This window comes from Sinisalibacter aestuarii (assembly GCF_027923545.1).
GTDB lineage: Bacteria > Pseudomonadota > Alphaproteobacteria > Rhodobacterales > Rhodobacteraceae > Sinisalibacter > Sinisalibacter aestuarii.
In genome coordinates this window covers 1-111,357 of record NZ_BROH01000007.1, presented here as the reverse complement: position 1 = coordinate 111,357, position 111,357 = coordinate 1, and the positions used below count along the sequence as shown (strand labels likewise).

113 protein-coding genes and 1 tRNA gene (1 of these 114 only partly in view) are annotated in these 111,357 nt (G+C 66.6%); 57 read left to right on the top strand and 57 right to left on the bottom strand.

What is annotated here, in order from left to right; translation table 11 throughout:
• A protein-coding gene (locus QMG28_RS12710) for an adenylosuccinate synthase (RefSeq protein WP_281842685.1) crosses the window boundary here: on the bottom strand, positions 1–924 show its 5' portion. It extends 369 nt beyond the left edge of the window; 924 of the gene's 1,293 nt are visible here — the first part of the coding sequence; its start codon is at positions 922–924; its stop codon lies beyond the left edge, outside the window.
• A gap of 138 nt (positions 925–1,062) precedes the next feature.
• Here QMG28_RS12710 and QMG28_RS12705 point away from each other — a divergent pair, with 138 nt between their 5' ends.
• The 11 genes from QMG28_RS12705 to QMG28_RS12655 all read left to right on the top strand — a co-directional run bounded on the left by QMG28_RS12705 (position 1,063) and on the right by QMG28_RS12655 (position 10,305).
• The gene (locus QMG28_RS12705; RefSeq protein ID WP_281842684.1) at positions 1,063–1,557 is read left to right on the top strand and encodes a hypothetical protein; all 495 of its coding nucleotides are present in this window, start codon (positions 1,063–1,065) and stop codon (positions 1,555–1,557) included.
• Positions 1,558–1,630: 73 nt separating this feature from the next.
• Positions 1,631–2,029, top strand: coding sequence for a DUF6524 family protein (locus QMG28_RS12700; RefSeq protein ID WP_281842683.1), 399 nt, complete (start codon positions 1,631–1,633; stop codon positions 2,027–2,029).
• Positions 2,030–2,106: 77 nt separating this feature from the next.
• Complete coding sequence (secG, locus tag QMG28_RS12695; protein WP_281842682.1) at positions 2,107–2,508, top strand: preprotein translocase subunit SecG; 402 nt, start codon at positions 2,107–2,109, stop codon at positions 2,506–2,508.
• 239 nt (positions 2,509–2,747) lie between these two features.
• Positions 2,748–4,391, top strand: coding sequence for a CTP synthase (gene pyrG, locus QMG28_RS12690; RefSeq protein ID WP_281842681.1), 1,644 nt, complete (start codon positions 2,748–2,750; stop codon positions 4,389–4,391).
• A 93-nt stretch (positions 4,392–4,484) separates the two neighbouring features.
• Positions 4,485–4,937, top strand: a complete 453-nt coding sequence (locus tag QMG28_RS12685) for a tellurite resistance TerB family protein (protein WP_281842680.1) — start codon at positions 4,485–4,487, stop codon at positions 4,935–4,937.
• Positions 4,938–4,972: 35 nt separating this feature from the next.
• The gene (locus QMG28_RS12680; protein WP_281842679.1) at positions 4,973–5,410 is read left to right on the top strand and encodes a tellurite resistance TerB family protein; all 438 of its coding nucleotides are present in this window, start codon (positions 4,973–4,975) and stop codon (positions 5,408–5,410) included.
• A gap of 129 nt (positions 5,411–5,539) precedes the next feature.
• The gene (locus QMG28_RS12675; protein ID WP_281842678.1) at positions 5,540–6,319 is read left to right on the top strand and encodes an ABC transporter ATP-binding protein; all 780 of its coding nucleotides are present in this window, start codon (positions 5,540–5,542) and stop codon (positions 6,317–6,319) included.
• 23 nt (positions 6,320–6,342) lie between these two features.
• A complete protein-coding gene (locus tag QMG28_RS12670; RefSeq protein WP_281842677.1) occupies positions 6,343–7,059 on the top strand; it encodes a transporter substrate-binding domain-containing protein in 717 nt (238 codons plus the stop codon).
• A gap of 56 nt (positions 7,060–7,115) precedes the next feature.
• Positions 7,116–8,000 carry an ABC transporter permease gene (locus QMG28_RS12665; RefSeq protein WP_281842676.1) on the top strand — a complete coding sequence of 295 codons (885 nt, stop codon included), beginning with the start codon at positions 7,116–7,118 and terminating at the stop codon, positions 7,998–8,000.
• The gene (locus QMG28_RS12660; RefSeq protein WP_281842675.1) at positions 7,997–8,803 is read left to right on the top strand and encodes an ABC transporter permease; all 807 of its coding nucleotides are present in this window, start codon (positions 7,997–7,999) and stop codon (positions 8,801–8,803) included. The genes QMG28_RS12665 and QMG28_RS12660 overlap by 4 nt, the downstream gene beginning before the upstream one ends.
• 185 nt (positions 8,804–8,988) lie before the next feature.
• Positions 8,989–10,305 carry a DUF8689 domain-containing protein gene (locus QMG28_RS12655; RefSeq protein ID WP_281842674.1) on the top strand — a complete coding sequence of 439 codons (1,317 nt, stop codon included), beginning with the start codon at positions 8,989–8,991 and terminating at the stop codon, positions 10,303–10,305.
• Positions 10,306–10,403: 98 nt separating this feature from the next.
• On the opposite strand, the gene QMG28_RS12650 is transcribed toward QMG28_RS12655, so the two are convergent.
• Positions 10,404–10,898 (bottom strand): DUF4405 domain-containing protein, encoded by a 495-nt coding sequence (locus QMG28_RS12650; protein ID WP_281842673.1) that lies wholly within the window; start codon positions 10,896–10,898, stop codon positions 10,404–10,406.
• Between the two features lie 109 nt (positions 10,899–11,007).
• Between QMG28_RS12650 and QMG28_RS12645 the strand changes: the two genes are divergently transcribed.
• The 3 genes from QMG28_RS12645 (at position 11,008) to QMG28_RS12635 (ending at position 15,440) form a co-directional block, all read left to right on the top strand.
• Positions 11,008–13,401: a ligase-associated DNA damage response DEXH box helicase gene (locus QMG28_RS12645; RefSeq protein WP_281842672.1), complete on the top strand. Its 2,394-nt coding sequence runs from the start codon at positions 11,008–11,010 to the stop codon at positions 13,399–13,401.
• A 65-nt stretch (positions 13,402–13,466) separates the two neighbouring features.
• Positions 13,467–15,227, top strand: coding sequence for a single-stranded-DNA-specific exonuclease RecJ (recJ, locus tag QMG28_RS12640; RefSeq protein ID WP_281842671.1), 1,761 nt, complete (start codon positions 13,467–13,469; stop codon positions 15,225–15,227).
• 138 nt (positions 15,228–15,365) lie between these two features.
• Positions 15,366–15,440, top strand: a tRNA-Glu gene (locus tag QMG28_RS12635).
• Positions 15,441–15,507: 67 nt separating this feature from the next.
• Here QMG28_RS12635 and QMG28_RS12630 read toward each other — a convergent pair.
• The 9 genes from QMG28_RS12630 to QMG28_RS12590 all read right to left on the bottom strand — a co-directional run bounded on the left by QMG28_RS12630 (position 15,508) and on the right by QMG28_RS12590 (position 24,133).
• The gene (locus tag QMG28_RS12630) at positions 15,508–16,482 is read right to left on the bottom strand and encodes a sulfotransferase (RefSeq protein WP_281842670.1); all 975 of its coding nucleotides are present in this window, start codon (positions 16,480–16,482) and stop codon (positions 15,508–15,510) included.
• Positions 16,483–16,539: 57 nt separating this feature from the next.
• Positions 16,540–17,802: a hypothetical protein gene (locus QMG28_RS12625; protein ID WP_281842669.1), complete on the bottom strand. Its 1,263-nt coding sequence runs from the start codon at positions 17,800–17,802 to the stop codon at positions 16,540–16,542.
• 16 nt (positions 17,803–17,818) lie between these two features.
• Complete coding sequence (gene rfbA, locus QMG28_RS12620; RefSeq protein ID WP_281842668.1) at positions 17,819–18,700, bottom strand: glucose-1-phosphate thymidylyltransferase RfbA; 882 nt, start codon at positions 18,698–18,700, stop codon at positions 17,819–17,821.
• Complete coding sequence (rfbD, locus tag QMG28_RS12615) at positions 18,697–19,548, bottom strand: dTDP-4-dehydrorhamnose reductase (RefSeq protein WP_281842667.1); 852 nt, start codon at positions 19,546–19,548, stop codon at positions 18,697–18,699. Before rfbD ends, rfbA begins: the two co-directional genes overlap by 4 nt.
• On the bottom strand, positions 19,545–20,588 hold the full coding sequence (gene rfbB, locus QMG28_RS12610) for a dTDP-glucose 4,6-dehydratase (RefSeq protein WP_281842666.1): 1,044 nt from the start codon (positions 20,586–20,588) through the stop codon (positions 19,545–19,547). The genes rfbD and rfbB overlap by 4 nt, the downstream gene beginning before the upstream one ends.
• A gap of 4 nt (positions 20,589–20,592) precedes the next feature.
• Entirely contained in the window at positions 20,593–21,156 is a 564-nt protein-coding gene (gene rfbC / locus QMG28_RS12605; protein ID WP_281842665.1) for a dTDP-4-dehydrorhamnose 3,5-epimerase, read from the bottom strand.
• A 177-nt stretch (positions 21,157–21,333) separates the two neighbouring features.
• Positions 21,334–22,257, bottom strand: a complete 924-nt coding sequence (locus tag QMG28_RS12600; RefSeq protein ID WP_281842664.1) for a glycosyltransferase family 2 protein — start codon at positions 22,255–22,257, stop codon at positions 21,334–21,336.
• Positions 22,250–22,936: an ABC transporter ATP-binding protein gene (locus QMG28_RS12595; RefSeq protein WP_281842663.1), complete on the bottom strand. Its 687-nt coding sequence runs from the start codon at positions 22,934–22,936 to the stop codon at positions 22,250–22,252. Before QMG28_RS12595 ends, QMG28_RS12600 begins: the two co-directional genes overlap by 8 nt.
• 3 nt (positions 22,937–22,939) lie before the next feature.
• Positions 22,940–24,133, bottom strand: a complete 1,194-nt coding sequence (locus QMG28_RS12590; RefSeq protein WP_281842662.1) for a KpsE/RkpR family capsule polysaccharide export protein — start codon at positions 24,131–24,133, stop codon at positions 22,940–22,942.
• Between the two features lie 169 nt (positions 24,134–24,302).
• On the opposite strand from QMG28_RS12590, the gene QMG28_RS12585 reads away from it, so the two are divergent.
• Positions 24,303–25,100, top strand: a complete 798-nt coding sequence (locus QMG28_RS12585; protein ID WP_281842661.1) for an ABC transporter permease — start codon at positions 24,303–24,305, stop codon at positions 25,098–25,100.
• On the opposite strand, the gene QMG28_RS12580 is transcribed toward QMG28_RS12585, so the two are convergent.
• The 11 genes from QMG28_RS12580 to QMG28_RS12530 form a co-directional block, all read right to left on the bottom strand.
• Positions 25,097–25,567 (bottom strand): prepilin peptidase, encoded by a 471-nt coding sequence (locus tag QMG28_RS12580; protein WP_281842660.1) that lies wholly within the window; start codon positions 25,565–25,567, stop codon positions 25,097–25,099. The two genes, QMG28_RS12585 and QMG28_RS12580, sit on opposite strands and share 4 nt — an antisense overlap.
• Complete coding sequence (locus QMG28_RS12575; protein ID WP_281842659.1) at positions 25,557–26,396, bottom strand: helix-turn-helix transcriptional regulator; 840 nt, start codon at positions 26,394–26,396, stop codon at positions 25,557–25,559. Before QMG28_RS12575 ends, QMG28_RS12580 begins: the two co-directional genes overlap by 11 nt.
• Positions 26,397–26,705: 309 nt before the next feature.
• Complete coding sequence (locus tag QMG28_RS12570) at positions 26,706–27,707, bottom strand: type II secretion system F family protein (RefSeq protein ID WP_281842658.1); 1,002 nt, start codon at positions 27,705–27,707, stop codon at positions 26,706–26,708.
• A 10-nt stretch (positions 27,708–27,717) separates the two neighbouring features.
• Positions 27,718–28,689, bottom strand: a complete 972-nt coding sequence (locus QMG28_RS12565; protein ID WP_281842657.1) for a type II secretion system F family protein — start codon at positions 28,687–28,689, stop codon at positions 27,718–27,720.
• 3 nt (positions 28,690–28,692) lie between these two features.
• Positions 28,693–30,105 carry a TadA family conjugal transfer-associated ATPase gene (locus tag QMG28_RS12560; protein WP_281842656.1) on the bottom strand — a complete coding sequence of 471 codons (1,413 nt, stop codon included), beginning with the start codon at positions 30,103–30,105 and terminating at the stop codon, positions 28,693–28,695.
• A 13-nt stretch (positions 30,106–30,118) separates the two neighbouring features.
• The gene (locus QMG28_RS12555; protein WP_281842655.1) at positions 30,119–31,354 is read right to left on the bottom strand and encodes a CpaE/TadZ family protein; all 1,236 of its coding nucleotides are present in this window, start codon (positions 31,352–31,354) and stop codon (positions 30,119–30,121) included.
• Complete coding sequence (locus QMG28_RS12550) at positions 31,351–31,998, bottom strand: TadE/TadG family type IV pilus assembly protein (RefSeq protein WP_281842654.1); 648 nt, start codon at positions 31,996–31,998, stop codon at positions 31,351–31,353. Before QMG28_RS12550 ends, QMG28_RS12555 begins: the two co-directional genes overlap by 4 nt.
• The gene (locus QMG28_RS12545; protein ID WP_281842653.1) at positions 31,995–32,486 is read right to left on the bottom strand and encodes a TadE/TadG family type IV pilus assembly protein; all 492 of its coding nucleotides are present in this window, start codon (positions 32,484–32,486) and stop codon (positions 31,995–31,997) included. Before QMG28_RS12545 ends, QMG28_RS12550 begins: the two co-directional genes overlap by 4 nt.
• A gap of 9 nt (positions 32,487–32,495) precedes the next feature.
• A complete protein-coding gene (locus tag QMG28_RS12540; protein ID WP_281842652.1) occupies positions 32,496–34,046 on the bottom strand; it encodes a pilus assembly protein TadG-related protein in 1,551 nt (516 codons plus the stop codon).
• A 12-nt stretch (positions 34,047–34,058) separates the two neighbouring features.
• Entirely contained in the window at positions 34,059–34,871 is an 813-nt protein-coding gene (cpaB, locus tag QMG28_RS12535; RefSeq protein ID WP_281842651.1) for a Flp pilus assembly protein CpaB, read from the bottom strand.
• A 108-nt stretch (positions 34,872–34,979) separates the two neighbouring features.
• Positions 34,980–35,189: a Flp family type IVb pilin gene (locus QMG28_RS12530; RefSeq protein ID WP_281842650.1), complete on the bottom strand. Its 210-nt coding sequence runs from the start codon at positions 35,187–35,189 to the stop codon at positions 34,980–34,982.
• Positions 35,190–35,483: 294 nt separating this feature from the next.
• Between QMG28_RS12530 and QMG28_RS12525 the strand changes: the two genes are divergently transcribed.
• Positions 35,484–38,033 (top strand): tetratricopeptide repeat protein, encoded by a 2,550-nt coding sequence (locus QMG28_RS12525; protein ID WP_281842649.1) that lies wholly within the window; start codon positions 35,484–35,486, stop codon positions 38,031–38,033.
• On the opposite strand, the gene QMG28_RS12520 is transcribed toward QMG28_RS12525, so the two are convergent.
• The 4 genes from QMG28_RS12520 to QMG28_RS12505 form a co-directional block, all read right to left on the bottom strand.
• On the bottom strand, positions 37,967–39,037 hold the full coding sequence (locus tag QMG28_RS12520) for a diguanylate cyclase domain-containing protein (protein ID WP_281842648.1): 1,071 nt from the start codon (positions 39,035–39,037) through the stop codon (positions 37,967–37,969). The genes QMG28_RS12525 and QMG28_RS12520 overlap by 67 nt on opposite strands.
• The gene (locus QMG28_RS12515; protein ID WP_281842647.1) at positions 39,034–39,642 is read right to left on the bottom strand and encodes a heme NO-binding domain-containing protein; all 609 of its coding nucleotides are present in this window, start codon (positions 39,640–39,642) and stop codon (positions 39,034–39,036) included. Before QMG28_RS12515 ends, QMG28_RS12520 begins: the two co-directional genes overlap by 4 nt.
• 65 nt (positions 39,643–39,707) lie before the next feature.
• Entirely contained in the window at positions 39,708–40,388 is a 681-nt protein-coding gene (locus tag QMG28_RS12510) for an HAD family hydrolase (RefSeq protein ID WP_281842646.1), read from the bottom strand.
• 1 nt (position 40,389) lies between these two features.
• Positions 40,390–40,668: a DUF3572 domain-containing protein gene (locus QMG28_RS12505; protein WP_281842645.1), complete on the bottom strand. Its 279-nt coding sequence runs from the start codon at positions 40,666–40,668 to the stop codon at positions 40,390–40,392.
• 96 nt (positions 40,669–40,764) lie between these two features.
• Here QMG28_RS12505 and QMG28_RS12500 point away from each other — a divergent pair, with 96 nt between their 5' ends.
• Positions 40,765–42,144 carry a diguanylate cyclase gene (locus QMG28_RS12500; RefSeq protein ID WP_281842644.1) on the top strand — a complete coding sequence of 460 codons (1,380 nt, stop codon included), beginning with the start codon at positions 40,765–40,767 and terminating at the stop codon, positions 42,142–42,144.
• Positions 42,145–42,168: 24 nt separating this feature from the next.
• Here QMG28_RS12500 and QMG28_RS12495 read toward each other — a convergent pair whose 3' ends face one another.
• The 4 genes from QMG28_RS12495 to QMG28_RS12480 form a co-directional block, all read right to left on the bottom strand.
• Entirely contained in the window at positions 42,169–42,708 is a 540-nt protein-coding gene (locus tag QMG28_RS12495) for a periplasmic heavy metal sensor (RefSeq protein ID WP_281842643.1), read from the bottom strand.
• A 2-nt stretch (positions 42,709–42,710) separates the two neighbouring features.
• The gene (locus QMG28_RS12490; RefSeq protein ID WP_281842642.1) at positions 42,711–43,115 is read right to left on the bottom strand and encodes a hypothetical protein; all 405 of its coding nucleotides are present in this window, start codon (positions 43,113–43,115) and stop codon (positions 42,711–42,713) included.
• Positions 43,102–43,689 carry an RNA polymerase sigma factor gene (locus QMG28_RS12485; protein WP_281842641.1) on the bottom strand — a complete coding sequence of 196 codons (588 nt, stop codon included), beginning with the start codon at positions 43,687–43,689 and terminating at the stop codon, positions 43,102–43,104. The genes QMG28_RS12490 and QMG28_RS12485 overlap by 14 nt, the downstream gene beginning before the upstream one ends.
• Before the next feature lie 86 nt (positions 43,690–43,775).
• On the bottom strand, positions 43,776–44,411 hold the full coding sequence (locus QMG28_RS12480) for a hypothetical protein (protein WP_281842640.1): 636 nt from the start codon (positions 44,409–44,411) through the stop codon (positions 43,776–43,778).
• A 242-nt stretch (positions 44,412–44,653) separates the two neighbouring features.
• Here QMG28_RS12480 and QMG28_RS12475 point away from each other — a divergent pair, with 242 nt between their 5' ends.
• Positions 44,654–45,112, top strand: coding sequence for a DUF983 domain-containing protein (locus tag QMG28_RS12475; protein WP_281842639.1), 459 nt, complete (start codon positions 44,654–44,656; stop codon positions 45,110–45,112).
• A gap of 9 nt (positions 45,113–45,121) precedes the next feature.
• On the top strand, positions 45,122–45,826 hold the full coding sequence (locus QMG28_RS12470) for an NUDIX hydrolase (RefSeq protein ID WP_281842638.1): 705 nt from the start codon (positions 45,122–45,124) through the stop codon (positions 45,824–45,826).
• An 83-nt stretch (positions 45,827–45,909) separates the two neighbouring features.
• Here QMG28_RS12470 and QMG28_RS12465 read toward each other — a convergent pair whose 3' ends face one another.
• From QMG28_RS12465 to QMG28_RS12455, 3 genes are read right to left on the bottom strand one after another with little or no spacing between them, the layout of a single operon-like run.
• On the bottom strand, positions 45,910–46,803 hold the full coding sequence (locus tag QMG28_RS12465) for an EamA family transporter (RefSeq protein WP_281842637.1): 894 nt from the start codon (positions 46,801–46,803) through the stop codon (positions 45,910–45,912).
• Positions 46,803–47,267, bottom strand: coding sequence for a lipocalin/fatty acid-binding family protein (locus tag QMG28_RS12460; RefSeq protein WP_281842636.1), 465 nt, complete (start codon positions 47,265–47,267; stop codon positions 46,803–46,805). Before QMG28_RS12460 ends, QMG28_RS12465 begins: the two co-directional genes overlap by 1 nt.
• A gap of 27 nt (positions 47,268–47,294) precedes the next feature.
• Positions 47,295–47,831: a lipocalin family protein gene (locus QMG28_RS12455; RefSeq protein WP_281842635.1), complete on the bottom strand. Its 537-nt coding sequence runs from the start codon at positions 47,829–47,831 to the stop codon at positions 47,295–47,297.
• 290 nt (positions 47,832–48,121) lie between these two features.
• Between QMG28_RS12455 and QMG28_RS12450 the strand changes: the two genes are divergently transcribed.
• The 7 genes from QMG28_RS12450 to ptsP all read left to right on the top strand — a co-directional run bounded on the left by QMG28_RS12450 (position 48,122) and on the right by ptsP (position 55,831).
• Positions 48,122–48,874, top strand: a complete 753-nt coding sequence (locus QMG28_RS12450; RefSeq protein WP_281842634.1) for an SDR family NAD(P)-dependent oxidoreductase — start codon at positions 48,122–48,124, stop codon at positions 48,872–48,874.
• A 133-nt stretch (positions 48,875–49,007) separates the two neighbouring features.
• Positions 49,008–50,723 carry a methionine--tRNA ligase gene (metG, locus tag QMG28_RS12445; protein ID WP_281842633.1) on the top strand — a complete coding sequence of 572 codons (1,716 nt, stop codon included), beginning with the start codon at positions 49,008–49,010 and terminating at the stop codon, positions 50,721–50,723.
• Between the two features lie 93 nt (positions 50,724–50,816).
• Entirely contained in the window at positions 50,817–50,942 is a 126-nt protein-coding gene (locus QMG28_RS12440) for a hypothetical protein (protein ID WP_281842632.1), read from the top strand.
• A gap of 174 nt (positions 50,943–51,116) precedes the next feature.
• A complete protein-coding gene (locus QMG28_RS12435; protein ID WP_281842631.1) occupies positions 51,117–51,560 on the top strand; it encodes an NUDIX hydrolase in 444 nt (147 codons plus the stop codon).
• 56 nt (positions 51,561–51,616) lie between these two features.
• Positions 51,617–52,066: a DUF1178 family protein gene (locus QMG28_RS12430; RefSeq protein WP_281842630.1), complete on the top strand. Its 450-nt coding sequence runs from the start codon at positions 51,617–51,619 to the stop codon at positions 52,064–52,066.
• A gap of 97 nt (positions 52,067–52,163) precedes the next feature.
• Complete coding sequence (locus QMG28_RS12425) at positions 52,164–53,408, top strand: aspartate kinase (protein WP_281842629.1); 1,245 nt, start codon at positions 52,164–52,166, stop codon at positions 53,406–53,408.
• A 167-nt stretch (positions 53,409–53,575) separates the two neighbouring features.
• A complete protein-coding gene (gene ptsP, locus QMG28_RS12420; RefSeq protein WP_281842628.1) occupies positions 53,576–55,831 on the top strand; it encodes a phosphoenolpyruvate--protein phosphotransferase in 2,256 nt (751 codons plus the stop codon).
• Positions 55,832–56,148: 317 nt separating this feature from the next.
• Here the strand turns inward: ptsP and QMG28_RS12415 are convergent, their stop codons facing one another.
• Positions 56,149–56,643 carry a GNAT family N-acetyltransferase gene (locus tag QMG28_RS12415; protein WP_434784440.1) on the bottom strand — a complete coding sequence of 165 codons (495 nt, stop codon included), beginning with the start codon at positions 56,641–56,643 and terminating at the stop codon, positions 56,149–56,151.
• Positions 56,644–56,797: 154 nt separating this feature from the next.
• Between QMG28_RS12415 and QMG28_RS12410 the strand changes: the two genes are divergently transcribed.
• From QMG28_RS12410 to ppsA, 10 genes are all read left to right on the top strand, one after another.
• Positions 56,798–57,403: a flavin reductase family protein gene (locus QMG28_RS12410; RefSeq protein WP_281842626.1), complete on the top strand. Its 606-nt coding sequence runs from the start codon at positions 56,798–56,800 to the stop codon at positions 57,401–57,403.
• A 193-nt stretch (positions 57,404–57,596) separates the two neighbouring features.
• A protein-coding gene (locus QMG28_RS12405) for an IS5 family transposase (RefSeq protein WP_281842625.1) occupies positions 57,597–58,366 on the top strand; the annotation gives its coding sequence in 2 pieces (ribosomal slippage) (positions 57,597–57,911 and positions 57,914–58,366; 768 coding nt in all).
• A 26-nt stretch (positions 58,367–58,392) separates the two neighbouring features.
• Positions 58,393–58,737: a hypothetical protein gene (locus tag QMG28_RS12400; protein ID WP_281842624.1), complete on the top strand. Its 345-nt coding sequence runs from the start codon at positions 58,393–58,395 to the stop codon at positions 58,735–58,737.
• A gap of 172 nt (positions 58,738–58,909) precedes the next feature.
• Positions 58,910–59,944: a glycosyltransferase family 2 protein gene (locus QMG28_RS12395; RefSeq protein ID WP_281842623.1), complete on the top strand. Its 1,035-nt coding sequence runs from the start codon at positions 58,910–58,912 to the stop codon at positions 59,942–59,944.
• Positions 59,941–60,576, top strand: a complete 636-nt coding sequence (locus tag QMG28_RS12390) for a sulfotransferase (protein ID WP_281842622.1) — start codon at positions 59,941–59,943, stop codon at positions 60,574–60,576. The genes QMG28_RS12395 and QMG28_RS12390 overlap by 4 nt, the downstream gene beginning before the upstream one ends.
• Positions 60,576–62,957, top strand: coding sequence for a glycosyltransferase family 2 protein (locus QMG28_RS12385; protein ID WP_281842621.1), 2,382 nt, complete (start codon positions 60,576–60,578; stop codon positions 62,955–62,957). Before QMG28_RS12390 ends, QMG28_RS12385 begins: the two co-directional genes overlap by 1 nt.
• 55 nt (positions 62,958–63,012) lie before the next feature.
• The gene (locus QMG28_RS12380; RefSeq protein ID WP_281842620.1) at positions 63,013–63,147 is read left to right on the top strand and encodes a hypothetical protein; all 135 of its coding nucleotides are present in this window, start codon (positions 63,013–63,015) and stop codon (positions 63,145–63,147) included.
• Between the two features lies 1 nt (position 63,148).
• On the top strand, positions 63,149–64,183 hold the full coding sequence (locus QMG28_RS12375) for a glycosyltransferase family 2 protein (protein WP_281842619.1): 1,035 nt from the start codon (positions 63,149–63,151) through the stop codon (positions 64,181–64,183).
• A 94-nt stretch (positions 64,184–64,277) separates the two neighbouring features.
• Entirely contained in the window at positions 64,278–65,234 is a 957-nt protein-coding gene (locus QMG28_RS12370; RefSeq protein ID WP_281842618.1) for a hypothetical protein, read from the top strand.
• Positions 65,235–65,352: 118 nt separating this feature from the next.
• Positions 65,353–67,755 carry a phosphoenolpyruvate synthase gene (gene ppsA / locus QMG28_RS12365; protein WP_281842617.1) on the top strand — a complete coding sequence of 801 codons (2,403 nt, stop codon included), beginning with the start codon at positions 65,353–65,355 and terminating at the stop codon, positions 67,753–67,755.
• A gap of 101 nt (positions 67,756–67,856) precedes the next feature.
• On the opposite strand, the gene QMG28_RS12360 is transcribed toward ppsA, so the two are convergent.
• Both QMG28_RS12360 and QMG28_RS12355 read right to left on the bottom strand, forming a co-directional pair.
• On the bottom strand, positions 67,857–69,053 hold the full coding sequence (locus QMG28_RS12360) for a DegT/DnrJ/EryC1/StrS family aminotransferase (protein WP_281842784.1): 1,197 nt from the start codon (positions 69,051–69,053) through the stop codon (positions 67,857–67,859).
• 31 nt (positions 69,054–69,084) lie between these two features.
• Positions 69,085–69,747 (bottom strand): HAD-IA family hydrolase, encoded by a 663-nt coding sequence (locus QMG28_RS12355; RefSeq protein WP_281842616.1) that lies wholly within the window; start codon positions 69,745–69,747, stop codon positions 69,085–69,087.
• 96 nt (positions 69,748–69,843) lie between these two features.
• Here QMG28_RS12355 and glmU point away from each other — a divergent pair, with 96 nt between their 5' ends.
• From glmU to QMG28_RS12335, 4 genes are all read left to right on the top strand, one after another.
• Positions 69,844–71,193, top strand: a complete 1,350-nt coding sequence (gene glmU / locus QMG28_RS12350) for a bifunctional UDP-N-acetylglucosamine diphosphorylase/glucosamine-1-phosphate N-acetyltransferase GlmU (RefSeq protein ID WP_281842615.1) — start codon at positions 69,844–69,846, stop codon at positions 71,191–71,193.
• 62 nt (positions 71,194–71,255) lie between these two features.
• Positions 71,256–73,082 (top strand): glutamine--fructose-6-phosphate transaminase (isomerizing), encoded by a 1,827-nt coding sequence (gene glmS / locus QMG28_RS12345; protein ID WP_281842614.1) that lies wholly within the window; start codon positions 71,256–71,258, stop codon positions 73,080–73,082.
• Positions 73,082–73,633, top strand: coding sequence for a pyridoxamine 5'-phosphate oxidase family protein (locus QMG28_RS12340; protein WP_281842613.1), 552 nt, complete (start codon positions 73,082–73,084; stop codon positions 73,631–73,633). Before glmS ends, QMG28_RS12340 begins: the two co-directional genes overlap by 1 nt.
• Positions 73,630–74,307, top strand: coding sequence for a DNA alkylation repair protein (locus QMG28_RS12335; RefSeq protein WP_281842612.1), 678 nt, complete (start codon positions 73,630–73,632; stop codon positions 74,305–74,307). Before QMG28_RS12340 ends, QMG28_RS12335 begins: the two co-directional genes overlap by 4 nt.
• A 54-nt stretch (positions 74,308–74,361) precedes the next feature.
• Here the strand turns inward: QMG28_RS12335 and QMG28_RS12330 are convergent, their stop codons facing one another.
• Positions 74,362–74,838 carry a hypothetical protein gene (locus QMG28_RS12330; RefSeq protein ID WP_281842611.1) on the bottom strand — a complete coding sequence of 159 codons (477 nt, stop codon included), beginning with the start codon at positions 74,836–74,838 and terminating at the stop codon, positions 74,362–74,364.
• Positions 74,839–74,919: 81 nt separating this feature from the next.
• Between QMG28_RS12330 and moaA the strand changes: the two genes are divergently transcribed.
• Both moaA and QMG28_RS12320 read left to right on the top strand, forming a co-directional pair.
• On the top strand, positions 74,920–75,930 hold the full coding sequence (moaA, locus tag QMG28_RS12325) for a GTP 3',8-cyclase MoaA (protein ID WP_281842610.1): 1,011 nt from the start codon (positions 74,920–74,922) through the stop codon (positions 75,928–75,930).
• A 110-nt stretch (positions 75,931–76,040) separates the two neighbouring features.
• On the top strand, positions 76,041–76,316 hold the full coding sequence (locus QMG28_RS12320) for a DUF2934 domain-containing protein (protein ID WP_281842609.1): 276 nt from the start codon (positions 76,041–76,043) through the stop codon (positions 76,314–76,316).
• Positions 76,317–76,332: 16 nt separating this feature from the next.
• Here the strand turns inward: QMG28_RS12320 and QMG28_RS12315 are convergent, their stop codons facing one another.
• The 5 genes from QMG28_RS12315 to QMG28_RS12295 all read right to left on the bottom strand — a co-directional run bounded on the left by QMG28_RS12315 (position 76,333) and on the right by QMG28_RS12295 (position 81,758).
• Complete coding sequence (locus QMG28_RS12315; protein WP_434784445.1) at positions 76,333–77,676, bottom strand: NAD(P)/FAD-dependent oxidoreductase; 1,344 nt, start codon at positions 77,674–77,676, stop codon at positions 76,333–76,335.
• Positions 77,676–77,969, bottom strand: a complete 294-nt coding sequence (locus QMG28_RS12310; protein ID WP_281842607.1) for a DUF8617 domain-containing protein — start codon at positions 77,967–77,969, stop codon at positions 77,676–77,678. Before QMG28_RS12310 ends, QMG28_RS12315 begins: the two co-directional genes overlap by 1 nt.
• Positions 77,966–79,135: an acetylornithine deacetylase gene (argE, locus tag QMG28_RS12305; RefSeq protein ID WP_281842606.1), complete on the bottom strand. Its 1,170-nt coding sequence runs from the start codon at positions 79,133–79,135 to the stop codon at positions 77,966–77,968. The genes QMG28_RS12310 and argE overlap by 4 nt, the downstream gene beginning before the upstream one ends.
• A gap of 103 nt (positions 79,136–79,238) precedes the next feature.
• Entirely contained in the window at positions 79,239–80,525 is a 1,287-nt protein-coding gene (locus tag QMG28_RS12300; RefSeq protein WP_281842605.1) for a DUF3422 family protein, read from the bottom strand.
• 75 nt (positions 80,526–80,600) lie between these two features.
• Positions 80,601–81,758 (bottom strand): type III PLP-dependent enzyme, encoded by a 1,158-nt coding sequence (locus QMG28_RS12295; protein ID WP_281842604.1) that lies wholly within the window; start codon positions 81,756–81,758, stop codon positions 80,601–80,603.
• 211 nt (positions 81,759–81,969) lie between these two features.
• Here QMG28_RS12295 and QMG28_RS12290 point away from each other — a divergent pair, with 211 nt between their 5' ends.
• Positions 81,970–82,533: a pseudouridine synthase gene (locus QMG28_RS12290; protein ID WP_281842603.1), complete on the top strand. Its 564-nt coding sequence runs from the start codon at positions 81,970–81,972 to the stop codon at positions 82,531–82,533.
• Between the two features lie 192 nt (positions 82,534–82,725).
• A complete protein-coding gene (locus QMG28_RS12285) occupies positions 82,726–83,226 on the top strand; it encodes a hypothetical protein (RefSeq protein ID WP_281842602.1) in 501 nt (166 codons plus the stop codon).
• A 108-nt stretch (positions 83,227–83,334) separates the two neighbouring features.
• Here the strand turns inward: QMG28_RS12285 and QMG28_RS12280 are convergent, their stop codons facing one another.
• The 3 genes from QMG28_RS12280 to QMG28_RS12270 all read right to left on the bottom strand — a co-directional run bounded on the left by QMG28_RS12280 (position 83,335) and on the right by QMG28_RS12270 (position 86,890).
• Entirely contained in the window at positions 83,335–84,717 is a 1,383-nt protein-coding gene (locus tag QMG28_RS12280; protein WP_281842601.1) for an NAD(P)(+) transhydrogenase (Re/Si-specific) subunit beta, read from the bottom strand.
• Positions 84,718–84,732: 15 nt separating this feature from the next.
• A complete protein-coding gene (locus QMG28_RS12275; protein WP_281842600.1) occupies positions 84,733–86,304 on the bottom strand; it encodes a Re/Si-specific NAD(P)(+) transhydrogenase subunit alpha in 1,572 nt (523 codons plus the stop codon).
• Positions 86,305–86,440: 136 nt separating this feature from the next.
• A complete protein-coding gene (locus QMG28_RS12270; RefSeq protein WP_281842599.1) occupies positions 86,441–86,890 on the bottom strand; it encodes a methyltransferase family protein in 450 nt (149 codons plus the stop codon).
• 90 nt (positions 86,891–86,980) lie between these two features.
• On the opposite strand from QMG28_RS12270, the gene kynU reads away from it, so the two are divergent.
• A complete protein-coding gene (gene kynU, locus QMG28_RS12265) occupies positions 86,981–88,171 on the top strand; it encodes a kynureninase (RefSeq protein WP_281842598.1) in 1,191 nt (396 codons plus the stop codon).
• A 299-nt stretch (positions 88,172–88,470) separates the two neighbouring features.
• Positions 88,471–91,143 carry a Hint domain-containing protein gene (locus QMG28_RS12260; protein WP_281842597.1) on the top strand — a complete coding sequence of 891 codons (2,673 nt, stop codon included), beginning with the start codon at positions 88,471–88,473 and terminating at the stop codon, positions 91,141–91,143.
• A gap of 4 nt (positions 91,144–91,147) precedes the next feature.
• Here the strand turns inward: QMG28_RS12260 and QMG28_RS12255 are convergent, their stop codons facing one another.
• The 3 genes from QMG28_RS12255 to QMG28_RS12245 all read right to left on the bottom strand — a co-directional run bounded on the left by QMG28_RS12255 (position 91,148) and on the right by QMG28_RS12245 (position 92,723).
• A complete protein-coding gene (locus QMG28_RS12255) occupies positions 91,148–91,579 on the bottom strand; it encodes a c-type cytochrome (RefSeq protein ID WP_281842596.1) in 432 nt (143 codons plus the stop codon).
• Between the two features lie 71 nt (positions 91,580–91,650).
• Complete coding sequence (locus tag QMG28_RS12250; RefSeq protein WP_281842595.1) at positions 91,651–92,436, bottom strand: gamma-glutamyl-gamma-aminobutyrate hydrolase family protein; 786 nt, start codon at positions 92,434–92,436, stop codon at positions 91,651–91,653.
• Positions 92,437–92,510: 74 nt separating this feature from the next.
• Positions 92,511–92,723, bottom strand: a complete 213-nt coding sequence (locus QMG28_RS12245) for a hypothetical protein (protein WP_281842594.1) — start codon at positions 92,721–92,723, stop codon at positions 92,511–92,513.
• 129 nt (positions 92,724–92,852) lie between these two features.
• On the opposite strand from QMG28_RS12245, the gene pepN reads away from it, so the two are divergent.
• Complete coding sequence (gene pepN / locus QMG28_RS12240) at positions 92,853–95,405, top strand: aminopeptidase N (RefSeq protein WP_281842593.1); 2,553 nt, start codon at positions 92,853–92,855, stop codon at positions 95,403–95,405.
• Between the two features lie 65 nt (positions 95,406–95,470).
• On the opposite strand, the gene QMG28_RS12235 is transcribed toward pepN, so the two are convergent.
• Positions 95,471–96,079 (bottom strand): transglycosylase SLT domain-containing protein, encoded by a 609-nt coding sequence (locus tag QMG28_RS12235; RefSeq protein ID WP_281842592.1) that lies wholly within the window; start codon positions 96,077–96,079, stop codon positions 95,471–95,473.
• Positions 96,080–96,247: 168 nt separating this feature from the next.
• Here QMG28_RS12235 and gatB point away from each other — a divergent pair, with 168 nt between their 5' ends.
• Together gatB and QMG28_RS12225 are read left to right on the top strand one after the other, a co-directional pair.
• Positions 96,248–97,762 carry an Asp-tRNA(Asn)/Glu-tRNA(Gln) amidotransferase subunit GatB gene (gene gatB / locus QMG28_RS12230; RefSeq protein WP_281842591.1) on the top strand — a complete coding sequence of 505 codons (1,515 nt, stop codon included), beginning with the start codon at positions 96,248–96,250 and terminating at the stop codon, positions 97,760–97,762.
• An 18-nt stretch (positions 97,763–97,780) separates the two neighbouring features.
• On the top strand, positions 97,781–98,362 hold the full coding sequence (locus QMG28_RS12225; RefSeq protein WP_281842590.1) for a hypothetical protein: 582 nt from the start codon (positions 97,781–97,783) through the stop codon (positions 98,360–98,362).
• Positions 98,363–98,376: 14 nt separating this feature from the next.
• Here the strand turns inward: QMG28_RS12225 and QMG28_RS12220 are convergent, their stop codons facing one another.
• Positions 98,377–98,889, bottom strand: a complete 513-nt coding sequence (locus QMG28_RS12220) for a cell wall hydrolase (protein WP_434784439.1) — start codon at positions 98,887–98,889, stop codon at positions 98,377–98,379.
• A 211-nt stretch (positions 98,890–99,100) separates the two neighbouring features.
• Between QMG28_RS12220 and QMG28_RS12215 the strand changes: the two genes are divergently transcribed.
• Together QMG28_RS12215 and QMG28_RS12210 are read left to right on the top strand one after the other, a co-directional pair.
• The gene (locus QMG28_RS12215) at positions 99,101–99,571 is read left to right on the top strand and encodes a thioesterase family protein (protein ID WP_281842589.1); all 471 of its coding nucleotides are present in this window, start codon (positions 99,101–99,103) and stop codon (positions 99,569–99,571) included.
• A gap of 150 nt (positions 99,572–99,721) precedes the next feature.
• The gene (locus QMG28_RS12210) at positions 99,722–100,114 is read left to right on the top strand and encodes a DUF4177 domain-containing protein (protein WP_281842588.1); all 393 of its coding nucleotides are present in this window, start codon (positions 99,722–99,724) and stop codon (positions 100,112–100,114) included.
• Between the two features lie 7 nt (positions 100,115–100,121).
• Here the strand turns inward: QMG28_RS12210 and QMG28_RS12205 are convergent, their stop codons facing one another.
• Both QMG28_RS12205 and QMG28_RS12200 read right to left on the bottom strand, forming a co-directional pair.
• Positions 100,122–100,862 (bottom strand): sulfotransferase, encoded by a 741-nt coding sequence (locus QMG28_RS12205; RefSeq protein ID WP_281842587.1) that lies wholly within the window; start codon positions 100,860–100,862, stop codon positions 100,122–100,124.
• A gap of 26 nt (positions 100,863–100,888) precedes the next feature.
• Positions 100,889–101,146, bottom strand: a complete 258-nt coding sequence (locus tag QMG28_RS12200) for a BolA family protein (protein WP_281842586.1) — start codon at positions 101,144–101,146, stop codon at positions 100,889–100,891.
• Between the two features lie 156 nt (positions 101,147–101,302).
• Between QMG28_RS12200 and QMG28_RS12195 the strand changes: the two genes are divergently transcribed.
• Positions 101,303–101,929, top strand: coding sequence for a J domain-containing protein (locus QMG28_RS12195; RefSeq protein WP_281842585.1), 627 nt, complete (start codon positions 101,303–101,305; stop codon positions 101,927–101,929).
• A gap of 38 nt (positions 101,930–101,967) precedes the next feature.
• Here the strand turns inward: QMG28_RS12195 and QMG28_RS12190 are convergent, their stop codons facing one another.
• The 3 genes from QMG28_RS12190 to QMG28_RS12180 all read right to left on the bottom strand — a co-directional run bounded on the left by QMG28_RS12190 (position 101,968) and on the right by QMG28_RS12180 (position 104,003).
• A complete protein-coding gene (locus QMG28_RS12190) occupies positions 101,968–102,546 on the bottom strand; it encodes a hypothetical protein (RefSeq protein WP_281842584.1) in 579 nt (192 codons plus the stop codon).
• Positions 102,547–102,608: 62 nt separating this feature from the next.
• Positions 102,609–103,190 carry an EF-hand domain-containing protein gene (locus tag QMG28_RS12185; RefSeq protein WP_281842583.1) on the bottom strand — a complete coding sequence of 194 codons (582 nt, stop codon included), beginning with the start codon at positions 103,188–103,190 and terminating at the stop codon, positions 102,609–102,611.
• Positions 103,191–103,244: 54 nt separating this feature from the next.
• Complete coding sequence (locus QMG28_RS12180; protein ID WP_281842582.1) at positions 103,245–104,003, bottom strand: ion transporter; 759 nt, start codon at positions 104,001–104,003, stop codon at positions 103,245–103,247.
• Between the two features lie 131 nt (positions 104,004–104,134).
• On the opposite strand from QMG28_RS12180, the gene cobS reads away from it, so the two are divergent.
• A complete protein-coding gene (gene cobS / locus QMG28_RS12175; RefSeq protein WP_281842581.1) occupies positions 104,135–105,118 on the top strand; it encodes a cobaltochelatase subunit CobS in 984 nt (327 codons plus the stop codon).
• Positions 105,119–105,136: 18 nt separating this feature from the next.
• On the opposite strand, the gene QMG28_RS12170 is transcribed toward cobS, so the two are convergent.
• Together QMG28_RS12170 and QMG28_RS12165 are read right to left on the bottom strand one after the other, a co-directional pair.
• Entirely contained in the window at positions 105,137–105,361 is a 225-nt protein-coding gene (locus tag QMG28_RS12170; protein ID WP_281842580.1) for a hypothetical protein, read from the bottom strand.
• 139 nt (positions 105,362–105,500) lie between these two features.
• Positions 105,501–106,085, bottom strand: a complete 585-nt coding sequence (locus tag QMG28_RS12165) for an NADPH-dependent FMN reductase (protein ID WP_281842579.1) — start codon at positions 106,083–106,085, stop codon at positions 105,501–105,503.
• Between the two features lie 159 nt (positions 106,086–106,244).
• Here QMG28_RS12165 and cobT point away from each other — a divergent pair, with 159 nt between their 5' ends.
• The 4 genes from cobT (at position 106,245) to QMG28_RS12145 (ending at position 111,110) form a co-directional block, all read left to right on the top strand.
• Positions 106,245–108,116, top strand: a complete 1,872-nt coding sequence (gene cobT / locus QMG28_RS12160) for a cobaltochelatase subunit CobT (RefSeq protein ID WP_281842578.1) — start codon at positions 106,245–106,247, stop codon at positions 108,114–108,116.
• A 71-nt stretch (positions 108,117–108,187) separates the two neighbouring features.
• Complete coding sequence (locus QMG28_RS12155; RefSeq protein ID WP_281842577.1) at positions 108,188–108,823, top strand: MliC family protein; 636 nt, start codon at positions 108,188–108,190, stop codon at positions 108,821–108,823.
• An 82-nt stretch (positions 108,824–108,905) separates the two neighbouring features.
• Positions 108,906–110,711, top strand: coding sequence for an aminopeptidase P family protein (locus tag QMG28_RS12150; protein WP_281842576.1), 1,806 nt, complete (start codon positions 108,906–108,908; stop codon positions 110,709–110,711).
• A gap of 57 nt (positions 110,712–110,768) precedes the next feature.
• Positions 110,769–111,110 carry a DUF427 domain-containing protein gene (locus tag QMG28_RS12145; RefSeq protein ID WP_281842575.1) on the top strand — a complete coding sequence of 114 codons (342 nt, stop codon included), beginning with the start codon at positions 110,769–110,771 and terminating at the stop codon, positions 111,108–111,110.
• Positions 111,111–111,357: the final 247 nt, after the last annotated feature.

Here is a 111,357-nt window from a genome sequence, read left to right as displayed (position 1 = left end):
GCCGCAGCGGCGCTTGCGCCCGGTGGTGGTGCCCCATTCATGGCCGCGCTCGCCCAGCCGGTCGCCATCGGCGTCGAACAGCTCGGTCGGAAACGGCCCCTCGCCCACCCGGGTGGTATAGGCCTTGACGATGCCGAGCACGTAATCGACGCTGCCCGGCCCCACGCCCACGCCCGTTGCCGCCTGGCCGGCGATGACGTTCGAGGAGGTCACATAAGGATAGGTGCCGAAGTCGATATCGAGCAGCGAGCCTTGCGCGCCTTCGAACAGGATGCGCTTGCCGGCCTTGCGCTTTTCGTTCAGCACCTTCCAGACCGGCGCGGCATAGGCGAGGATTTTCGGCGCGATTTCATTCAGTTGCGCGATCAGCGCCGCCTTGTCGATTGCTTCCAGCCCAAGCCCCGCCCGCAGCGCATTATGGTGCACCAGCGCCCGGTCGACGCGCAGTTCCAACGTCGCCGGATCGGCGAGGTCGGCGACGCGGATCACCCGGCGGCCCACCTTGTCTTCATAGGCCGGGCCAATGCCCCGCCCGGTGGTGCCGATCTTGGCCACCGAGTTCTGCGCCTCGCGCGCCCGGTCGAGCTCGCCGTGGAATGGCAGGATCAGCGGCGTATTCTCCGCGATCATCAGGTTTTCGGGGGTGATCGTCACGCCCTGTTTGGCAATCGCCTCGATCTCGCTCACCAGATGCCAGGGGTCGAGCACCACGCCGTTGCCGATCACCGAGAGCTTGCCGCCGCGCACCACGCCCGAGGGCAGCGCGTTGAGCTTGAACACCTCGCCGTCGATCACCAGAGTATGGCCGGCATTATGGCCGCCCTGAAAGCGGCAGACCACATCGGCGCGCTCGCTCAGCCAGTCCACCAGCTTGCCTTTTCCCTCGTCGCCCCACTGGGCGCCCACGACGACAACGTTGGCCATATGATCCTCCGGGTGTGAAGCCGGGCACCGTATAGCGGGCCGCGGGCCTGGGCGAAACAACAATTTCGTGCCACAGTCACGCCCGATTGCACTGGTATCCGACAGGCGTACCAGTCTGGGAACGAACCGATGCGCGTTATGAGTATCCTGCTTTTCAGTCTTGCCGGTTTCGCCGTTCTGGCCGCCGCGGTCCTCGGCTGGCAGGGCGTCGCCATCTGGGACGACAGCTCGGGCATGGGGCCTATCGTCACCGTTTTTTATCTTTCCCTGGCCGTGGTCCTGGTGATGCTCGCCGGGGCCGTAATCGCCCTCGGTCTGGCCGCTCGGTTCCACGGCCAACGGCGGAATCCGATGCGCAGCTCCGCAATGGCGCCGGGCCCGCCGCCTGACCGCGCCGGCAAAGACAACCGCGCCGGCCTCTGGCTGATGTGGGGCGCACCCCTGGTGGCACTCGGCGGCCTCGCGCTATCGGTCGCGCGCACCCTGCCATGGGCCACCCGCAGTGACTGGGAATCCGCCTTTACCCTCTTTGCCGTGCTCGTTGGCGCGTTGAACCCCATCATCGTCGCCGCCGTGATGCTGGCGGTCGGGGCCTGGCTGCGCCGTAACGCCCGCGCGGCTCCGAAGCGCTGAGCGCACCCGCCCGAGTTACGCAGTCTGGACAGGCCCGCCTGCTTCGGTGAAGGGTAGGAAAACGGAGACCGAGATGGGCTTTTTCCTGCGCTGGCTGTTCGCCTTCGTGCTGGTGGCGGCGACGTTCAATCCGACCAGCTTCAATTACGTCCGCTGGGCCAGCAGCCACCTGACCGGCCAGCTTCCCCTCACGGTGCTGCTCGGGCTGCTCCTGCTCGTAGCCTGGGTGATCTACCTTCGCGCCACAATCCGCTCGATTGGCGGCTTCGGCATTCTCCTGGTCACCGCTGTGGTTGCGGCTTTGCTCTGGGTGTTGTGGGACTGGGGCTGGCTATCGCTCGACGACCCCGATTTCAGCCTCTGGATCGGCCTGTTCGCCGTCTCGCTGGTGCTCGGCATCGGCATGAGCTGGTCCTTCGTGCGCCGGGCGATCTCCGGGCAATACGACGTCGACGACGCCGATGAAGAATGAACCGCGGGCATTCGGGGTTGCCCCTTCGTGCGGTTGCCCCTAGATAGCCCCATCGAGACAGAAACCCGGGGTCCCTGATGGAAAACGTCCTTCTCGTCATTCTGCTGATCCTCGCGCTGGCGCTGATCGCCATCGTGCTGATGCAACGTTCCGAAGGCGGCGGCCTCGGGATCGGCGGCGGCGGCGGTGGTGGCGTGATGTCGGCCCGCGGCGCGGCCACCGCGCTCGGCAAGGTCACCTGGGGGCTCGGGATCGCCTTTCTCGCCACCTCGCTGGCGATGACCATCGTTTCGGCGCGCAACTCCGCCGCCACCTCGGTGATCGACCGCGTCGGCGAGGAAACCGCCCCGGCCACGACCGAGACCACCCCCGCCGCGCCCGGCCTGCCGGACGTGACGGACCTGATGCCGCCCGGCAGCAACACCGCCCCGGCCGAAACGCCGGGCGACGCGCCGCTGGCCCCGCCGCGCGCCGACTGAGCCGCGCACAGGCGGGCTGAGCCCCCCGGAGGCCACTCCGGGGGCCCGTTCCCGCCCCCTCTCGACACCACAAGACCTTGAGGGCGCGAGACAAATCGCCCCATCATCTAGCGTTTCGGTTGCGCGGGGGCCGAGAATCGGCTATATCTCAAATCCCGTGATGGAGCGATTTAGCCGGGCCGTTGAGCCGGTGTGTGCGCTCCCAAGACAGACGCAAAATCACGGGGGCAGCCCAGCACATGGCACGATACATCTTCATCACCGGGGGCGTGGTCTCTTCGCTCGGCAAGGGGCTTACCTCGGCGGCGCTCGGCGCATTGCTGCAGGCGCGCGGCTTCACCGTCCGGCTGCGCAAGCTCGACCCCTATCTCAACGTCGATCCCGGCACGATGAGCCCGTTCGAGCATGGCGAGGTGTTCGTCACCGACGATGGCGCCGAAACCGATCTCGACCTGGGCCATTACGAGCGCTTCACCGGCGTGGCGGCGCGCAATACCGACTCGGTCTCGTCAGGCCGGATCTATACCTCGGTGCTGGAGCGGGAACGCCGGGGCGATTACCTCGGCAAGACCATCCAGGTGATTCCGCACGTCACCAACGAGATCAAGGACTGGATCGCGGTGGGCGATGACGAGGTCGATTTCATGCTGTGCGAGATCGGCGGCACGGTGGGCGATATCGAGGCGCTGCCCTTCTTCGAAGCGATCCGCCAGTTCAGCCAGGAGCGCGAGCGCGGCCAGTGCATCTTCATGCACCTTACCCTGATCCCCTATCTCGCCGCCTCGGGCGAGCTCAAAACCAAGCCCACCCAGCACTCGGTGAAGGAACTGCGCTCGATCGGCATCGCGCCCGACGTGCTGGTCACCCGCGCCGAGCACCCGATCCCCGACAAGGAGCGCGAGAAGATCGCGCTGTTCTGCAATGTGCGCAAGGAAGCCGTCATCCCGGCCTATGACCTCAAGTCGATCTATGAAGCACCAATGGCCTATCACGCGGTCGGACTCGATCAGGCCGTGCTCGACGCCTTCCAGATCAGCCCCGCGCCAAAGCCCGACCTCAGCCGCTGGCAGGATGTGGAAGACCGCATCAACCACGCCGAGGGCGAAGTGAAAGTGGCCATCGTCGGCAAATACGTGGCGCTGGAAGACGCCTACAAGTCGATCAAGGAGGCACTGACCCATGGCGGCATGGCCAACCGCACCAAGGTGAAGGCGGAGTGGATCGACGCCGAGATCTTCGAGCAGGAAGATCCTGCCCCCTATCTCGAAGGCTATCACGCCATCCTCGTGCCCGGCGGCTTCGGCGAGCGCGGCACCGAGGGCAAGATCAGGGCCGCCGAATTCGCCCGCACCCGCAAGATCCCCTATCTCGGCATCTGTCTCGGGATGCAGATGGCGGTGATCGAAGCGGCGCGCAACGTGATCGGGATCGACAATGCCGGCAGCGAGGAATTTGACCACGAAGCCGGGAAAAAGCGTTTCACCCCGGTGGTTTACCACCTCAAGGAATGGGTGCAGGGCAATTACAAGGTGAAGCGCAAGGTCTCCGACGACAAGGGCGGCACGATGCGGCTCGGCGCCTATACCGCCCAGCTCAAGGAAGGCTCGAAAGTGGCCGAGGTCTATGGCACGACCAGCATCGAGGAGCGCCATCGCCACCGCTACGAGGTGGATATCCAGTACCGCAAGGAGCTGGAACAGGCCGGGCTGGTGTTTTCCGGCATGTCGCCCGATGGGCGGTTGCCCGAGATCGTCGAGTGGAAGGACCACCCCTGGTTCATCGGCGTGCAATATCACCCCGAGCTGAAATCCAAGCCCTTCGCTCCGGCGCCGCTGTTTGCCGATTTCATCCGCGCGGCGAAAGAGGTGGAACGGCTGGTCTGAGAGCGGTGACGCAAAGCCCGCGCGGCGGCGCGTGGGGTATTTGCGCCAAGCCAAAGAGGCGCTAGGCTCGGCGCAAAACCGGGGACGGCATTCATGTTCAACGCGCTCATCGCCCGCCTCAAGGGCCACCCGAAAGACAAGCCGCTGCCCGCGCTCGACGTGCGCCTTGCCATGGCGGCGCTCCTCGTGCGGATGGCCAAGGCGGACGAGCATTACGCCTTTGAGGAGATCGCCGAGATCGACACGATCCTCGCCCGCGCCCACGGGCTGAACCCGGTCGAGGCGGCGAAGCTGCGCGCCGATGCCGAGCGGATCGAGGCCGCCGGCCCAGACACCGCCGATTTCATCGCCGAGGTGCAGGGCCATACCCCCTATGAAGACCGCGCCGCGCTGTTCGGCGCACTGTGGGATGTGGGGCTGGCCGACCGCGCGCTGCAGCCGCAGGAAGAAGCCTTTCTCACCGGCTTGGGGGCGGCGCTCGGCCTCTCCCCCGCCGATGCCGCCGACACCGCCCGGCGCCATGACAAGCCCGACACGCAGCCGTGATTGGCAGCCGGGTTTTTCCGGCCTATATCATCCACATGCTCGATCGCCTTCTCAAATCCCTCTTCGCCCCCGCACCGCAGCCGCTGGCCGATGCCGATGCGCGGCTCGCCCTTACCGCGCTGCTCGTCCGCCTTGCCCGGTCCGATAACGATTACGCCCGCGCCGAGATCGACCAGATCGAACAGATCATCGCCGCGCGCTACCAGCTCGGCCAGGCCGAGGCCGCCGAGTTGCGCCAGCAGGCCGAGGCGGTGGAGGCCGAGGCGCCCGACACGGTGCGCTTCACCCAGGCGATCAAGGAAGCGGTACCTTACGAAGACCGCCGCCGCGTGGTCGAAAGCGCCTGGATGGTGGTTCTGGCAGACGGCGCGCGGGCCGACGAGGAAGACGCGCTGATGCGCATGGTCGCGGCCCTTCTGGGCGTGAACGACCGCGACAGCAACATCGCGCGGCAGAAAGCGGCCAAATCCTGAGCAGCACGCCCGCTCCTTGCGCGCCGGCGGCGACGTAGCGGAAGGTAAAGCGACCAATCGGTAAAAACCGTTGCATCGTGAAGCATTTTGCGCCCTACTCGGTCCCCGGAACAACCGGCTGCCGAGACCTTGCTAGATACAAACCCGCCCGTCATAGAGATCCGCGACCTCCACAAGTCTTACGGCGAACTGGAGGTTCTCAAGGGCGTCGATCTGGTCGCGCCGCGCGGTCATGTGGTGGCGCTGATCGGCTCGTCCGGCTCAGGCAAATCCACCCTGCTGCGCTGCGCCAACCTGCTTGAAGAGAGCCAGCGGGGCGAAATCTTCTTCGAGGGGGAACCGATTCAGTGGCGCGGCGAAGGGGCCGGCCGCCACCCCGCCGACCGGGCGCAGGTGACGCGCATCCGCACCAACCTGTCGATGGTGTTTCAGCAGTTCAACCTCTGGGCCCATATGACCATCCTCGAAAACGTGATGGAGGCGCCGGTGACGGTGCTAAAGCGCGACCGGGCCGAGGTCGAGGAGCGCGCCCGGCATTATCTCGACAAGGTCGGTATCGGCGACAAGGCCGATGCCTGGCCGGCGCAGCTTTCGGGCGGTCAGCAGCAGCGTGCCGCCATCGCCCGCGCGCTCTGCATGGAGCCGCGCGCGCTGTTGTTCGACGAGCCCACCTCGGCGCTCGATCCCGAGTTGGAACAGGAGGTGGTGAAGGTGATCAAGGACCTCGCCACCGAAGGCCGCACCATGATAATCGTGACCCATGACATGCGCCTCGCGGCGGATGTGGCGGATCACGTGATCTTCCTGCATCTGGGGAAGATCGAAGAAGAAGGCCCCCCCGAGGCGGTCTTCGGCAACCCGCAAACCGAGCGGCTGCGGCAGTTTCTTTCTGCCACCGCTCATGCCTGACATCTGACAAGGGAGAAAAGCAGATGAACAAGCTGATCCTGACAACCGCCGTGCTCGCGCTCGCCGCCGGCGGCGCCATGGCACAGGACGTTGTCCGCATGGGCACCGAGGGCGCCTACCCTCCGTGGAACTTCATCGACGATAACGGCGATGTGGCCGGCTTCGAGCGCGAGCTGGGCGATGAGCTTTGCGCCCGCGCCGAACTGAATTGCGAATGGGTGACCAACGAGTGGGATTCGATCATTCCCAACCTCGTCTCGGGCAATTACGACACCATCATCGCCGGCATGTCGATCACGGCAGAACGTGACGAAGTGATTGATTTCACGCAAGAATACACCCCGCCCGATCCGTCGTGCTACGTTGCCCTCTCGGATGACGTGGATGTCGACGGTGGCATCGTCACCGCTCAGACCTCGACGATCCAGGCCGCCTTCGTGGCCGAGGCCGGCGCGACGCTGGTGGAATTCGCGACGCCCGAAGAAACCATCGCCGCCGTGCGCTCGGGCGAAGCCGACGCGGTGCTCGCCGATTGCTCCTACTTGCAGCCGATCGCCGACGAAGAGGCCGATCTTGTCATGCTCGAACGCAACGAGCAGATCGGCGGCGGCGTGGGCATGGGCCTGCGCGAGAGCGATGCCGATCTGAAAGCGAAGTTCGACGCGGCGATCTCGTCGATGAAGGACGATGGCTCGCTGAACGCGCTGATCGAAAAATGGGAAGTGGCCAGCACCTTCTGAGCTGACCCGCCCGGCCCTCCGCTCCGGCGGGGGGCCAGACCCGCTGGGGCCCCGCGATGTTTTCCACCTGCGCCGATCCCTCCACGCTCGACGGCCTGAGCTGGCTTGCCTGCTACCTCACCACCGGCAAGCATATGGCGTTTTACCTGTCCTTCGGCACGGTTCTGCTGCTGCTCGCCGTCACCGCACCCGCCGCGCTGCTGTTCGGCTTTGGCGGTGCCGCCGCCGCGCGCTCGCGCTTCGCGCCGCTGAGCTGGCTCGGCAAGGCCTATACCTCGATCGTGCGCGGCGTGCCCGACATCGCCTTTTTCCTGTTCTTCGTCATCGCGCTGGATCAGGCGTTCGAATATGTCCGCCACCGGGTCAAATGCCCCGACTGGAGCGAGCCGGTGCGCCAGGGCAACGATTTCGTGGTCTGCACCGCCGCCAAGCTGCCGCTTTCGACCAGCCCGCAATGGGTGCATGAAACCTACGGCTTCTTGCTTGCCGTGCTCACCTTCGCCATCGTCTTCGGCGCCTTCGCGGCCAATGTGCTCTACGGCGCGATGAAGGCGGTGCCGCGCGCGCAGATGGAAACCGCCGAAGCCTATGGCATGACCCACCGCCAGGCGTTCTGGCGCATCCTCGTGCCGCAGATGTGGGTCTATGCCCTGCCCGGCCTTGGCAATCTGTGGATGATCCTGATCAAAGCCACGCCGCTGCTGTTTTTGCTCGGGGTCGAGGATATCGTTTACTGGGCGCGCGAGCTGGGCGGCACCAAGGCGGCCAGGTTCACCGCCTATCCGCATGGCGACTGGCGGCTTTACTATTTCGGCGCGCTGCTGGTCTTCTACCTGTTCCTCACCTGGGTGTCGGAGAAGGTTCTGGCGCGGGTGATGGCGCGGCTCAGTCACGGCCAGGCCACCGCCGCCGGCGAAGCGATGCGAAAGGCGGGGGCATGAGCTGCATCCAGACCATTGCGGATTACGGGCTGCGCTCCATCGGCATCGGCGAGCGGCTGCTGCCGAAAACCGATTTCACCCTCTGCCAGCAATTCACCCTGATCGGCTCGGGGATGATCTGGAACGTCTATTTCGGCGTGCTCGCCCTGCTGGCGGGGTTCCTGCTGGCCACGGCGGTGGCGATCGGCAAGGGCTCGCGGCACCTGATCTTCCGCAAGCCCGCCGAATGGTTCATCTTCATCTTCCGCGGCTCGCCGCTCTTCATCCAGTTCTTCTTCGCCTATTTCGCCTTCCTGTCGCTGAAAGGGGTCAGCCCGGTCTTCGATCCGCTCACCTCGGCCTGGCTCGGCGCGGCGATCGTGCTGTTTCTCAACACATCGGCCTATACCGGCGAGATTTTCCACGGCGCGCTGAAGGCGATCCCGAAAGGCGATCTGGAAGCCGCCGACGCCTATGGGCTGACCGGCCGGCACCGGTTCCGGCGGATCACCTTCCCGACCATGCTGCGCCTCGCCTGGCCCGGCTATACCAACGAGGCGATCTTTCTGTTCCACGCCACGACGCTGGTGTTCTTCTCCGGCTTTCCGGCCTGGCAACAGCGCGGCGACGCGCTCTATTACGCCAATTACTTCGCCGACAAGACCTTCAACCCCTTCATCCCCTACCCGATTCTGGCGATGTATTTCATCCTGCTCACCCTCACGGTGATCTGGATTTACGGGGCAATCGGCCGGCGGCTGAACCGGCATCTGCCCACCGAAGCGCGCCGGCCGATGCGGTTTCGCCCGACGCTGATCCGCTAGGTCAGCCCCGCCGTTAACCGCATACAAAAACATCTTGCGCATGATCGCGCGGCGGCGGGCTTTCGTTTTGGTTGCCCGAATGGCCCCCGACGGGTAGGATTGCCGCAAAACAAGGCGCCGCTGTCAGGCGTCGGATCAGGCAATTCGCACCACCACGCCGCAATATCGAGGCCACGAGCATACCCATGAACATGCAGCCCACCACCTCCACCGTTCAGGCCCCGCCGCCCTGCACGTCGATGGCCGATACCGGCCTCACCCCGGTGATGATGCGCGACATCCTTCTCAAAACGATGTTCCGCATGAATCTTGAAATCGTGTCGGCGCTGGAAAAGGTGCTCGCCGTGCCCAACCGCGTGGTGCAGGAGCTGATGGACGATTGCCGCGGCCAGGGGCTTGTCGAGGCGCTCGGCACGCTGCACGCCAATTCGGGCGGCGAGATGGGCTACCGGCTGTCGGATGCGGGCAAGGCGCGCGCGCTCGATGCGCTGTCGCAATCGGAATATTACGGCGCGATGCCGGTGCCGATGGCCGATTACGGCGCGCAGGTGAAGCGCCAGTCGGTGCGCGACATCCAGATCACCCGCGACCAGCTTACCTCGGCGATGGGCCACCTGATCCTGCCGCCGGCCCTGCTCGACCATCTCGGCCCCGCCGTCGGCTCGGGCCGCTCGATCCTGATGTACGGGCCGCCGGGCAACGGTAAATCCTCGATCTCCAACGGCATCCGCGACGCGCTGGGTGACAAGATCTACATCCCCCGCGCGGTGGAATATAACGGCCAGGTCATCACCGTCTATGACCCGATCGTGCATTCCAGAGCCGAAGAGATCGTCGACGATCCGAATTCGCTGCGCCGCACCTCGAACAAGTTCGACAAGCGCTACGTGCTCTGCGAGCGGCCCACGGTGATCACCGGCGGCGAGCTTACGCTCGACATGCTCGACCTCAAATACAACCCCACCGCGCGCACCTATACCGCGCCCCTGCAGTTCAAATCCGCCGGCGGCGTGTTCATCGTCGACGACCTTGGCCGCCAGGCCGAGCCGCCGCAGGCGCTGATCAACCGCTGGATCGTGCCGCTGGAAGAAAACAAGGACATCCTCGCGCTGCAATCGGGCGAGAAATTCGAGGTGCCCTTCGACACGCTGGTGATCTTCTCCACCAACTTCCACCCCAACGAGATCTTCGACAAGGCGGCGCTGCGCCGGATCTTCTTCAAGATCAAGATCGACGGGCCGGATCAGGAAGGCTTTCTGAAAATCTTCGCGATGGTCGCCCGCAAGAAGGGGATGCCGCTCGACGAGGCGGCGCTGGTACATTTGCTGAAAACGAAATACCCCACCATCGGCGACATCTATGCCAACTACCAGCCGGTCTTCCTGATCGACCAGATGATCTCGATCTGCGAATTCGAGGGTATCCCCTATCAGATGAGCCCCGAGCTGATCGACCGCGCCTGGGCCAACATGTTCGTCAGCGAGGAGCATATCGAACATTGAGGCCGTGGCGGGGGGCCAGCCCCCCGCACCCCCCGGAGTATTTCGACCAAGAAAAAGGGGCCGCCGGATCTACCGCGCGGCCCCTTGGTCATACCCGCTCAGTCGTGGCTGAAAACCATGGCGATGATCTCGCCCTGCGCGGCGCGGTCGCCACCGGACAGAGCGGAGACGGTGCTGTCGGCGGTGGCGTCGATACCTGCCGCACCGAGCCGGGCGAGCACCGCATCGGTCTCTTCGCCGGCAAGGTCGGCCAGCGTCTCGATCCGGGCGGTGTTCATCGCCGCCATCGCCGCGCGGAAGCCCGAGGGGCCGCCCTCGCGCGCCGGCATCGAGACGAGCACCGTCGCCGCCATCGCCACCGCGCCCAGCCCCATCAGCGTGAGCCCGGCGGGGCGTTTGAAATAGGTGGTGAAGGCACGCCAGTTCAGCAGCAGGTGGGCAAAGACCGCCACCGCCATCAGCATTCCGATCCATTCATGGCTCACCCGGGTCAGCCCCGGCGCATAGTGGAAGAACAGGAATATGCCGGTCACCAGGGTGATCAGGGTGGTGGCCACGGTAAGGGGTGTGGCCCAGAGGCGCAGGGTTTTCATTGTCGGCTCCGTTTTCGCTTTCCGATGCCGGTGATACGCCGGGCGCATCGGCTTCCGTCGCGCCCGGCTGTGCTTTCTTTTGCCCGCGGGCGCCCCTATCTTCGCCACCATGACCGCCCTGCCCGCCTCCTTCGATGCCTGGTTCGCCGCAAAGGGCTGGCAGGTGCATCCGCATCAGGCCGACATGCTGGCACGGGCGGACGATCCGGCGACGCTGCTGATCGCGCCCACCGGCGGTGGCAAGACGCTGGCGGGCTTCCTGCCCTCGCTGGTGGAGCTGGGCGAGGCGCCGCGCCCCGGCCTGCACACGCTTTACATTTCGCCGCTGAAGGCGCTGGCCGCAGATATGCGGCGCAACCTCCTGAAACCGATCGCCGAGATCGGGCTTGCCATCCGCGTCGATGACCGCTCGGGCGATACCAGCCAGACCCGCAAGAAAGCCCAGCGCGCCGATCCGCCGCATATTCTGCTGACCACGCCGGAAAGCCTTGCGCTGCTTCTGAGTTACGAGGATGCGCCACGGATGTTTGCCGGGTTACAGCGCGTGGTGGTGGACGAGTTGCACGCGCTGGCCGAGAGCAAGCGGGGCGATCAGCTCATGCTGCTGCTCACCCGGCTCGCGGCGCTCGCGCCGGGGCTGCGGCGCGTCGGCCTTTCGGCCACGGTGGAAGACCCGCCGGCGCTGGCGCGCTATTTCCACGCCGGGGGCTGCGCCGTGCTCACCGCCGATCCCGGCCCGATGCCCGATATCCGGATGCTCACCGCGCAAACGCCGCCACCATGGTCGGGCGGCGGCGGGCGCTATGCCATCCCCGAAGTTCTGGCGGAGGTGAAGAAACACAAGACGACGCTGATCTTTCACAACACAAGGGCGCAGGCCGAGATTTTCTTTCACCACCTGTGGCTCGCCAATGAGGAAAGCCTGCCCATCGGCATCCACCACGGCTCGCTCGCCCGCGAGGCGCGCGAGAAGGTGGAGGCGGCGATGGTTGCGGGCAGCCTCAGCGCCATCGTCTGCACCGGCACGCTCGATCTGGGGCTGGACTGGGGCGATGTCGATCTGGTGATCCAGGTCGGCGCGCCGAAAAACGTCAAGCGGCTGGTGCAGCGGATCGGCCGCGCCAATCACCGCTACAACGCGCCGTCGAAGGCGCTGCTCCTGCCCGCCAACCGCTGGGAGGTGATCGAGTGCCAGGCCGCCATCGAGGCGGTCCATGCCCATGACCTCGATGGCGAGCCGCGCGGGCCGGGGCCGCGCGACGTGCTCTGCCAGCACATCCTGATCCGCGCCTGCTCCGGGCCGTTCGACGCCGGAGCGCTTTACGCCGAGGTCACGCAGGCCGGCCCCTATGCCGCGCTCAGCCGGGCCGAGTTCGACGCCTGCCTCGATTTCACCGCCACCGGTGGCTATGCCCTGCGCGCCTATGACCGCTGGCAGCGGCTCATGCAGCGCACCGACGGGATGTGGCACTTGCGCGACCCGCGCAGCACCCAGATGATCCGCATGAACCTGGGCACGATCCAGGACAGCGACACGGTGAAGGTGCGGATGCGCGGCCAGCGCGCCAATCTGGGCGAGGTGGAGGAATATTTCGCAGCCTCGCTGGTGCCCGGCGACACCTTCCTGATGGGCGGGAAGATCGTGCGGTTCGAGAGCCTGAAAGAGATGCATGTGGAGGTGAGCCGCGACCGGGGGCGCAAGCCGAAAGTGGCGGTGTTCATGGGCACGAAGTTTTCCACCTCCACCCAGCTTTCGGCCCGCATCCTCGACCTTTTGCACCGCGACGATCTGTCGGCGCTGCCCGCGCATACGCGCGACTGGATCCGGTTGCAGGCCGAGTTGTCGCATCTGCCACGCGCCGGGCGCATCCTCGTCGAAAGCTTTCCCTATGAGGGCCGGGCGCATAGCTGCGTCTACGGTTTCGCCGGGCGCGGTGCGCAGCAGACGCTGGGGCTGTTGCTCACAGGGCGGATGGAGGAGGCGGGGCTGGGGCCGCTCGGCTTTGTCGCCACCGATTACGCCACGCTGATCTGGTCGCTGGAGCCGATGCGCGATCCGGCCGATCTGCTCGACCCGGAGGGGTTGCGCGACGGGCTCGATGGCTGGCTGGCCGATAACGCCCTGATGAAGCGCAGCTTCAAGGCAGCCGCCACCATCGCCGGGCTGACGCCGCGCAACTTTCCCGGCAAGCGGGCCAATGCGCGTCAGGCCACGTTTTCCACCGATATCCTCTACGACACGTTGCGCAAATACGACCCCCACCACCTGCTGCTCGACATCACCCGCGAAGAGGCGATGCGCGGGCTGATCGGCTTTGGCCGGATCGAGGACATGCTGGCGCGCACCCGCGCGCGGGTGGATCACGTGGTGACCGACCGGGTCACCCCCTTTGCCGCGCCGCTCTTTCTCGAGGTCGGCAAGGTGCCGGTCGAGGGCGCGGGCGCGGAGGCGCTGATCGCCGCCGAGGCCGAAAGGCTGATGGAAGAGGCCGGGCTGGCCTGAGCGGGACGGCGAAAACACCGCACCGCCCCCTAGACCTGCCGCCCCTGCCCGCCTACACCTTGCCCATGTCTGCGCCCATATCCGCCTTTCTCGATGTCGAAGCCTCGCTCACCGGCCGGCGCTGGACCGGCCCCGGCATCGAACTGGCCCGTCTGGCCGAGGCGATGCAGCAGGCCACCGGCCTGCCTGCCCCCGTCGCCGCCGTGCTCGCCCGCCGGGGCGTGCCGCCGGAAGAGGCCGCCGCCTTCCTCGCCCCCACGCTGCGCGACACCCTGCCCGACCCGCGCGGGCTGAAAGACATGGAAAAGGCCGCCGGGCGGGTGCTGGAGGCAGTCAGCAAGCGCGAAAAGATCGCCGTTTTCGCCGATTACGATGTGGATGGCGGCGCCTCCGCCGCGCTGATGATCGACTGGCTCAGGGCCTTCGGCATGACCCCCACCCTCTACGTGCCCGACCGGATCGACGAGGGCTATGGCCCCAACATACCGGCGATGGAGATGCTGGCGGCGGATCATCCGCTGATCGTCATCGTCGATGCGGGCACGCTCAGCCACGAGCCGATTGCCGCCGCCACCGCCAAAGGCGCCGATGTGGTGGTGCTCGACCATCACCTGGGCGGCGAGACCCTGCCCCCGGCGCTGGCCGTGGTGAACCCCAACCGGCAGGATGAGGCCGGCGCGCCGGGCTATCTCTGCGCCGCCGGCGTGGTCTTTCTGATGCTGGTGGAAGCCGGGCGGCAATTGCGCGAGGCGGGCAAGCGCGGCCCGGATCTGATGGGGATGCTCGATCTGGTGGCGCTGGCCACCGTGGCGGATGTGGCCCCATTGATCGGGGCCAACCGCGCCCTCGTGGTGCAGGGGCTGAAGGTGATGGCCCAGCGCGGCCGCCCCGGCCTCGTCGCGCTGGGTGACGTGGCGCGGATGAACACCGCGCCGCGCCCCTACCACCTGGGTTTCCTGATGGGGCCACGGGTGAATGCGGGCGGGCGGATCGGCCAGGCCGATCTCGGCGCGCGACTGCTGGCCACCACCGACCCCGCCGAGGCGATGGCGCTGGCCACGCGGCTCGACGAGTTGAACACCGAGCGGCGCGAGATCGAGGCCGAGGTGCTCGCCGGCGCGATGGCGCAGGCGGAAGAGCGCGGGCTGGAGGCGCCGCTGGTCTGGGCCGCCGCCGAGGGCTGGCACCCCGGCGTGGTCGGCATCGTCGCCTCGCGGCTGAAGGAGGCGGCCAACCGCCCCGCCGTGGTGATCGGCTTCGACGGCGAGGCGGGCAAAGGCTCGGGTCGCTCCGTCTCGGGCGTCGATCTGGGCGCGGCGGTGCAGAAGCTCGCCGCCGAAGGGCTGATCGAAAAGGGCGGCGGGCACAAGATGGCGGCGGGCCTCAGCCTCAGCCGCGCCCAGCTCGAACCGGCGATGGAGCGGCTGAGCGCGCTGATGGCCCGGCAAGGCGCCGGTGCGATCGGGCCACGCGACCTTGCGGTGGATGCCCTTCTCATGCCCGGCGCGGCCACACCCGAACTGATCGAGCAGATCGAGGCCGCAGGCCCCTATGGCGCGGGCGCCCCGGCCCCGCGCTTTGCCTTCCCCGACATGAAGATCGACTATGCCCGCCCGGTCGGCCAGAGCCACCTCAAGCTCACGGTGAGCGACGGGCTCGGCGCGCGGCTCGAAGCCATCGCCTTCGGCGCTTTCGACGGCCCGCTCGGCCCCGCCCTCGCCGGTCACGGCGGCGCGCGCTTCCACCTCGCCGGACGGCTGGACCTCAACCACTGGAACGGCCGCGTCACCGCGCAACTGCGCCTCGAAGACGCCGCCCCGGCCTAGCCGGCCGGACCCTCCACGCCGCTGCCCTGCCCGCAGGCACAAGGCGCGGGAAACGGCCCGAAAATTTTTCGCCGGCCCCGGCAGAATCCTCTTGCCCTCCCCGCGCCGTTTTCCTAAACACCGCGCTACCGACAGCGTGGCCCGTTCGTCTATCGGTTAGGACGCCAGGTTTTCAACCTGGAAAGAGGGGTTCGATTCCCCTACGGGCTGCCAGTCGGGACCTTCCCATTGAAATTGTTGGCTTTTTCCACCCCACCGGCCCGGCTGCAAGCCTGCAGCCCTATGCCGGGATGCGGCCCTCGCGGCGCCCGTGCCGGCGGAAATGCTCGACCGGGTCGGCGCCGGTCTTGAGCACATCGGGGTAGCGGATCAGGTAGGTCAGGGGTTCGAAGTAGGTGCCGTTCACGCTCGTGCCCGTCGCCGGCAGGCCGAAGGCGGCGAGGCGTGCGCGGGCCGCCGTGATCGTCTCCTGCCACAGATCGCCGTACTGTGCCCGTTCGACCGGGCCGGCAAAGAAGGGCGCGGCAAGCCGCGTGCCATCGAGAATGCGCCTTTGCAGCGCCACCGGCAGCAGGCGGTCGAACTCGACGACCTTGCCGGGATCCATGCCGCTGGAGGTCACGTTATCGAACCTCGAATTGCCCCGGCGCTTCACGAAGGGTTCGCCGGTGGCGAAATTCCCGATGTTTTTCAGCCAGGTATCCTCGCGGCTTACCAGTTCCTCGAATGGAACGAAGAGCACGCGGGGATTGGTCAAGTGGGCAACCGAGCCGATAAAGTAGTGAACATACAACTCCCGGAGCATGTCGAATCTTTTCTCGACGGCAGCGATGACGTGAAGATCCGGTTCCAGTTTTCGCGCCTGAGACAGAAAGACGGCGCGCGGATCACGGTGGATCACCACCGCTTTGGCGATGAATGGCCCGCGGCTCATACATTGCCCCAGGGCGCTCATATAACGTGGCGTCTTGTCGAAAAAGGCACCTGAATGATCGGGGAAGGACGCCTCGCAGATCGTATCGTAGAAGTCCTGAAAATCCCCCGACACCGCCTGTTCACGGATCTGTTCGGAGATGTTCCACCCCGGCAGCAACAGGTTCCAGAAATCGGTGTTCTGGCGCAGATCGGACGGCCTCTCGCCGAGCAGAACGCCAACCTCAAACCCCGATTCAAACCCGTTCGCGCGGAAAAGCTCCGACAGCAGGGTCGTTCCGCCATGCTCATATCCGGTCAGGATGAAATCAATCTGCGCCATCGCGCGCCTCCCGCTATTCCGCCTCAGATCGTCCCGCGCGCACGGATCGGGCGGGCCCTAGATGAGCCCGGCCGCGAACGCAGCCAGCTTCCACCCGCGCAGCGTAGACCCGCCATAGGGCCGGCTGAGGAGCAGTTTCATAAATTCGCGTGCTTCTCCCGGCGGCAGAAGCGCGCCGATCCGGGTTACGTCTTCCACCGAAAAGGCGCCACGATAGAGCCCGTCATTCTTGATGAAGGGCACCCCCAGCCAGAGCAGGGCCGCGGCATTGTGGTGGATATGGCTTCCGAACAGGAACCGGTCGCCCAGCTCGGCGATCGCGATGGTCCGCAGATCGCCCGCCTGCACGTCTCCGGTTTTCAGAAACCGGGTAAAATGCGCGCGCAACTGATCGAGATCGCTCACGTAGGAGACGTCATACAGCGCGCTGTCCAACGTCATTTCGGAATTCTTCGGCAGATCCTCGGCGGCAAGGGTCTGCACGCCGTAGCGATCCTTGAATGTCCTGGCGATGCTCGCAAAGAGCGGTCTTCTGGCCGAATTAAAGCGTGACGTGGTGATGTTGTTCATGGCGAAGGCCATGAACTGATCGTCGGCACTGATCGCGGACAGGAAGCGCGCGGCGCTGAACAGAGAGGCAAAATCGTCCTCGCTCGATGCGCAACGTTTGAGCGTTTTCGACAGACCAAGCTCGCCGCGCTTGATGACCAGCGGGCGCACATCCGTCAGCCTGTAGCGGCGCCAGTATCGGCGCAGCCGCCCGCTTTGCAGAATGCCGCCAGCCATCGAGATGCAGAACGAGCCGAGGTGATATTCGATCTCGTAATTCTCCGTTGCGCCAAGCACTTCGGTCTCGCAAGTGGCGAGGTCTTCGATGAATGCCGCTAGCCCCCGCGTGCTGTAGTAGACGCTGTCATTGACCATCACGAGGCGCGGGCAACGGGCCTCCCAGCCGCGCTGATAGAGATGCAGAAAGCCGGTTTTGTAGCTGCCGAAATCGCGGCCGAAATTGGGGCGCTCGATATAGCAATCCACCAGCCCCGCCAGGGCGTCGGGCGCCGTCACCTTCAGGGTGTTGACCGCGAGCACATAGAGGCCCTGCGCCCGGGCGGCGGCGATCAGGCGGATGAGATCGGGGCGCAGCCGGCCCTTCTGGTAGAGCGCAAGAAGCAGGATCGGCTGGCCCTCATAGGGTGCCTCATGATGCAGCCTGGGAGCCTTCCCCCAGCTTCGCAGGCGTGCGCGCTGCGATTGCGCCCCGACAATCGCGCGTGCCATCGGGTAGAGCAGCGCGCTCTGGATGCGGGAGATGATCTTCATGCCCTGGCGCCTGCCCTCAGAAGGTTTCGTTCACGCGCCTGAGCAGAGACTGGCCATAGGCGCTCTTGCCATACGACTTTGCCCGGTCGCGCAGCGCGCCGCGGTCGATCCAGCCAAGCTGAAAGGCCACGTCTTCGGGGCTGCCGATCTGCAATCCCTGCCGGTTTTCCAGCGTGCGCACGAAATTGCCGGCATCGAGCAGCGAGCCGTGCGTGCCGGTATCGAGCCAGGCATGGCCGCGCCCGAGCCTGACCACCCTCAGGCGCGCGCTTTCGAGGTACATGTTGAGCAGGCTGGTGATTTCATATTCGCCGCGCGGCGATTTCTCCACCTGACGGGCCAGCGCCGGGGCGGTCTTGTCGAGGAAGTAAAGCCCGGTGATCGCATAGTTGGACGGAGGGATTTTCGGCTTTTCCTCAAGGCTCGTCACCCGGCCCCCCGCATCCAGACCGATCACGCCGTAGCGCTCGGGATCGGCGACGTGATAGCCGAAGATGGTGCCGCCCTCGGGCTCTTCGTCGGCCCGTTTCAGCAGGCTGCGCAGATCGTTGCCGTAGAAGATGTTGTCGCCCAGGATCATTGCCGAGGGCGCCCCGGCGAGGAAATCCTCCGCCAGCAGATAGGCCTGCGCCAGCCCGTCGGGCGAGGCTTGCGCGATATAGCTGATCGCCAGCCCCCATTGCGATCCGTCACCGAGCAACTGGCCGAACTGCTGCATGTATTCGGGGTTGGTGATCACCGCGATCTCACGGATACCGGCGAGCATCAGCACCGAGAGCGGGTAGAAGATCATCGGCTTGTCGTAGACCGGCAGCAACTGCTTGGAGACGGCCGTGGTCAGCGGGTAAAGCCGCGTGCCGGTGCCGCCGGCGAGGATGATGCCTTTACGCTGTGTCATCGCACCTTACCTGAAATCTCTGCCAAAACCTCTGCGAGACCGGCGCGCCAGTCGGGGCGCGCCAGCCCCAGCTCGTGCATCGTCGCGCTGCAATCGAGCCGTGAGTTGAGCGGGCGGGCCGCCGGGCTGGGCCAGTCGGCGCTGGCGACGGGGCGCAGGGTGACGGCGCGCCCGGCCTCGCGAAAGATCTCCTGAGCGAAGCCCTGCCAGCTCACATCGGGCGCACCGGAGAAGTGGTAGGTGCCCGCCATCTGCGGATCGTCCTGCATCGCCCGCGCGATGCCGTGGCAGGCGGCGGCGATGGCACGCGCCGGGGTCGGGCCGCCGATCTGGTCGGCCACCACGTCGAGCCGGTCACGGCTGGCCGAAAGCGCGAGCATGGTGGTGACGAAGTTGCGTCCATGCGCGGAAAACACCCAGGAGGTGCGCAGGATCACCGCCTGCGCCCCGCTCGCCCGCACCTTCGCCTCGCCGGCCAGCTTGCTGCGGCCATAGGCATTGAGCGGCGCGGTCGCATCCTCCGGCGTGCGGGGCGCGGCACCGCTGCCATTAAAGACGTAATCGGTCGAGATATGAACGAAGGGAATGCCACAGGCCGCGCAAGCCTCGGCCATCGCGCCGGGCGCTTCGGCATTGATCAGATGCGCCACCCCCTCCTCCGCCTCGGCCTTGTCGACGGCGGTATAGGCGGCGGCGTTGATCACCGCGCGCGGCGCATAGGCGTGGATCGCCGCCGCGCAAGCCGCCGGGTCGGCCAGATCGGCCTCGTCGCGCCCGAGGCAGCGCAGGGTGGGCAGCCGGCCCAGTTCGCGGGCCACCTGCCCGGACTTGCCGAAAACGAGGATCATACCGCCACCCCCAGCCGTTCGCCCACACCCGCGCGGGCCTTCAGCTTGCGCCACCAATCCTCGTGGGCAAGATACCAGTCCACCGTCATCGCCAGCCCGGCATCGAGCGTGACCGAGGGCCGCCAGCCCAGCTCCGCGCGAATACGGGCCGGGTCGATGGCATAGCGCCGGTCATGGCCGGGGCGGTCGGCCACATGGGTGATCAACGCGCTGTGGGGCCGCGCCGCGGGGCGGCGCTCGTCAAGCAGGGCGCAGATCTTCTGCACGATGTCGATATTGCGCGCCTCGTTCTCGCCGCCGATATTGTAAGACCGCCCGAGCGCCCCGGCCTCCAGCACCCGCAGCAGCGCATCGGCGTGATCCTCGACATAGAGCCAGTCGCGCACATTCAGCCCCGCGCCGTAAACCGGCAACGGCCTGCCCGCCAGCGCATTGAGGATCACCACCGGAATCAGCTTTTCGGGAAACTGGAACGGCCCGTAATTGTTGGAGCAATTGGACAGCACCACCGGCAGGCCATAGGTCTCGTGCCAGGCGCTGACGAGATGGTCGCTCGCCGCTTTCGAGGCGGCATAGGGGCTGCGCGGATCGTAGGGCGTGGTTTCGGTGAACCTGCCGCCCGGCCCAAGGCTGCCATAGACCTCGTCGGTCGAGACATGGTGAAAGCGAAAGCCCCCGGGCCGCCCCGCCGCCTGCCAATAGCCGCGCGTGGCTTCCAGCAGGTTGTAGGTGCCGGTGATATTGGTCTCGACAAAAGCGCCCGGCCCGTCGATCGAGCGATCCACATGGCTTTCGGCGGCGAGATGCATGATCGCATCGGGCCGGTGCGTGGCAAGGGCCGCATCGAGCGCCGCCCGGTCGCGCAGATCGGCCCGCACGAAGCGGTAGCGCGGGTGATCGGCCACGCTGGCGAGGTTGTCGAGGCAGGCGGCATAGGTGAGCGCATCGAGGTTGACCACCTCATAGCCGCGCGCGATGGCGAGGCGCACCACCGCCGAGCCGATGAAGCCCGCGCCGCCGGTGATCAGAAGCCTTGCCATCGCCTCAGCCCCCGACCGTGAACGGGCTGGTGATGTCGCGCAGGCGCGGGGCGTTTGCGTCTTTCTGCGAAAGCACCGCCGCGCCCGGCTCCAGCGGCCAGTCGATCCCGATATCGGGATCGTCGAAGCGCACCGCCCCGTCGCTCCCGGGGGCGTAGAAGGCTGAGCATTTATAGGCGATCTCGGTGTCGGGTTCGAGCGTGACGAAGCCGTGCAGAAACCCCTCGGGGATCAGCAATTGCCGGCCGTTTTCGAAGCTGAGCTCCACCCCCACCCAGCGGCCATAGCCCGGGCTGCCCCGGCGGATATCGACGGCCACATCATAGAGCCGCCCGCGCCCGCAGCGCACCAGCTTGGCCTGCGCGTCGGGCGGGCTTTGAAAATGCAGGCCGCGCACCGTGCCCCTGATGGCGGAAAAGGAATGATTGTCCTGGCAGAAATCGAGATCGAGCCCGGCCTCGGCCATGCGCGCGCGGTTCCACGTCTCCGAAAAGAAGCCGCGGTTGTCGCCAAACCGCTCGGGCGTCAGGATCAGAACGCCTTCAAGCGCCGTCGCTTCTACCTTCACACCCGCTGCCCTCGTTACACACACACCACCCGCGAATCTCGCAAAGGATGATTGAGACTATGGTTGAACAACTTTTGATTGCAACCCTAGGCAGGCACAATTCAGGGCAATGTATGAGTTTTCACTCACACGCCTGACGCGTATGTCGGCATCGCCGCTGCCAAGTGTCCGCAGCGCTCAGATCAGGCCAAGCGCGAAGCCGACATGCAGCGCGATCTGGCCCGGCCGGGTCTGGCGGTAGAGGCCGAGCCGGCCTATGCCCCGCACCCGCCCGGCCAGCCCACGCTGACGCTGGGCGGCGAAAGCATCCAGCAAGGCGCGGTTCTCCGCCGTCAGGTCGGCGCGGATCGGGGCAAGGCTTGCCAGGCTCCGGTTGCTCCAGCCGCGAAACCGCCCGCCAAGCAATTGCCCAAGCCGCCGGGCACGGGCGCGCGCCGTGGCGTTCTGACCGATCTGGTTGGCGCCGTGCTGGCGGTAGAGCACCAGCGGCTCGGGATCGTAGATCACCGCCGCCCCGGTGCCGGCGAGCACCTGATAGGCCCACCAATCATGCGCGACGATGCCACCGGCATGGGGCGCGGCACGGCGAAGCCGGACCAGCGCCGCGCGGTTGAACATCATCGTGTTGCCGCCGCCGATATTCTGCACCAGCGCATTGGCAAAGCCGGGCGGACGGGCAAACAGCGGGCTGCGGCCGATCTCGGCCAGCCCCGCATCGCACAGGATGGTGCGGCCCGCCACCATCGCCGCCGCCGGTTCGCGGGCGAGCCGCGCGATCTGGCGGGCGAGCTTCTGCGGCAGCCAGACGTCGTCCTGATCGCAAAAGGCGATAAAGCCTGCATCCTCCGGCACCCGGTCGAGCAGGGCGAGGAAGTTCTGCGCAAAGCCCCGCCGCGGCCCCTCGACGATCGCGGCCACCCGGCCCGGATGGGCGGCAGCAAAGCGCTCGACCACGGCGCGCGAGCCATCGGTGGACCCGTCGCAGGAAACCACCAGCACCCAATCGTCATGGCTCTGGGCGGCGAGGCTGTCGAGCTGCTCGGCAAGGAAACCGGCGCCATTGTAGATGGCGAGCAGGATGGCGACGCGCCCGTCAGCCATCGGCCCCGGCCCAGTCCGGCAGATCGCCGCGCATCGCGCGCTCATGCACCGCGATCGCCTCGTCGATCGTGTCATACATCCGGGCCGATCCGTTCACCATCACCACGCCGCACGTGCAAAGCTGGCGCATCAGCGGCATCGAATGGGTGACGACGATGGCGGCGCTGCGCGCGAGCCGCAGGTTGAGCATCTCGGTGCTGCGGTCGCGAAAGGCGGCATCGCCCACCGATGTCACCTCGTCGATCAGGTAGGTGTCGAACTCGATCCCCATCGACAGCCCGAAGGCGAGCCGCGCCCGCATCCCGGCGGAATAGGTGCGGAAGGGGGCATGGAAATGCAGGCCCAGCTCGGCGAAATCCTCGACGAAGCGCATCAGATCGTCGGTATCGACACCGTAGAGCCGGCCGATGAAGCGGATATTCTGCGCGCCGGTCAGCTCAGGGTGGAAGCTGCCGGCAAAGCCCACCGGCCACGAGATCGTGCCGTCCGACAGGATCTCGCCGCTATCGGCATCCTCGACTCCCGCCAGCATCCGCAGCAGCGTGGATTTGCCCGCGCCGTTGCGCCCGAGCAGGCCCACCGAGGTTTTGCCGGGGAAGGTCAGGCTGATATCGCGGCAGACGGTCTTGCGCCCGGCATTCACCGCGTAGGATTTGGACAGGCTGCGCAGCGCGATCATGGCTCAGCGCCGGTCCCGCACCGAGTAGAACACCAGCGTGCCGGTGCTCCAGCCGAACAGCGCAAACAGTGCCACCGTGGCCAGCAGCAGCAGCCGCTTGGGGTATTCCGCCCGCTCTGCCAGGGTCGGCTCGATATGGGCGGCCAGGTAACGGCTCTTGCGCTGCGCCTCGATCTGGGCGGTGTCGAAGGCCGCGAGCGCGGCGATATAGGCCTGTTCGGCGAATTCGAGATCGACCATCAGGCTTTCGTATTCACCCACCAGCGTGGAGTAATTCTCGCTGCCGACACTGGTGGTGGCCGAAAATTTCAGCCGCTCCTCGTCGATGCTCTGGCGCAGCACCTCGGTCTTGCGGCCAAGCTGCTTGAGCTGCGGGCTGTCGGGGCTGACACTGTCTTTGAGCAGGTTGTATTCGAGCATCACCTCCGAAAGCTGGTTTTGCAGCGCCGAGATCAGCCCGGTCTGGATGCCGATCTCCGCCGATGGGTCGACCATCTGGTTGGCCGAGCGGTATTCGGTGACCGCACGGCGCGCCCCGCGCAGCCGCTCGACCGAGCGCTCCAGCTCCTCGCGCGCATAGCGGGTGGCGTCCTCGCGCGCCACGGCGTTGAGCCGGTTGATGAGCGTGGTGCCGTGGGCGAGGATGGCGCGGGCGATGGCCTGGGCATCCTCCGGGCTGAAAGCGGTGACGCGCAGTTCGATCAGCCCGGTGCCCCGGTCGTAAACCACCTTCACCATTCGGCCCCAATGTTTGTGCAGATCCTCGATGGTGCCGGACGTGTCGAAGGCGAAAACCGGGTCGCGCCCGTCCGGGCGGGCATAGAGCGCGCGCAGATCAAGCTCGCCGTCGATCGCCTTCACCAGCCCCCGGCTTTGGATGTATTCGAAGAGCACATCGGTATCCTTCGAGCTTGCCCCGCCAAAGGCGCTGAGGCCGGTGAGCAGGTCGAGCGAGGATTTCATATCTTCCGAGCGAACGGCGAAGGCGGCGTAGGAGGCATATTGGTCGGCGGCGCGGGCATAGAGATACCAGCCCGAAATCGCCACCGGCGCGAGAACGAAGAGCAGGAAGCCATAGAGGATCACGCGGTGGCGCCGCTTCAGCCGTTCCGGCGCGGCAGGAGCGGTGCGCAGGAGCTGCGGCGCGGCAGGCGGCGTGGGATTGGCACTTTCGGGCCCGGTTTGGGAATTCGTCACTCGCTGGCCCCTGCCAATTCGCGGCGGAGGGCGCAGCGCTTTTTCCGGCGGACCCACACAACACATGCCGCGTAAAAACACGTTTTGGTTGATTCTCACATTTTCACAGCGCTTATTACGAGTAAAGAGCTCTTGGCCCATCCGGGCCGCAATGCGAGGTCGCAGGCAGATGGACGGCACCCTTTCCCCGGTCAAGGCCCGGCGCTTTCCGACGCTGCGCGCGATCACCGCGCTCCTGCTGCGCGAGATGGCCACCACCTACGGGCGCTCGCCCGGCGGCTATGCCTGGGCGGTGCTCGAACCCGTCGCGGCGCTGGCGGTGCTGTCGGTCGCCTTCTCCATCGCCTTCGCCTCGCCCGCGCTCGGCAGCAATTTTCCGCTGTTCTACGCCACCGGCTATCTGCCCTTCATGATGTATTCGCAGCTTTCCGCCAAGATCGGCCAGGCGATCCGCTTTTCCAAACCGCTCCTGTTCTACCCCGCCGCCACCTATAGCGACGCGCTTTTCGCGCGCTGGATCCTCGGCGTGCTCACCCATCTGTCGATCTTCGTCATCGTGCTGACCGGGATCGTCCAGATCTTCGGCCTCACCCCGATCCTGAACATCCCGGCGCTGGTCAACGCCGTCGCGATGGCGGCCCTGCTGGCGCTCGGGGTGGGCACGCTCAACTGCTTCCTGTCGTCGATGTTTCCGGTCTGGGAGCAGGTCTGGGTGATCGTGAACCGCCCGTTCTTCATCATCTCGGGCGTGTTCTTCCTGTTCGAGAACATGCCCGAGCCGGTGCGCGCGCTGCTATGGTTCAACCCGCTCGCCCATGTGATCGGCGAGATGCGCCGGGCGGTTTACGCCAGCTATGACGGCGCGTTCGTCTCACCCGTCTATGTCTACAGCGTCGCTCTGGGCAGCCTGATCCTGGGGCTGGTGTTTCTCAACCGCTACCACCGGGTGATCCTGAACGAGCGTTAGAGGCCGGCGGTCAGCGGCAGCAACAGCCCGGCCAGCGCGATCGACAGGCCCATCGGATAGCCCTTGTCGACCGCGAGGCTCACATAGCGTGACCCCGGCGAGCCGATGGCGCGGCGCAGTCCGAGGGTGAGTGCGATCCCCGCCAGCATGGCGGCGGAAAAGGTGAAGGCGAAGGGGGCGAGCGCCCCGGTCGGCACGAACAGCATGAGCGCCGCCAGTCCTTTCACATCGCCCCCCGCAAGCATTCCGGCCACGAAACCCGCAAGCCCCAGCGCAAAAACCAGCGCCCCGACGCCGAGGCGCAGAGCGATCTCCGCCGGTGCCAGCGCGAACGGCGCGGTGACGACGAAGAGCGCTAGCATCGCCAGCACCAGCGCATTCGGGATGCGCATATGCCTGACATCGCTCACCGCCATCGCCACCAGCAGCGGCGCGGCGAGAACGAGGGGCAGCATGTCAGGCGACATGGACCCCCCCTGCCCCGATCGGCGGGGCCAGAACCGGCACCAGCAGGCGCTGCACCAGCTCGGCCTGCGAGCCTGCGCCGGTCTTGGCGTAGATGTTGCGCAGATGCGTGCGCAGGGTCGACAGGCTGATCGACAACTCGTCCAGCAACCCGTCATTGTTCAGCCCCCGGCTCAGCAGCAGGCAGACACGGTATTCCGAGCGGCTGAGGCGGTACTCGTTGCCAATGCCAAGGATCGGCGCAGCATAATCCTCGGCTTTCCCTCCGGCCATGCCGCGCCGGGCGGCAAGCACGTTTTTCGACAGAATGCCGAAAGCGCGGCGCTTCCAGCTTTCCGACAGCGTCGGCGCGACCAGGCCGAGCCGGTCGAGCATCGAAGCCCCCACCTCATTGGCGAAATGCATTTCGAGATAATCGCTGCTGGTGACGTGGTGCTCCAGCGGCACCACCACCGTCTCGTTCAGCCGGCGCTGCAAAAGCGGCGCGCGCAGCCGCAGCACATGGTCGAAATCCGCTCGGCGCGCGTGCCAGACCGAACCGGCTTTCGACGTGGCGAGATACTCGCCACAGACCGCCTCGGCGTAAGACACGCGAAAGCCGCCAATCTCTTCAGACAGGTTTGCGCGCCGGTCGTAAGCGACGATGCGCGCATGGCTGACCCGATCTCCGGCGCCCCCCCGCGCCGCCCGCCCCGGGCCGGAGTGATCCACCCGCGTCACCGCGATCAGATCGGAACCGAACCTGTCTGCGAATTTGCGCAGCGCTTCAGGCAATGGCATCGCCGCCTGGACCGCCTGGCACCAGACGGCGACTGCCTCAATCGTACTCAAATTGTCCAGATCGCCCTGATGACTCACGTCACCAGGCGTTACCCCTCTCGACATCCCCTCTACCCCGCAATCCACAGGCCCAAAACCAAACACGGGCGAATAATGAAAAGTAATACCCCTATGACTAAAGGTTAAAAGCCGGCCCCCGAGCTGTCAATTTTTTGCCGCAGTTTCGCCATGTTTCATTGGGGTTTCGGGAAAAGCTCCGAAAAAACAGATCGGTAGAGGGGTTTCAATCATGGTAACCGGTGACAGAAATCGAACACTCCGCAGCACGGTTCAGGCATTGTTGCCAAATGCAAACCGGGCTCAGCCGGAGACCATGCGGATATAGCGAATCAAGACCGGCCCGATGGTGACGAGAATCAGCGCGGGCAGCATCAGCGAGGCCAGCACCGCCGACATCTTCACCGGCAGTTTGTTGGCCATTTCCTGCGCCTTCAATTCACGCGCAAGGCGCATTTCGCGGGCATAGGTGGTAAGCGCGTCCGACATGCTGGTGCCGAATGTCATGGATTGCTGCACCACCGTGGCGAAGGAGCGCACGGTATCCACGCCGGTGCGCCGGGCCATTTCCTGCAACGCCTGTTCGCGCGGTCGGCCGGCGCTGATCTGGTGCTGGGCGGCGAGGAACTCGAAGGCGATATCGGGCGAAGCCTGGGCCAGTTCGTTGGCCACCCGTGTCATCGCCGCATCGAAGCCCAACCCCGCCTCGATCGCCACCTGCATCAGATCGAGCGCGTTGGGAAAGCTCTCCGATATCCTGAGCTGGCGCTCGCGCACCCGGCTGTCGAGCCAGACCGAGGGCAGATAATAGCCCGCGGCGACGAAGATCACGACCGTGCGGATGATCGCCATCCGGTTCAGCCCGGCGAAGCGGTCGGCCAGCATGTCGGGCAGCGGCGTGCCCGGCATCCGCGCCAGCATCACCAGCGCGATGAAGAGCAGCGGCACCAGCATGCCGATGACGATGCGCAGCAGCGTGTAATTGCGCAGCGCGTGCGGATTGGTGATCCCGGCCCGCAGGAATTTTTCTTCGATCTTCAGCCGGTCCTTGTCGTTGCTGGGCAGCGCCACCTTGAGCAGCCCCTTCGGCGTGTCGACGGTATCGCGCAGCAGACCCTTCTCGAAACGCGCACTGGTCTTGCCCATCCGCGTCTGGGCCAGCCGCACGGCAGCGGGGTTGCGCTGGCCGAAAGCGGCGGCGAGCGCATAGAACAGGAGCGCCGCGCCAAGGCCGATCCCGCCAAGGATCAGCAATTCGGGTTCGACGCCGTAGCGGGTTGCGAGCGTGGTCAGAAAACCGTCCATCTCCGCCTCCTCAGAACCGGAAGTTCACGAGCTTCCTCAGCACGAGGAAATTCGCGAGCGTGAAAGTCAGGATCGCCCCCAGCATCGGCAGAAACATCGGATCGCTCCGGACGCCGCCGTAATAGTCGGGCGAGGTGATCGTGGTGAAGCCGAAGATCGCCAGCGGCAGCAGCGACAGAAAGATCCCCGTCAGCCGCCCCTCGGAAGACACCGCCTTGATCCGCCGGCGCATCGTCAGCCGGTCACGGATAACTTTGGCGAGGATCGACACAACCCGCGCCAGATCGCCGCCGGTGCCATGCTGGATCGCGATTGAGGCCGCGAGATATCGCACATCCTCGATCGCCACCCGGTCGGCGAATTCCTGGAACGCATCGCTCAGATCGTCGCCAAAGCTCACCTGGTCGAAGATCAGGCCGAACTCGGTGCCGATCGGGTCGGGCATCTCGGCGGCGACGGTGCCGATTGAGGTGTTGAGCGGATGCCCCACCTTGAGGGCGCGCGCCATCAGTTCCAGCGCGTCGGGAAGCTGGCGCACCAGCTTTTCGATCCGCGCATCGCGGCGCGATTTCACGACGAGGAGCGGCAGACCAAGCCCCAGCGCCAGCGCCGCCGCAAGCGCGGTGAGCGCGGGCAGAAAAGCGGCGGCAACGAGGAAGATCACCGCAGCAGCGATCAGCGAGAGCGTGAGGAAGCGCGCGGGCGACATGATCAGCCCCGCCTGCGCCAGCATCGCCGGCAGGCCCGACAGCAGCGGCAGGCGCGACAACCCGCCCTCCGCCGGGGCCGGTTTGAGCAGCGCGAGGATCTCTTCCGCCGCCGCACCCTCGGCGATCATCCGCATCCGGCGGCTGCGCGCCTCGCTGCGGTTCTCGCCCCGGCGCAGAAGCTGGGCGATGCCGGTAAAGGCGATCAGGATACCGAGAAAGGCCCCGCCATAGACCGCATAGGTCGCCGCTTCGGATGTGGTTGCCTGAAGCATCGCCTATGCCTCCCCCGACCGGAACGCGGCCGGATCGAACTCGACCCCGGCGGCGATGAGCTGTTCGGCGCATTTCGGGCGGATGCCGGTGGCGCGGAAGCGGCCCTGCACTTCGCCGGTTTCGGCCCGGCCCTGTTTCTGGAACACGAAGATGTCCTGCAGTGCGATCACGTCGCCCTCCATGCCGGTGATTTCCGAGATCGACATCACCCGGCGGCGGCCATCGGAGAGGCGCGCAAGCTGCACCACCAGATGCAGACCCGAGGCGATCTGGGCGCGGACCGCCGAGATCGGGAAGTCCACCCCGGTCATGGTAACCATCTGTTCCAGCCGCGACAGCGCATCGCGGGCGGTATTGGCATGCACCGTGGTCATCGACCCGTCATGGCCGGTATTCATCGCCTGCAGCATGTCGAAGCTTTCGGCGCCGCGCACCTCGCCGACGATGATCCGGTCGGGCCGCATCCGCAGCGCGTTGCGCACCAGATCGCGCTGCACCACGGCGCCGGTGCCGAGCGGCGATGGCGGGCGGGTTTCGAGCCGCACCACATGGGCCTGCTGAAGCTGAAGCTCGGCGGCATCCTCGATGGTGACGATCCGTTCGCGCTCGCCGATATAGGACGACAGCGCATTCAGCATCGTCGTCTTGCCCGAGCCGGTGCCGCCGGAGATGAGAATGTTCATCCGCGCCTCGACCAGCGCCCTGAGAAAGCTGGCAGCCGGGCCCGAAACGGTGCCGATCTCGATCAGCTTGTCCATCGTCAGCGGCGAAGCGGCGAATTTGCGGATCGAGACCGAGGGGCCGTCGATGGCGCAGGGGCGGATGATCGCGTTGACGCGGCTGCCATCCTCCAGCCGGGCATCGACCCAGGGCTGGCTTTCGTCGATCCGCCGGCCGACCCGGCTGACGATCTTGTCGATGATCCGAAGCAGGTGCTTTTCGTCGCGGAAGCGCACCTGCGCGCGTTCCAGCACGCCGTGGCGTTCGACGAACACATCGCGGTGACCGTTGACGAGAATGTCGTTCACGCTCGGATCGGCCAGCAGCGGCTCCAGCGGGCCGAAGCCGAGGATCTCGTTGATCAGCTCCTCCACCAGCCGGTTGAACTCGTCACCCTGCAGCGCCTCGCCGGTGCTCTTGAGCACCTGCCCCACCACACCGGCCACTTCGCGGGTCAATTCGCTGCGCTCCACCTTGTCGATCACCGAGAGATTCAGCCGGTCGAGCAGCGCCTCGTGCAGCTTGCTTTTCAGCTCCAGCCAATGGCTGAGCTTGGGGTCTTCCGGCGTGCGCAGCTCGAAGGGCGGCTGCGGTTCGGCCTGCGGCTTGTCGGACGCCGCCGCGCCGCTGACCGACTGGAACACCACCACGTTGTCTGACGGCGCCGGCTTGGATTTTGAGAAACTCTTGAACATGTCAGGCATCCTTTCAGGAAGAGGCAGGCCGGGCCTCGGCCGTGGCGGTGGTTTCGGTGAGCAGGTTGCGCGCCATGCGGCGCAGGGCGCCCGAAAGCGCGCCGTGTGAATGCTGCGAGAGCAGTTCGCCCCGGTCGAGCGCGGCGCGGGCGCGGCGCGGATCGTCGGGCAGCCAGTATTTGAGCGGGCGCTCCAGCACCTTGGCCGCCTCGCTGTGATGGCTGGCGGGCAGCACCGGCTTTTTCTCGTGGTTCACGACCATCTCCACCGGCAGATCGAAGCGGTCCTCGCCGTAGAAGTCGATCAGTCGGCGGGCCTGGCGGATCGCGGGCACGGTGGTGTCGGTCACCAGCATCAGCCGGGCGCAACGGGTGAGCACCGGCCCGATCCACTCCACCAGCGTGCGCGGCAGATCGACCACCACGTAATCGAACTCGCGCTGCAGATGGCCGATCACGGCGTCGATCTGGCGCGGCTCGATGGCGTCGAGCGGCACGAATTTATCGGGCGCGGCGAGCACGGTCAGGCCAGAGTCATGCGATTGCAGCGACTGGGCCAGAAAGGTGCGGTCGGGCACGATCGTCTCGGTCGCCATGCGGTAGAACACGTCGGACGGGTCGAGATCGAGCGCGCTCGCGACGGTGCCGAACTGGATATCGAGATCGACAAGCGCCACCCGGTGCTGCGCCGCCTTGCGCAGCATCCCGGTCTTGCCCTGAAGCTGGTCGGCAAGGTTGATCGCCACGGTCGAAGCGCCGATGCCGCCGCGCACCGGGGCCACGGCGATCACCTTGCCGGGCCGCGTGGCCGAACGGTCGATCAGCGCGGGCAATTGCAGCGGGCGGCCCGACAGCTCCAGCAGCTGGTCGCGCAGATCGGAGGACGGGATCGGGAAGGGCAGGATCTCGTCGATCCCCGCCTTCTTCAGCTCACGCGCCTCGGCCAGCGAAATCGGTGCGTCGCTGAGCGCCAGCAGCGTGCCCTTGCCGCCGGATTTCTCGCGCAGCTCCTGCACCGCCGCCCGGTCGGTCTGCGGGTTGAGGCGGAAGACGATCAGGTCGTGCTCCTCGGCCAGCTTCACCGCCTTGCCGTTCACCGCCGTCAGCGTGGTGGCCTGCACCTCGATCCCGATATCGTCGCCCGGCAGGAGCGCGCCGCGCACGGCGTCGTTGATCGCGGTGTCGTCAGAGATCAGGATGATCGAAGGCTTGTCCTGTGCCATGTTCGTCTCCTTGGTGATGCGTGTCATCCGCTGCCTCCCTGGGCGAGATCCTCGCCGGGCAGCGAAGCGCTGAGCGCGGGGAAGGGAACGGTGCCGCCGAGAGCGTCGGTTTCGTCCGTCGCCCCGCCCACCGCGAGCGCGGCAAGCTGGCTGAGCGGCGAGACGAAGGTGAAGTCAAGCGCCTGCAGCTGCACGGTGACCACCGGCACATAGGGGCCGCCGAGAAAGCCGAGCTTGGCGTCGTAATCGTAGCGGAAGGCGACGTTGGAGATCGTCGCATCCGTGGGCAGGGTGCCCCGGATCACCGCCCAGACCTCATCGGCGGTCGGGTTGCCGGCAACGGCGGTGCAGGTGATCGCGCCGGGATCAAAGCAGATCCCCGCGCCCGCGCCGCAAGACGTGCCGAAGCGCGGCGGCACCGCGCCCTCGTCCACCGGCCCGCGCCGGTGGATCGTAGGCACGCCGGCGCAGGCAGGCGGGCGCACCGCCGCAATCCGCGCCGCTGCCTCCACGGCCTTTTCCGCCGCGACGTAGTGAAAGGCGAGCCGCCCGAAATCAATCATCGCGAAGGTGATGAGCAGCAGGAGCGCCAGCGCCAGCCCGTATTCGACCAGCGTCGAGCCCGCCTCGTCGCGCCCGAAACGGCGCAGGATATGCCCGCGCCCGGTCATGATCCGAACACCCGGCTCTGGTCGGTGACCGTGGTGGTGATCGAGCCGAGGCTGGAGCCGACGAGAGCAAAGACCCCGGCAAACGGGAAGGTCACCGCCAGCGTCGCCGTCACCTGCGCCACCGGCGCGGGCGAGATGCGGAAATCGCCATCGACGCACACAAGCTCGGGTTCGACATCCGACACGAGCACGCCGCTGGGAAACAGGCTGTTCTGCGCCATCGCGTTGCGCACGATGAGTTCGACATCCTCCTTGTAGCCGGCAAAGCTCGCCTCCGGGCTGCAACTGTCGGTGGCGGCCACGCGGGCGACGTAGCGCGCCGCGTCGCGCACCCCGGCCACGGTGGCCTGATAGGACCAGAACAACCGGCTGCCCTCGACAATCGTGGCAAACACCACCAGCACCAGCGGCAGGGCGATGGCGAATTCCACCAGGGCCGCGCCGCGCTCGTCGCGGCGGAAATGCGTGGCGATATGTGTGCCCTTCACCCCCATGCCTCACCTGTAAAGCTGGACCACATCGCGGAAGATGCCCACATCGTCGATCGCGCCGGAGCCATCGCCACCGGCGGTGCCGATGACCTCGCCCCAGATCGAAAACGTGTTGCCGGTGCCGTCATTGCTGGCGGGTTCGGTAAGAAAGATCTTCACGTAGTTCTCCACCGGGATGCCACTGGCCGCGCCGCTGATATTGTTGGGCGCGCCGCAATTGATGCCGGCGGCAAGGATCACCCGGCGGGTATGGTCCACCACCGGGTTGGTCTGGGTATTGCAGATCGGGCGGCCCGTCTCGGCAATCGGGTTGCCGTCATGGCCATCGCCATCCCCATCGCCGGTGAGAATGTCGCCCGACATGGCGATCTCGGCGCGATAGACCTCATAGCGCGTCGGCGCATCCGCATCGGCGGCGTTATCGTCCAGCCAGGACTGGATCGCCACCGGCACGGTGCCGTCGAAGGGCGCGTAATTGGTCTCGAAATACCGATCGCGGTCCCAGTCGCCGTCGCCAAAGCGCGGGCCGAGGCCGCCATTCAGATTGTTGCAGGTATTCGTGGCACCGAAGCAATCGTCGCGCGGCAGGCCGATGGTGTTGGGCGACACCGCCTCGTTGTTGCCGATGCAGGCGGCGTTCTTGCCTTTGGGCACGATGCCCTTGATCACGTTCGGCGCGGGCGCATAGGCGGGATCGTTCTTCTCGCCGTTCATGGTGGCGTTGAACAGATCGAAGCGGGTGTTGATCGCGGCCTCCAGGCTGCCGGTTTTCTGCCCCGGCTCGATATCGACCCCGTGATAGCTGAAGCATTGGGTGATCGGCCCCGCCGCGCCGATCAGGCAGCGGTCGAGATGGGAGCCGGTCTTGCCGGCGCAGGGGCCGGTCGCGTCGACCAGCACCTTCGACGGGTCGAGCCAGCCGAAGGCCCCCGGCGTCCAGGCCGCCCCGTTCCCGCCCGCGCGCAGCTGGATCAGATCGCCCACATGCGCATCCGGGTTCCAGCCCGGCGGCAGGCAGAACATCATCGGCGTCACATCGCAGGCATAGGAGGTGAACCCGGCCACGGCGGTGGCGCCGACCACGTTGGCCATCGCCGGCGTGCCGCTGAGGGCGGCAAAGGCGCGGCCAAAGACCAGCTCTACCGTCTGCGCCGTCACCTCGACGCGGGCATAAACCGCCGCCGCCGGATTGGTCGTGGTTGCCGTGATCGCGGTGGCGTCGCTCGCGGGCAACGCCGACAGAAAGGTGAGCGTGTAATCGGTCTCGCCCGAGAGCAGCGTGTCGCCGCTGCCGAAGGTCTGGCTGTCGGAAATCGTGGCCTCGGCGGCCTCGGTGGCGCGGCTGAGCGCGTCGGGCAGCCCGTCAAGCTCGCCCGCCGCCGCCAGCGCCACATGGTCGGCATAGGCCTGCAGCTCGCTCTGGGTGATCTGCACCCGCCCGAAATCGAACGACATCGCCACCAGTCCGAGCATCACCGCCAGCATGACGCCCCAGAAGGCGAGCACGCCGCCGCGCTCGCAGCGGGCAAACCGGGTGATGGGATCGGGCCGGGCCATGACGCATCCGCCTCAGTTCACCAGCGTTTCGGTCAACTCGTTGCCCCGGCGCACGCGGATCACCGGGCGCTGCGGCGCGGCCTCTTCTTCCACCACCGGCGCGGTCTCATAGAGCAGATCGCTGAGCCGGGTGGACCGAAGCGCCACCGCGTCGTTATCGTCGAGCGACCGCAACGTGAGGCTGAGCCGCCCGGCCCCCTGCGCAAGCGCAAGGCGCTGGCCCTGCTCCGCGGTCACCTCGACGGTCACCGTGCGGGCGATGCCCGGCGTCTCGTTCAGCTCGTTGGCGTCCTGGTCGACACCGATGACGCGGATATTCTGCAGGATCGTCACGGCGCTGAGGCCGTCGCCGCTGTTCTGGGTCAGCACCACATCCACCCGGTCGCCCGGCGTCACGAAGCCGCCCACGGCGGTTTCGGCGCTGACCTTGATCGCCATCGCGCGGGTATTGGGCGAGAGCGTCTGCACGATGGTGACCTTCTCGCCGAATTCGGAAATCGTCGCGAACCGCAGCGGGTCGCCCTGCGAGATGATCCGCCGGGCCCGGCGCGGTTCCTGACCATTGGCCGGAACGAGCAGGCTCGCCGAGGTATAGACCCCTTCCGGCACGGCATCGCGCGGCCAGTCGATGGAGGTGAGCATCTGCGGCTCGATGATCTCGCCAAAACCGATATCGCGGCTGGCGACGATGACCGGCACGGTCTGGCTCTCGGTTTCGACAACAGGCTCTGCGGTGGCGACGGCAAGATAATCGCGGGCGACATAGACCGACCCACCCGCCACGGCGAGCCCGGCAACGGCTGTGAACAAGGCGGTGAGTCTCATGAGATGGTCTCCTTTGGTCGTCGGGATGCGTCCGTCACGGGTCCGGGACCCGTCGTGCCGCGGCGCACGAACAACACGCCGCGGCGCAGGTTCAGCACGGTGCCTGTCTTATTCGACAACCGGCGCCGTGTAGGTGGAGTCGCCCGGCATCTGAGCGCCGGCCGCATTCATCGCACCGCCGATTTCGCCGCCGAGCGACAACAGCGCGCCCGTCCCGAGCGAGACGGCCAGCGCGATGGCGATGCCGTATTCCACAAGGGTCACCCCACGTTCGTCCTTGCGCAGACGCAGCATCGTCTTCCGAACAAAATTCCGCATGATAATCTCCTTCATTCTGCGGTTGCTTCCACGCTGAACGGCGTGGACTCATAGCCCCCCAAACGCAGAAGGCCTGTTCTCGAGCCTAGCGGCGCGGCGCCCGGCATGGCCTCATCGCAAAAGCCGGAAAATGCACGCATAGATTGTGTTTCTTGCACAGATCCGGCCATTTCCCCGGTTTTCCACACAACCCCGCCGCGCCGCTTGCGCGATTCAGCCGATCCGTCCGGGGGTGGTTGACTTCGCCCCGGCCACGGGCGAACCGTCATGGAATGCAACCCCGCGAGGCAGGCGATGACCGCACCCGTTTTCACCCGGATCCTGACCGGCCTGTTCTCGGCCGCCGCACTGGCGCTGGCAGTCGAAGCCGGGCCGCTGGAGGATGCCAATGCCGCCGCCGCACGGCTTGATTTTCGCACGGCGCTCGCAGGCTATGACGCTCTGATTGCCGCCGATCCGGCTCATGCCGACGCCCTTCTGGCGCGCGCCGCGCTGCATGAGCGGATGAACCGCCCCGCCCTTGCGCTCGCCGATCTGGGCCTGGCGCTGGACGCCGCGCCAGAGAGCTTGCCCGCCCTCCTCGCGCGCGGCGACCTTCTGCGCCGGCTCGGCGATCCGGCGGCGGCGATCGCCGATTATTCCGCCGCGCTGGCGCTGGCGCCCGACCATCTGCCCGCGCTCACCGGGCGGGCCCGGGCATCGGGCGATGCCGACCGGCTCACCAGCGCGCTGGCCGATTATGACCGCGCGCTCGCCCTGCGCCCCGGCGACGATGCGCTCGCCACCGAACGGGCGGCGCTGATCACCGCCCGCGCCGCGCGCCGCACGCCCAACCTGCGCTACGATGCTGCGGCGCTGATGGCGCCCGAATTTCGCGTCACCGAGGCGGCAGCGCAGGCCGAACACCGGCTCATCGTGGTCCATGCCGGAACCGAGCTTGCGGCAGAGGCGGCGCTGATCGCCCCCGAGGCGCTTGCCGGCGCGCGCGCGGCGGGCGTCCTCGCGATCACGCATCTGTTCACCTATACCGGCAGCAACAGTTCGATCTGGGCCAACCGCGCCCTGATCTGCGCCGGGCCGCAGGGGCTGTGGCCGGTCTATGCCGCGTTCGCCACGCCGGAAGCGCAGGCGGCGCTGCGCGCCATCGACAGCGGCACGGGGCGCGACACGTTCGACGCCCTCGTGGCCCGGGCCTATGCCGAAGCCGGGCTTGCGGCGGAGCTCATCGAAAGCTGCGCATTCAACCGCGCCGGGGCGCTCGCCTATCTCGCCGACTGGACCGAGAAGCGCGATGCCCAGGCCTGGCGCGGCAGCTCGATCTACGACCAATGGCCGGTTTTCGTGCTGGATGGCGCGGTGGTTTCGCCGCTGCAACTCACCGAGGCGCTGGCTCAGATGATGCCCGAGACCGTGGCGGAGCCCGAAGCGGTCTTGGCTGAGGTGGTGCCGCCCTCGCCTGAGGCCGAACCGGCCCCGGCGGCAGAACCGGCCCCGGCGGCAGAACCGGACGCGCCGGAACCGCCGCGTGCGGGCGGCTTCGCGGCGGAGTTCGGAGAGTTCGCGCAACTGCCCGAGGTGGGCGGCGTGCCCCTCCCCGGTGACGGCGCCGCGGATCTGGCCGAAGCGGATCAGCCCCCCGCCGCCAACGAGACCGCGCCCGCGCAGGCCGACGAGGTACCGGACAGCGGCGAACCGGCGGCAGAGGAGATGGCCGCGTTTGCCGAGGCACCTGAGGAGGATATCGCGCCCGGTGCGCCGACCGCCGCCGACGCAGACCCGGCGGCAGACGCGGCGGCGGGTGCAGCCGAAGAAGCCACGCCCCCCGCGCAAGAACCGGATGCCGACCCCATTGCCGCGCCCGAAACGGTTGAACCCGCAACCGGGGACATCGCGCAAGCCATACAAGAGCCGGATGGCACGGACAGCGCCACACCGGACGAACCGGCTGCCGAGGCTGCCACGCCGGACCTGCCGGCGGAGGAAGCCGGCCCCGCCGCCCTGCCCGCCGAGGCCGCGGCTGGCCCCGCACCGGCGCTCGCCATCGCCCCGCCGCCACGGCCGGACGATCCCGGTCTGCGCCTGCCCGCCGCGTTCAAAGGGATCTGGGCCAACAGCCTTGCCGCCTGCATCGCCTATACCGACCGGATCGCCGCGCCCGAGGCGCTCGACACGGCCCTGCCCGCGCTGAACCCGCTGGACGGCCCGCCGCTTGGCACCGTGCTGCTCACCTCGCGCGACATGCTGCTGTTCAACGCGGTGGGCACCGGCTGCACGCTGGCGGAGGTGACCGGCGACGATGGCGGTTGGCGTGCCCGGCTCGACTGCGCCTCCACCCTCGCGCCCGAGATCGTCACCCCGCTGGAGCTGACCCCGGCGCAGAGCGACGGCGCCACCCTGCGGCTTGCCGCGCGGTTCGGCCAGACCGATCCGGTGACGCTGCTGCAATGCCGTCCGCTCGGCGCGCTGAGCAGCAGTTTCGCGCCGCTCTGGCAGATCGACACCGATGCCTGCGCCGCCACCGCGCCGCTTGCCGGCGCACGCTTCGCCTTCGCGCCGGACGGGGACGCGCTTGCGCTCACCGTCACCCCCGATACCTCCGCCGCCGGGGCCGACGCCACCTTCACCGCCGCGCTCGACGGCGCCGCACTGGCGTCCGGCCCCGCCATCGCGGCCAGCGGCGGCTGGCGCCTGTCCCTCGGCGGGTTCGACGAAACCTCGGCGCAACTGGCCGAGGGGCTGCTTCTCAGCCTGCACCTCGCAGACGGTGCCGCCGGCTCCTACCTCTTGCCTCTGCTGGGCAGCGGCGCGGCGATGTCGGCTTTGTCGGGCTGCGCCGCAGACTGATCGGACGGCCCCGACCCGCTCTCCGGCTCGTGAAAGCTGAAGCAGGCCCGCCCCCGCGCCTTCGAGGCATAAAGCGCGACATCGGCGTCATGCATCATGATGCGCGCCTCGGGCCGGGCATAACCCGTCGAGACCGCGATGCCGATCGAGGCCGATATCCGCGCTTCGCGCGCGCCGATCCCGATCGGCTCTTCCAGCCGGCGGATCAACCGGCTGGCCAGCGCGGTGAGGCGGGGCGCGTCGATCAGGCCGGAGATCACCAGCACGAACTCATCGCCCCCCACCCGCGCCACCGCATCGCCGGTACGGGTCTCTTCCAGCAGGATCGCCGCCACGTGCGTGAGCACCGCGTCGCCAGCCGCATGGCCCAGCGTATCGTTCACCTGCTTGAAGTAGTCGAGATCGAGATGCATGAGCGCGAAGGGCCGCGCCCGTGCGATCTGGCGGGCGAGCACCTGGTCGAGCGCACGGCGGTTGGCGAGGCCGGTCAGCGTGTCGGACTGCGCCTCCGCCTCGGCCATCACCTTGGCGCCCTGCAGCCGTTCGTTCAATTCGCGGCTCTCGGCCATCGCCGCCGCATTCGCCTCGACCAGATAGAGCAGCTCAAGCGTGAGATCGGTCGCGGCGAAATCGGAGCCGGTCAGGTTGAACTGCGCCACCGCGTCGATCACCGCGATGCCGAAGGAAAGGTTGATGAGCACGCCCCTGCCATCGGCGAGCTGCACGGCGGTGCCGATCAGGGGCGTGCGCGCGGCGTCGCGCAGCCGCAACGACAGCCGCCCGCCCGAGGCGGCGCAGATCTGTCCGAAATCGGTGGTGTCGCGCGGGCGGCGCGGCTCGAACAGCGCAAAGAACGGCTGCCCGATGCAGGGCCCGGCGGGAAAAATCTTTTGCAGCGTCGGCCCGGCATGCTGGATCACCCCGTCGGGGCAAACCCGCGCATGCATCGGCATCAGCGCATCGAGTGCGTCCGGCGAGAGCGCGAGGGCGGCGGGCGGCGTCATGCCGTCCTCTCCGCCCGGCCGGTGGCGCGCGCGGCAAGCCGGAAGCCTTTGCCCTCGGCGAAGTCGGCCTTGAGCAGCCGCAGCGAGATACCGGCGCGCGCGCCCGGCGCACCGGTGTAATCGGCAATCACCAGGGCGCCGTAATCGTCGGCCACGGCGCGCAGCAGGCCGAGAAAGACCTGCGGCGCACCCGGCGGCGGGCGGGTGAAGCTCACCCGGTATTCGCCGGCGCCGCAATCGGTCAGCTCCAGCTCCGGCAAGTCCAGATCGGGCACCGCAAGGCGGGCGCGGCCTGCCAGATCTTCCAGAGACAGCAGAAAGTCCTCGTAATTCACCCCGCCGAACCGCAACAGCCGGCGCACCCGCTCCGAGGCGGGATGAGCCACAAGGTAGGTGCCGAAATCCTCCAGCAACGCCCCGCGCGGCTTGCCGAGCCGGCGCGCGGCGGCGGTGACGAGCCGCGCCGCGAGCACATCGTCATAGTGAAACATCGGCTCGAACCCGTCGATCCCGGCATCGAGGCCGCAAATCAGGGCGTCCCATAGCTGCGGCCCGTAGGTGTTGCGCAGGAACCCCTCGAATGACCGGATAATCATCCCGTGCATGGCATGGCCTTTGTCCGTCCTGCCCCGACCCTAGAGCCAAGGTCTTAACAAATCGCGAAATAGGTTCAGAGCCAGCCGGGAAGTGCGCCGATATCGGGCAGCACCGTATCGGCCAGCGGCGCCAGCACCTCGGCGCTGGCAAGGCCGGTGAGCACCGCCACCGTCTGCATTCCCGCCGCACGCCCGGCCAGCAGGTCGTGGGTGCTGTCGCCCACCATCACCACCCGCGCCGGATCGAGCCCGGTGGCGGCGGCGAAGGCAAGACACATCCCCGGCGCGGGTTTGCCACCATGGCCGCTGTCGAACCCGGCGATGAAATCGAACAGCCCGGTCACCCCCGCCGCGCCGAGATGGGCGCGGGCCGGCGCTTCGGCATCGTTGGTGGCCACGCCAAGGCGCAGACCACGGGCGCGCAGCCCTTCGAGCAGCGGGGTCAGCGGCACCGCCTCGGCCATCGGCGCCTGGGCGGCCTCGGCGTTCAGCCGCTCCACCAGCGAGGCGGCGGGGCGGCCCAGCACCGGCGCGAGCGCCCCGGCCACGTCTTCGGGCGTGCCGGCAATGACGACGGAGCCGCGCCGGAACGCGCGCGCGGTGCGGTCGAAGCCCACGGCCCCCGCCAGCCTGTCGGCAAGGCCCGCCTCGCCCGCCGACCAGCGCGCAATCAGCGCCTCGACCCAGGCAACCCAGGTGGCGTTGAAATCGAACAGCGTGCCGTCCTTGTCGAAGAGGATGCCGTCGACGCGCATCTCAGGTCCAGTTCATCTGCGCCCCGCCGGGCAGCGCCTGGCGCGCGGCGAGCGGCGCCTCGTATGCCAGCCCGGCGCTGTCGCAGAAGGCGATCACCCAGGCGTCGTCCATGGTCAGGAAATCGAGCACCGAGCCGAGGAAGGCCGGATCGCCGGCGCCGGCGCGCAGATCGGCCTCGCTGGCGCCGGTAGAGCCAAGAAACACGGGCAAAAGCTCGTCATTGCCAGCGAGCCAGCCCAGCGCCTGCAAGGCCAGAGTTTCGGCGGTATCCTGCTGCATTCTGCCCCTTTCCGCGCTGACGGAAACACTTTGTTAACGATTCTGAGGCAAGTCTTACCAAATCGGGCGCAATACGACAGGTCTTGGACAACGAAAATGGCAGGCCGCATCCTCATCGCCGACCCTACCGCGACCAGCAGGATCATCCTGAAGGTGGGGCTCAACGCCGCGCGCTACCGCACGCTGCAGGCGGCGGACGGCGCGAATGCGCTGCGCATCGCACGCGAGGACCGGCCCGAGCTGATCATCCTCAACGCCCACCTGCCGGACATGACAGGGGCCGAGCTCTGCGCCCGGCTCAAGGCCGATCCGCGCACCCGCGCGCTGCCGGTGCTGATCCTCGCCGCACAGGGCAACCGGGCCGACCGGCTCGCCGCCCTGCGCGCCGGCGCGAACGACTACCTCGCCAAACCGGTCGATGAAACCGCGCTGCACGCACTGGTGCGCAACCTGATGCGCGCGCGCGCCGCCTTCGACGAGCTGGCCCGGCGGCAGGACATCGTCGAGACGATGGGCTTTGCCGAAAGCGGCCCGGCCTTTAGCCGCAGCCCGACCGTGGCGCTGATCGCGCCGACGCCCGATACCGGGCTCGCCTGGCGGCGCGCTCTGGGGCTGGCGCTTGGCGCGCGGATCACGCCGATCAGCCGCGAACAGGCGCTGGAAACGGGCGATGGCCGCGATGTGCCCGACGCCTTCGTCATCGCCGCCGATATCGCCAGCCACGGCGACGGGCTGCGGCTGGTGAGCGAATTGCGCTCGCGCCAGCCCACCCGCCATGCGGCCATCGTGATCCAGGACGAGGCGAATGATGTGGGCACGGTGCCGATGGCGCTCGATCTCGGCGCCAATGCGGTGGTGCCGGGCACGTTCGACGCCGAGGAAATGGCAGCGCGGCTTGAGCGGATGCTGGCCTGCAAACTCGAAGCCGACGCGCTGCGCGAGCGTTTCGTCCAGCGCGTCGATCTCGCCGCGCTCGATCCGCTTACCGGGCTGTTCAACCGCCGCTACGCCGAAGCCTACCTCGCCCGTGTGGCCGAGGAAGCCGTGCGCACCGGCCAGCCTTTCGCGCTGATGCTGCTCGATCTCGACCGGTTCAAGGAGATCAACGACACTTACGGCCACCGGATCGGCGATGAGGTATTAGTGGAAACCGCGCAGCGGTTGACCGCCAATCTGCGCGATTTCGACCTCGTGGCGCGCCATGGCGGCGAGGAATTCCTCGTCGCCATGCCCGCGACCGATCTTGCTGCCGCCGCAGCCGCCGCCGAACGGCTGCGCCGGGTGATCGGCGACCACCCGGTGCGGGTAACGGGCGTCGATGTGCCGGTGACGGTTTCAATCGGGGTGACGCTCTGCACCGGCTGCGACGGCAAACGCGAGATGCCGCAACTGATCGAAGAGGCCGATCACGCGCTCTACGCCTCCAAACATGACGGGCGCAACCTCGTCACCTTCGCCCGCAACGCGGCGGCCTGACAGCGGCCAGGCACGCTTTGCAGGTCAGTCGCGGTCGCTGCGCGGCGCCGGGCGGTGCTCCAGGGCGCGGGCAAACCGGTCTTCGATCCGGTCGGCATAGGCGCGGCGCTCTGCCGGCGACATCGTGGCGATCTGCTCCGACAGCACCGACCGGCCAGCGGCAAACCGCGCCTCGACGCGGTCATGCTGCACGGTCAGCAGCGCCTCCAGCGCCGCCGGATCGTAGGGCTCGGCACGCATCACCGCGAGCATTTCGCGCAGTTCCGCCGCCAGCGTATCGCGGTCGGGGGCAAAGACCGCGCCACGGTCGCGCAGCGCCATACCCAGCGCGTTGCGGGCATCGCGCGGCATCGCCTCGAAGAAGGGGCGGAAGCCGCTGTCGGACAGCATCGTGCGGTCGGGCGGCGGGAAGCGGCGGGCATCTCTGTCGTCACGCAGATGCGCACCCGCAACAAGGCCGAGCACCAGCAGGTTTGCCGTCAGCGACACCGCCAGCAATACCGTCGGCCAGCGCCGCCTTGGGCGCGCGGATGCGCCCGTGCCTTGCGTCGTGTTACCGGCCATGATCAGCCCTCCTCCAGCAATGTGCCGAGGCCCGCGCCGCCGGGCACAATGTCTTCCAGCTCGTAGCTCGCGGCGAACCCGCTGTCATCGGTGAGCAACAGCCCGCCCGCGAGCGTGTTGAGCTGGTCGGGCGCAGCGAAGCCCACCCAGATTCCGGCCACCGTCGCGGTGACCATACCGGCCACGGCGGGCCAGCCGCCGAGCACGCCGAGCACCGCCGCGATCACGCCCGTGCGCGGACGCACCGGGCTTTGGGCCGGTCGCTCACGCGCCGCCGCTTCGGCCTCCGCATCGGCCATGATCCGCGCCAGCAGCGCCTCCGATGGCAGCGGGGCCTCGGTGCGGGACGCTTCGAACAAGGCTTCGAGCGCCATATCGTCCATCATCGGGTGTTCAGTCTTCGACATATCCCAACTCCTCGCGCCTGTGGCCAAGCAAGGCCGCCAACGTTCTCTTGCCGCGGGCGGTCAGGCTCTCGACCGCCTCCACGCTGATTTCCAGCACCTCGGCGATCTCGGGGTTCGTCTGCCCCTCCAGATGCCGAAGCGTCACCGCGATGCGCTGCCGCTCGGGCAGTTCCGCCAACGCCGCCTCCAGCGCCCGCGCCCGGGCGGCCTGCATCATTCCGGCGGCCACGCCCGGCGCGTCGTCCGCCGGTTCCGGGATCGCGTCGATATCGACGCCGCGCTTCTTGCGCAGCCGGTCGGTGCAGAGGTTCGAGGTCACCCGATAGAGCCAGGTGGATACCTTGGCCTCGCCCTGGCGCCACTCCGGCGCGATCTTCCACAGCCGCAGCATGGCTTCCTGCGTCACGTCCTCGGCCTCGTGCCGGTCGCCGCCCAGCATCCGCGCGGCAAAGCCCAGCACCCGGGGGGCGAGCCGTGCCGTCAGCATGGCTGCCGCCTCGCGGTCGCCGTTGCCGAAGGCGACCAGCAGCGCCTCGTCGGAGACTTCGGTCTGAGCGTCGAATGCCATGTCCATCGCGTCTGAGACGTAAACCCTGTCTTGCGCCCCCGCAACCGGGGCCGGCACCGGGCGGCAACCGCCCGGCACCCCTTTTCATATGCCTAGCGGCGCTTGCCACCGAAACCCGGGCCGTCTTGCGGCCCCCAGCCGTGACCGCTGCGGCCACCACGCTCGCCGCGATCGTCGCGTCTGGCAAAACGCGCCCCCATCTCGGCTTTCGCGTCGTCGTATTCGGCCTGGCTGATGGCATTGTCGTCATCGGTGTCGAACCGGTCGATCACCCGGCCATAGCCTTTGTCGGGGCCGAGTTCGGCAAGGCTCAGCACGCCGTCCTTATCGGCGTCGCGCGCCGAGAGGATGCGCTCGGCCATCCGTGTCGCCATCTGCTCGGCGTTCATCCCGCGCCAGCCCGTGCTGCGGCCCTGCATCCGTTCATCGACGCGCGCCTGCGCGAACGCCGCAAGCTCGGTAGCCTCCAGCGTGCCGCTTGCATCGGCATCCACCTCGGCGAGCTTCGCCCCGGCCAGCGCCGTCAGGTCTTCCTCGGTGATCTGGCCGTCGCCATTGGCGTCGAGATCGGCGAAAGCGGTGGTAAACATCCCGCCGCGCTCACCGAAAGCGCCAAGGCCCGCAGCCCCGTCGCCCATCGGCCCGCGCGCGCTTGCCGGCACCGCCGCCAGCGTGACGGCGGTACCCAGCAGCACGCCGAGGCCGGCGATCCTGATTGCGTGTTTCATGGTCTCATTTCTCCCATAAGAGATCGGTCCTGCCTTTTGTCTGGCCCGGCTTCCTGCCGCGCCATTGAGCCTGATACGGGCCGCGCGGCGGCTTCCGTCGCTTCCCTGCGCAAAAAAACGTGCTAAGAGCGGAGCGCGCCAGGCGCGACATCAAGCCGCAAGGGGGTGTCATGGCCTGTCATCTCTGCAAATCATCCCTATGATAAGCGGATGCGAACAAGATCGGTGGGAAGGTGAGCCACATGGAAGCCTCACGCGACGACGCGCCCAATCTGGGCGGGTTTCGTCTGGATCATATTCACGGCAGCGACGGCGAGCGCGATCTGCGTCAGGCCACCTGGCGCGGCTGGCGGCGGCGTTGCCCCGCCTGCGGCACCGGGCCGATGATGAAGGGCTATCTGAAGGTGCGCGACACCTGCACCGTTTGTGGTGAGGAATTGCATCACCAGCGCGCCGATGACGGCCCGGCCTACCTGACGATCCTCGTCGTCGGCCACCTGATGGCGCCGCTGCTCGGCGCGGCCTACATGATCTACCGGCCAGACCCGATGGTGCTGGCCGCGGCCTTCTCGATCGGCACCGTCGCCGCCTCGCTGTGGCTGCTGCCCCGGTTCAAGGGGATGATGGTGGGGTTCCAATGGGCCAAGCGGATGCACGGCTTTGCCCCGGAGCTGGCCGACGACCTGCCCGATGACGCCTGAGCCGGCACGATGAGCGGGATCGACAAGGCCAATATCGTGCGCGACGCGGCGACGATCGTGCTGATCCGCGATGCGGGCACCGACCGCCCGCGCGTGCTGATGGGCCAGCGCGGCGCAAATGCCGCCTTCATGCCCAACAAATTCGTCTTTCCCGGCGGCGCGGTGGATGAAGACGATGCCCGCGTGCCGGTGCACGAGGCCCGCGAAGAGCCCGATTTCTCGCGGCTCGCGGAGCAGGCCCGGCCGGAGCTGGCCCAGGCGCTGCTCGCCGCCGCGATCCGCGAGCTGTGGGAAGAATCCGGCCAGATCCTCGGCGTGCCGGGCGGGTGGGACGATGAGGTGCCCGCCGATTGGCGCGGCTTTGCCGAGACCGGACATCTGCCCTCGGCGGCGGGGCTGTCCTTCATCTTCCGCGCGATCACCCCGCCGGGGCGGCCCCGGCGCTTCGATGCCCGGTTCTTTCTGGCCGACGCCGCGCAACTGGCCTCGGACCCCGACGATTTTTCGCGCGCCTCGGAGGAGCTCGGCCATCTGCACTGGGTCGCGCTCGGCGATCTGAAACGGCTCGATCTGCCCTTCATCACCCAGGTGGTGCTGTCCGAGACCGCCGCCCGCCTGCCCGATCTCGGCCCGCCCGAAACGGTGCCCTTCTTCCGCAACGACGATGAAGAGCTGCATTTCCACCGCCTCGGCGGCAGGGGGCCGCTCGGATAAAGGGCTGGCACGACTTTCACTTTTCGAACATTCTTGGCGGATGATCTGGACGTCTGCGCGAAATAGACTTCACAATTCCAACATCACGTGAGCAGAACCAGCATCACGATGGACAGGCCCAGAAAGCCGATCCCGATCAGTTCGCGCCGGGTCGAGCGCTCACCGAAGATCAGCCAGGAGCCGAGCACCGAAAACACCAGCTCGATCTGACCAAGCGCGCGCACATAGGCCGCGTTCTGCAGGGTGAAGGCCACGAACCAGCCGAGCGAGCCGAGCATCCCCGTCACTCCCACCAGCGCCGTGCGCCGCCATTGGCCGAGCACGCGCGTCATCTCGCCGGGCTCGGCAAACCGCAGCCACAGCGCCATTGCAACGGTCTGAAAGCTGGTCACGGCGGCGAGCGTCACCGCCGCGCGGATCAGCGTGCCCTCGGCATCGAGCGCCTGCGTCGCGGCGCGGTAGCCGATGGCGGAGAGGCCGAAGCTCGCCCCCGCCAGCAGGCCCAGCGCCGAGGCCCGGTTGAACAGCGCCAGCACCCTCCCGCCAACCGGCACCGAGAGAAAGAGCACGCCCGCTACCCCGACGAGGATGGCGGCAAGCCCCCAGCCACTCACCGGCTCGGCCAGCACCAGCGCCGAGAACCCGGCGACCAGCACGGTTTCGGTCTTGGTGAAGGCGATGCCCACGGCGAAATTGCGCGCCGAGAACAGCGCCACCGTGGCCATCGTCGCCACGATCTGCGCAAGTCCTCCGGTGGTGACCATGACCCAGAAGCGCCCGCCCATCGCCGGCAGGGCCGCACCCGAACCGGCGACGAGCCCCGTCGAGAGCACAAGCGCCAGCGGTGCGGCGAAGAGGAAGCGCGAAAAGGTGGCCCCACCCGAGGACAGCCCCGCGCCTTTCAGCGATTTCTGCAGCGAAAACCGGATTGTCTGCACCAGCGCCGCGGCGAGCGTGGCGAGAATCCACGGCTCCATCAATGGAGCGCCCCGAGGTCGTAGCCGTTCCAGTCCAGGATCTCGCGCGCGGCGCGCAGCCGGTCGGGCGGCATTGCGCTGGCGCGGTCGAGCAGGATGGCGAAGCTGCCATCGGGCGTGCCGAGCAGCACCGAGCGCATGTCGGCATCGGCCCAGAGCACCCAGAGCGGGCTGCGGAAGGTCGACAGGGTGAACCGGCCCGGCGCGATCACCCGGCCCTGCCCGGCCCCGTCGCGGCTGGTGGTGACGCCAAGCGCCCCGCCCGCCCCCGGCTCGACATGCCAGCGCGCGCCGGGGGTGCGGCCAATGGCGGCCACCTCGTGCCAGTCCCCGGCAAAGCGCGCCGGATCGAAGCCGACGATCGCCTGCATCGGCGCATCGGCCCGGCGATGGCCCTGCATCGCCGGCGCACAGGCGGCAAGCGTCATCAGGGTCGCCGCCAGAACCGCCAGGAAGATGCGCATCGCGAGATCCTTCAGCTTCAGGCGGGCCTAGTGCGCGACCCGCTCCAACTTCGCGGTATCGTAGCCCATGCTTTGCAGGACCGATATGGCCTTGTCGTATTTTTCGGGTGCGAGCCGGGGCGCACGCGCGAGGATCCAGCCGGTTTTGCCCGACGGCTCTCCGACCACCGCGAAACTATAGGCAGGGTCGACGTGAAGCACCCAGTAATCGCCCTTCGCGAAGGGCAGCCAGGGCACGAAGGTGACCTCCAGCTTGCCCGGCGCCACCGGCTCAGCCACGCCTTTGGCGACCTCCACCGGGCCATCCAGCCCGCCTTTGCGGCAGGTATTGACCACCGTGATCCTGTCATCCGGGCGCAGGGCATAGTCCGCCGTCACCCCGGCACAGCCACGCTCGAAGCGGTTGGGAAACCGGGCGATCTCGTACCATTTGCCGAGGTAACGCTTCAGATCGAGGTTCACCGCGACACCGATCGGCACAGCGATATCGCGGTAGCCCGCCGCCGCGGGGCCGGCAAGCCCCAGACTGGCGGCGGCGGCGAGGATGAGATTTGGCAGGCGCATGGCGGTTCTCCTTTTCAGGGTTTTACGCATGCGCCCGCGTTGCGGATCAAAACGGCAGCGGGTGTGCCTTGTGCGCCGCCCAGCGCGGCGCCCCCCGCACCGGGTCGAGCCCATCGCGCGCGGCAATATAGAGACAGGCCCGCGCCGCCGGCCAGAGGCGGGGCGAGATCCGCCCGCCCTGTGCCCGGCGCATAGCGGGCATTCGCAATCGTGATCGCTCGCCCCCTAACAATCCACAGCCAGAATGCATATAGTTAAGGTATTGAAAAATTTACGAAAGGAGGCCCCTGATGGACCTGAGATTCGATGGCAAAACCGCAATCGTGACCGGCGGCGCGTCGGGCATCGGCGCCGCCGTGGTCGATGACCTCGCCGCAGGCGGCGCGACCGTGATCGTTGCCGACCTGAAGCAGGCCGAGGCCGAAGCCAAGGCCGCCGAGGTGGAAAAAGCCGGCGGCAAAGCCTATGCCGTCGCCGTCAATGTCGGCGATGCCGAACAGGTCAAGGCGATGGTGGACTTCGCCGTGGAGAAAACCGGGCGGCTCGACTACCTCGTCAACAATGCCGGGATCGGCGGGCCGCTCGCCCCGATCGGCGAGGTGCCGCTCGACGGCTGGCACGGCTTGATGGACGTCAACCTGCATGGCGTGTTCTACGGCCTGCGCTACGGCATTCCGGAAATGCTGAAAACCGGCGGTGGCGCCATCGTCAACATGGCCTCGATCCTCGGCTCGGTCGGCACGGCCGGCGCCGGAGCCTATGTTGCCGCCAAGCATGCGGTGGTGGGGCTGACCAAGGCGGCGGCGCTGGAATATTCCGCCCAGGGCATCCGCATCAACGCGGTGGGGCCGGGCTATATCGACACCCCGCTCCTCGACGGGCTCGACCGCGACACCTACAACGCCCTCAAGGGCCTGCACCCGATCGGCCGGCTCGGCGCCTCCGAAGAGGTCTCGGCGCTGGTCACCTTCCTCTTGTCGGACCGGGCGGGCTTCATCACCGGGTCGTATCACCTGGTCGACGGCGCCTATACCGCGCAATAAAAGATACGGCGGGGGGCTCTGCCCCCCGCACCCCCCGGAGTATTTTTCAAGGATGAAGGGCAAGACACGCTCGCATCTGGCCTTGTCGCGCGCCTTGCGTTAAACGCGGGCCGACAGACAAACGGGACGAGACATGGCACGTATCCTCATCACCTCCGCCCTGCCCTATATCAACGGCATCAAGCATCTCGGCAATCTCGTCGGCAGCCAGCTGCCCGCCGATCTCTATGCCCGCTACATGCGCGCGCGCGGCAACGAGGTGATGTTCATCTGCGCCACCGACGAGCACGGCACCCCCGCCGAACTGGCCGCCGCCAAGACCGGCGAGCCGGTGGCGGACTATTGCGCGCGGATGCATGATGTGCAGGCCGAGCTGGCGGCGGGGTTCCGGCTGAGCTTCGATCATTTCGGGCGCTCGTCGTCGAAGCAGAACCACCGGCTCACCCAGCACCTTGCCGGCAAGCTGGCCGAGGCCGGGCTGATCGAGGAGGTGAGCGAGAAACAGGTCTATTCCAACGCCGATGGCCGCTTCCTGCCCGACCGCTATATCGAGGGCACCTGCCCCAATTGCGGCTATGAGCGCGCGCGCGGCGATCAGTGCGAGGAATGCACCAAGCAGCTTGATCCCACCGACCTGATCAACCCGCGCTCGGCCATTTCCGGCTCGACCGATCTGGAAGTGCGCGAGACCAAGCATCTGTTCCTCAAGCAATCGGGGATGCGCGGGCAACTCAACGACTGGATCGACTCCAAGGCCGACTGGCCGGTGCTGACCACCTCAATTGCCAGGAAGTGGCTGAACGACGGCGACGGCTTGCAGGACCGTGGCATCACCCGCGATCTCGACTGGGGCATCCCGGTGAAACGCGGCTCCGAGGACTGGCCGGGGATGGAAGGCAAGGTCTTCTACGTCTGGTTCGACGCGCCGATCGAATATATCGCCGCCACCGGCGAATGGGCCGAGGCGAACGGGCTGGGCGACGAGGCGTGGGAGCGCTGGTGGCGCACCGACAAGGGCGCCGGGGATGTGCGCTATGTCGAGTTCATGGGCAAGGACAACGTGCCGTTCCACACGCTGAGCTTTCCCGCCACGCTGATGGGATCGGGCGAGCCGTGGAAGCTCGTCGATTACATCAAGAGCTTCAACTACCTCAATTACGATGGCGGCCAGTTCTCCACCTCGCTCGGGCGCGGCGTGTTCATGGATCAGGCGCTGGAGATCCTCCCCGCCGATTACTGGCGCTGGTGGCTGCTTTCCCACGCGCCCGAAAACTCCGACAGCGAATTCACCTGGGAAAATTTCCAGGCCAGCGTGAACAAGGATCTGGCCGATGTGCTGGGCAATTTCGTCAGCCGCGTGACGAAGTTCTGCCGGTCGAAATTCGGCGAGGAAGTCCCGGCGGGCGGGGAATATGGCGCAGCGGAACAGGCGCTGATCGCCGATCTGACCGCGCGCGTGGCGACGTATGAGAAGCTCATGGACGCGATGGAAGTGCGCAAATCGGCCACCGAGCTGCGCGCGATCTGGGCCGCCGGCAACGAATACCTGCAAGCCGCAGCCCCCTGGGCGGTGTTCAAGGAAGACTCGGAAGCGGCCGCCGGGATCGTCCGTTTCGCGCTCAACCTCATCGCCGTCTATGCCGCGCTGTCGGCTCCGTTCATCCCCGATGCCGCCGCGAAGATGGCTGCGGCGATGGGCACCGATGGCGCCTGGCCGGAAGACATGGCCGCAGCGCTCGATCTGCTGAAGCCGGGCCATGCCTTCAGCGTGCCGGAGAACCTGTTCGACAAGATCAGCGACGACGAGCGCGAGGGCTGGCAGGCGACGTTTTCCGGCCAGCGCGGCTGAGGCAATCCGCCGGTTCCGCTTGCCGCGCGGGCGGGGCTTTCTGCCCGCCAAAGGAGAGCGCCGATGAGATCGGGGCCGGGCAGGCGCTCGTCTATGCCCAGATGCAGCCCACGGCGCAGATCCTCTGGCTGCGAGCTGGTGGGCGTGGTGCTGTCGGGCCGGAATATCGACACCGGCTGGTTTGCGCAGGTGCTCGCCGGCGGCGTGCCCAACGCTTAGGCAACCTCCGTTTGCCCCGGCATCCGGGCGGCTGTTTTGCTTTTCTGCGCCCCGTGCCCGCGTTATCATTACAAAAACATAACAATTCCCGGCCATCCTTGCGGGATGCGGGACAAGCGGGCAGATCGCCGAAAGGGGGTCAAGGTGTCGGCCTTGACAGTAAAGCAGCGACCGATGCGCCTCGCCGGCGCGGGCAAGCGCGATGTGCGCAGCCAGTTCGGCGCGATTCCCTGGCGGCTGAACGATGGCAAGGTGGAAGTCCTGCTCGTCACCTCGCGCATTTCCCGGCGCTGGATCCTGCCCAAAGGCTGGCCGATGCACGGCGCCACCCCCGCCGAAGCGGCGGCGACGGAAGCCTATGAGGAGGCCGGGGTGACCGGCGAGCCTTCGAACGCGGCGGTGGGGTTCTATTCCTACCGCAAGGATTTCGAGGGCGACGATCTGCCGGTCGTGGTGGCGATGTTCCCGCTGCGGGTGAAGAAGGTGTTGAAGGACTGGCCCGAGAAAGGCCAGCGCAAGCGCAAATGGGTAAGCCGCAAGAAGGCGGCAGCGCTGCTCTCGGAGCCCGAATTGCGGCTGATGGTGCGCAATTTCGATCCCCGCCGCCTCAAGGGCTGACTTGCGCGCGCCCGCGCCGCCCATACATATTCGGGCAAGTTCAGGATGGAGACGCGATGATCCGCTACGCCCTCAAATGCCCGCAGGGGCACCGGTTCGACAGCTGGTTCCAGAACGCCGCCGCGTTTGACACGCTGGCGGCGGCGGGTCATGTCGCCTGCCCCGATTGCGGCGCGACGACGGTGGAGAAATCGCTGATGGCGCCGGATGTGCGCCCGGCGCGCGAGGCGCCGGTTGCGCCCCGGGGCGAGGCTGAAAGCACGCCAGCCGCGCTCGCGCCGAAGACCGAGCGCGAAAAGGCCATCGCAGCGCTCAAGCGCCGGATCGAGGCCGAGAGCGATTATGTGGGCAAGGGGTTCGCCCGCGAGGCCCGCGCGATCCATGACGGCGACGCGCCCGAACGCCCGATCTACGGCGAGGCCAAACCCGACGAGGCGCTGGCGCTGATCGAGGATGGCGTGCCGGTCGCCCCCCTGCCCTTTACCCCCACCCGCAAGACCAGCTAGGCCGCACCTGTCCGCGCTGTTCAGCCCACTTGCCCTTTGAGCCGCCGCGCCCTAGAAGGCGCGGGATCGAAGCAGCACAATGCGGGCCCTCGGCGCTATGGAAAAGCCTATTCTGGTGATGAAATTCGGCGGCACCTCGGTGGCCACGCTCGACCGTATCGCGCGCGCCTCCAAGCGCGTCGCGCGCGAGGTGGCCAACGGGTTCGACGTGATCGTCATCGTCTCGGCGATGTCGGGCAAGACCAACGAGCTGGTGGGCTGGGTCGAGGAAACCTCGCCGCTTTACGATGCGCGCGAATATGACGCCGTGGTCAGCTCGGGCGAAAACGTCACCGCCGGGCTGATGGCGCTGCGCCTGCAGGAGATGGATATTCCCGCCCGCTCCTGGCAGGGCTGGCAGGTGCCGGTGCAGACCACCGCCGCCCATGCGGCGGCGCGGATCGTCGATATCCCGAACGACAACATCAAGGCGAAGTTCGCCGAAGGCATGAGCGTGGCCGTGGTCGCGGGCTTTCAGGGGGTGAGCCCCGAAGGGCGGATCACCACCCTCGGGCGCGGCGGCTCCGACACCACCGCCGTGGCCTTCGCCGCCGCTTTCGGGGCGGAGCGCTGCGATATCTATACCGATGTCGACGGGGTCTACACCACCGACCCCCGGATCGAGGACAAGGCGCGCAAACTCGACAAGATCGCCTTCGAAGAGATGCTGGAGCTTGCCAGCCTCGGCGCGAAGGTGCTGCAAACCCGCTCGGTCGAGCTCGCCATGCGCTACAAAGTGAAGCTGCGCGTGCTCTCCAGCTTCGGAGAATATGACCCAGAAGCAGGCACGCTTGTCTGCGACGAGGAGGAAATCGTGGAAAGCAAAGCCGTTGCCGGTGTCGCCTATAGCCGCGACGAAGCCAAGATGACGCTCATTTCGGTCGCCGACCGCCCCGGCATCGCCGCCGCGATCTTCGGGCCGCTCTCCGAAGCGGGCGTGAATGTCGACATGATCGTCCAGAACATCTCGGAAGAAGGCCGCACCGACATGACCTTCTCCTGCCCCACCAACCAGGTGGCCCGCGCCGAAAAGGCGATGCAGGCGGCCAAGGAAGCGGGCGATATCAATTACCACGATCTCGTGGCCGATACCGATGTGGCGAAGGTGTCCATCGTCGGCATCGGGATGCGCAGCCAGGCCGGGATCGCGGCCAAGATGTTCGACGTGCTGGCGCGCGAGGGGATCAACATCAAGGTCATCACCACCTCCGAAATCAAGATCTCGGTGCTGATCGACCGCAAATACATGGAACTCGCCGTGCAGGCGCTGCATGACGCGTTCGAGCTGGAAAAAGCGGGCTGAGCCCGGCTCGACACCCCTGTCTTCGCACATGAAACGCCCCACCGCCCCTTGCGGCGGGGCGTTTTCGTGACCAGATCTGAAATCGGACAACCAATGCGGGCAAACCGCTTGTTGGCAAGCGGGCTTCGGCTCCATACTCTGCCAGCACAAGAACGACAGGGACATAGGTGGATCAAGTTCAGGAAAGCGACAGCCGAAAGCTGCTCGGCCGCCTGAAGGCCGCGCTCGCCGAGGATTCGGCGGGCCAGGAGAGGCTCGACCGGATCACCGGCATCATTTCCAACTCAATGGGGGTCGAGGTCTGCTCGATCTACCTGTTCCGCGATGCCGACACGCTGGAGCTCTGCGCCACCGAGGGCCTCAACCCCGAAGCCGTGCACAAGACCCGGATGCGCATCGGCGAGGGCCTTGTCGGCAGAATCGCCCGCACCAAACAGCCGATCAATGCCGCCGATGCGCCGGCCGAACGGGGGTTTCGCTACATGCCGGAGACCGGGGAAGAATTGTATTCCTCTTTCCTCGGCGTGCCGATCCAGCGGCTTGGCGAGACGATGGGGGTGCTCGTCGTCCAGTCGAAAGAAAAGCGCGCCTTTTCCGATGACGAGGTCTACGGCATGGAAGTCGTGGCCATGGTGCTGGCGGAGATGACCGAGCTTGGCGCCTTCGTCGGCGAAGGCGCCGCGCTGGCCCCGCTGCACCGCCGGGCGGTGACCTTTCGCGGCGGGGTCGGACAGGAAGGCAGCGCGATGGGCCATGCCTGGCTGCACGAGCCGCGCGTGGTGGTGGCCAACCCGATCGCCGACGACCCGCATGACGAGATGCGCAAGCTCGACGAGGCGATCGACACGCTGCGCGTTTCGGTCGACGAACTGCTCGCCACCGCCGACAGCGCCGACAAGGACCAGATGCAGATCCTCGAAGCCTACCGGATGTTCGCCAATTCGCGCGGCTGGCGGCGGCGGATGGAGGAAGACATTTCGCGCGGCCTCTCGGCGGCGGCGGCGGTGGAAAAGGAACAGACCGCCACCCGCGCCCGCATGGAGCGCGTGCCCGACGCCTATCTGCGCGAGCGGCTGCACGATCTCGACGATCTGTCGAACCGGCTGTTGCGCATCCTCACCGGCCAGGGCCACGAGACCGGCGCCGAAATGCCGGACGATCCGATCCTGGTGGCCTCCAATATCGGGCCGGGAGAATTGCTCGAATACGGGCGGCGCAGGCTCAAGGCCATTGTGCTGGAAGAGGGCTCGGTGGCCTCGCATGCCGCCATCGTCGCGCGCGCCTGGGCGATCCCGCTGATCGTCCATGCCGGGCCGATCACCTCCGAGGCGCTGAACGGCGACCTGATCCTGGTCGACGGCGAACACGGCATCGTGCATCTGCGCCCCGAAGACCCGGTGGTTGACTCTTTCCGCGACAAGATCGCCATGGAAGCGGCGCAGCAGGAGCGCTATGTGAGCCTGCGCGACAAGCCCGCCGAAAGCCCCGACGGGGTGCGCGTGCGGCTGACGATGAATGCCGGGCTGATGGCCGATCTGCCCAGCCTGGAAAGCTCGGGCGCGGAGGGGGTTGGCCTGTTCCGCACCGAGCTGCAATTTCTCACCCAATCGAAAGTGCCGCGCCGGGGCGAACTGGCGCAGATGTATTCCAAGGTGCTCGACCGCGCCGGCGAGACCGAGGTGGTCTTCCGCACGCTCGACATCGGCTCCGACAAGGTGCTGCCCTATATGAAGGCGCAGGACGAGCCGAACCCGGCGCTCGGCTGGCGGGCGATCCGGGTGGGGCTCGACAAGCCGGGCGTGATGCGGATGCAGATCCAGGCGCTGATCCGCGCGGCGGCGGGGCGGCGGCTTTCAGTGATGTTCCCGTTCATCGCGCAGTTGCAGGAGTTTCGCGAGGCGCGCGAATTGCTGTTTCGCGAGGTCGAGCGCGAGCGGCGCATGGGGCATGTCCTGCCGGGCGAGATCAAGGTGGGCGCGATGCTGGAGACGCCCTCTCTGGCCTTCGCCCCGGCAACGTTTTTCGACGAGGCCGATTTCGTCTCCATCGGCGGCAATGACCTCAAGCAGTTCTTCTATGCCGCCGACCGCGAAAACGAGCGCGTGCGCCGGCGCTATGACACGCTCAACGTGTCCTTCCTCAACATGATCGAGATGATCGTGCGCCGCTGCAACGAAGCGGGCACGCCGCTGAGCTTCTGCGGCGAGGATGCCGGCCGGCCGATCGAGGCGGTCACGTTCGCGGCGCTGGGTATGCGCACATTGTCGATGCGGCCCGCGTCCATCGGACCGGTTAAGCATCTGATCCGGCGCACGGATCTGGGTGCGCTGCGCAAGGTGATCGACGAGGCCCGCACCTCGGGCGCGCAATCGGTGCGCCCCGCGGTCGTCGAACATCTCTACCGCCCGGCCGGACAGGCTTGATTTTGGTCAACGGCACAGTTTCGCTGGCCTGCTATCTTTGCGACAGCAACAATTTGCGTCCTTGTTAACCTTGCATTAACCTGAACCAAACAACCTCTGCGGGCAGTATGGTTGGAGGTGCTAATGATTGTGGTCTTTATTACGGCAGGTATTGTCACCGGACTCATCGCGGCGGTGGCCGCGGTGATGAGCGGGGCCGGGTTCATCGGCGCCCTCGTGGCCTATATGGCGTTCTCGATCCTCGCCTTTCTGGCTGCCGCCATCGTCGCCGCGCTCCTGCCGGAGCGGCGCGGGGCGCATGACGCGCCCGAACCGCGCTATCGCACCGGCGCGGCGCGGGTCACGTCGCCCGCAACCCCTGTCCAGGCGTCCGGCACCAATGCGAGGCCGAGCACACGGTCGGGGTTGGTCGGCGGCGGCATCGTCACGTCGGGCAAGACCTCGAAGCCGAAGCGCGCGTAATAGGGCCGGTCGCCCACCAGCATCACCCGCTTCCACCCCTGTTCCGCGGCCAGCGCCAGGCTGTGCTGGATCAGCAAGCCGCCAAGCCCCTCGCCCTGCCGCGTCGGATGCACTGCCACCGGCCCAAGCAGCAGCACACGGTGCCCGCCCACCAGCACCGGCCAGAAGCGGATCGCGCCGGCGAGGATGCCCTCGGCGTCGCGCGCGGTGAGCGACAGGCCCTCCACCGGGTCTATCCCGTCGCGCAGCCGATAGGACGAAAGCGCCTCGCGGCCCGGCGCGAAGCAGAGGTCGTAGAGCGCCTCGACCTCCCACCAATCCGCCGGTTTTTCTTCCCTCAGCGTGAACACCCGGGGCATCCCTTCATTGCCGTGGCCCCGCCCCTAACATGCCGCCCCCGGCAATTCCAGCGCAAGGCAGGGGCACCGGGAAAGATGATAGAAGGCACCTTCATGTTTGCGCTAAATGCGGGTATCAGCGGGGAAAACAACAAAAGGACCACCGATGTTCTACCGCCCGCAAGACGGCCATGGCCTGCCGCACAACCCGTTCAACGCGATCATCGCACCCCGGCCGATCGGCTGGATCTCCACCCGCAGCTCGGACGGGACCGACAACCTCGCGCCCTATTCCTTTTTCAACGGCGCCGCCAGCGAGCCGCCGCAGGTGATGTTTGCCACCACCGGCGAGAAGGCCGACCGGCTGCGCGGCAAGGACACGCTGGGCAATATCGAGCAGACCGGCGTGTTTTGCGTCAACGTGGTCGAAGAAGAGGGAATGAACGAAATGAACGCCTCCTCCGCCGCCCTGCCCGCCGGCACCGACGAATTCGCCGCCGCCAGGGTCACCAAGGCCGCCTGCACGCAAATCGCCTGCTCGCGCGTGGCGCTGGCGCCGGCGGCGCTCGAATGCCGGCTGACCCAGGTGGTGAAGCTGAAGGGAGAGACCAATTACGTGGTCTTCGGCGAGGTTGTCGGCGTGCATCTGCGCGACGATTGCCTGGTGAACGGCAAGTTCGATGTCAGCCGCTTCGGCCTCGTCGCCCGTCTCGGCTATCGCGACTACGCGGTGATCCGCGATACGTTCGAGCTGCAACGGCCGGGGGATTGAGCCGGAGAGGCCAATGCCGCCGGCCATCCGCGCCACAACAATCCCGCGCAATACACTGGTAAATCTCGGTTTTCCGGCGCGAAACAGATTCTACGATTCTAGAATCCTAGTGTACTAGGCCGTGGACCCATAAACCTGCTTCCCTTCGCGTGCGTGCGGTGATTCACTGGTCCTGCCGACCGGGAGGACAGCCATGCGCCGACGTTACGATCTCACCGAGCACGAATGGTCGATCATTCAGCCGCTTCTGCCGCAGAAGTCGCGCGGGGTGCCGCGGGTCGACGATCGGCGGGTGATCAACGGGATCCTCTATCGCTTCCGGACGGGGGTGGCCTGGGCGGATATTCCGGAGCGCTATGGGCCGCACAAGACCTGCTACAACCGCTTCGTGCGGTGGCAGAGGGCGGGGCATTGGCAGGCCATTCTCGATGCGGTCACAGAGACTTACGGCGAGCTGATCATGATCGACTCGACGATGATGCGGGTTCATCAGCACGGCGCCACGGCCGCAAAAAGGGGGGCGTCGATCATGGCGTGGGACGTTCCCGGGGCGGGCTGACGACCAGGCTGCATGCGCTCGTCGACGGCTGCGGGCGACCGGTCGCTCTCAAGCTCACGCCAGGACAGGTTCACGACAGCAAGGTCGCGGGGGATATGCTCGCGCAGCTCGTGCCGGGGCAGATCCTCATGGCCGACAAGGCCTATGACTCGAACGCCATCCTCGCCACGATCCGCGCCCGCGGCGCGACCCCGAACATCCCCGCCAAGGCGCCCCGAAAACTGCCGCACGCCAACGACCGCGCCCTCTACCGGCGGCGCAATATCATCGAGAGGTTCTTCAACAAACTGAAGCAATACAGGGGCCTGGCCACCCGCTACGACAAACACGCCGAGACCTTCATGGCCGGCGTCACTCTGGCCGCCATCCGCATCGCAATACGGGCTAATGAGTCTACGGCCTAGAATCCTGATGCCACGGAGCCAAAGCCATGCGCGAAACATCGGACCAAGATTTCCCCGAGGGTTGGGGCGGGTTGACCCCTGAGCAGGCGGCGCTGTTCACCGCTCAGCTCAGGGCCGAACTCGGGCGCGATCACCCGTTTCGCCGCTTCTTCGCAACCGGAGCGATCCGCGCCATTGGCGCCGCCGATGGCAGCGACGACGTGGTCTTCGCCATCGCGGGATGGGACGCACCGTATTTCGCCAGCCACCTCACCTGGGCCGCCGCCGATACCCGCCCCGCATTGCTGCGCCGGCTCCGGCCACGGCCGCGCCCCGTTCCCGGCATCACCCCGCTTCACAGCCTCGCCGCGCTGCACGGCGCCGTGTTCTGACGCCCACGCCGCGCCTGTTTCGTTTTGGAAAAGATTGATTTTCTTTGCGCATTTTGCGACAGACTATTCCAGTAACCCGGCGTCAGACCGGGCAACAGGTGCAGTTCAGCGGTAAGACCGATACAGGCGGTATGACATATCACTCCATCTCCCGCCCGCCGGAGGCGGCACCATGCGTGTAACCGCCGTCACCTGCGTGAAGAACGAAGGCCCGTTCCTGATCGAATGGATCGCCTTCAACCGCGTCATCGGCGTGACGGATTTTCTTTTTTATTCAAACGACTGCACCGACGCGACCGACAGGCTGCTGGATCGTCTCGCGGCGCTCGGGCTGGTCGTGCATCTGCCCAACCCGGCCAAGGGGCGCAATTACCAGATGGAGGCGCTGAAGGACGCCAAGCGCCAACCCATCCTGCGCGCGGCGGATTGGGTCTGGATCGCGGATGTGGACGAATTTCTCAACATCCATGTCGGCGAAGGCACGATCCCCGAGCTGGTCGAGGCCACCGGCAATCCGCATGCGATCAGCCTCAACTTCCAGTTCTTCGCCAATGACGGGATCGAGGCTTATGAAGACAAGCCGGTGATTGCCCAATTCACCCGCTCGCATAACCCGGACATCTGGTGTGCCGAAACGGCGCAGGAGGTCAAAACCCTGATCCGAAAGGATTTTCCGGTGAAATATTACGGCGCGCACCGGCCCTTCATGAAGGAGGGGCTGACGCGCGGCGAGCGCCCGGTATGGAAAGACGGATCGGGGCGCGACGTGCCGTGGAAGTTTCGCGCGGCAGCCAACAAGCGGCGCATCCGCAAGTTTCCCGCCAAGGGCGCGCGCGATCTTGCCACGCTCAACCATTACGCCCTGCGCTCGCTCGACAGCTATCTGGTGAAGAACGACCGGGGCGATGTGAACCGCGAGAACCGAGATTTCGACGATACCTATTGGCGCGAGCGTAACGATCCGGCCTGGCAGGATCTGTCGATCCAGCGCTATCTGCCCCGGCTGCGGGCAGAGATGGCGGCGCTGATGGCCGACGAAGAGGTCGCCGCGCTGCATGCCGAGGCCGTCGCCGCCCACCGCGCCACCCGCGACCGGCTGATGCAGGATCCGGGCTATGTGGCGCTGGCCGCCCGGCTGCGCGCCCTGCCCACGCAGAGCCCGGCCGAACTGGCCCTGCGCGACCTCATCGGCGAGGGCGCGGCATGATCCCGGACGGGCTCAGGGTGATCAATCTCGGTCTGCCGAAATCGGGCACCACCACGCTTGGCAAGGCGCTGGACAAGGCCGGGTTCCGCGTGGCCGATTACCGGCTGCGCCAGCGCAAGGATAACCGCCGCGGCTTCGTCGGCCTCGCGCTCTATCGCGGCTATTACGAAACCGGCGATCCGCTGCATTTTCTCTCCGACTACGATGCGCTGAGCGAAATCAATGTGCTGCGCAAGAAGCGCAATGCCTGGCCGCAGACCGATTGGGGGCTGATCGAGGCGATCCGCATGCTGCACCCGGGCGCGCGGTTTCTGCTCTCGTCGCGCCCGCCCGAGGACCATGCCGCCTCCATGCGCCGCTGGTCCGATCTTGGCACCGGGCGGATGCCGAACAGCTCGATCCCCGGCCTGCCGATGGGCTTCGGGGCCAAGCCCGGCGAGCTTGAACGCTGGATCGAGGGCCACACCGCCTTTTGCCGCCATGTCTTTGCCGGGGCGGAGGATTTTCTGGAATACGACGTTGCCGATCCGAAAGCGCGGGCAAAGCTCGCGGGCTTTCTCGGCGTCGATCTGCCGTGGTGGGGCAAGGCCAATGCCAACCCGGCATCAGGCGGGGAGACGAGCGAAAGCTGATGCGGATCATTGTGCATATCGGTTTGCCGTGGTGCGGCGCAGACGAACTTCAGGCGGTGCTGGACGACAAGCGCGCCCGGCTTCTGGAGCAGGGCGTGCTCTATTCCGGCGCGCTCGGGCGCAGGAACCACACCCGGCTTTACATGGCGGTGACGGATCCGGGCCATGTCGATCCGCTGCGCTTTGCCCGTGGCTTTGCCCGCGATGCGGCGCAGGCCCGGCTCCAGCGCATGGTGGCGCAGGACATCGCCGCCGAGATCGAAAAGCACGGCCCCGAGCTTTACGTGGTTTCCGCCCACCAGCTTGTCACGCTGCCCAACCGCAGCGAGCTGGAGCGGCTGCGCGATCTGCTCGCGCCGCATTCCGACGATATCACCGTGCTCGCCCATCTCGACGAACAGGCCCGCGTGCTGCTGCGCCATTATGCGCAAGCCGTCGCCGAGGGCCGCACCGCGCCCTTGGAGCGCGAGATCGCGATGGCCACGGCCCCCGACTGGCGCAAGGCGGCGCTGGCGGGTTGGGCGGATATTTCGCCCGCCACTCAAGGCTTTCCCGAATTGCAGGCCGCCCCACACTGGCTTGACTATGCCCGCCTTGTCGAGCGCTGGGAGGCGGTGTTCGGCGCCGGCAAGGTGGTGCTGCGCGGCTATGATCCGGAGCGCATCCACTCGCCCGCCATCACCGACGAAATCCGCGAGATGCTGGGGATCGGGGGCAATATCGGCCAGGCCGAGGCCCCCACCCTGCCCGAGCCACACCCCGCCGCCACGCTGGCGCGCTGGCGGCAGACCAACGACGTGTTCGTCAAGCTGCTCGCCACCGGCCGGGTGATCCCGCGCCAGCTTTGGCGCAAACTGCTCTCCGAGATCAGCCTGCCCGGCGATCCGATCGGGCCGGGCAGCCTTTCGGCCCTGTCCAAACGGTTCGAGGCGGGCAACAGAGCGCTCATCAAGGCGCATCCCGGCCTGAGCGACGCAGCGCTCAAGCGCGACCGCGCCAAGGGCACCTGGCACGAGGCCGATCCGGGCTTTGGCTTCCGCGCCACGCAATACGCCGCCGCCTTCCTGCCCCGCATCGACCAGGCCACCGAAGAGGCGCGCAAGGCCGCCCGCGAGGCCGCGCCCGCAAAAACCGAAGCGGAAAAGGCCGGAGCCGCCAGGCCGGAGAAACAGGGCAAGGCGCCCGCCGCGACCGGCCTCACCCCGATGGCGGAAAAGCTGCTCTCGGACCGGGCGAAGGAAAACTTCCACCACCTGCGCGGCGGCCGCTTCGCGCCGCATAACAAGATCGGGCGGGTGAACGAGGAAGAGTTGGCCGCGCCCTTCACCGAACCCGCCCCGCGCGCGCTGCCCACCGGCAAGACCGGCAACGTGATCGTCGGCTGCATGAAGAACGAGGCGCCCTATATCCTCGAATGGATCGCCTATCACCGGATGATCGGGATCGACAATTTCCTGATCTACACCAACGATTGCACCGACGGCACCCATGAGATGCTGGACCGTCTGCAGGATCTCGGCATCGTCCAGCACCGCTACAACAACGACTGGAAGGGCAAATCACCCCAGCAGCACGCGCTGAACAAGGCGCTGAAAGAAGACCTGATCGAAAATGCCGACTGGGTGATCCATATCGACGTGGACGAGTTCATCAACGTGCGGGTGGGCAACGGGCTGCTCACCGATTTCCTCGACCGCGTGCCCGACGCCACCAATGTGGCGATGACCTGGCGGCTCTTCGGCCATAACGGCGTGGAAACCTATGAAGACCGGCTGGTGATCGAGCAATTCAGCTCCGCCGCGCCCAAATACTGCCCCAAGCCCCATACCACCTGGGGCTTCAAGACGATGACGAAAAACACCGGCGCCTATGCCAAGCTGTCGTGCCACCGGCCCAACCAGTTGCGCGACAGCCATGAACAGGCGGTCAAATGGGTCAACGGATCGGGTCAGGAGATGACGGCCAATTATCACAAGAAGGGCTGGCGCTCGGACCTCAAGACCATCGGCTACGACATGATCCAGCTCAACCATTACGCCCTGCGCTCGGCCGAGAGCTTCCTCGTCAAGCGCCAGCGCGGGCGGGCGCTGCATGTCGACCGGTCGATCGGGTTGAATTACTGGATCCGCATGGATTGGGGCGGCAACAGGGACGTGACGATCCAGCGCAACATTCCGCGCCTGCGCGCCGAGATGGCGCGGCTGCTGCAGGACGAGGAATTGCGGCGGCTGCATGACGAGGGCGTGGCCTGGCACAAGGCCAAGGCCGCCGAGTTGCACGGCACGCCGGAATTCGAGGATCTGTATCAACAGGCGATCAACACCGATCTGACCGAAATGGAGCGCGTGGCCTTCTCGCTTGCGCTCGATATGGAAAGCTGAGCGCATGGCCGCGCGGGGCAAGGCAGCACGGGGCAAGCGCGCCGGAGGGCCGGAGATGATCCGCTCGCGCGGCATCCGGTTCGGCCAGGCCGGCGGGCAGGCGGTGTTCGGCGCCTTCCACGATGCGGGGCCGAGCTGTTTTCCGAACATCTCGGACAAGACGGTCGTGACCTTCCGGAAAGGCTGGTGAGATGCAGGCCACCGCCGTTCTGACCGTGCGCAACGAGGCCACCTTTCTGCTCGAATGGCTGGCCCATCACAAGGGCATCGGCTTCACCGATTTCCTCGTGCTTTCAAATGATTGCGACGATGGCACCGCCGCCATGCTCGACCGTCTCGACGCGATGGGCGAAATCGCCCACCTGCCCAATCCCGGCCCGCATAAGGGCGGCGCGCAATTCACCGCGATGAAGCGGGCCGATGCCCACCCGCTGGTGCGCGGGGCCGATTGGCTGATGACGCTGGATGTGGACGAATTCGTCAATATCCATGTGGGCGATCACACCCTGTCGGCGCTGCGTGCCGCGCTGCCCGAGGCGGATGCGATTACCCTCACCTGGCGGGTGTTCGGCAATTGCGGGGTGCGCGACTATGTCGATACGCCGGTGACCGAGCGCTTCACCCGCGCCGCGCCCGAGGTGATGATCTGGCCCTGGCGGGTGTTCATGTTCAAGACGCTCTACCGAAATTCGGGTGCCTACCGCAAACTCGGCGTCCACCGCCCGCGCAGCCCCACCGAGGCGGCGGACAGCGCCCGCTGGTTCGACGGCGAGGGCCGCGACTTGCCTGCGCGCTTTCGCAAGCAGGGCATATTTTCACCGTTCGGGCGGCCCAATTACCGGCTCGCCCAGATCAACCATTACCCGCTCGGCGCGATGGAGAGCTACATCGTCAAACGCGACCGGGGCCGCGCCGTGCATGAGGGCGACACGCTGGGGCTCGATTACTGGACCGAGCGCAACTGGTGCCAGGAGGAAGACCTGTCGATCCGCCAGAGCGCCGGGCTTGCGGCCCCGCACCTCGCCCGGCTCAGGGCCGACGCCGGGCTTGCCCGCCTGCACAGCGAGGCCGTGACCTGGCGCAAGGCCCGCTTTGCCGAGTTGATGCGCGACGAGGCCAACCGCGCGCTCTATGGCCGCCTTCTGCTCTCGCCCCCCGCCCGCGTGGTGCAGCCGGACGAGGCCGAGGTGCTGATGCGCCACGCCCGCGGCGGCCAGACCAGCTGAGATCATCGCCCGCCCGTCGACATTCTGTTGACGGGGCAGCACTGGCCCCGGCCCCGCAGCCGCGATAGACTTGGCGCGATCCTGGGGCTGAGCGATGAAAGACACGAGTGATTTCCTGTTGGAACTGGCCGAGGCGGGCGACCTTGGCAGCTGGCGCATCGCGCTGGAAGATATCGCCGAAGAACGCGGCTATTACGACGCGCTCGGTGCGGAGCATGCCGCGCTGTTCGCCGAGGGCGGCGAGGTGCTGCTTGTCTCCTTCGAGGAGGAAGCCGCCGCGCGGGCCCGCGCAAACCACGCACCGCTGGGCTGGACGCTGGCGCAGGCGCGCGGCTGGTCGAGCCTGGTCTTGCTCTCGCGCGGGCAAACATGGTTTCGCGATCCGCATGTCTACGCCTATTTCGACCGGCTGGTGGATGACGGGTTTTTCGACGAATTCACCAGCGTGATCTTTCTCGGCGCCGGCGATGGCGGTTATGCCGCCGCCGCCTTTTCGGTGGCCGCGCCCGGCGCCACGCTGATCGCCCTCGCCCCGCAGGCCACGCTGAGCCCCGAACGGGCCGGGTGGGACAAACGCTTTCCCGAGGCGCGGCGGCTCGATTTCACCTCGCGCTACGGCTATGCGGCGGCGATGGCCGAGGCCGCGCTGCACGCCTTCGTGATCCACGACCCCGCGATTGCCGAAGACGCGATGCATGCCCAGCTTTTCGAAAGCCGCGGCATCCAACCCGTCCGCGCCCGCCATTTCGGCGCCAGTCTCGCAGCCGTGCTGGAACAGACCGGCGCGCTCGGCGCGATGCTGGACGCCGCCGCCGCCGGCAGGCTCGACAGCGCCGCGATCTACCGCGCGCTGCGCGCCCGGCGCGACTCGGTCGCCTGGCTGCGCAACCTGCTCGCCGATGTGAGCGCCGGCGGCGATCCGCACAAGGTGGTGCGGCTTTGCCGTCACGTGATCGACAGCCATGGCGGCACCCGCCCCTTCCCCAAGGCTCTGAGCCGGGCACGGCGCGACATTTCCAGGGCCGCCGCGCAGGACAAGACCGACACCTGATCGTGACCGTTCGGTACACAATCGTGCACGGCGTTTGCGCTATCATTGACCCGTGTCAAAGATAGCCGCGCCGAACTCGGCTAGGTACGAGACAACTTTCGGAGAAAGGACTCTCACCATGGCCAAAGACACCGCTGACATGCGCCACCTCATCTGGTTCGAGGATCTGCGGCGCGAAGACGTCGCCCTGGTGGGCGGCAAGAACTCCTCGCTCGGCGAGATGGTTTCGCAGCTTGAACCGCTGGGCATCAAGGTGCCGCCGGGATATGCCACGACCTCGGATGCCTTCCGCGCCTTCATCACCCACAACGATCTGCACAACATCGTCGCCGATACGATGAAGGCGCTCGAAGAGGGCAAGATCAAGCTGGCCGAAGCCGGGCGCACGGTGCGTGAGGCCATCGCGCGGGGCGACTTCCCGGAAGATGCGCGCAAGGCCATCGTCGAGGCGTATTATGAGCTTGGCCGCCGCGTGGGCCAGGACAACGTGTCGGTCGCCGTGCGCTCCTCGGCCACCGCCGAAGACCTGCCCGACGCTTCCTTTGCCGGGCAGCAGGAAACCTACCTCAACGTGGTGGGCGAGAAGCAACTGCTTGAAACCTGCCGGCTCTGCTATGCTTCGCTGTTCACCGACCGGGCGATCACCTACCGCACGGTGCAGGGCTTCGACCACCTCGACGTGGCGCTCTCCATCGGCGTGCAGCTTATGGTGCGCTCCGATATCGGCGGTTCGGGCGTGATGTTTTCGATCGACACCGAGACGGGCTTTCCGAAGTCGATCCTGATCAACGCCGCCTGGGGGCTTGGCGAAAACGTGGTGCAGGGCGCGGTGACGCCGGATGAATATCAGGTGTACAAACCCTTCCTCGACAATCCCAAGCTGATGCCGATCATCGAGAAGAAGCTCGGCGCCAAAGAGATCAAGATGATCTACTCCGAAAACGACGACGACATGACGAAGAACGTGCCGACGTCGAAGAAGGAAAAGGAAAGCTGGGTGCTGTCGGACGAAGAGATCGTCGAGCTGGCCCGCTACGCCAAGACCATCGAAGAGCATTATGGCCAGCCGATGGACATGGAATGGGCGCGCGATGGCGTGAACGGCGGCATCTATATCGTTCAGGCCCGGCCCGAAACGGTGCAAAGCCGCGCCCAGGCCGGCGCGATGAAGCGCTTCAGCGTGAAGAGCCATGGCAAGGAAATCATGCGCGGCATCTCGGTCGGCGCCGCCGTGGCGACCGGCACGATCTGCCTGATCGAAAGCGTGAAGGACATCGACAAGTTCATCGACGGCTCGATCCTCGTCACCACCCAGACCGACCCGGACTGGGTGCCGATCATGAAGAAGGCCAAGGCGATCATCACCGATGCCGGCGGGCGCACAAGCCACGCCGCCATCGTCAGCCGCGAGCTTGGCGTGCCGGCCATCGTCGGCTGCGGCGACGCCACCCATGTGCTGCACGACATGCAGGATGTGACGGTGGATTGCTCGCAGGGCGATGACGGGCTCGTCTACGAGGGCTTTGCCGATTATGCGGTCGAAGAGCTCGATCTCAGCCATGTGCCGGAGACCGAAACCAAGATCATGCTCAACCTCGCCAACCCGTCGACCTCGGCGCGCTGGTGGCGGCTGCCGGTCGATGGCGTGGGCCTCGCGCGGATGGAATTCGTGATCAACAACGCGATCATCGCCCACCCGCTCGCGCTTTTGCATTTCGACAAGGTCGAGAAGAAGAAAGACCGCGAATTCATCGAGGAGTTGACCAAGGGCTACGACGACAAATCGCAGTTCTTCGTCGATACGCTCGCGCGCGGCCTGAGCCGGATCGCGGCGCTGGTCTACCCCAACAAGGTCATCGTCCGCATGTCGGACTTCAAGACCAACGAATATGCCGAGCTGGTGGGCGGCAAGCAGTTCGAACCGAAGGAAGAAAACCCGATGATCGGCTTCCGGGGCGCCTCGCGCTACTACTCGGAAAGCTACAAGGAAGCCTTTGGCCTCGAATGCAAGGCGATCAAGCGGCTGCGCGAGGATATGGGGTTTGACAACGTCACCATCATGATCCCGTTCTGCCGCTCGCTCGACGAGGCCGACAAGGTGCTCGAAGTGCTGGGCGAATACGGCCTGGTGCGGGGCGAAGGCGGGCTTGAGATCTACGTGATGTGCGAGATCCCGGCCAACGTCATCCTCGCCGAGCAATTCGCCGACCGGTTCGACGGGTTCTCGATCGGCTCGAACGACCTCACCCAGCTCACCCTCGGCGTGGACCGCGACTCGGGCACGCTGGCCGATCTGTTCGAGGAATCGAACGAGGCGGTGGAATGGATGATCTCGACCGTGATCGAGAAAGCCCACAAGACCAACTCCTATGTCGGCCTGTGCGGGCAGGCGCCGTCGAACGATCCGACCTTCGCGAAGTTCCTCGTGCAAGCCGGGATCGACACGATCTCGGTCACGCCCGACAGCTTCCTTGCGGTGAAGGAAAACGTGGCGGAAGCCGAGAAGGCGCGCAAAGGATAAGTCCGGGGGCGCTCCGGCGCCCCTTCTCCTGGCCGGGGCTCCCTCGCCCCGGCCTTTTTTGTCCGCTGCACGGCACGTCGAAACCCCGCCCCAGCCGGCCGTCACCCCGCCTGAAACACCGCCCCCGCCTCCTCGCGGATGATCCGGGCGATGAGGGCGCAATCCTCCAGCGAAAAGGTGAGTGGCAGGCGCAGATCGAGCAGCCCCGCCAGCACCCGGTCGGTGCGCGGCATCGGCTGCGAGGGCGCATAGCGCCAGCTGTCATAACGCGAGGTAAAGCCGGAGGGTTCCGGCGCGCCGAACCATTTGAGCTCGACCCCGCGCCGCGCCGTGCGCGCCACCAGGTCGGCCACCTCGCGCCCCGCCCAGTCGAGCGCGAGGAACTGGAAGGACGACATCACGTAATCCTCCGCCTCTGGCCGCGCGATCAGCGTCAGCCCCGGCGTGCCGGTCAGCCCCGCCTCCACGGCCCGGTAACGTTCGTTCCAGCGCGCGCATTGCCGGTCGAGATCGGCAAGCTGGGGCCGCAGCACGGCGGCGCGCAGATTGTCCATCCGGCCCGACACATTGGGTGTGTCGTATTTCACCGCGTCGAACACCGCCGGGCCGGGCGCCGCACCGTGCCGCTCGTAGAGCATGTAAGAGCCTGACAGCATGACCATTTTCGCCGCCAATTCGGCATCGTCGGTGATCAGCAGCCCGCCCTCGCCGGAATTGAGATGCTTGTAGGTCTGCGTCGAATAGGCGGCGATGGCGCCGTGACGGCCCGACATCACCCCGTTCCACCGTGCCCCCATCGTATGGGCGCAATCCTCGACCACGATCAGCCCCGCCGCATTGGCGATCTGCATCAGCCGGTCCATATCCGCGATATGCCCGCGCATATGTGAGAGCAGCAGCACCCGCGCCTGCGCGGCTTTCGCCGCCAGATCGTCGAGGTCGATCACCAGATCCTCGGTCACGCCGACAAAGACCGGCACCGCCCCGAGCGAGGCGATCGCCCCCGGCACCGGCGCGAGGGTGAAGGCGTTGGTCAGCACCGTCTCGCCCGGCCCGACCCCGAGCGCGCGCAGCGCCGTGGCCAGCGCATAGCCGCCCGAGGCCACGGCCAGCGCATAGGCCGCGCCGGTATAGGCGACAAATTCAGCCTCCAGCGCCGCCGCCTCCGACACCTCGCCCGGCGCGGTGTTGTAGCGGTGCAGCCGGCCCGATTGCATGACCCGCAACGCCGCCTCGACCGAGGCCTGCGGCAGCGGCTCCTGCTGGGTGAAATTGCCTGTAAACACATCCCTCTCCATGGCGCGACCTTGCTGCGCCGCGCGCCGCCGGTCAACCGAGGAGACGCGCCACCACCGCATCGAGCCCGTCGAACGATCCAAGCCGCGCCTCCGGGTCGAGCGCGGCCACTTCGGCGGCATTGGCGGTGAAGGTGACGAGCGCGCAGGGCACGCCGGCGGCGCGGGCGGTGGCAAGGTCGGTCCCGGTATCGCCGATCATCATCGACCGCGCGAGCACGCCCCCCGCCCGCTCCACCGCGGCGCGGTAGGGGGCCGGATCGGGCTTGCGGCTGGGCAGCGTATCGGCGCCGATCACCGCATCGAACAGATCGGCAGCCCCCAGCCCCGCCAGCACGCCCAGCGCCAGCGCCTCGGGCTTGTTGGTGCACACCGCCACCCGGTCGCCCGCCGCTTTCAGCCGCTCCACCGCATCGCGGGCACCGGGATAGAAGCGGCTGCGGCTGACCAGATCGGCCTCGTACTGCGCGATGAAGGTGGGAAAAGCCGCATCCACCTCCGCCTCACCGCCCTGCCCGAGCCGCGCAAAGCCAAGCCGCAGCATCGCCCGCCCGCCATGGAAGGCCGTGGCCGCATCCGCGCCCGGATCGAGCAGGTCGCCCGCCCCAAGGGCGCGAAAACAGGCATTGGCCGCCGCGATCATGTCGGCGGCGGTGTCGGCAAGCGTACCGTCGAGATCGAATATCACCGTGCGCATCCGCCTCTCCGCCGTTATGCTCTGCCCGGCGGCATTCCGCTTGCAGCCTGACAGAGCCGGGGTAAAACGGTCGAAAGCGATTGGAAAGAGCAGATCATGCCCACAAGCCTTATTGTTCTCGCCGCCGGTCAGGGCACGCGGATGATGTCGGACCGGCCGAAAGTCCTGCACGAGCTTGGCGGCGTGCCGCTCTTCGCCCATGCGCTGGCGGCGGGCCGGGCGCTGGAGCCTGAACATGTGGTTCTCGTCGCCGGGCATGGCGCCGAGGCGGTGACGAAATCCGCCAGAGCCCTCGATGACGAGATCACCGTGGTGGTGCAGGAGGAGCAGCTTGGCACCGCCCATGCGGTGGCGCAGGCCCGGCCCGCGCTCGATGGTGCTGCGGGCGATGCGGTGGTGCTCTATGGCGATACGCCCTTCATCTCCGGCGAAACGCTGGAAGCGATGCAGGCGGCTCGCGCCGGTGGGGCCGATGTGGTGGTGCTGGGCTTCGAGGCGGCCGATCCGGGGCGCTACGGGCGGCTCGTGGTCGAGGATGGCGCGCTGATACGGATCGTCGAGTACAAGGATGCGAGCGCGGCGGAACGCGCCATCAGCCTGTGCAATTCCGGCGTGGTCGCCGCCGATGCCGCCCTGCTTTTCGATCTGATCGACGCGGTCGGCAACGACAATGCGAGCGGCGAATATTACCTCACCGATATTGTCGAAGTGGCCCGCGCGCGCGGGCTCTCGGCGGTGGTGGTGCAATGCGACGAGGCCGAGACGCTGGGGATCAACACCCGCGCCGAGCTGGCCGCGGCGGAGGCGCAGTTTCAGGCCGCCAAACGCACCGAAGCGATGGAAAACGGGGCCACGCTGGTGGCGCCCGACACCGTGTTCTTCGCCTTCGACACCTGGATCGGGCGCGACGCGGTGATCGAGCCGCATGTGGTTTTCGGCCCCGGCGTGACGGTGGAGAACGAAGCCCGCATCCGCGCCTTCAGCCATCTCGAAGGCTGCCATGTGAGCCGCGACGCGGTGATCGGCCCCTTCGCCCGGCTGCGCCCCGGCGCGGAACTGGCCGAGGGCGCGAAGGTGGGCAATTTCGTCGAAATCAAGAATGCCGAGATCGCCGCCGGGGCCAAGGTGAACCACCTCACCTATATTGGCGACGCCTTCGTCGGCGAGGGCGCGAATATCGGCGCCGGCACGATCACCTGCAATTACGATGGCGTCTTCAAGCACCGCACCCATATCGGCGCGCACAGCTTCATCGGCTCCGACACGATGCTGGTGGCGCCGGTCAGGGTGGGCGACGGGGCGATGACGGCCACCGGCACGGTGGTCACCCGCGACGTGCCGGACGGCGCGATGGCGGTGGGCCGGGCACGGATGGAGATCAAGGAAGGCTATTGGCGCCGGTTGTATGAAAAGTTAAAGGCCAAGAAGGCAAAGCAGCAGAATTAAAACATTTACGTTCGAAAAGTATAATTCACATCACTTATCGAACCCACGAGAGGATCTGACCCATGTGCGGGATTGTAGGCGTTCTTGGGGAGCATGAAGTGGCCCCGATCATCGTTGAAGGGCTGCGCCGGCTGGAATATCGCGGCTATGACAGTGCCGGGATCGCCACCGTCAACGAGGCGGGCCAGCTCGACCGCCGCCGCGCCGTCGGCAAGCTCGTCAACCTGTCCGACCTGCTGGTGCACGATCCCCTGCCCGGCCGCGCCGGGATCGGCCATACCCGCTGGGCCACCCACGGCGTGCCGAACGAGGTAAACGCCCACCCGCACCGATCTGGCGGCGTGGCGGTGGTGCATAACGGCATCATCGAGAACTTCCACGAATTGCGCGCCGAACTCGCCGCCAAGGGCATCCCGCACGAATCCGAGACCGATACCGAAACCGTCGCGATGCTGGTCGGCGCCTACATGAAAGAAGGCAAAAGCCCCCAAGAGGCCGTGCGCGCCACGCTCGCCCGGCTCGAAGGCGCCTTTGCGCTCCTGTTCCTGTTCGACGGCGAGGACGATCTGATGATCGCCGCGCGCAAGGGCAGCCCGCTCGCCATCGGCCATGGCGAGGGCGAGATGTATGTCGGCTCCGATGCCATCGCGCTGGCGCCGATGACCAATATGATCACCTATCTCGAAGAGGGCGACTGGGCGGTCATCACCCGCGCGGGCGCCACGATCTACGATGCCGAGGGCAAGCTTGCCAACCGCGAGGCGCGCCGGATCCGCATGGATGCGGCCCGGATCGAAAAAGGCGGCCACCGCCACTTCATGATGAAGGAGATTGCCGAGCAGCCCACCGTGGTCGGCCAGGTGCTCGACGCCTATGTCAGCCCCGACGCGCATGGGATCATGATGGACCTCGAAGGCATCGACTTCGCCGGGATCGACCGGCTCTCCATCGTCGCCTGCGGCACCGCCTATTATGCCGGTCTGGTGGCGAAATACTGGTTTGAGCATTATGCCCGCCTGCCCGTCGATATCGACGTGGCGAGCGAGTTCCGCTACCGCGAGCCGCCCTTCGCGCCGCGCACGCTGGGGATTTTCGTCAGCCAGTCGGGCGAAACCGCCGATACGCTGGCCGCGCTGCGCTTCAGCGAGGGCAAGGCGGCGCGCACGCTGGCGCTGGTCAACGTGCCGGAAAGCTCCATCGCCCGCGAGGCCGACGTGGCGCTGCCGATCCATGCCGGGCCCGAAATCGCGGTGGCCTCGACCAAGGCCTTCACCTGCCAGCTCACCACCTTCGCGGTGCTGGTGGTCAAGGCCGCCCATGCGCGCGGCGAGATCGACGATGCCGGGATGGTCGAGATGCTCACCGATCTGCGCCACCTGCCCGGCCTGATGAGCCATGCGCTCGCCTCCGACGAACTGATCCGCGCCGCCGCCGAAGAGGTGGCCGAGGCGCGCGACGTGCTCTTCCTCGGCCGTGGCCAGATGTTCCCCCTCGCCCTCGAAGGCGCGCTGAAACTCAAGGAAATCAGCTATCTGCACGCCGAGGGCTACCCGTCGGGCGAACTCAAGCACGGCCCCATCGCGCTGGTCGACAAGGCCACGCCTACAGTGGTGCTCGCCCCGCATGACGGGCTGTTCGACAAGACCGTGTCGAACATGCAGGAGGTGATGGCGCGCGGCGGGCGGGTGCTGCTCGTGGCCGATGCCCGGGCGAAGGACCAGGCCGGATCGGGCGTGTGGAAGCACATCACCATGCCCGACGCGCCGGAATTCCTGCAACCGATCCTCTACGCGGTGCCGGCCCAGCTTCTCGCCTATCACGCCGCCGTGGCCAAGGGCACCGATGTGGACCAGCCGCGCAACCTCGCCAAATCGGTGACGGTGGAATAATGGCCAAACAGTTCGACGCGATCGGCGATGCCCACCGCGCCTTCATCGAGGCGAGCCACATCTTCTTCGTCGGCACCGCCGCCGCCGATGGGCGGGTGAATATCAGCCCCAAGGGCACCGACAGCCTGCGGGTGATGGGGCCGAACCGGATCCTCTGGCTCAACCTCACCGGCTCGGGCAACGAAAGCGCCGGCCACCTCGCCCGCGTCAACCGGATGACGCTGATGTGGGCCGGGTTCGAAAAGCGCCCGCTGATCCTGCGCGCCTATGGCACCGCCCGCGTGGTGCATGAGCGCGACGCGGATTGGGCAGAGCTGTCGGGCCTGTTCGGGGCACCGCTCGGGGCGCGGCAGGTGTTCGATATGTCGGTCGACATGGTGCAGACCTCCTGTGGCTATGCCGTGCCCTATTTCGACTTCGCCGGCGAACGCGACACGCTGGCGCGCTGGAGCGCCGACCGGGGCGAAGAGGGTATCCGCGCCTATTGGGACGAAAAGAACCGCCACACCATCGACGGCGCGCCCACCGGCATTTTCGGAGACGACGGGTGACCCCCGAGGCCGCCCTGGCCGCGCTCAACGCCCTGGTGGAACCGGGCCGGGCCGAACAGGTGGCGGCCTATATGAAGGTCGAGCGCCCCTATCTCGGCGTGCCGCTCCCGGCGATCAACGATCTCACCAAGGGCTGGCGGCAACAGCTTACGGTGGCCGAGCGCGTGGCGCTGGCCGATGCGCTGTGGCAGACCAATATCCACGAGGCCCGGATCACGGCGGCCAAGCTGCTGACGCAGGCGCGGATGCGGCCCGACGACGGGGCCTGGGCGCTGATCACCTCCTGGCTGCCCGATTTCGACGCCTGGGCGATTGCCGACCATGCCTGCATGGCCGGGCAGAAGCGGCTCACCGCCGACCCCACCCGGCTCGACGAGGTCGAAGGCTGGACCGGATCCGGCCATCTCTGGACGAAGCGCGCCGCACTCGTCATCACCCTGCCCTGGACCAAGCAGAATCACCCCAAACCCGACGATCTCGCAATCCGCGAGCGCGTGCTCGGCTGGGCGGCAGGCTATGTGGACGACCCCGAGTGGTTCATCCAGAAAGCCGTGGCCTGGTGGCTGCGCGAGTTGTCGAAACACGATCCCGACCGGGTGCGCGGCTTTCTCGATGCCCATGGCGACCGGATGAAAAACTTCGCCCGCAAGGAAGCGGGCAAGTATCTGGCCTGATGCGCCTTCATCCTTGCAAAAATACTCCCGCCGGAGGCAAAAAAGTCTCCGCTTTCAGCCGCCCGCGAAAACGTCAAGCTCGTGCAGGCCCGTCAGCCCCACGCCCAGCAGCCTGAGCGCGGGAAGCGAGATCCGGCTGCCCGCGCTTTGCGGCCCGTCGATCGGGCGCAGCTCCAGCGACACCGCCTTGCCGTTGGCCACCGCCACCACCCGGCCCTGCCGCGACGCGGTGACCAGCGGCGTTTCCAGCCAGAAGCCGGGATCGGCGGGGTTGCCCAGCGTTGCCACCGTGCGCCCGAGCCGGGCCTCGCCCGCGGGTTCGGGCGCGGCCTGCGCCGCCGCGCGCTCAGCCGCGCTTGTGGTGTCGAAGGCATCGGCGGTGTTGGCGCCGGCGGGGGCCACGCCGCCCGCGCCGGGGCGCGGCATCGGCCGGGTCATCCCCGGCGGCGGCGCAAGGTCTTCATCCGGCAGGGCAAACTGGCCGCAGGCGGCGGGAAAGAGGGCAAGGGCGATCGTCAGGGCGTAGCGCATGGCGCGAGATTACGCTCAAATCCGCGTGTCGCCAATGCCGCAGAGCTTGCTCCCGAAGCCCCCAGTCTCTAGGTTCGTATCATGGAAACGCGCCCGCTCATCGACCCGTTTCAACGGCCGATCACCTATCTGCGCCTGTCGGTGACGGACCGCTGCGACTTTCGCTGCTCCTATTGCATGGCGGAAGAGATGACCTTTCTGCCCAAGAAAGAGCTGCTCAGCCTCGAAGAGCTCGACCGGATGGCGACGGCCTTCATCGGCCTCGGGGTGAGGAAGCTGCGCGTCACCGGCGGCGAGCCGCTGGTGCGCAAGGATATCCTCACCTTCTTCCGGGCGATGTCGCGCCACCTCGACAGCGGCGCGCTCGATGAATTGACGCTCACCACCAACGGCTCGCAGCTTGCCCGCTTTGCCGGCGATCTGGTCGAGGCCGGGGTGCGGCGGATCAATGTCTCGCTCGACACGCTGGATGCGGACAAATTCCACGAGATCACCCGGCGCGGTTCGCTCGCCAAGGTGATGGCCGGGCTCGACGCGGCGCAGGAGGCGGGGCTGCGGGTCAAGCTGAATGCGGTGGCGCTGAAGAATTTCAACGAAAGCGAGCTGTTCGCCCTCACCGAATTCTGTGCCGCGCGCGACATGGACCTGACCTGGATCGAGGTCATGCCGATGGGCGAGATGGAGGCGGAAACCCGGCTCGACCAATACTGGCCGCTCACCGATCTGCGTGAAAAGCTGGCCACGCGCTACACGCTCACCCCGCTCACCGAGCGCTCGGGCGGCCCGGCGCGCTATATGCGGCTGGAAGAGACCGGGCAGAAGATCGGCTTCATCACGCCGCTCACCCATAATTTCTGCGAAAGCTGCAACCGGGTGCGGATGACCTGCACCGGCGAGCTTTACATGTGCCTCGGGCAAGAGGACCGCGCCGATCTGCGCGCGCCCTTGCGCGACCATCCCGATGACGACGCGGCGCTCATCGCCGCGATCCGCGACGCGATCAGCCACAAGCCCGAAGGGCATGACTTCGACTATTCGCGCCAGCGCGCGGATGGCCAGATGTCGCGGCATATGAGCCATACGGGTGGTTGATTCTTAATCAATCGCTGTCACGGATCGGTTGCGATCCGGCCTTACCTTGCGTCAAAGCCGTCGATACGCATACTTGTAATCGTCGAAACACTTAATCGCAGAGGACGCCCATGCCGAAGCCCAAGGTGACTGAAGACCAGATCCGCGAAGCTGCCTATCACAAGTGGATCGAAGACGGTGCCCCGCACGGAAAAGACCAGGATTACTGGTTCAAAGCCGAAGAAGAACTGAGCGAGGCGAAGCCGAAGAAAGCCCCGGCGAAAAAGCCCGCCGCGAAAAAGCCGGCGGCCAAGGCGGCAGCCGCCAAACCTGCGGCCAAGAAACCCGCTGCGAAGAAAGCGCCGGCCAGGAAAGCGGCCCCGGCGAAAGGCGCCGCGAAAGGCTGAGCGCCGGGCCGCACCGTCAGAGGTTCGGCCCCGGCTCCAGCTTGCGGCCGTCGAAGAACCGCGCCAGCCGGAACCGGCTCATGTCGTGGCCGGCCGGTTTGCCCTGCACCATGCTGGCGATGATCCGCCCGAAGCCCGGGCCGATACCGAAACCGTGGCCGCACATGCCGGTGGCGATGGTGAGGCCGGGCAGTTCTGCCGCATGATCCACCACCGGCACCAGATCCGGCAGGGTGTCGATCATCCCCGCCCAGGCGCTTTCGATCTCCACCGGACCGAGGCCGGGAAAGGTCGCGGCCATCGCGGCGGCGGTGGCGCGGACCTTGTCCATGTTCGGCGCCGGGTTCAGCACCCGCATCTTCTCGAAGGGCGAGACATCGCCCGCTGTCCAGCGCCGCGCCGTCGTCCAGGCATCGGGAAAGCCGCGCGGGGCGGCGGGGCGCAGCGCGGTGCCCATCGGATCTTTGATAAGCTGCGGCAGGTAGCCGAAGAAGGCACGGACGGCATCGGGGCCGACATAGAGCTCATGATACCCTTCCGGCGCGAGCGTATAGCCGCCATCGGCGCGCCGCCGCCAGGCAAGGCGATCATCCACCGCGCCACCCTGAAACACATCCGGCAGCGCGGCGGTGCGCATCGCGGTGGCCCGCACCGAAAGCTGCGGGATCGCGATACCGTGGCGGCGCAGCAGAAGCGACGACCAGGCGCCGCCCGCCAGCACCACCGCATCGGCCCGCACCCGGCCCCGCTCGGTGACAACGCCCGTCACCCGGCCCGCCTCGACATCGAGCAGCCGCACGGCGGTGGCCTCGCGGATCACCGCGCCCGCCTTCGCCGCCAGCCGGGCCAGCGCCGGGACGGTAACGAAGGGCTCGGCACGCATGTCGGTGGGCGTCCAGAGGCCGCCCGGCCAGCGCCGCGCCGCCTGCGGCAGCAGCCGTGCAACGCCATCGGCATCGAGGATCTGGGTAGACACGCCAAACGGCTCTGCCTGCCGCACCCAGTCGGCGAAGCGCCCCATCTCGGCGTCGTCGCGGGCGAGATAGGCCACGCCGCCCTGGGTAAGATGAATGTCGGTATCCACCTGCGCCGCCAGTTCCGGCCAGAGCCGCTGGGCCTCCTGCGCGATGGGTATTTCGCCCCGATCGCGCCCCTGCACCCGGATCCAGCCCCAGTTGCGGCTCGATTGCTCGCCGGCGATACGGCCCTTTTCCAACACCACCACCGACAGGCCGGCGCGGGCGAGGAAGAGCGCCGTGGTCACCCCGATCACCCCGCCACCGATCACCGCCACATCGGCCCGGTCGGGCAGATCGCCGCTATGTTCGGGCGGGTTGGCCTCCGAGATCGGAAAGGGCATCATTGCTCGAACACCTTGTTCACGCGCGCTGGTTCCGGCGCGTAGGACAACAGCCCGCCATCCGCGCGGTCGATCCAGAGCCGCCCGCATGTGCGGCATTCCCACATCCGGCGCGCGGATGCCTTGCGCCGCAATTCCATCGCCATTGCCGCCGGAGCACGCGGGCGCGCCAGCGCCGCATCGAGCGCCTCCCAGAACGGCCCCCAGTCACGGTCGGCAATGGCATGGCCCTTGTGCGGCAGCGCATCGGTGCCGTCATGGATCGTGGCGCCGCAAGAGCAGGTGATTTTCATGCCTGCGCCCGCTCCAGATGCGCGATCAACCGATCTGTAAAGGCGATGCCCTTCTCGAACTGGCTCACGCTCAGCCACTCATTCGGCTGATGGGCCTGCGCGATATTGCCCGGCCCGATGATCACCGCCGAATAGCCGCCCTCCTGAAACTGGCCCGCCTCGGTGGCGTAGCTGACCACATGGGTGGCGTTGTCGCCCGACAGGCTGCGCGCGAGCGCCTCCGCCGCGCCGTCATTTTCCGGTTTCAGCCCCGGCACGTGGAAGCGGATTGCCGTTTCGATCCGCGCCTCGGGATGGATCGCCTTCATCCCCGCCTCGATCCGGGCGACCTCGTCGAGATAGCGGTCGCGCCAGCCCTCGACGCTTTCGCCGGGGATGCAGCGGAAGGCCATGACGAAGCGGCAATCCCTGGCGGTGATGTTGTCGGCGGTGCCCCCGTGGATCGTGCCGACATGGCAGGTCGTCCAGGGCGGCTCGAACAGCGCGTCGATCGGGTCGCGCTCGCGGGCCATGTTTTCGGCGTTCATCCGGTTGGCCCAGTCGACGAGCTTTGCCCCCTCCATCACCGCGCTCACCCCGGTATGCATGAGCGAGGAATGCACCTCGTGGCCGCGCAGATGGGTGGCGATGCCGATCCCGCCCTTATGGCCGTTGACCACCTTCATCTCGCTTGGCTCGCCGATGATCGCCGCAGCGGCGCGCGGCAGCACCTCAGCCATTTCGGCGATCATCCGCGGCGCACCGAGGCAGCCGACTTCCTCGTCATAGGAGAGCGCGATCTGTAACGGGCGCTGAAGATTCGCCTTCAGCGCCTTCGGCACGGCGGCCAGCGCGATGGCGTCGAACCCCTTCATATCGCAGGTGCCGCGCCCGTAGAGGCGGCCATCTTTCTCGACCACTTCAAACGGGTCTGTGTCCCAGGCCTGCCCCTCGACCGGCACCACATCGGTATGGCCCGACAGCACCACGCCGCCCTCCACCTCGGGGCCGATATTGGCGTAGAGCGCAGCCTTGGTGCCATCGTCATTGTAAACCCGGTGCGCCCGCACGCCATGGGCGGCGAGGTAATCCTCGACCCAATCCACCAGCGCGAGATTGCTCTCGGACGAAACGGTGGGGAAAGACACCAGCTTGTCGAGGATGTCGCGGGCTGAAAGGTCTTGCATAGGAGGCTCCTTTGGCCGCGAGCCTGCCTGCGGGCCGGGGGGCGGTCAAGGGGGCGAGGCGTTTTCGAAAACGCCTCTCAACGGGTTTCAAACCCGTTGGGGTCTACTTGTGGATCAGCCGCTTTTTCACCGACCGGCCAATGAGCCAGACCACCAGCACCACCGGCAGCACCAGGCCCGCCTTGGCCCATGTCTTGTCGACGCCCAGCCTGTAGGCCAGCGGCTCGACCAGATAGGCCAGCAGCGACACCGCGTAATAGCTGATCGCCACCACCGAGAGCCCTTCCACCGTTTCCTGCAGGCGCAGTTGCAGATCGGCGCGCCGGTCCATGCTTTCGAGCAGCTTCTGGTTCTGGGCCGAGCGTTCCACATCCACGCGCGTGCGCAGCAGATCCCCTGCCCGCTCGGCGCGCTCGGCCATGTCGCCAAGCTGCCGCTCGACGGATTTGACCGTGCGCATCGCCGGATCGAAGCGGCGCATCATGAATTCGTTGAGCGTCTGGCGCCCGTCCCACCGCTCTTCGCGCAGCACGCGGATACGGTCGGTCACGATCGCCTCATAGGCCGAGGTGGCGCCGAAGCGGAACGAGGTTTGCGCATGAAGGCTTTCAAGCTCGGCCGAGATTTGCAGAAGCTCGCCCAGTTCCGCCTCGTGGCTCGTGCCCGCCTTGCCAAGCTGGCGCACCATCTGCGACAGCTCGTCTTCCAGATCGCCCAGCCGCCCCTGCACGCTGCGCGCGCGCGCCAGCCCCAGCATCGACATCGCCTTGTAGGTTTCGATCTCGGTCAGCCGCTGCACGATCCGCCCCACCCGCCGCTCGGTGATCTCCGGCCCGGTGAACACGCCGAAGCGCATATGCCCGCCCGGATCAATGCGGAAATCGCCCGCGATGATCGCCGCCCCGTCGAGCACCGAGGAGGCGGCCACGCTTTCGGCCACGAACCAATCGTCGATCTTGCGGCGCATCTCGTCTTCGCCCGGCATGATCTCGACACGCACCAGCGCCGAGGTGAGCCGCACGCCGGGCGCCTGCGCCAGCCAGTCGGCGGGGAACACGTCGAACACCTTCGGATCAAAGGGCTTTTCGGCATTGCCGTCGCCGAAGATCGTATAGGTGACGAACTCGGTATGCTGCTCCCATTTCAGGGTGTGCTTGCCGATCTCGCCGAAGAAATGGTTGTCGCCCGCCTTCGGATGCGGCGCGCCGAACCGGTCGAGCAGCGCATGCAGATGGGCGACATCCTCGGCGCGGTCGCGCCCCGCCGCATCGGTGGGGCGCTTGATCGCGATATAGGCGGCAAAGCAGGGCGGGTTCAGCGCCGGAAAGGGCCGCGCATGAAGCTCGTTTGCCAGCGCATAGCGCAGCTCGTGGTCCTGAATCGTCGCCATCTGCATCCCCGGTCGATCCCGTCCCTTCCGGGATACGGGATTTCCCGGCATCGGGCCAGAGGCCCCGGCTGCGACTTAGAGCACGATCACATCGAGCGGCGGGAAACCGTTGAAACCGACAGAGGAATAAGACGAGGTGTAGGCCCCGGTATTGCGGATCACCACCTTGTCGCCCGCCTTCAGGGTGAGGGGCAGCATGATCGGGCGTTTCTCGTAGAGCACATCGGCCGAGTCGCAGGACGGGCCGGCGAGGATGCAGGGGCCGAAAGAGTCGAAATCGCGCGGCGTGGCGATCTGGTAGCGGATCGCCTCGCCCTCGGTCTCGGCCAGGCCCGAGAACCGGCCGATATCGAGGTAGACCCAGCGGTGCGTGTCATCCTCGGATTTCTTCGACACGAGCACCACTTCGGCGAGGATCGCGCCGGCTTCGGCCACCATGCCGCGGCCCGGCTCGGCCATCACCCGGGCGACCTGGCCGAAGCGCTCGGTGACCAGCCCCATCACGCGGCTGGCATAGGTGGTGGGGGTGTCGACCGGATCGCCGTAATAGGCGGGGAAGCCACCGCCGATATTGAGCAGCGTCGGCGCATAGCCGCGATCCTGCAGATCGCGCCAGATCCCGGCGACCGAGTCGAGCACCGGCGCCCACATCTCGGCGCGGCGGGTTTGCGAGCCGACATGGAAGGACAGGCCGACCGGCACAAGCCCCAGTTCGATGGCACGGGCAAAGAGATCGGGCACCATGGAAGCCCGGCAGCCGAACTTGCGGCTGAGCGGCCAATCGGCCTCGCTGTTCTCGACCAGAACGCGAATGTAGACCTCGGCGCCCGGCGCATTTTCGGCGATCTTCTCAAGCTCTTCGCCGGCATCCGCCGCAAAGAGCGTCACCCCGACATGGTGGGCGAAGGCAATATCGGCGGGCTTCTTGATCGTGTTGCCGAAGGAGATATGGCCCGGCTCGGCCCCCTGCGACAGGCACAGCTCGATCTCGCCGCGCGAGGCGGCATCGAAATGCGAGCCGATATTGACCAGCCGCTCGATGATCTCACGGGTCGGGTTGGCCTTCACCGCGTAATGGATATGGGCAAAGCCAAGACCCACTTTCAGGGCGTGATACTGCGCCTCGACACGGTCGATATCGAGCACCAGCGTGGGGCGGTCCACGAGCGCGGTGGCGGCGAAGGAGTCGATGCGGGTGGAGGGCGCAAAAGCGCCCTGTGCAGCAATGGTCATGGCTATCTCCACGAGACAGGGGCAAGGCCCCAAGGTTCCAATGAAGACGTTACCGTCGCTGCATAAACGCGTGCCCGTATTGGGTTGCCCGGGCGTGGCCAGAGGCGCGTGCGTTGGCGTCTGATCGCGCATATGGGGCGAAGGTTCGATTCACGCAAGCAGTTTTTCATCCGGGGGTGAAATTTCTCGCCGGGCCGCGTATGGGAGGCACATGACCCGGCTGATCCTGTTCAACAAACCCTATGGCGTGCTGACGCAATTCACCGATGAGAAAAGCCCGACGCCCCGCGCGACGCTCTCGGATTTCATCGACGTGCCGGGCGTTTACCCCGCCGGGCGGCTCGACCGCGACAGCGAGGGGCTGGTGCTGCTCACCGATGACGGCAAGCTGCAGGCGAAGATCGCCAATCCGAAGCACAAGATGGAAAAGACCTATCTGGTGCAGGTGGAGGGCGCACCGGGCGAGGACGATCTGGAGCCGCTGCGCCGCGGGCTGCGGCTGAAAGACGGGATCACCCGCCCGGCCCGCGCCCGGCTGATCGCCCCGCCCGATCTGTGGCCGCGCGTGCCGCCGGTGCGGTTTCGAAAATCGGTGCCGGATGCCTGGATCGAGCTCACCATCAGCGAGGGCCGCAACCGGCAGGTGCGGCGGATGACGGCGGCCATCGGCCTGCCCACCCTGCGGCTGGTGCGCTGGCGCATTGGCCCCTGGCGGCTCGACGGGATCGTTCCGGGAAGCTGGCGCGAGGCGCCGCCGCAGACCGGGCGCGGCTAACCCGGACCGGCGAAAAGCCGCCCTTTTCAGGCGATTATGGCCGGATTCATCCGCCGTTTACCAAAAATGCCGCGTGCCGGCTCGATTTCCGCCATGTCTCCGGCGCTTTCTCCGATCACAACCTGAAGTATTGTGATGTGCGCAGTTCAACCCAAAGTAGTTCAACCTCTCCCTGACCCAAGGATCTGACAGATGGCCAGACCCGGATTTCTCCACAGCGAAGACGGCGCGGTAACCGTCGATTACGTCGTCCTGCTGGCAACGGTGATCACCATCACCCTGTCGCTGATGACGCAGATGGGCCTCAGCCTTGGCAGCTTCGCGACGGCCATGGGCGACCACATCGCCGATGGCGGCGGCTTCGAGGTCGATGGCAGCACGGCGGGCGCAGGCACGGGCGCGGGCACGGGCGGCGAAAGCGGTGACGGCACCGGAGAGGCAAGCGGCAACGGGGCGGATGGAGCCTCGGGCGACGGTGCAGGCACGGGCGCATCGGGAGAGGAGAGCACCTCCGGCAGCAGCGGCAGCAGCGGGAGCAGCAGCAGCTTCGACGACAGCGCCGACAACAGCGGCGGCTCCGGCGATGACAGCCGCAGCGGCAACCCCGGCAATGACAAGGATGTCGGGCGGGCCGGCGAAAACCCGAACGGGCGCGACGATTGGGGCGATGGCGGGCGCGGCCGCTCGCGCTGAGCGCCAGCATACGGGCAAGCCCCACCCCGGCGGGGCTTCACCCGCCCCGCACCCAAACGAAAAAGGCCCCGCCGGAGCGGGGCCTTTCGGTATTCACTGGCTGGCCGATCAGTCGATCATCGGCAGAAGGCTGTCCATCGACGCCTTGGCGTCGCCATAGAACATCCGGGTGTTTTCCTTGTAGAACAGCGGGTTTTCGATGCCCGAATAGCCCGTGCCCTGGCCGCGTTTGGAGACGAAGACCTGCTTGGCCTTCCACACTTCCAGCACCGGCATCCCGGCGATGGGCGAGTTCGGGTCTTCCTGCGCGGCGGGGTTCACGATGTCGTTCGAGCCGATCACGATCACCACGTCGGTTTCCGGGAAGTCCTCGTTGATCTCGTCCATCTCCAGCACGATGTCATAGGGCACCTTGGCCTCGGCCAGCAGCACGTTCATGTGCCCCGGCAGACGGCCCGCAACCGGGTGAATGCCGAAGCGCACGTTCTTGCCCTTGGCGCGCAGCTTGCGGGTAAGCTCCGCCACCGATTGCTGCGCCTGCGCCACCGCCATGCCGTAGCCCGGCACGATGATGACCGATTGCGCCTCGTTCAGCGCCGAGGCCACGCCGTCGGCGTCGATGGCGACCATCTCGCCCTCGATCTCCATCGCCGGGCCCTTCGGGCCTCCGAAGCCGCCGAGGATCACCGCGAGGAACTTGCGGTTCATCGCCACGCACATGATGTAGGACAGGATCGCGCCCGACGAGCCCACCAGCGCGCCGGTGACGATCAGGAGGTCATTGCCGAGCAGGAAGCCGGTGGCCGCCGCCGCCCAGCCCGAGTAGCTGTTCAGCATCGAGACCACCACGGGCATGTCCGCCCCGCCGATGGCCCAGACCAGATGCGCGCCGATGATGAAGGCGAGCGCCGTCATCAGATAGAGCGTCCACGGCCCGGCATGGTTCATATACATGATCAGCAGCACCAGCGAGGCCAGCACCATCAGCCCGTTCCACATATGGCGGCCCGGCAGGATCAGCGCCTTGCCGTTGATCCGGCCCGACAGCTTGCCATAGGCCACCAGCGAACCGGTGAAGGTGATCGCGCCGATAAAGACGCCGAGGAAGATCTCGATCTCGTGGATGATCTTCTCCGCCCCGGCATCGGCGCCGGCAAATTCGTGCGGCACGAGGTCGGAGTTGAGGCCGATGAACACGGCGGCAAGGCCGACGAAGCTGTGCAGCAGCGCCACAAGCTGGGGCATCCCCGTCATCTCGACGCGCTGCGCCACGATGACGCCGATCAGCGCGCCGATGGCGATGGAGATGATCAGCGTCGCGCCGATGGCCACGCCGGGGCCGAAGATCGTCGCCAGCACCGCGATGGCCATGCCGGTGATGCCGAACCAGACGCCGCGCTTGGCGCTTTCCTGGTCCTTGAGCCCGCCGAGCGACAGGATGAAGAGAACGGTGGCCGCGATATAGGCGGCGGTTTGCAGTTCAGGTGTCATATCGACCTCCGCCTATCAGGATTTCTGGAACATTTGCAGCATGCGCCGCGTGACCATGAAGCCGCCGACGACGTTGATCGTCGCGATCAGCACCGAGATCCCGGCAAGGATCGTGACGATCCCGATACCGGAGCCAAGCTGCAGCAGCGCGCCGAGGATGATGATCCCCGAAATCGCGTTGGTCACGGCCATGAGCGGGGTGTGCAGCGCGTGGCTCACCCCCCAGATCACCTGGAAGCCGACGAAGACCGCCAGCACGAACACGATGAAATGCCCCATGAAGGCCGCCGGCGCATAAAGGCCGATGATCGCCATCAGCACCGCGCCCAGCACGAGCATGCCGATCTGCTGACGCCCGGCCTTGCGGGCGGCGGCGGCTTCCTCGGCCTTCAGCTCTTCGGGGGTCTTCTCGACCGCCGTGGGCTTCGGCTTGGCCGCGATCGCCTGGATTTTCGGCGGCGGCGGCGGGAAGGTGATCTCGCCCTGATAGGCGACGGTGGCGCCACGGATCACGTCATCGTCCATGTCGTGATTGACCTTGCCGTCCTTTTCGGGCGTCAGGTCGGTCATCATGTGGCGGATGTTGTTGGCGTAGAGCGTCGAAGCCTGCGTGGCCATCCGCGACGGGAAGTCGGTATAGCCGATGATCGTCACACCGTTCTTGGTAACGATCTTCTCGTCCTTCTTGGTCAGCTTGCAGTTGCCGCCCTTCTCGGCGGCGAGGTCGACGATCACCGAGCCCGGCTTCATCGCCTCGACCATATCGGCCGTCCAAAGCTCCGGCGCTTCACGGTTCGGGATCAGCGCGGTGGTGATGACGATGTCCATCTCCGGCGCAAGCTCGCGGAACTTGGCAAGCTGGGCGGCGTGGAATTCAGGGCTCGACACCGAGGCGTAACCGCCTGAGGCCGACCCGTCCTGCTGCTCTTCGTCGAAGTCGAGATAGACGAATTCCGCGCCCATCGATTCGACCTGTTCGGCCACTTCGGGCCGCACGTCGAAGGCATAGGTGATCGCGCCGAGCGAGGTCGAGGTGCCAATGGCGGCGAGGCCGGCGACACCGGCGCCGACCACGAGCACTTTCGCCGGCGGCACCTTGCCCGCCGCCGTCACCTGCCCGGTGAAGAAGCGGCCGAAATTGTTGCCCGCCTCGATCACCGCGCGGTAGCCGGCGATATTGGCCATCGACGACAGCGCATCCATCTTCTGGGCGCGGGAGATACGCGGGACCATCTCCATCGCGATCACATTGGCGCCCTTCTCTTTCGCCAGCGCCAGGCCGGCCTCATTGCCGCCGGGATTGAAGAACGAAATCAGGGTCTTATCCTTGGTGAGCCGTTTGAGCTCCGCCTCGGAAGGTTCGCGCACCTTGGCGATGATATCGGCGTCTTTCCACAGCGCCGCGGCGGTTTTCACCACCGTCACGCCCGCCGCCTCGTAATCGGCATCGGAAAAGCCCGCAGCCTCCCCCGCTTTCGACTGGATCAGACAGTCGTAGCCCAGTTTCTGCAATTGAGCCGCGCTTTCCGGCGTCATCGCAACCCGGTTTTCACCGGCGATCGTTTCCTTCGGAACCCCGATTTTCACGATGTTCTCCTTCCTCTTTTTCCCGCGCGGGTGACTCGCCCCGCGCAGTTCGGGATGTCTTTACGCGAAAGATTCGGGGATTTCGACTGAAACTGGTCGGTTTCGTATATTTTTTCGCCGCAAAGGAAATACCGCTTCAGATCCAGCGCCGCACCGTGGCAAACCACGCCTCGACTTCGTCGCCGAAACGCGCGCGCAGGCCGGCTTCCTCGCCGCGAATGAAGCGCCGGGTGATGATCCCGGTGAAGGCGGGCAAGAGCACCAGCGCCGGCAGCACGTCCCAATGCAGGGCCGCGCCCGCCAGCACCAGCGCATCGCCAAGGTAGATCGGATTGCGGCTGAGCCGGTAGATCCCCTGCCGGACGAAACGCGTCGGCACCCGGCGCGGGATGAAGGTGGTGTGGTGGCGCACCAGTTCCCACGCGCCCAGCCCCATCGCACCCAGCCCCGCGATCACCATCGCATCGCCGAGCCAGGTGATCCAGGAAAGCCCCGTCGCCAGCCAGGGTGCGATCCGGTCGAGCGCCCAGGTCAGGCCGAGCGCGCCGATGAGCCACGAGGGCGGAATGTCGAGCCATTTCAGCATGGGCCGAGACTAACCGCGCCGGGGCGGAACACAACCGCTTGCGTGCCGCCCCGGGGGCGATAGGCTGACGCGGCAATGACGGGAGAGCAGATGGATTTCGCCGCGACCAAAGCCCTGTTCGATCTGCCGAAAGGCGTGATCTATCTCGATGGCAATTCGCTCGGGCCATTGCCCAGGGCAACGCCCGCGCGCGTGGCGCGCACGCTGTCGGAGGAATGGGGCGCGGCGCTGATCACCGCCTGGAACAGTGCCGGCTGGATGGCCCAGCCGCGCGCGCTCGGCGACCGGATCGGGCGGCTGATCGGGGCGGAACCGGGCAGCGTGGTGGTGGGCGACACGCTTTCGATCAAGGTCTATCAGGCGCTTGCGGCGGCGCTCGACATGCGGCCCGGACGGCGGAAAATCCTGAGCGATTCCGGCAATTTCCCCACCGATCTTTACATGGCGGAAGGGCTGATCGGGGCGCTTGGCAAGGGCCATGAACTGCTCACACCGCCGCCCGAGGAGGTGGCCGACCATATCGACGACGATCTTGCCGTTCTGATGCTGACCGAGGTGGATTACCGCACCGGGCGGCGGCATGACATGGCCGCCCTCACCCGCGCCGCCCACGCGGCGGGCGCGCTGGTGATCTGGGATCTCGCCCATTCCGCCGGCGCGCTCGAGGTGGATCTGGCGGGCTGTGGCGCGGATTTCGCCGCCGGCTGCACCTACAAGTATCTCAATGCCGGGCCGGGCGCGCCCGCCTTCATCTATGTCGCCCCCCACCTTGCCGATGCGGCCCGCCCCGCCCTTTCGGGCTGGATGGGGCATGAAGCCCCCTTTGCCTTCGATCCCGATTACCGCCCCGGGCCGGGCATCGAACGGATGCGCGTGGGCACGCCGCCGGTGATCCAGATGGCCGCGCTGGAGGCCGCGCTCGACATCTGGGACGGGGTCGATATGGCGGCGTTGCGCGCCCGCTCCATCGCGCTCAGCGAGCACTTCATCGCCGGGGTCGAAGCCGCCGCGCCGATGCTCGCGCTGGCCTCGCCGCGCGATCCCGCCCGGCGCGGCAGTCAGGTTTCGTTCCGGTTCGAGCACGGCTATGCGGCGATGCAGGCGCTGATCGCGCGCGGCGTGATCGGCGATTTCCGCGCGCCCGACATCATGCGCTTCGGCATCGCGCCGCTCTATATCGACGAAGACGATATCGACCGCGCCGTCGCCGAAATCGGCACGGTCATGGGCGAAAAGCTGTGGGACCGGGCGGCGTTCCGCGCCCGTGCAGCCGTCACCTGACGCCCGCTCCGCGCGGCGGCGAAGTCCCCGTATTTTCAAATATTTGCCTCTAATTTGGGTCAAATGTGGCCCATTTGCGCCGCAATCGCCTCCTAGTTTGCCTCAAGCGGCGCGTGCGTATTGCGCGCCAGAAGCCGGAAAACCGGCGGTTACAGAGGCAGAAGTCAGGTGGCAGTGGTCAGGACAGATTCTGCGGGGGCAACGCGCCCGGGCACGGCCCGGCGGCGTGTTTCGGCACCTGCATCCCCCGCCCTGCGCCCCAGCCGCCATGACGCCCGCACCCACCGGGAGGCGCGCGCATGGCAACGATGATTTCCGGCCTCGGCGGCCCGGCGGGCTACGGCGAGAACGTCTTTTCCAGCACACCGAAAACGGCGGGCAACAACGACGATGGCTCGATCTACGTCAATGCCAGCTCGGTCTTCGGCGACGACGGGATCGACTTTTTCGGCACCACCTATTCGGGGTTCTACCTCAACTCGAACGGCAACATCTCGTTCGGCGCCGCCAACACGACCTACAACGTCAACAGCATCGGTGCGATCAACACACCGACCATCGCGCCCTTCTTCAGCGATGTGGATATTTCCAAGGGTGGCCAGATCTACTGGGATCTCGACCCCTCGGCCGGCACCATCACCATCACCTGGGACAATGTCGCGCGCTATAGCGGTTCGGGCAGAAACTCGTTCCAGATGATCCTGACCTCGACGGGCGATGGCAATTTCGGCCTTGAGTTCATCTATGAAGACATCCAGTGGCACACCGGCTACGGCACCGTGGCGCAGGCTGGCTACACCGATGGCGGATCGAACGATTTCGTCCTGCCCGGCTCGGGCAACGCCACCACGATCCTGCAATACGAAACCTACGATTTCGGCTACGAAGATCCCAACGGCACGGTGGATTTCATCGTGCAGAACGGCACGCCCGGATTCAGCGACGGGATCGTTTCGGGCACCAGTGGCGGCGATCTGATCGACGCCAGCTATTCCGGCGACCCGGATGGCGACATGGTCACCAATGGCAGCGATACGATCGAGGCCGGCGCGGGCGACGATACGATCGACGCGGGCGGTGGCAACGACACGATTGACGCCGGCGATGGCGACGACACGATCCTGTGGGATGCCGGCGACGGCTCCGACACGATCGACGGCGGCAGCGGCGGCGAGACCGATGGCGATACGCTCGACATCACCGCCACCGGCAACAGCACCGACACCACGCTCACCGGCGACGGCACCGGCACCACCACCATCGGCGGCAATACGCTGACCTTCTCCGATATCGAGAATTTCACCTTCGATGCCGGCACCGCCGATACGTTCGACGGCTCCGCCGATACCGAGGGCCTGAGCGTCGATACCGGCGGCGGCGACGACTGGATCGCGGGCGGCAGCGGCAATGACGAGATCGACGCGGGCAGCGGCGCCGATACGATCTATGGCGGCGATGGCGACGATACGATTCAGGGCGGCAGCGGCGACGATGTGATCCTCGGCGATCACGTTCCCGAACAGGGGCTGTGGTCCTATACGGTGTGGAACTACAATTTCGGCAGCGCCGCCGGGCAGGCTTTCGACGCCGAGAACGGAACGCTTGCCGGCACCGGCACCACCGGCGGCTTCGACAGCGCAGCCCTGGTCAACGCCGCGCGCGGCAGCAGCGGCGACCAGTCGGATTTCGCCGTGGTCTACACCTCGACGCTGCTGGCCGATGAAAGCGGTGTCTTCACCTTTTCGACCACCTCCGACGACGGCTCGACGATCCGCATCTTCGATCAGGACGGCAACCCGCTGACCTGGACCCAGGGCGGCTCGACCGACACCTTTCTCGACAATGACTACCACCAGTCGGCGACGACCCGGTCGGGCCAGGTCACGCTCGAACAGGGCCAGACCTACACGATCGAGGTGCGGCATTGGGAGAATGAGGGCGGCGATATCATCTCGGCCACGGTCAGCCCGCCCGGCGGTGGCTCTCAGAACCTCGCCAACAGCCCGCTGATCATCGGCCCCGCCGCCGGCGCCGGATCGGGCAACGACGTGATCGACGGCGGCGACGGCGATGACGTGATCTACGGTGAGGCCGGGGATGACGTGATCACCGGCGGCGCCGGGGCCGACATTCTCGACGGCGGCGCGGGCGACGATACGCTCCATGTCGGCGCGGGCGACACCGCCACCGGCGGCGCGGGCGACGATGCTTTCATCCTCGACGCCGCCAATGCCCTTGGCGGCCCCGGCTCGACCATCACCATCGACGGCAATGAAGACGGCGAAACCGGCGGCGACACGCTCGATTTTGCCGGCCTCATCGACTGGGGCACGATCAACTATACGGATGCCGAAAACGGCTCGGCGACGTTGTCGGACGGCACCATCGTCAACTTCTCGAATATCGAGAACGTCATCATCTGCTTCACCGAAGGCACGATGATCCTTACCCCTTACGGCGAGCGGCCGATCGAAAGCCTGCAGCCCGGCGACCTCGTGCTCACCCGCGATCACGGGCCGCAGCCGCTGCGCTGGATCGGCACCACCGAGGCCGAGGGCAAAGGCAAGCTGGCGCCGATCCGCTTCGAAACCGGCAGCTTCGGCAACGACCGCCCGCTGCTCGTCTCGCCGCAACACCGGATGATCTACGAAGGCAGCCTCGCCACGCTCTATTTCGAATCGCGCGAGGTGATGGTGCCCGCCAAGCACCTGGTGAACGGCACCACGATCCGGCAGGAGAACATGCCGCATGTGCGCTACTACCACCTGCTCTTCGACCAGCATGAGGTGATCTGGGGCAACCGCGCGGCGTCGGAGAGCTTCCATCCGGGGATGCAGGGCCTTGGCGCGATTGATGCCGCCACCCGCGATGAGCTGTTCACGCTCTTCCCCGAGTTGCGCGCCAATCCCAATGGCTACGGCCAGACCGCGCGCATGGTGCTGCGCGGCTACGAGGCCCGGCTGATCGCCTGATCCGTCAGAATATGCCGTTCTCGCGCTGCACCCGGCGCACGAAGGCAACGATGGCCGCCACCTCGGCCCGGGTGATCCCCTCGACCGGGGGCATGTCGCCAAAGCGCCAGTGATGCGCCCGCACGCCGCGCTCGGCGGCGAGGAAGAAGGCGGCATCGGCATGGTGGTTCGGCTCGTAATAGCCATGGATCAGCGGCGGCCCCACGCCGTCCACCCCGCCCGCGCGCGGGCCGTGGCATTCGGCGCAGCGCGCGGCGAATATCTGCTGGCCGACACGTTCGTCGCCCACCAGCTCGGGCACGACCACAGCCACGATCTCGCCATCCATCGGCGGTGCTGCCGGGGCGGCCTCGGGTTCGGGCGCCTCGCCCGGCCACAGAACATAGACCGCACCCAGGAGCGCCACCGCCACCACCGCCCATACAAGTCTCGGCATGTTCCATCGCCTCCCGGTTCGCTCCCGCGCAGGGTGGCCGTTCCAGCCGGGGGAAGGTCAAGCCCGGGCGGTCAGCCGGCCCGGGCGAGGGCGGCGGCCCGGCGGCCCTCGTTCCAGGCGCGCGCGGCCAGACCGAAAGCCTCGAATAACGGGCGCGAGACCGGGTCGCGCGCGGCGTTGTATTCGGGGTGCCATTGCACGGCGAGCGCAAAGCCCGGCGCATCGGCCACATAAATCGCCTCCGGCGTGCCGTCATCGGCGGTGCCGTCGATCACCACCCGCTCGCCGGGCGCCTTGATCCCCTGGCCATGCAGGGTATTGGTCATCACATCGCGCGCACCAACCAGCCGCTCGAACACCCCGCCCTCGGCAAAATGCACCGCATGGCGGATGGCGAATTTCTCGTCAATCGTGCCCTCGGGCGGCATCCGGTGGTTCATCCGGCCCGGCAATTCGCGGATCTCGGGCCAGAGCGTGCCGCCCATGGCCACGTTCACCTCCTGAAATCCGCGGCAGATGCCGAAGATCGGCTGGCCACGCTCGACACAGGCGCGCACCAGCGGCAGGGTCACCTTGTCGCGGCAGCGGTCGAAATCGCCATGCGCCTCGGTGGCGGATTCGCCATATTCCTCCGGGTGCACATTGGGCCGCCCGCCGGTGAGCAGGAAGCCGTCGCAGACCTCAAGCAGCTCGTCGACGCTCACATAATTCGGATCGGTCGGAATGAGCAGCGGCATCGCCCCCGAAACTTCGGCGATGGCGCTGGTGTTCATCGTGCCGGCGGCATGGGCCGGGTAATCGCCACCGATCAGGGCGGCATTGCCGATGATGCCGATCACGGGCCGGGTCTTCGTCACCGCATATCCTCCATCTGGGCGGGGTGCCCGGAAGATTAACCGTGGCGACCGGAAAGGGAAAGGGGCGCGCGGCCTTACCGCGCGGGGCGTTCGGCAAGAAGCGCCTGAATGAGCATCAGCGCCCCGCCCCTGCTCAACAAAACGTCACGCGCATCGTCAAGGTCGGCCTCGAACCGGGCCGCCGCGGCCGCATAGGCCGGCATAAACCGCGCGCCCTCGCCGGTGCCAAACCGCGCCTCCATCCGCGCCACCGTCTCGGCCAGCGCATCCGTGTCGGGGCTCGTCATCGCCATTCCCTCCGCTGTTGCAGCGAACGTAACGGAAAGTGCCGCCGCACGCGAGAATGCCCCGCCTCCCCGTTGCGGCCCCCTGCCCGCGCGCATAGCTTGGGCCAAACAGCCCCGAAAGGACGCGCGATGAAAGACGCCAGCCCGCAGACGATCTACCTCTCCGACTACACCCCGCCCGCCTATCTGGTGGAGGATGTGCACCTGACCTTCCGGCTCGCCCCCACCGCCACGCGGGTGATCGCGCGCATCAATTTCCGGCCGAACCCGGAGGCGAAAAGCCGGGCGTTTTTCCTGCACGGCGAGGGGCTCAAGCTGATCTGGGCCACGGTGGACGGCCAGATCGTCCAGCCCGGGATCGACGAAGACGGGCTGACCGCAGAGGTGCCCGACGCGCCCTTCACCTGGGAAGCGGAAGTGGAGATCGACCCGGCGGGCAACACGCGGCTGGAGGGGCTCTACCTCTCCAACGGCATGTATTGCACCCAATGCGAGGCCGAGGGGTTCCGGCGCATCACCTACTACCCCGACCGGCCCGACGTGATGGCCCCGTTCACCGTGCGGATCGAGGGCGAGGAGCCGGTGCTGCTGTCGAACGGCAACCCCACCGATCACGGCCCCGGCTGGGCGGAATGGACCGATCCGTGGCCCAAGCCCTCCTATCTCTTCGCCCTCGTCGCCGGCGATCTCGTGGCGCGCGAAGACAGTTTCACCACCCGCAACGAGCGCGAGGTGGCGCTGAAACTCTGGGTGCGCCCGGGCGACGAGCACAAGACCGAATGGGCGATGGAAAGCCTCAAGGCGTCGATGAAGTGGGATGAAGAGGTTTATGGCCGCGAATACGATCTCGACATCTTCCAGATCGTTGCCGTCTCCGATTTCAACATGGGCGCGATGGAGAACAAGGGGCTGAACATCTTCAACACCTCCGCCGTGCTCGCCTCGCCCGACACCTCGACCGATGCCAATTTCGCCCGGATCGAGGGCATCGTCGCGCATGAATATTTCCACAACTGGACCGGCAACCGCATCACCTGCCGCGACTGGTTCCAGCTTTCGCTGAAAGAGGGGCTCACGGTGTTCCGCGACCAGAGCTTCTCGGCCGATCTGCGCTCGGCGGCGGTGCAGCGGATCGAAGACGTGATGGCGCTCAGGGGCCGGCAGTTCCGCGAGGATAACGGCCCGCTGGCCCACCAGGTCCAGCCCGACAGCTTTGTCGAGATCAACAATTTCTACACCGCGACGATCTACGAGAAAGGCGCGGAGGTGATCCGGATGCTGCACACACTGGTCGGGCCGGACGACTACCGCAAGGCGCTCGATCTCTATTTCGACCGACATGACGGCGAGGCGGCGACGATCGACGACTGGCTGAACGTGTTCGAGGATGCCACCGGGCGCGACCTTGGCCAGTTCAAACGCTGGTATAAACAGGCCGGCACCCCGCGCCTCTCGGTCGAGGAGCAGTGGGAAGACGGCACCTACACGCTGACCTTCACGCAGGACACGCCGCCCACGCCCGGGCAGGACGAAAAAGCGCCGCTGGTGATCCCCATCGTCACCGGCCTTCTCGGACCCAACGGCGACGAGGTGGTGCCGAGTCAGGTGCTTGAGATGACGGAGAAAACCCAGAGCTTCACCTTCGCGGGGCTGGGCGCAAAACCGGTGCCCTCGATCCTGCGCGGCTTCTCCGCCCCGGTGATCCTGACCCGCGAGGCAAGCCCCGAAGAACGCGCCTTCCTGCTCGCCAACGACACCGACCCGTTCAACCGCTGGGAAGCGGGGCGGATGCTGGCCAAGGAGGTGCTGACGGCGATGGTGACGGGCAAGGAGCCGCCGCTCGATGCCTATCTCGGCGCGCTCGCCACGATGCTGCGCGACGACAGCCTTGAGCCCGCCTTCCGGGCGCTGGCCCTGCATCTGCCGGGCGAAGACGACATGGCGCAAACCCTGCACGATGCCGGCATCACCCCCGACCCGGCCCGCATCCACGATGCCCGTGAGACGCTGCTGCAGGAGGTGGCCGAACATCTGCAGGACAGCCTGCCCCGCCTCTCCGCCGAAATGGTGATCGAGGCCCCCTTCGCGCCCGATGCGGAGCAGGCCGGCAAGCGCGCGCTGGCGCTGGCGCTGCTCAGGCTCACCACACGGCTCGACGGCGGCAAGGCGGCGGCGAAGGTCTATGCCGAGGCCGACAACATGACGCTTTCGCTCGGCGCGCTCGGCTGCCTGCTCGATGCCGAGGCGGGCGAGGCCGCTTTGGCCGATTTCGAAGCCCGCTGGGCGGGCGATGCGCTGGTCATGGACAAGTGGTTCATGATGCAGGTCTCCCACGCCGCGCCCGAGAAGGCGGCGGATGTGGCGGCTCGGCTCGCCGAACACCCCGCCTTCAACATGAAAAACCCCAACCGGTTCCGTTCGGTCTTTGGCGCGCTGGCGATGCATCCCGCCGGCTTCCACCACGCCTCGGGCGCGGGCTATGCGCTGATGGCCGACTGGATCATCCGGCTCGACCCGCTGAACCCGCAGATCGCCGCCCGGATGTCGGGCGCGTTCGAGACGATTGGCCGCTACGATGCGGACCGGCAGGGGATGATGCGCGAGGCGCTGGAGCGGATCGCCGCCAGCGAGGGCCTCAGCCGCGATACCGGCGAGATGGTCGGGCGCATCCTGCGCGCCTGACCCTGGGTTTGCCCCGGTTTCTTTCCAAGAAACCGGGGCGAAATCTTAGCAAGATTTCGCCGCCCTCAGCCCGCGCAATAGGGCTGGGCGCGCATCCAGTTCATCATGTCGCCGCGCTTGGTGGCATTGTGGAACGGCCCCCAATCGGCGGCCACGCCGCGCATCCCGGCGCTGACCACGCCATCGCGCGGCACGGTCACATCCATGATCCGCACGGCGCAGGACAGGTTCATCTCGCCATTCTTCAGCGCTTCGCCCGATTGCGCCTGGCAGCCGTAATGGCGCGCGGTGGCGGGCGAAATCTGCACCAGGCCGAACCAGCGCCCGCCGCCACCCACGGCCTGCGGGTTCCAGGTGCTTTCATGCTTGGCCAGGGTCGAGAGCAGACCGGTCCAGAACGCCTTGCGGCCTTCTTCACCGGCGCGGCTATAGGCCGGGCACCAGGTGTCGATATCCGCCGGAACGGTATTCACGAGATTGGTGCCATGGGCGTCGAGGGCGGCCACGGTGCGCTCCGTCCAGGTCTCCGCTTCGGGGCGAAAATCCCAGCGCATCGCCTGTTCGGCAGCCGGGGGGTTCTTGGAGGAGAACAAGGTATCAATGTTCAGATCGCTTTCCGCGCATCCGGCAAGCGCCAGAAGCGCCGCCGCGAAAAGGCCGGGTTTCGTCGTCATAAGATTGTCCCAGGTGGTTCCTTCGGCTCTCGAAACCTCAGAACCCGCCCCATTGGCAAGGCGCAGGCGCCGACAGGGCCGATTTCGGCAGATCTCTGCCCATCCGCGCCCCTTGCCCCCTGCCCGAGCCTGCCCTAGAACGCCTGAAAGCACTGACGAGGACAGGCCATGCTCGACCATCTCGCATTCGAAGCCCCGAAAGTCGCCCGGATTGCCGGCGCGAAAGAGGATTGGGAACTCGTGATCGGCATGGAGGTGCACGCGCAGGTAAGCTCGAACGCCAAGCTGTTCTCGGGCGCCTCCACCACCTTCGGGGCGGAACCCAATTCCAACGTCGCCTTCGTCGATGCGGCGATGCCGGGGATGCTGCCGGTGATCAACGAATATTGCGTCGAGCAGGCAGTGCGCACCGGGCTGGGGCTGAAAGCGGGGATCAACCTCGTGAGCGCCTTCGACCGTAAGAACTACTTCTACCCCGATCTGCCGCAGGGCTACCAGATTTCGCAGCTTTATCACCCGATCGTCGGCGAGGGCGAAGTGATCGTCGATATGGGCCCGGGCGTGGCACGGCGGGTGCGGATCGAGCGCATCCATCTGGAGCAGGACGCCGGCAAGTCGATCCACGACATGGACCCGAACATGTCGTTCGTCGATCTCAACCGCACCGGCGTGGCGCTGATGGAAATCGTCTCCCGCCCCGATATCCGCGGGCCGGAGGAAGCCGCCGCCTATGTCGCCAAGCTGCGCCAGATCCTGCGCTATCTCGGCACCTGCGACGGCAATATGCAAAACGGCAACCTGCGGGCCGACGTGAACGTCTCGGTCTGCCGGCCCGGCGATTACGAGCGCTATCAGGAAACCCAGGATTTCGCCCATCTCGGCACCCGCTGCGAGATCAAGAACATGAACTCGATGCGCTTCATCCAGGCGGCCATCGACGTGGAAGCGCGCCGCCAGATCGCCATTCTCGAAGATGGCGGCGAGATCGTGCAGGAAACCCGGCTTTACGACCCCGACAAGAACGAGACCCGGTCGATGCGCTCGAAGGAAGAGGCGCACGATTACCGCTACTTCCCCTGCCCCGACCTCCTGCCGCTGGAGATCGAACAGGCTTGGGTCGACGATATCGCCAAGGGTCTGCCGGAGCTGCCGGACGAGAAAAAGGCGCGCTTCGTCAAGAGCTTCGGCCTGTCGGAATACGATGCCGGCGTGCTGACGGCGGATGTGGAAGCGGCGCATTACTTCGAGGCCGTCGCCGAAGGCAATGACGGCAAGCTCGCCGCCAACTGGGTGATCAACGAGCTGTTCGGGCGTCTGAAGAAGGACAGCGCCGAGATCGCCGACAGCCCGGTCAGCCCGGCCCAGCTCGGCGGCATCGTCGCGCTGATCGCCAAGGGTGACATCTCGGGCAAGATCGCCAAGGATTTGTTCGAGATCGTCTACACCGAGGGCGGCGACCCGGCCGAGATCGTCGAGGCGCGCGGGATGAAACAGGTCACCGATACCGGCGCCATCGAAGCCGCCGTGGACGCGGTGATCGCCGAGAACCCGGCACAGGTGGAGAAGGCCAAACAGAACCCGAAACTCGCGGGCTGGTTCGTCGGCCAGGTGATGAAGGCGACCGGCGGCAAGGCGAACCCGAAAGCGGTGAACGAGATCGTGGCGGCGAAGCTGGGGTTGTAAGGGGCGGAGCCCGATTGAATGGACTCGTTGACCGTTCGAGACGAAATCTCCGAGTACTGGCTCAAGAGCGACAAACACTTGGCAGAGCCGACATATGGCTTTGACACCGCCGACCATTACGACGCTTTCTGCATTGCAAAAGACTGGCTGCAGGACACTTCCGAAGCCATAATGGCGCATCGCAAGGCCGGCTTTTCCGGCGACCCCTTACTAGCCTACATAGAATTCTGGGGAGTCCTTCAGGCTGTGATTGTCCATCAGGACGCGATCTGCGAGTTGGACTATTCCGTTTCGGAGACGCGAAAGAAAGCCAGCGAACTCCTTTCTGGAAACGCTTCACAAGAAATTCGGCAGTTACGGAATCTCGCTGCGGGTCACCCAACACTCAACGCTTCTCGCCTCAACGGACCTGCACGAAGTGTCACTGGACGGTTGGAAAAAACTTATGACCAAATTGACTTGATGGTCAGTGGTGACTCGAACGTCCGAATTGCCAAGATCAACCTTGGGAAGATGATTGACCGTTATGATGCCGAAGCCACGGTAGCGTTGCGCTCAATCAAAGAAAAGTTTGTGACCAAGTTCCCCCACCGGGATTGAACTGTCGCAGCCCCCTACCTCGTCACCCCTTCCGTCGCCGCCACTGGCCTCGGCTGGGTGACCTGCTCCGGCCTGCGTTTCTCGTAAAACGCATTCCCGCCGGTGGTGAGCACGTAGTGCATATTGTCATAGCCCGCATTGTAGCTTGCCATATGGAAGAAGCGCGCGTTCTCGATATTCGGGTGACGTTCCCCGGCGAGCACCGCCGCCGCGGCTTCGGCCACGCGGGCGCGCGAGGCATCTTCCTTCATCGGCTTCGACATCACGCCGGGCGCGAACTGGTTTCGCTGGCCGACCACCGCGCAGACATCGTTGGGGAAATCCGCCGAGGCGACCCGGTTCATCACCACGCTGCCCACCGCGATCATCCCATCGCGCGAGGAGCGGTTGCTTTCGAAATACATCGCGCGGGCCATGCATTCCTGCTGCTTGGAGCTGAACACCTCGTCGCCGCGCCACATGCCGCAGCCCGCGAGCCCCGCCGGCACCGCCAGCGCCATCATCGCCAATACCTTCGTCACCTGCATATCGCCCGGCCTCACTTTACCATGGCACAGAGATTACCCGCTCTTGCCGCCGGCGATCAAGCCTGGCGACGCCCGGCGGCAGGCCCGGTCCCCGCCCGGCTGGCGGCACGAATGCTGCCACGAAATCATAAGCTTGGCGTATATCCCGGCGAGAACCGCCTAGGCAGCGGGCGCGCCCTGCCCTAGCATGGCCGGCAACAGGAGGCACCGCATGAGCACCCCGCATATCTCGACCGTGATGGATATCGTTCCCGAATGGATCGACTTCAACGGCCATATGAACATGGCCTTCTACAACGTGCTGTTCGACCGGGCATCGGATGAGTTCTACCAGCTCATCGGGCTGGGCGAGCCCTATGTGGCGCGCGGCTTCACCACCTATACCGCCGAGTTCCACATCCGCTATCTGCGCGAGCTGCATCTCGGCCAGCAGGTGCGGGTGCGGTCCTGGCTGCTCGACCATGACGAGAAGCGGTTTCACACCTGGCAGGAAATCCGCCACGAGGATGGCTGGATCGCCGCGACGGGCGAGACGCTGGCGCTGCATATCGACATGTCGGGGCCGCGCGTCGTGCCCTTTCCCGACGATATCGCGGCAGGGATGGACGCTTTCGCCGCGGCGCATGGCCGGCCCGACCGGCCGGAAGGCGCCGGCAGCGCCATCGGCATCCCCCGCAAATAGGGCAGATATTGGGGCACCGGAACGCCCGCCCGCAATCGCTTGATGCGGCTGGTTTTTCCGCCACATAAATCGGCAGCGCGCCGCGCAGGGGCTTGGACTCTGCCCCGCAGCTTCGGTAAATTGGCCCGCATCCAATCAGGGAACCGGCAGATGACATTCGAATACAAGGTCGTGCCCGCACCGACGCGCGGCAAGAAAGCCAAGGGCGTGAAGACCGCCGCCGACCGCTTCGCCAGGGCGCTGGCCGAAACCATCAATGCCGAAGCCGCCGAGGGCTGGGAATATATCCGCACCGATACCCTGCCCGCCGAAGAGCGCCAGGGCCTGACCGGGCGCACCACCGTGTTCCAGAACATGCTGATCTTCCGCCGCGATGGCGAAGCGGTGGAAGCGGAGCCCAGGCAGGAGATCTCGGTGGTGACCGACATCACCGAAACCCACGCGCCGAAACTGCCTTCGGCAGATACCGCGCAAGCCGTGCCGGAGCCGAGCGCCAAGGCAAAGCTGAACGGCGCCGAGAAACGCGACGTGGCAGCGGAATAAGCCCGCTCTAATCGTCGTCGTCGTCCGCCAGCGGCACGCGCTGGTTCTTCTCGTAATCGAGCCTGAAACGGGCCGGGTCCAGCCCCATCGCGCGGTACATCGCGGGCAGGGTATTGCCCTCGTCCCGCTTCGCGGCGTCGTAATCCACCGTTACAACCTCGCCCAGCGCCGACCAGAATGCCTGGAGCGCCGCCCGGTCGAAATACCACGCGCCATCGGAGCGGTCCTGCTCGGGCAGCTTTTCCATCCACGTCCAGACACCCGGATTCTTGCGCAGCTGGTTGTTCCACGAAGCGCGCCATGCTTCCTCGTCGCGCAGGGTCAGGATGATTTTCGCCTCCCGCCCGGTCGCATCGAGGAAGGCCCGCATGAGCGCCTGTTCTTCCGGCGTCCGCAGAAAACACAAGGCTTCCGCCGAGATGAACACCATCGGCGCACGGGCCTTCTGAATGCGGCGTAGATATTCCGCGCGGTTCGCCGCTTGCCCCTCGGGTTTGGGAAAGCGTGCATGGCTTTTCATCCGCGCAATCGTCGCACAGCCCGGGCGCAGAAAGGCATCGGCCAGCACGGTGTTGTTGAACGAGGGCCGGAGCACCCGGCGCAGCCCGCGCTTCTGCGTCGCATTGGCCAGCGGGCGAACGCCCTGCCGCCGCAGCCGGAGGTAGTTCGCGCGCAGGCTGTGCTGGAATGACGTCGTGCCGGTCTTATGTGTGCCGATATGAAGCACGATCTGTTTACGGCCAGCCATCGTTTCTCCCCTGTCGGATGGCGCGCTCACTCCGAGATTTCGAGCGCCAGCGCGTGAATCTCGCCCACGAGCTCCTTGCCCAGCGCCTCATGCACCGCGCGGTGGCGCGCGATGCGCGACATGCCGCCGAAGGCGTCGGCGGCAATCACCACGCGGAAATGGCTTTCGCCGGTGCCATCGTCGCCGGCGTGATGGGCATGGCGGCCGCTTTCGTTGATGATATCCAGCCTGTGCGGGTGAAACGCCGCTTCGAGCGCGCTGCGGATAAGGTCTTCGCGGGACATGGGCGGCCCTGACAATCGGTTTCGGTCAATTCTGCCCCCGGTCTAGGCACCATATCCACGATTCGCAACCGGCGCTCCGGCGCGGTGTCGAGAGCGGCTTGCGGAACCGCAGCATGATGCCTAAACTCTCGGGTCCGAAGAGCAAGAGTGGTGAAGATGGACAAGTTCGATCCCTTCGGCTTCGACATTTCGGTGTCCGCCGCGAAGAAGAAGAAGACACGCGGAAAACGCGGCATGTCAGGCGCATTCGAAACCTCGCAGCGGGTCTGCGAACATCCCGGTTGCGAGGAAGCGGGCCAGTACCGCGCGCCCAAGAGCCCCGATGAGCTCGACGAGTACAAATGGTTCTGCAAGGACCATGTGCGCGAGTACAATCTCAAGTGGAACTTCTTCAACGGCGCGACCGAAGACGAGGTCGAGGAACAGGCGCAGAAAGACCGCGTCTGGGAACGCGAGACGAAATCGTTCAAGCGCTCGGCCGAGGAGCGCGCCTGGAGCCGGCTCGGCGTGGACGACCCGCATCAGGTGCTGGGCGAGAACGCCACCCGCAACCCCGGCCGCGCCGTCACCGGCTCGCGCAAGCTGCCGCCCACCGAGCGGCGCGCGATCGAGATCCTCGAAGTGGCCGATACCTCGACCAAGGCCGAACTGCGCAAGGCCTACAAGGCGCTGATCAAGGTGCTGCACCCGGATATGAACGGCGGCGACCGCAGCCAGGAAGAACAGCTTCAGGAAGTGGTCTGGGCCTGGGACCAGCTCAAGGAAAGCCGCAACTTCAAGTGATGGCCCGGCGGCGCGCGCCGCCGGATCGCACGGGCGGTCTACTGCCCCGCCGCGCGCTGCATCATCATCTCATGCACCGCCTGCATCCCGCGCGCGGCCATGTCCGACACTTCGCCGGCATGGGTCTGAAGCGCCGCCACCACCTCCGGGTCGGTCGAGGTTTGCGTCACCCAGATGCCGCTGTCGGTCACGTCCACCTCGGTGGCAATCGTGTCGCGGCGGGCAAACAGGATGTCGAGCGTCGGCGACTGGATGAAGACCTGCGGATCGCGCCCCTCTTCCACACGGTTGAGCATCCCCGCCACATGGCTGACCAGCACCGCCGCCAGCGCCGGATCGTCCGACCAGGTATAGGTGCGAATGCCGTTGTCGAGCAGGTCCACCTCGCGCGACAGGCCGGGGAAGTTCATGAACATGACCTGCAGCTCGGCGCTTTCCTCAGGCGTCGCATCGAGGCCACGCAGGCCGGGCATGGTCATCATGTCATGTCCGGTGCCATCGGCGCCATGCATATGGCCGCCCGGCATCATCTGGGCGAGTTGCGATTGGGCCAGTGCCGGACCGGAGCAGGCCAGCACCATGGCCAGCGCGCGAAGTGAATTACCAATCGAAGTCATGTCACCCTCCCCTGACTTGTCGCCACATCCGGCATGGCACATTCGTGCCATCCCGTCACGTATTACGGCATCCGGCTTTTCAGCACCGCCTCCACCTCGTCCCAGATCACGAAGCCATCGTTGTCGAGGTCCATCAGCAACATTGCCTGCGCCTCGGGGCCGAGCGGTCCGGTCTCGGGCACCGGATGCAGCGCGAGGGCCAGCGCATGGATCTCGCCGAGCGGAACCGCGCCGCTGGCATCGGTATCGGCGGCGGCCCATTCGGCATCGAGAATGGCGAATTCGCGCTCGCCCAGCGTATCGCCCCAGCTCATCTGCGTATGCAGATCGAACTCGTCGCGGCTGACGCTGCCATCGCCATCGAGATCGTATTGCGTCCAGGCCAGGAACACGCGGGCGCGGTCGGCGGCGGCACGGATCTCCAGCGTCGCGCCCGGCCCGACCACGGGGATCGCGCCGGCCACCGCCAGCTTGTCATAGGCCGCGCCGTATCGTTCGAGCGGCACCCCGGAGCCAAGCCGCAGGAGCGCCACGGTTTCGGCCGGCAACGCCACGCTGGCCGGGTCGCGCAGCGGAGGGCCTTCCTCCTGCGCAATAGCGGGAGCGGCGAACAGGGCCAGAACGGGCAGAACATATCGCATCATGCCGACCGGCTAGCATGGCCCCCGCAGCCCGGCAATGCACGCCGGCGTGAGGGCTCAGAGCCCCTCGGTCTCGATCCTGATCGTTTCGCCGCAATGCTTGCAATGCACCGCGTCGGGGTCGTGCAGCTTGAGCCCGCATGTCGGGCAGGTATGGCGCACCTTGGGAGGGCGAAAGAGCGCGGTGGCCAGCCGCAGGAACAGGGTGATGCCCACGATCATCACCGCCACCGACAGCAAATGGCCCGACGTGCCTTCAAGCGTGATATCGCCGAAGCCCGTGGTGGTGAGCGTGGTGACCGTAAAGTAGAGCGCGTCGGCATAGTTCAGGATCTGCGGGTTGCGCCCGTATTGCAGCGCGTAGATCAGCCCGGTCATGATGAACAGGAAGACGGCGAGATTGACGGTGGCGAGGATCACGTCTTCATGCTCGCGGAAATAACGGAAATCCTGCCTGAGACGGGCGCTGAGCTGGTAGGTATGCAGCAGCCGGAGCGTGCGCAGCACCCGCAGGAAACCAAAGCCCTCGCCGGTGATCGGGGCAAGGAACGAGACGATGGCGACAACATCCGCCCAGGTGGCAAACCGCAGGAAATAGCGGCGTTTTTGCCGTTCGAGCAGAAAGCGGATGACGAAATCGGCCAGGATCAGAACGCCGAAGACGGCGTCGATCACCTCGACGGTGAAGGTATGGGTGAAGAAGGAGGTGACGATGACGAAGGCGATGGTGACGATATCGAAGGTCAGCAGCGCATAGCGAAAGCGGTGCGCGCGCCGGGTGTCGCCGTCATAGAGCTCGCGGAAGAAAGTCAGCATGTCGCCCCGCCCTTTCCGCCGGTATGCCAAAAGCACCGCCCGAAGGCCAGTGCAACATCGGGCCGCCCTCCCCTTGCACACCCCCCGAATATCGGGCACGAACAGGGCGGACTGACCCGCGGAGAGACGAGATGGACGGCACCAACGACATGCAGGCGAAACCGACCGAAGACATTTCGGTCCGCGAGGTGTTCGGCATCGACACCGATATGATGGTGAAGGGCTTCGAGGAGCCGACCGACCGGGTGCCCGAGCTGGACCCGACCTACAAGTTCGACCCCGACACCACGCTCGCCATCCTCGCGGGGTTCAGCCATAACCGCCGGGTGATGATCCAGGGCTATCACGGCACCGGCAAGTCGACCCATATCGAACAGGTCGCCGCCCGGCTGAACTGGCCGACCGTGCGGGTCAACCTCGACAGCCATATCAGCCGGATCGACCTGATCGGCAAGGATGCGATCAAGCTGCGTGACGGCAAGCAGGTGACCGAGTTTCACGAAGGCATCCTGCCCTGGGCGCTGCGCAACCCCGTTGCCATCGTGTTCGACGAATACGATGCGGGCCGGGCGGATGTGATGTTCGTCATCCAGCGGGTGCTGGAGCATGACGGCAAGCTGACGCTCTTGGACCAGAACGAGATCATCACGCCCAACAAGTATTTCCGGCTGTTTGCCACCGCCAACACCGTGGGCCTCGGCGACACGACCGGGCTTTACCACGGCGTGCAGCAGATCAACCAGGCGCAGATGGACCGCTGGAGCCTCGTGGCGACGCTGAACTATCTCAGCCACGATGCCGAAACCTCGATCGTGCTGGCGAAATCGCCCCATTACAACACCGACAAGGGCCGCAAGACGGTGAGCCAGATGGTGACGGTGGCCGACCTCACCCGCACCGCCTTCATGGCCGGCGATCTGTCGACGGTGATGAGTCCGCGCACGGTGATCAACTGGGCGCAGAACGCCGAGATCTTCCGCAATGTGGGCTATGCCTTCCGGCTGACCTTCCTCAACAAATGCGACGAGCTGGAGCGCCAGACGGTGGCGGAATTCTACCAGCGCTGCTTTGACGAGGAACTGCCGGAATCAGCGGCGAGCGCGAGCCTGGGGTAAAGACGACAGGCGCGGCGCTTACGCCTCGCCTTCCTCCAGCGCACTTACCCGGTCTTCCAGCGTGCCCGAATGGGCGGCGAGCAGGGTCATCATATGGGTGAGTCCGTCGATTCGGGTGTTGGTCTCGTTGAGGCGTTCGTCGACGCCATCGAACCGCCCCGAAACCTCGCTGCGAAACGCCCGCATTTCATCGCGCATCTCGCGCAGCAGGTGAATGGTGTGGTTCTCGGTGTTCTCGCTCATCGGCTTTCCCTCACATCTCGAATCTAGTCGCTCTCCCTCCATCCTGCAATTGCGTCGTTAACGAAGCGTTGCCGCCCGCCCCCGCCCAACGAAAAAGGCCCGCCGAAGCGGGCCTTTCGATCCTGTGCCGGGTCGGCGTTCAGGCGGCGCGGGCGGCTTTGGTCGCACCGGCCCACCAGACGATGTCGTCCATGAGCGCCATCGCCGAGGGGGTGAGCACCTCGTCCACCGCGCTCATCTCGCCATTGGCGCCGAGCGGGTGCACCTTGAGGAACTCGCCGGCGGCAAGGTGGATCGCCGAGCGCACCGGCACCATGTTGTTTTCCACAGCGATCAGCCGCAGATGCTCGACCGCGCGGGCCGCCCCCACGCCGCCATAGCCGAAGGCGCCCATCGGCTTGTGGGCCCAGACCAATGCGGCCTGGTCGATCGCGTTTTTCAGAACGCCGGTGATCGAGTGGTTATATTCGGCGACCATGAAGATGTAGCCGTCATACTCCGCCACCTTCTCCTGGAAGGCGACGACATTCGGGTCGGTCGAGGGCATCCAGGCGTTCGAGGCCGGGGCGTCGAACAGCGGCAGGTCGAACTCGCGCAGATCGAGGATTTCCATATCCAGATCGTCGCGCGCGGCGGCTTTGTCCAGCAGCCAGGTGGCGGGTTTATCGGCGAAGCGGGTGGCGCGGGTCGAACCGATGACGAGCGCGATACGGGGTTTGGTCATGTGCTTGTTCCTGAATGTGTTGAATCCCCCTTTAGATGCATCGCCGCACCGGCAAGGGCAATCGGCTGTTCTGTGCGCCTGGTCACAAGCTTTGTGCGGCCGGTGCCGGTGGCCTGTCATCGTGCTTGCACAGCACCCGGCCTCATGGTTCAACGGGGCATGAGCAAGCCCAACGACAACCCAGCCGATCCGTTCAAGAAAGCCCTCGCCGAAGCCACCAAGGTGATGGCCGACGATGCCGAGCTGAACGTGACCTATACAGTCGATCCCTCCGGGGTGTCGGGCGAGACGATGCGGCTGCCGCAGGTCACCCGGCGGATGGCGCGGGAAGAGGTGCTGCTGGCGCGCGGCGTGGCCGATGCGCTGGCGCTCCGGCACCGCTATCATGACGATGCCACCCATAAGCGCTACGCCCCGCCGGGCGAGATGGCGCGGGCGCTCTACGAGGCGATGGAAACGGCGCGGTGCGAGGCGGTGGGCGCGCGCCACATGCCGGGCACGGCTTCCAATATCGACCATAAGATCGCCGAGCAAGCGGCCCGCCGCGGCTATGCCAACATGACCTCGACGGACGAGGCGCCGCTGGCCGAGGCGGCGGGCTATTTCGTGCGCCAGTTGGCCACCGGGCGTGCCCTGCCGCGCGGGGCCGACAACGTGCTGAACTTGTGGCGCGGCTTCATCGAGGGCGAGGCCGGCAGCACCTTCGCCGGGCTCGATGACGCGCTCGCCGATCAGGCCGCCTTCGCCCGGCTGGCGCGTCAGGTGATCGACGATCTCGGCTACGGCGATCAGCTCGGCGACGATCCCGACCTCGAAAGCGACGAGGAGGACGAACAGGCCGAAACCGAAGAGGATGAAAGCCAGGACGACAACCAGAGCCAGTCCGAAGACGAGGATAATTCCGAGGCCGAATCCCAGAGCGAGCAGGAAGAACAGCACGACGATGGCGCCGCGCAGGTCTCGATGGACGAGATGGCCGACGACGAGATGGGCGACGAGGCCCAGCTGCCCGAGGCCGATGCGCCGCCCGAGCCACCCGCGCCGCCGCCGCCGTCTGATGCGGACCCGAATTACACCGTCTACGACAACGCACATGACGAAGAGATCAAGGCCGAAGACCTCGCCGAACCGGCCGAGCTCGAACGCCTGCGCTCCTATCTCGACCAACAGCTCGAACCGCTGAAAGGCGCCGTTTCGCGGCTGGCCAACAAGCTCCAGCGCCGCTTGCAGGCGCAGCAAAACCGCTCGTGGGAATTCGACCTGGAAGAAGGCATCCTCGATGCCGGGCGGCTGGCCCGCGTGGTGGCCAACCCGACCACGCCCTTGAGCTTCAAGATCGAGAAAGACACCGAGTTCCGCGATACGGTGGTGACGCTTCTGCTCGACAATTCCGGCTCGATGCGGGGCCGCCCGATTTCCATCGCCGCGATCACCGCCGACGTGCTGGCGCGCACGCTGGAGCGGGTCGATGTGAAGGTCGAGATTCTCGGCTTCACCACGCGGGCGTGGAAAGGCGGGCTGGCGCGCGAGAAATGGCTTGCCGACAACCGCCCGCAAAGCCCCGGCCGGCTCAACGATCTGCGCCACATCATCTACAAATCCGCCGATGCGCCGATGCGGCGCACACGGGCCAATCTCGGGCTGATGATGAAAGAGGGGCTCTTGAAGGAAAACATCGACGGCGAGGCGCTGGAATGGGCGCATCGCCGTCTCGTCGCCCGCCCCGAGGCGCGCAAGATCCTGATGGTGATCTCGGATGGCGCCCCGGTGGATGACTCGACCCTCAGCGTCAACCCCGCGAATTTCCTTGAAAAACACCTGCGCGACGTGATCGCGATGGTCGAACGCCGCCGTCAGGTGGAACTGCTCGCCATCGGCATCGGCCATGACGTGACGCGCTATTACGAACGCGCGGTGACGATCACCGATGCCGACCAGCTCGCCGGTGCCGTGACCGAGCAGCTTGCCGTGCTCTTCGATCCCGATCCGCGGGCGCGGGCGCGGGTTTTCGGCATGGCGCGGGCAAGCTGACGCGCAGCGCTTCGTTGATCTGCAGCAGTGTCCAGCGCAGAATACGGCCTCACCATGCCCGGGAGATGTCGATGAAACGCCTGTCCTTCAGCCCCGCCCTTATCGCGGGGCTTATCCTGTCAACGCTCCCTGCCCGCGCCGATGGCCCCTCCTTCGACTGCGCCCGCGCCGAAAACGACGCGGAAAAAGCGGTCTGCGCCAATGCCAACCTTGCCGCGCTCGACCGGGAGGTCGCCCGGCTCTACGCCCTTGCCGCCGCGGATTCCGGCCTTGATGACGCCGCGCGCGCCGATCTGACGGCCTACCAGCGCGGCTGGATCAAAGGCCGCGACGCGTGCTGGAAGGCCGATGACCTCGCCGCCTGCGTCGCCGCCAGCTACGCGATGCGGATCGACGAGCTGCGCCGCGACGGTGCCGATGCGGCGGGCGACGACCCCGACGCGATCAGCTTCGGCCCCGTCGCCTATGCCTGCGCGGGCATCGACGGGCCGGTCTCGGCCACTTTCATCAACGGCCCTCTCTCGCATGCCTGGCTGCGCTGGGGCGAAAACGGCGCGCTCGTCACCATCGCCCTGTCCGGCTCCGGCGCGCGCTATACCGGCGCCTATTACGATGGCCCGGTGGAATTCTGGACGAAGGGCGACACCGCGCTTCTCACCCTGCCCGACCGGGATGAGGCGGCTTGCGCCGAAACCGCAACGGACTGACGCCGCGTCGCGCCCGGCACTCGGCCCTTGCGGCGGGCTGCACTTCACGCTTCTTTACGCCGACGTCAAAACGGAGACCCCGATGTTTCAGGATTTCGAGACCACCGCCGATCCCACGACCGGCCCCGCGCGGCTGAAAGCCCTGCGCGCCGCCCTCGCGGAAGCCGGGCTCGACGGGTTCTTCGTGCCCCGCGCCGATGCCCATCAGGGCGAATACGTGGCCGATGCCGATAAACGGCTGGCCTGGCTGACCGGCTTCACCGGCTCGGCGGGGTTCTGCCTTGCGCTTGCGAAGGTGGCGGGCGTGTTCATCGACGGGCGCTATCGCAACCAGGTGCGCGCGCAGGTGGACCTCAGGGCCTACACCCCGGTTCACTGGCCCGAGACCCAGCCTGGCCCCTGGCTGAAAGAGCACCTGCCCGGCGGCGGGCGGATCGGCTTCGACCCCTGGCTGCACACGCGCGGCGAGATCGAGAAGATCGAGGCCGATCTCAAGGGCAGCGCCATCGCCCTCGTGCCGGCCGAAAACCTCGTCGACAGGCTCTGGCAGGACCGTCCCGCCGCGCCGCAGGGCCAGGTGCGGGTGCAGCCGGTGGAATTCGCCGGGCGCAGCCATGGCGAAAAGCGCGCCGAACTGGCCGCCGCCCTGCGCGACAGCGGCGAAAAGGCCGCGGTGCTGACGCTTTCGGATTCGATCGCCTGGCTGCTCAATATCCGCGGCGACGACATCCCCCATATCCCCGTGGTGCAGGGCTTTGCCGTGCTGCATGACGATGCGCGGGTGGATTTCTACACCCACCCGGCCCGGCCAGTGGGGATCGGCGAGCATTTCGGCCCCGAGGTTTCGCTCTATCCCGATGCCGCCTTCGAAGAGGCGCTGGTGGAGCTTGAAGGCCCCGTGCGCGTCGACAAGGCCACCGCCCCCTATGCGGTGAGCCGCATCCTCGATATCGCCGGGATCGAGGTAAGCTGGGGGCAAGACCCCTGCATCATGCCCAAGGCCCGCAAGAACGCCACCGAGCTTGCCGGCGCGCGCGAGGCGCATCTGCGCGACGCGGGCGCGGTGGTGGAGTTTCTCACCTGGTTCGACGCCACCGCCCGGCGCGGCGGGATCACCGAGATCGACCTGGTGGTCGAGCTTGAAGCGCAGCGGCGGGCCACCAACAGCCTGCGCGACATCAGTTTTGAGACCATCGCCGGCACCGGCCCGAACGGCGCCATCATGCATTACCGGGTGACGCGCGAGACCAACCGCAAACTCTCGCGCGGCGAGATCGTGGTGCTCGATTCCGGCGGCCAATACGACGATGGTACCACCGACATCACCCGCACCCTGCCGGTGGGCGATATCGGCGAGGAGGAGCGGCGCGCCTTCACCCGCGTGCTGCGGGGCATGATCGCGATCAGCCGGGCGCGCTTTCCCAAGGGGCTGGCGGGGCGCGACCTCGACGCGCTGGCGCGCTACCCGCTCTGGCTGGCAGGGCAGGATTTCAACCACGGCACCGGGCACGGCGTGGGCAGCTACCTCTCGGTCCATGAAGGGCCGCAGCGCCTCAGCCGCGTCTCGGACGTGCCGCTGGAACCGGGGATGATCCTGTCCAACGAGCCGGGCTATTACCGCGACGGCGCCTTCGGCATCCGCATCGAAAACCTCATCGCCGTGCGCGCCGAACCCGTGCCGGAAGGCGGCGACGACGAGCGAGAGATGTACGGGTTCGAAACCCTGACCTTCGTGCCGATCGACACCCGGCTGGTGGTGGCCGACATGCTCTCGGCGGACGAACGCGCCTGGCTGAACGCTTACCATGCCGAGGTGCTGGCAAAGGTAGCGCCCCGCATCTCCAGCGCCGCGCGGGAATGGCTCGCCACCGCCTGCGCGCCAATTTGACACGTGTGTGTTACGGATAACCTGCTATTGTCGCGCGGATGTGAGAGGGGAAGGCCAATGACCAATGATATCCGTATCCGGCGCAAGCCGGGCAAATGGTGCATCCGGGCCGGAGGCGCGGTGCTTGGCGAAAGCTCCGACGTGCTCGAACTGTCCGAGCCCGGCCTGCCCGACATGCTCTATTTCCCCCGCGACGGGATCGCGATGGCGCTGCTGGAGAAATCCGCGAAGACGACCACCTGCCCGAAGAAGGGTGAGGCGAGCTACTACGCGATCCACACCAAATCCACGGTGATCGAGGATGCCGGCTGGTCTTACGAAACACCGCTCGACGCGGTGGCCGGGATCGCAGGGCATATCGCGTTTTATCCCGACAAGGTGACGGTGGAAGAGATCTGAGCATCCGGCGGGCGCATGTCTGGCTGAGCGGGATTATGTTGGGTAGCGAACGGGGAACCGTCTCGCTTCGGGTCGGCCTCCGGTGCGAACACGGGTGCCCTAGAGTTCTAGAGTTCTAGAATTCTAGGCCGTGGACCCATAAACCTGCTTCCCTTCGCGTTCAGGCGGTGATTCACTGGTCCTGCCGACGGGGAGGACAGCCATGCGCCGACGTTACGATCTCACCGAGCACGAATGGTCGATCATT

Bases quoted from the DNA above. Each gene is read 5' to 3' on its own strand.
- QMG28_RS12315 (WP_434784445.1), bottom strand. From the start codon at position 77,676: ATGCCCTTTCCGATCTCGGAGGCCAACCCGCCCGAACATAGCGGCGAT.
- QMG28_RS12235 (WP_281842592.1), bottom strand. From the start codon at position 96,079: ATGACGACGAAACCCGGCCTTTTCGCGGCGGCGCTTCTGGCGCTTGCC.
- QMG28_RS12255 (WP_281842596.1), bottom strand. From the start codon at position 91,579: ATGCCGAGACTTGTATGGGCGGTGGTGGCGGTGGCGCTCCTGGGTGCG.
- metG (WP_281842633.1), top strand. From the start codon at position 49,008: ATGGCACGTATCCTCATCACCTCCGCCCTGCCCTATATCAACGGCATC.
- QMG28_RS12215 (WP_281842589.1), top strand. From the start codon at position 99,101: ATGAGCACCCCGCATATCTCGACCGTGATGGATATCGTTCCCGAATGG.
- QMG28_RS12585 (WP_281842661.1), top strand. From the start codon at position 24,303: ATGGACGGCACCCTTTCCCCGGTCAAGGCCCGGCGCTTTCCGACGCTG.
- QMG28_RS12270 (WP_281842599.1), bottom strand. From the start codon at position 86,890: ATGCTGAAATGGCTCGACATTCCGCCCTCGTGGCTCATCGGCGCGCTC.
- QMG28_RS12185 (WP_281842583.1), bottom strand. From the start codon at position 103,190: ATGATGCGATATGTTCTGCCCGTTCTGGCCCTGTTCGCCGCTCCCGCT.
- QMG28_RS12520 (WP_281842648.1), bottom strand. From the start codon at position 39,037: ATGACGCCGCCCGCCGCCCTCGCGCTCTCGCCGGACGCACTCGATGCG.
- QMG28_RS12485 (WP_281842641.1), bottom strand. From the start codon at position 43,689: ATGGACATGGCATTCGACGCTCAGACCGAAGTCTCCGACGAGGCGCTG.
- argE (WP_281842606.1), bottom strand. From the start codon at position 79,135: ATGCAAGACCTTTCAGCCCGCGACATCCTCGACAAGCTGGTGTCTTTC.
- QMG28_RS12225 (WP_281842590.1), top strand. From the start codon at position 97,781: ATGGACTCGTTGACCGTTCGAGACGAAATCTCCGAGTACTGGCTCAAG.
- QMG28_RS12295 (WP_281842604.1), bottom strand. From the start codon at position 81,758: ATGACCATTGCTGCACAGGGCGCTTTTGCGCCCTCCACCCGCATCGAC.
- cpaB (WP_281842651.1), bottom strand. From the start codon at position 34,871: ATGAGACTCACCGCCTTGTTCACAGCCGTTGCCGGGCTCGCCGTGGCG.
- QMG28_RS12515 (WP_281842647.1), bottom strand. From the start codon at position 39,642: ATGCACGGGATGATTATCCGGTCATTCGAGGGGTTCCTGCGCAACACC.
- QMG28_RS12540 (WP_281842652.1), bottom strand. From the start codon at position 34,046: ATGGCCCGGCCCGATCCCATCACCCGGTTTGCCCGCTGCGAGCGCGGC.
- rfbB (WP_281842666.1), bottom strand. From the start codon at position 20,588: ATGGCAAGGCTTCTGATCACCGGCGGCGCGGGCTTCATCGGCTCGGCG.
- QMG28_RS12280 (WP_281842601.1), bottom strand. From the start codon at position 84,717: ATGACACCTGAACTGCAAACCGCCGCCTATATCGCGGCCACCGTTCTC.
- QMG28_RS12570 (WP_281842658.1), bottom strand. From the start codon at position 27,707: ATGGACGGTTTTCTGACCACGCTCGCAACCCGCTACGGCGTCGAACCC.
- QMG28_RS12200 (WP_281842586.1), bottom strand. From the start codon at position 101,146: ATGTCCCGCGAAGACCTTATCCGCAGCGCGCTCGAAGCGGCGTTTCAC.
- QMG28_RS12685 (WP_281842680.1), top strand. From the start codon at position 4,485: ATGTTCAACGCGCTCATCGCCCGCCTCAAGGGCCACCCGAAAGACAAG.
- QMG28_RS12355 (WP_281842616.1), bottom strand. From the start codon at position 69,747: ATGCGCACGGTGATATTCGATCTCGACGGTACGCTTGCCGACACCGCC.
- QMG28_RS12400 (WP_281842624.1), top strand. From the start codon at position 58,393: ATGCGCGAAACATCGGACCAAGATTTCCCCGAGGGTTGGGGCGGGTTG.
- QMG28_RS12595 (WP_281842663.1), bottom strand. From the start codon at position 22,936: ATGATCGCGCTGCGCAGCCTGTCCAAATCCTACGCGGTGAATGCCGGG.
- QMG28_RS12580 (WP_281842660.1), bottom strand. From the start codon at position 25,567: ATGTCGCCTGACATGCTGCCCCTCGTTCTCGCCGCGCCGCTGCTGGTG.
- QMG28_RS12500 (WP_281842644.1), top strand. From the start codon at position 40,765: ATGGCAGGCCGCATCCTCATCGCCGACCCTACCGCGACCAGCAGGATC.
- glmS (WP_281842614.1), top strand. From the start codon at position 71,256: ATGTGCGGGATTGTAGGCGTTCTTGGGGAGCATGAAGTGGCCCCGATC.
- ppsA (WP_281842617.1), top strand. From the start codon at position 65,353: ATGGCCAAAGACACCGCTGACATGCGCCACCTCATCTGGTTCGAGGAT.
- QMG28_RS12470 (WP_281842638.1), top strand. From the start codon at position 45,122: ATGAGCGGGATCGACAAGGCCAATATCGTGCGCGACGCGGCGACGATC.
- pepN (WP_281842593.1), top strand. From the start codon at position 92,853: ATGAAAGACGCCAGCCCGCAGACGATCTACCTCTCCGACTACACCCCG.
- QMG28_RS12665 (WP_281842676.1), top strand. From the start codon at position 7,116: ATGTTTTCCACCTGCGCCGATCCCTCCACGCTCGACGGCCTGAGCTGG.
- QMG28_RS12630 (WP_281842670.1), bottom strand. From the start codon at position 16,482: ATGGCGCAGATTGATTTCATCCTGACCGGATATGAGCATGGCGGAACG.
- QMG28_RS12310 (WP_281842607.1), bottom strand. From the start codon at position 77,969: ATGAAAATCACCTGCTCTTGCGGCGCCACGATCCATGACGGCACCGAT.
- recJ (WP_281842671.1), top strand. From the start codon at position 13,467: ATGTCTGCGCCCATATCCGCCTTTCTCGATGTCGAAGCCTCGCTCACC.
- QMG28_RS12320 (WP_281842609.1), top strand. From the start codon at position 76,041: ATGCCGAAGCCCAAGGTGACTGAAGACCAGATCCGCGAAGCTGCCTAT.
- QMG28_RS12625 (WP_281842669.1), bottom strand. From the start codon at position 17,802: ATGAAGATCATCTCCCGCATCCAGAGCGCGCTGCTCTACCCGATGGCA.
- QMG28_RS12450 (WP_281842634.1), top strand. From the start codon at position 48,122: ATGGACCTGAGATTCGATGGCAAAACCGCAATCGTGACCGGCGGCGCG.
- QMG28_RS12190 (WP_281842584.1), bottom strand. From the start codon at position 102,546: ATGACTTCGATTGGTAATTCACTTCGCGCGCTGGCCATGGTGCTGGCC.
- QMG28_RS12380 (WP_281842620.1), top strand. From the start codon at position 63,013: ATGATCCGCTCGCGCGGCATCCGGTTCGGCCAGGCCGGCGGGCAGGCG.
- QMG28_RS12330 (WP_281842611.1), bottom strand. From the start codon at position 74,838: ATGCGCTACGCCCTGACGATCGCCCTTGCCCTCTTTCCCGCCGCCTGC.
- QMG28_RS12145 (WP_281842575.1), top strand. From the start codon at position 110,769: ATGACCAATGATATCCGTATCCGGCGCAAGCCGGGCAAATGGTGCATC.
- QMG28_RS12475 (WP_281842639.1), top strand. From the start codon at position 44,654: ATGGAAGCCTCACGCGACGACGCGCCCAATCTGGGCGGGTTTCGTCTG.
- QMG28_RS12165 (WP_281842579.1), bottom strand. From the start codon at position 106,085: ATGACCAAACCCCGTATCGCGCTCGTCATCGGTTCGACCCGCGCCACC.
- QMG28_RS12455 (WP_281842635.1), bottom strand. From the start codon at position 47,831: ATGCGCCTGCCAAATCTCATCCTCGCCGCCGCCGCCAGTCTGGGGCTT.
- QMG28_RS12465 (WP_281842637.1), bottom strand. From the start codon at position 46,803: ATGGAGCCGTGGATTCTCGCCACGCTCGCCGCGGCGCTGGTGCAGACA.
- QMG28_RS12660 (WP_281842675.1), top strand. From the start codon at position 7,997: ATGAGCTGCATCCAGACCATTGCGGATTACGGGCTGCGCTCCATCGGC.
- QMG28_RS12525 (WP_281842649.1), top strand. From the start codon at position 35,484: ATGACCGCACCCGTTTTCACCCGGATCCTGACCGGCCTGTTCTCGGCC.
- QMG28_RS12340 (WP_281842613.1), top strand. From the start codon at position 73,082: ATGGCCAAACAGTTCGACGCGATCGGCGATGCCCACCGCGCCTTCATC.
- QMG28_RS12680 (WP_281842679.1), top strand. From the start codon at position 4,973: ATGCTCGATCGCCTTCTCAAATCCCTCTTCGCCCCCGCACCGCAGCCG.
- QMG28_RS12220 (WP_434784439.1), bottom strand. From the start codon at position 98,889: ATGCAGGTGACGAAGGTATTGGCGATGATGGCGCTGGCGGTGCCGGCG.
- QMG28_RS12550 (WP_281842654.1), bottom strand. From the start codon at position 31,998: ATGACCGGGCGCGGGCATATCCTGCGCCGTTTCGGGCGCGACGAGGCG.
- QMG28_RS12360 (WP_281842784.1), bottom strand. From the start codon at position 69,053: ATGGAGAGGGATGTGTTTACAGGCAATTTCACCCAGCAGGAGCCGCTG.
- QMG28_RS12245 (WP_281842594.1), bottom strand. From the start codon at position 92,723: ATGACGAGCCCCGACACGGATGCGCTGGCCGAGACGGTGGCGCGGATG.
- QMG28_RS12655 (WP_281842674.1), top strand. From the start codon at position 8,989: ATGAACATGCAGCCCACCACCTCCACCGTTCAGGCCCCGCCGCCCTGC.
- QMG28_RS12370 (WP_281842618.1), top strand. From the start codon at position 64,278: ATGAAAGACACGAGTGATTTCCTGTTGGAACTGGCCGAGGCGGGCGAC.
- pyrG (WP_281842681.1), top strand. From the start codon at position 2,748: ATGGCACGATACATCTTCATCACCGGGGGCGTGGTCTCTTCGCTCGGC.
- QMG28_RS12290 (WP_281842603.1), top strand. From the start codon at position 81,970: ATGACCCGGCTGATCCTGTTCAACAAACCCTATGGCGTGCTGACGCAA.
- QMG28_RS12260 (WP_281842597.1), top strand. From the start codon at position 88,471: ATGGCAACGATGATTTCCGGCCTCGGCGGCCCGGCGGGCTACGGCGAG.
- QMG28_RS12505 (WP_281842645.1), bottom strand. From the start codon at position 40,668: ATGCAGCAGGATACCGCCGAAACTCTGGCCTTGCAGGCGCTGGGCTGG.
- QMG28_RS12480 (WP_281842640.1), bottom strand. From the start codon at position 44,411: ATGAAACACGCAATCAGGATCGCCGGCCTCGGCGTGCTGCTGGGTACC.
- QMG28_RS12565 (WP_281842657.1), bottom strand. From the start codon at position 28,689: ATGCTTCAGGCAACCACATCCGAAGCGGCGACCTATGCGGTCTATGGC.
- QMG28_RS12490 (WP_281842642.1), bottom strand. From the start codon at position 43,115: ATGTCGAAGACTGAACACCCGATGATGGACGATATGGCGCTCGAAGCC.
- QMG28_RS12600 (WP_281842664.1), bottom strand. From the start codon at position 22,257: ATGGCTGACGGGCGCGTCGCCATCCTGCTCGCCATCTACAATGGCGCC.
- QMG28_RS12300 (WP_281842605.1), bottom strand. From the start codon at position 80,525: ATGGCGACGATTCAGGACCACGAGCTGCGCTATGCGCTGGCAAACGAG.
- cobS (WP_281842581.1), top strand. From the start codon at position 104,135: ATGGACGGCACCAACGACATGCAGGCGAAACCGACCGAAGACATTTCG.
- QMG28_RS12440 (WP_281842632.1), top strand. From the start codon at position 50,817: ATGCCCAGATGCAGCCCACGGCGCAGATCCTCTGGCTGCGAGCTGGTG.
- QMG28_RS12205 (WP_281842587.1), bottom strand. From the start codon at position 100,862: ATGGCTGGCCGTAAACAGATCGTGCTTCATATCGGCACACATAAGACC.
- QMG28_RS12495 (WP_281842643.1), bottom strand. From the start codon at position 42,708: ATGGCCGGTAACACGACGCAAGGCACGGGCGCATCCGCGCGCCCAAGG.
- QMG28_RS12705 (WP_281842684.1), top strand. From the start codon at position 1,063: ATGAGTATCCTGCTTTTCAGTCTTGCCGGTTTCGCCGTTCTGGCCGCC.
- QMG28_RS12460 (WP_281842636.1), bottom strand. From the start codon at position 47,267: ATGCGCATCTTCCTGGCGGTTCTGGCGGCGACCCTGATGACGCTTGCC.
- QMG28_RS12555 (WP_281842655.1), bottom strand. From the start codon at position 31,354: ATGACACGCATCACCAAGGAGACGAACATGGCACAGGACAAGCCTTCG.
- moaA (WP_281842610.1), top strand. From the start codon at position 74,920: ATGGAAACGCGCCCGCTCATCGACCCGTTTCAACGGCCGATCACCTAT.
- QMG28_RS12390 (WP_281842622.1), top strand. From the start codon at position 59,941: ATGATCCCGGACGGGCTCAGGGTGATCAATCTCGGTCTGCCGAAATCG.
- QMG28_RS12375 (WP_281842619.1), top strand. From the start codon at position 63,149: ATGCAGGCCACCGCCGTTCTGACCGTGCGCAACGAGGCCACCTTTCTG.
- QMG28_RS12210 (WP_281842588.1), top strand. From the start codon at position 99,722: ATGACATTCGAATACAAGGTCGTGCCCGCACCGACGCGCGGCAAGAAA.
- gatB (WP_281842591.1), top strand. From the start codon at position 96,248: ATGCTCGACCATCTCGCATTCGAAGCCCCGAAAGTCGCCCGGATTGCC.
- QMG28_RS12410 (WP_281842626.1), top strand. From the start codon at position 56,798: ATGTTCTACCGCCCGCAAGACGGCCATGGCCTGCCGCACAACCCGTTC.
- QMG28_RS12430 (WP_281842630.1), top strand. From the start codon at position 51,617: ATGATCCGCTACGCCCTCAAATGCCCGCAGGGGCACCGGTTCGACAGC.
- QMG28_RS12530 (WP_281842650.1), bottom strand. From the start codon at position 35,189: ATGCGGAATTTTGTTCGGAAGACGATGCTGCGTCTGCGCAAGGACGAA.
- QMG28_RS12170 (WP_281842580.1), bottom strand. From the start codon at position 105,361: ATGAGCGAGAACACCGAGAACCACACCATTCACCTGCTGCGCGAGATG.
- QMG28_RS12560 (WP_281842656.1), bottom strand. From the start codon at position 30,105: ATGTTCAAGAGTTTCTCAAAATCCAAGCCGGCGCCGTCAGACAACGTG.
- rfbA (WP_281842668.1), bottom strand. From the start codon at position 18,700: ATGACACAGCGTAAAGGCATCATCCTCGCCGGCGGCACCGGCACGCGG.
- QMG28_RS12285 (WP_281842602.1), top strand. From the start codon at position 82,726: ATGGCCAGACCCGGATTTCTCCACAGCGAAGACGGCGCGGTAACCGTC.
- QMG28_RS12425 (WP_281842629.1), top strand. From the start codon at position 52,164: ATGGAAAAGCCTATTCTGGTGATGAAATTCGGCGGCACCTCGGTGGCC.
- QMG28_RS12700 (WP_281842683.1), top strand. From the start codon at position 1,631: ATGGGCTTTTTCCTGCGCTGGCTGTTCGCCTTCGTGCTGGTGGCGGCG.
- QMG28_RS12195 (WP_281842585.1), top strand. From the start codon at position 101,303: ATGGACAAGTTCGATCCCTTCGGCTTCGACATTTCGGTGTCCGCCGCG.
- QMG28_RS12670 (WP_281842677.1), top strand. From the start codon at position 6,343: ATGAACAAGCTGATCCTGACAACCGCCGTGCTCGCGCTCGCCGCCGGC.
- QMG28_RS12645 (WP_281842672.1), top strand. From the start codon at position 11,008: ATGACCGCCCTGCCCGCCTCCTTCGATGCCTGGTTCGCCGCAAAGGGC.
- QMG28_RS12150 (WP_281842576.1), top strand. From the start codon at position 108,906: ATGTTTCAGGATTTCGAGACCACCGCCGATCCCACGACCGGCCCCGCG.
- secG (WP_281842682.1), top strand. From the start codon at position 2,107: ATGGAAAACGTCCTTCTCGTCATTCTGCTGATCCTCGCGCTGGCGCTG.
- QMG28_RS12385 (WP_281842621.1), top strand. From the start codon at position 60,576: ATGCGGATCATTGTGCATATCGGTTTGCCGTGGTGCGGCGCAGACGAA.
- QMG28_RS12155 (WP_281842577.1), top strand. From the start codon at position 108,188: ATGAAACGCCTGTCCTTCAGCCCCGCCCTTATCGCGGGGCTTATCCTG.
- QMG28_RS12180 (WP_281842582.1), bottom strand. From the start codon at position 104,003: ATGCTGACTTTCTTCCGCGAGCTCTATGACGGCGACACCCGGCGCGCG.
- QMG28_RS12395 (WP_281842623.1), top strand. From the start codon at position 58,910: ATGCGTGTAACCGCCGTCACCTGCGTGAAGAACGAAGGCCCGTTCCTG.
- cobT (WP_281842578.1), top strand. From the start codon at position 106,245: ATGAGCAAGCCCAACGACAACCCAGCCGATCCGTTCAAGAAAGCCCTC.
- QMG28_RS12650 (WP_281842673.1), bottom strand. From the start codon at position 10,898: ATGAAAACCCTGCGCCTCTGGGCCACACCCCTTACCGTGGCCACCACC.
- QMG28_RS12510 (WP_281842646.1), bottom strand. From the start codon at position 40,388: ATGCGCGTCGACGGCATCCTCTTCGACAAGGACGGCACGCTGTTCGAT.
- glmU (WP_281842615.1), top strand. From the start codon at position 69,844: ATGCCCACAAGCCTTATTGTTCTCGCCGCCGGTCAGGGCACGCGGATG.
- QMG28_RS12435 (WP_281842631.1), top strand. From the start codon at position 51,117: ATGCGCCTCGCCGGCGCGGGCAAGCGCGATGTGCGCAGCCAGTTCGGC.
- kynU (WP_281842598.1), top strand. From the start codon at position 86,981: ATGGATTTCGCCGCGACCAAAGCCCTGTTCGATCTGCCGAAAGGCGTG.
- rfbD (WP_281842667.1), bottom strand. From the start codon at position 19,548: ATGATCCTCGTTTTCGGCAAGTCCGGGCAGGTGGCCCGCGAACTGGGC.